General features: G+C 37.9%; 118 protein-coding genes and 1 tRNA gene (2 of these 119 only partly in view). 66 read left to right on the top strand and 53 right to left on the bottom strand.

The window, feature by feature from the left end; genetic code table 11:
• The 10 genes from ATCC51562_RS08745 to ATCC51562_RS08700 all read right to left on the bottom strand — a co-directional run.
• Positions 1 to 503, bottom strand: partial view of an AMIN domain-containing protein gene (locus ATCC51562_RS08745; RefSeq protein WP_021091779.1) — the 5' portion only. The gene continues 358 nt to the left of window position 1, outside the view; 503 of the gene's 861 nt are visible here — the first part of the coding sequence; its start codon is at positions 501 to 503; the stop codon falls past the left edge of the window.
• A 5-nt stretch (positions 504 to 508) separates the two neighbouring features.
• Complete coding sequence (locus ATCC51562_RS09935) at positions 509 to 691, bottom strand: hypothetical protein (protein ID WP_180378667.1); 183 nt, start codon at positions 689 to 691, stop codon at positions 509 to 511.
• 104 nt (positions 692 to 795) lie between these two features.
• Positions 796 to 2046 carry a phosphopyruvate hydratase gene (eno, locus tag ATCC51562_RS08735; RefSeq protein WP_021091855.1) on the bottom strand — a complete coding sequence of 417 codons (1251 nt, stop codon included), beginning with the start codon at positions 2044 to 2046 and terminating at the stop codon, positions 796 to 798.
• Positions 2046 to 3143: a recombinase RecA gene (gene recA / locus ATCC51562_RS08730; RefSeq protein WP_002940852.1), complete on the bottom strand. Its 1098-nt coding sequence runs from the start codon at positions 3141 to 3143 to the stop codon at positions 2046 to 2048. Before recA ends, eno begins: the two co-directional genes overlap by 1 nt.
• Before the next feature lie 62 nt (positions 3144 to 3205).
• Positions 3206 to 3694, bottom strand: coding sequence for a hypothetical protein (locus ATCC51562_RS08725; RefSeq protein WP_021091683.1), 489 nt, complete (start codon positions 3692 to 3694; stop codon positions 3206 to 3208).
• Between the two features lie 8 nt (positions 3695 to 3702).
• Complete coding sequence (locus tag ATCC51562_RS08720; protein ID WP_021091679.1) at positions 3703 to 4500, bottom strand: UDP-N-acetylmuramate dehydrogenase; 798 nt, start codon at positions 4498 to 4500, stop codon at positions 3703 to 3705.
• Positions 4497 to 4766: a flagellar biosynthesis protein FliQ gene (fliQ, locus tag ATCC51562_RS08715; protein ID WP_223154231.1), complete on the bottom strand. Its 270-nt coding sequence runs from the start codon at positions 4764 to 4766 to the stop codon at positions 4497 to 4499. Before fliQ ends, ATCC51562_RS08720 begins: the two co-directional genes overlap by 4 nt.
• Positions 4763 to 5578, bottom strand: coding sequence for an MqnA/MqnD/SBP family protein (locus ATCC51562_RS08710; RefSeq protein WP_235044202.1), 816 nt, complete (start codon positions 5576 to 5578; stop codon positions 4763 to 4765). The genes fliQ and ATCC51562_RS08710 overlap by 4 nt, the downstream gene beginning before the upstream one ends.
• 110 nt (positions 5579 to 5688) lie before the next feature.
• On the bottom strand, positions 5689 to 6186 hold the full coding sequence (locus ATCC51562_RS08705; RefSeq protein ID WP_021091882.1) for a hypothetical protein: 498 nt from the start codon (positions 6184 to 6186) through the stop codon (positions 5689 to 5691).
• 8 nt (positions 6187 to 6194) lie between these two features.
• Positions 6195 to 7283 carry a nicotinate phosphoribosyltransferase gene (locus ATCC51562_RS08700; protein ID WP_021091750.1) on the bottom strand — a complete coding sequence of 363 codons (1089 nt, stop codon included), beginning with the start codon at positions 7281 to 7283 and terminating at the stop codon, positions 6195 to 6197.
• 124 nt (positions 7284 to 7407) lie between these two features.
• On the opposite strand from ATCC51562_RS08700, the gene modA (ATCC51562_RS08695) reads away from it, so the two are divergent.
• Positions 7408 to 8106 (top strand): molybdate ABC transporter substrate-binding protein, encoded by a 699-nt coding sequence (gene modA, locus ATCC51562_RS08695; RefSeq protein WP_021091696.1) that lies wholly within the window; start codon positions 7408 to 7410, stop codon positions 8104 to 8106.
• 8 nt (positions 8107 to 8114) lie between these two features.
• The gene (locus ATCC51562_RS08690; protein WP_021091591.1) at positions 8115 to 8774 is read left to right on the top strand and encodes a molybdate ABC transporter permease subunit; all 660 of its coding nucleotides are present in this window, start codon (positions 8115 to 8117) and stop codon (positions 8772 to 8774) included.
• Positions 8775 to 8780: 6 nt separating this feature from the next.
• On the opposite strand, the gene ATCC51562_RS09645 is transcribed toward ATCC51562_RS08690, so the two are convergent.
• Positions 8781 to 8878: transfer RNA gene (locus ATCC51562_RS09645), tRNA-Sec, on the bottom strand.
• A gap of 75 nt (positions 8879 to 8953) precedes the next feature.
• On the opposite strand from ATCC51562_RS09645, the gene ATCC51562_RS08685 reads away from it, so the two are divergent.
• Positions 8954 to 9529 carry a BON domain-containing protein gene (locus ATCC51562_RS08685; protein ID WP_035167593.1) on the top strand — a complete coding sequence of 192 codons (576 nt, stop codon included), beginning with the start codon at positions 8954 to 8956 and terminating at the stop codon, positions 9527 to 9529.
• A 7-nt stretch (positions 9530 to 9536) separates the two neighbouring features.
• On the opposite strand, the gene ATCC51562_RS08680 is transcribed toward ATCC51562_RS08685, so the two are convergent.
• The 3 genes from ATCC51562_RS08680 to ATCC51562_RS08670 are packed head-to-tail and all read right to left on the bottom strand — an operon-like array spanning position 9537 to position 13296.
• Positions 9537 to 11981, bottom strand: coding sequence for an efflux RND transporter permease subunit (locus ATCC51562_RS08680; protein WP_021091866.1), 2445 nt, complete (start codon positions 11979 to 11981; stop codon positions 9537 to 9539).
• Entirely contained in the window at positions 11981 to 12583 is a 603-nt protein-coding gene (locus ATCC51562_RS08675) for an ABC transporter substrate-binding protein (RefSeq protein ID WP_021091752.1), read from the bottom strand. Before ATCC51562_RS08675 ends, ATCC51562_RS08680 begins: the two co-directional genes overlap by 1 nt.
• Positions 12584 to 12585: 2 nt before the next feature.
• Positions 12586 to 13296, bottom strand: coding sequence for a VacJ family lipoprotein (locus tag ATCC51562_RS08670; protein WP_021091734.1), 711 nt, complete (start codon positions 13294 to 13296; stop codon positions 12586 to 12588).
• A 165-nt stretch (positions 13297 to 13461) separates the two neighbouring features.
• Between ATCC51562_RS08670 and ATCC51562_RS08665 the strand changes: the two genes are divergently transcribed.
• The 7 genes from ATCC51562_RS08665 to ATCC51562_RS08635 are packed head-to-tail and all read left to right on the top strand — an operon-like array spanning position 13462 to position 19031.
• Entirely contained in the window at positions 13462 to 14244 is a 783-nt protein-coding gene (locus ATCC51562_RS08665) for a TOBE domain-containing protein (protein ID WP_021091753.1), read from the top strand.
• Positions 14245 to 15000 (top strand): molybdate ABC transporter substrate-binding protein, encoded by a 756-nt coding sequence (modA, locus tag ATCC51562_RS08660; protein WP_021091730.1) that lies wholly within the window; start codon positions 14245 to 14247, stop codon positions 14998 to 15000.
• Positions 14997 to 15392, top strand: coding sequence for a TOBE domain-containing protein (locus ATCC51562_RS08655; RefSeq protein ID WP_021091691.1), 396 nt, complete (start codon positions 14997 to 14999; stop codon positions 15390 to 15392). The genes modA (ATCC51562_RS08660) and ATCC51562_RS08655 overlap by 4 nt, the downstream gene beginning before the upstream one ends.
• Positions 15389 to 16246, top strand: a complete 858-nt coding sequence (locus tag ATCC51562_RS08650; RefSeq protein WP_021091741.1) for a sulfate/molybdate ABC transporter ATP-binding protein — start codon at positions 15389 to 15391, stop codon at positions 16244 to 16246. Before ATCC51562_RS08655 ends, ATCC51562_RS08650 begins: the two co-directional genes overlap by 4 nt.
• On the top strand, positions 16243 to 16920 hold the full coding sequence (gene modB / locus ATCC51562_RS08645; RefSeq protein WP_021091728.1) for a molybdate ABC transporter permease subunit: 678 nt from the start codon (positions 16243 to 16245) through the stop codon (positions 16918 to 16920). The genes ATCC51562_RS08650 and modB overlap by 4 nt, the downstream gene beginning before the upstream one ends.
• 48 nt (positions 16921 to 16968) lie before the next feature.
• Entirely contained in the window at positions 16969 to 17466 is a 498-nt protein-coding gene (locus ATCC51562_RS08640; RefSeq protein ID WP_021091643.1) for a redoxin family protein, read from the top strand.
• An 8-nt stretch (positions 17467 to 17474) separates the two neighbouring features.
• Positions 17475 to 19031, top strand: a complete 1557-nt coding sequence (locus ATCC51562_RS08635) for a class I SAM-dependent methyltransferase (protein WP_021091853.1) — start codon at positions 17475 to 17477, stop codon at positions 19029 to 19031.
• 4 nt (positions 19032 to 19035) lie between these two features.
• Here ATCC51562_RS08635 and ATCC51562_RS08630 read toward each other — a convergent pair whose 3' ends face one another.
• From ATCC51562_RS08630 to ATCC51562_RS08620, 3 genes are read right to left on the bottom strand one after another with little or no spacing between them, the layout of a single operon-like run.
• The gene (locus tag ATCC51562_RS08630; RefSeq protein WP_021091864.1) at positions 19036 to 19842 is read right to left on the bottom strand and encodes a 3'(2'),5'-bisphosphate nucleotidase CysQ; all 807 of its coding nucleotides are present in this window, start codon (positions 19840 to 19842) and stop codon (positions 19036 to 19038) included.
• Positions 19839 to 21116 (bottom strand): citrate synthase, encoded by a 1278-nt coding sequence (locus tag ATCC51562_RS08625; protein WP_021091651.1) that lies wholly within the window; start codon positions 21114 to 21116, stop codon positions 19839 to 19841. Before ATCC51562_RS08625 ends, ATCC51562_RS08630 begins: the two co-directional genes overlap by 4 nt.
• A 2-nt stretch (positions 21117 to 21118) precedes the next feature.
• Positions 21119 to 22282: a cation:proton antiporter gene (locus tag ATCC51562_RS08620; protein WP_021091788.1), complete on the bottom strand. Its 1164-nt coding sequence runs from the start codon at positions 22280 to 22282 to the stop codon at positions 21119 to 21121.
• A gap of 117 nt (positions 22283 to 22399) precedes the next feature.
• Here ATCC51562_RS08620 and ATCC51562_RS08615 point away from each other — a divergent pair, with 117 nt between their 5' ends.
• Positions 22400 to 22882 carry a hypothetical protein gene (locus tag ATCC51562_RS08615; protein ID WP_035167635.1) on the top strand — a complete coding sequence of 161 codons (483 nt, stop codon included), beginning with the start codon at positions 22400 to 22402 and terminating at the stop codon, positions 22880 to 22882.
• Between the two features lie 419 nt (positions 22883 to 23301).
• Here ATCC51562_RS08615 and crcB read toward each other — a convergent pair whose 3' ends face one another.
• The 3 genes from crcB to topA form a co-directional block, all read right to left on the bottom strand.
• The gene (gene crcB / locus ATCC51562_RS08610; protein ID WP_021091874.1) at positions 23302 to 23655 is read right to left on the bottom strand and encodes a fluoride efflux transporter CrcB; all 354 of its coding nucleotides are present in this window, start codon (positions 23653 to 23655) and stop codon (positions 23302 to 23304) included.
• Positions 23655 to 24494, bottom strand: coding sequence for a biotin synthase (locus ATCC51562_RS08605; RefSeq protein ID WP_021091724.1), 840 nt, complete (start codon positions 24492 to 24494; stop codon positions 23655 to 23657). The genes crcB and ATCC51562_RS08605 overlap by 1 nt, the downstream gene beginning before the upstream one ends.
• Before the next feature lie 585 nt (positions 24495 to 25079).
• Entirely contained in the window at positions 25080 to 27197 is a 2118-nt protein-coding gene (gene topA / locus ATCC51562_RS08600) for a type I DNA topoisomerase (RefSeq protein ID WP_200862433.1), read from the bottom strand.
• Positions 27198 to 27387: 190 nt separating this feature from the next.
• Here topA and ATCC51562_RS08595 point away from each other — a divergent pair, with 190 nt between their 5' ends.
• Entirely contained in the window at positions 27388 to 28893 is a 1506-nt protein-coding gene (locus tag ATCC51562_RS08595) for a flagellin B (RefSeq protein WP_021091720.1), read from the top strand.
• Between the two features lie 264 nt (positions 28894 to 29157).
• Here ATCC51562_RS08595 and ATCC51562_RS08590 read toward each other — a convergent pair whose 3' ends face one another.
• From ATCC51562_RS08590 to dcd, 8 genes are all read right to left on the bottom strand, one after another.
• Positions 29158 to 31179 carry a motility associated factor glycosyltransferase family protein gene (locus ATCC51562_RS08590; RefSeq protein WP_021091816.1) on the bottom strand — a complete coding sequence of 674 codons (2022 nt, stop codon included), beginning with the start codon at positions 31177 to 31179 and terminating at the stop codon, positions 29158 to 29160.
• Positions 31176 to 32207 (bottom strand): pseudaminic acid synthase, encoded by a 1032-nt coding sequence (gene pseI, locus ATCC51562_RS08585; RefSeq protein ID WP_021091585.1) that lies wholly within the window; start codon positions 32205 to 32207, stop codon positions 31176 to 31178. Before pseI ends, ATCC51562_RS08590 begins: the two co-directional genes overlap by 4 nt.
• A gap of 3 nt (positions 32208 to 32210) precedes the next feature.
• Positions 32211 to 32669, bottom strand: coding sequence for a UDP-4-amino-4,6-dideoxy-N-acetyl-beta-L-altrosamine N-acetyltransferase (pseH, locus tag ATCC51562_RS08580; protein ID WP_009295412.1), 459 nt, complete (start codon positions 32667 to 32669; stop codon positions 32211 to 32213).
• On the bottom strand, positions 32654 to 33526 hold the full coding sequence (gene pseG, locus ATCC51562_RS08575) for a UDP-2,4-diacetamido-2,4,6-trideoxy-beta-L-altropyranose hydrolase (protein WP_021091558.1): 873 nt from the start codon (positions 33524 to 33526) through the stop codon (positions 32654 to 32656). The genes pseH and pseG overlap by 16 nt, the downstream gene beginning before the upstream one ends.
• The gene (gene pseF, locus ATCC51562_RS08570; RefSeq protein WP_021091641.1) at positions 33527 to 34207 is read right to left on the bottom strand and encodes a pseudaminic acid cytidylyltransferase; all 681 of its coding nucleotides are present in this window, start codon (positions 34205 to 34207) and stop codon (positions 33527 to 33529) included.
• 2 nt (positions 34208 to 34209) lie between these two features.
• Positions 34210 to 35322: a UDP-4-amino-4,6-dideoxy-N-acetyl-beta-L-altrosamine transaminase gene (pseC, locus tag ATCC51562_RS08565; RefSeq protein WP_021091885.1), complete on the bottom strand. Its 1113-nt coding sequence runs from the start codon at positions 35320 to 35322 to the stop codon at positions 34210 to 34212.
• On the bottom strand, positions 35319 to 36314 hold the full coding sequence (pseB, locus tag ATCC51562_RS08560; RefSeq protein WP_021091770.1) for a UDP-N-acetylglucosamine 4,6-dehydratase (inverting): 996 nt from the start codon (positions 36312 to 36314) through the stop codon (positions 35319 to 35321). The genes pseC and pseB overlap by 4 nt, the downstream gene beginning before the upstream one ends.
• A 218-nt stretch (positions 36315 to 36532) precedes the next feature.
• On the bottom strand, positions 36533 to 37093 hold the full coding sequence (dcd, locus tag ATCC51562_RS08555; protein WP_021091674.1) for a dCTP deaminase: 561 nt from the start codon (positions 37091 to 37093) through the stop codon (positions 36533 to 36535).
• 118 nt (positions 37094 to 37211) lie between these two features.
• Here dcd and ATCC51562_RS08550 point away from each other — a divergent pair, with 118 nt between their 5' ends.
• The 9 genes from ATCC51562_RS08550 (at position 37212) to ATCC51562_RS08510 (ending at position 44462) form a co-directional block, all read left to right on the top strand.
• Entirely contained in the window at positions 37212 to 38054 is an 843-nt protein-coding gene (locus ATCC51562_RS08550; RefSeq protein ID WP_021091872.1) for a DUF3737 family protein, read from the top strand.
• Between the two features lie 109 nt (positions 38055 to 38163).
• Positions 38164 to 38610, top strand: coding sequence for an acetyl-CoA carboxylase biotin carboxyl carrier protein (gene accB / locus ATCC51562_RS08545; protein ID WP_021091650.1), 447 nt, complete (start codon positions 38164 to 38166; stop codon positions 38608 to 38610).
• Positions 38610 to 39941, top strand: coding sequence for an acetyl-CoA carboxylase biotin carboxylase subunit (locus tag ATCC51562_RS08540; RefSeq protein WP_021091828.1), 1332 nt, complete (start codon positions 38610 to 38612; stop codon positions 39939 to 39941). The genes accB and ATCC51562_RS08540 overlap by 1 nt, the downstream gene beginning before the upstream one ends.
• Positions 39942 to 40019: 78 nt before the next feature.
• The gene (locus ATCC51562_RS08535) at positions 40020 to 41378 is read left to right on the top strand and encodes an MATE family efflux transporter (RefSeq protein ID WP_021091861.1); all 1359 of its coding nucleotides are present in this window, start codon (positions 40020 to 40022) and stop codon (positions 41376 to 41378) included.
• 47 nt (positions 41379 to 41425) lie between these two features.
• Entirely contained in the window at positions 41426 to 42094 is a 669-nt protein-coding gene (locus tag ATCC51562_RS08530) for a CsgG/HfaB family protein (protein WP_021091623.1), read from the top strand.
• Positions 42079 to 42483: a DUF4810 domain-containing protein gene (locus tag ATCC51562_RS08525; protein ID WP_021091601.1), complete on the top strand. Its 405-nt coding sequence runs from the start codon at positions 42079 to 42081 to the stop codon at positions 42481 to 42483. Before ATCC51562_RS08530 ends, ATCC51562_RS08525 begins: the two co-directional genes overlap by 16 nt.
• Positions 42473 to 43150 carry a DUF799 domain-containing protein gene (locus ATCC51562_RS08520; RefSeq protein WP_021091754.1) on the top strand — a complete coding sequence of 226 codons (678 nt, stop codon included), beginning with the start codon at positions 42473 to 42475 and terminating at the stop codon, positions 43148 to 43150. The genes ATCC51562_RS08525 and ATCC51562_RS08520 overlap by 11 nt, the downstream gene beginning before the upstream one ends.
• Before the next feature lie 5 nt (positions 43151 to 43155).
• Positions 43156 to 44043, top strand: a complete 888-nt coding sequence (locus ATCC51562_RS08515; protein ID WP_021091669.1) for a DMT family transporter — start codon at positions 43156 to 43158, stop codon at positions 44041 to 44043.
• The gene (locus tag ATCC51562_RS08510; RefSeq protein WP_021091590.1) at positions 44040 to 44462 is read left to right on the top strand and encodes a threonylcarbamoyl-AMP synthase; all 423 of its coding nucleotides are present in this window, start codon (positions 44040 to 44042) and stop codon (positions 44460 to 44462) included. The genes ATCC51562_RS08515 and ATCC51562_RS08510 overlap by 4 nt, the downstream gene beginning before the upstream one ends.
• 9 nt (positions 44463 to 44471) lie before the next feature.
• Here ATCC51562_RS08510 and ATCC51562_RS08505 read toward each other — a convergent pair whose 3' ends face one another.
• The 3 genes from ATCC51562_RS08505 to ATCC51562_RS08495 all read right to left on the bottom strand — a co-directional run bounded on the left by ATCC51562_RS08505 (position 44472) and on the right by ATCC51562_RS08495 (position 48894).
• Entirely contained in the window at positions 44472 to 46199 is a 1728-nt protein-coding gene (locus ATCC51562_RS08505) for an oligoendopeptidase F (RefSeq protein ID WP_021091579.1), read from the bottom strand.
• A 9-nt stretch (positions 46200 to 46208) separates the two neighbouring features.
• Entirely contained in the window at positions 46209 to 47603 is a 1395-nt protein-coding gene (gene dcuC / locus ATCC51562_RS08500; RefSeq protein WP_021091686.1) for a C4-dicarboxylate transporter DcuC, read from the bottom strand.
• 364 nt (positions 47604 to 47967) lie between these two features.
• Positions 47968 to 48894: a toxin-antitoxin system YwqK family antitoxin gene (locus ATCC51562_RS08495; RefSeq protein WP_021091845.1), complete on the bottom strand. Its 927-nt coding sequence runs from the start codon at positions 48892 to 48894 to the stop codon at positions 47968 to 47970.
• Positions 48895 to 49148: 254 nt separating this feature from the next.
• Here ATCC51562_RS08495 and ATCC51562_RS08490 point away from each other — a divergent pair, with 254 nt between their 5' ends.
• Positions 49149 to 51713: a pentapeptide repeat-containing protein gene (locus tag ATCC51562_RS08490; protein WP_021091663.1), complete on the top strand. Its 2565-nt coding sequence runs from the start codon at positions 49149 to 49151 to the stop codon at positions 51711 to 51713.
• Between the two features lie 127 nt (positions 51714 to 51840).
• Here ATCC51562_RS08490 and ATCC51562_RS08485 read toward each other — a convergent pair whose 3' ends face one another.
• Both ATCC51562_RS08485 and nifJ read right to left on the bottom strand, forming a co-directional pair.
• The gene (locus ATCC51562_RS08485) at positions 51841 to 52347 is read right to left on the bottom strand and encodes a DNA-deoxyinosine glycosylase (RefSeq protein WP_021091775.1); all 507 of its coding nucleotides are present in this window, start codon (positions 52345 to 52347) and stop codon (positions 51841 to 51843) included.
• A 134-nt stretch (positions 52348 to 52481) separates the two neighbouring features.
• Positions 52482 to 56084 carry a pyruvate:ferredoxin (flavodoxin) oxidoreductase gene (gene nifJ, locus ATCC51562_RS08480; RefSeq protein WP_021091860.1) on the bottom strand — a complete coding sequence of 1201 codons (3603 nt, stop codon included), beginning with the start codon at positions 56082 to 56084 and terminating at the stop codon, positions 52482 to 52484.
• A 167-nt stretch (positions 56085 to 56251) separates the two neighbouring features.
• Between nifJ and ATCC51562_RS08475 the strand changes: the two genes are divergently transcribed.
• The 4 genes from ATCC51562_RS08475 (at position 56252) to fldA (ending at position 59079) form a co-directional block, all read left to right on the top strand.
• Complete coding sequence (locus ATCC51562_RS08475; protein WP_021091656.1) at positions 56252 to 57415, top strand: sugar transporter; 1164 nt, start codon at positions 56252 to 56254, stop codon at positions 57413 to 57415.
• 132 nt (positions 57416 to 57547) lie between these two features.
• On the top strand, positions 57548 to 57859 hold the full coding sequence (locus ATCC51562_RS08470; protein WP_002939277.1) for a DUF2325 domain-containing protein: 312 nt from the start codon (positions 57548 to 57550) through the stop codon (positions 57857 to 57859).
• Between the two features lie 3 nt (positions 57860 to 57862).
• Positions 57863 to 58576: a hypothetical protein gene (locus tag ATCC51562_RS08465; protein WP_021091721.1), complete on the top strand. Its 714-nt coding sequence runs from the start codon at positions 57863 to 57865 to the stop codon at positions 58574 to 58576.
• A gap of 11 nt (positions 58577 to 58587) precedes the next feature.
• Positions 58588 to 59079 carry a flavodoxin FldA gene (gene fldA, locus ATCC51562_RS08460; protein ID WP_021091868.1) on the top strand — a complete coding sequence of 164 codons (492 nt, stop codon included), beginning with the start codon at positions 58588 to 58590 and terminating at the stop codon, positions 59077 to 59079.
• 33 nt (positions 59080 to 59112) lie between these two features.
• On the opposite strand, the gene ATCC51562_RS08455 is transcribed toward fldA, so the two are convergent.
• From ATCC51562_RS08455 to ATCC51562_RS08435, 6 genes are all read right to left on the bottom strand, one after another.
• Positions 59113 to 59850 (bottom strand): amino acid ABC transporter ATP-binding protein, encoded by a 738-nt coding sequence (locus ATCC51562_RS08455; protein ID WP_021091833.1) that lies wholly within the window; start codon positions 59848 to 59850, stop codon positions 59113 to 59115.
• Positions 59850 to 60518: an amino acid ABC transporter permease gene (locus ATCC51562_RS08450; protein ID WP_021091880.1), complete on the bottom strand. Its 669-nt coding sequence runs from the start codon at positions 60516 to 60518 to the stop codon at positions 59850 to 59852. The genes ATCC51562_RS08455 and ATCC51562_RS08450 overlap by 1 nt, the downstream gene beginning before the upstream one ends.
• 23 nt (positions 60519 to 60541) lie before the next feature.
• A complete protein-coding gene (locus ATCC51562_RS08445; RefSeq protein ID WP_021091820.1) occupies positions 60542 to 61294 on the bottom strand; it encodes an amino acid ABC transporter substrate-binding protein in 753 nt (250 codons plus the stop codon).
• Between the two features lie 9 nt (positions 61295 to 61303).
• A complete protein-coding gene (locus ATCC51562_RS08440) occupies positions 61304 to 62056 on the bottom strand; it encodes an amino acid ABC transporter substrate-binding protein (RefSeq protein ID WP_021091722.1) in 753 nt (250 codons plus the stop codon).
• Positions 62057 to 62065: 9 nt separating this feature from the next.
• Positions 62066 to 62197, bottom strand: coding sequence for a hypothetical protein (locus tag ATCC51562_RS09910; RefSeq protein ID WP_021091814.1), 132 nt, complete (start codon positions 62195 to 62197; stop codon positions 62066 to 62068).
• A 225-nt stretch (positions 62198 to 62422) separates the two neighbouring features.
• Positions 62423 to 65875: an acyl-[ACP]--phospholipid O-acyltransferase gene (locus ATCC51562_RS08435; protein WP_021091635.1), complete on the bottom strand. Its 3453-nt coding sequence runs from the start codon at positions 65873 to 65875 to the stop codon at positions 62423 to 62425.
• A 169-nt stretch (positions 65876 to 66044) separates the two neighbouring features.
• Between ATCC51562_RS08435 and mnmG the strand changes: the two genes are divergently transcribed.
• The 4 genes from mnmG (at position 66045) to ATCC51562_RS08415 (ending at position 70890) form a co-directional block, all read left to right on the top strand.
• Positions 66045 to 67910 carry a tRNA uridine-5-carboxymethylaminomethyl(34) synthesis enzyme MnmG gene (mnmG, locus tag ATCC51562_RS08430; protein WP_021091655.1) on the top strand — a complete coding sequence of 622 codons (1866 nt, stop codon included), beginning with the start codon at positions 66045 to 66047 and terminating at the stop codon, positions 67908 to 67910.
• 175 nt (positions 67911 to 68085) lie between these two features.
• Entirely contained in the window at positions 68086 to 68589 is a 504-nt protein-coding gene (petA, locus tag ATCC51562_RS08425) for a ubiquinol-cytochrome c reductase iron-sulfur subunit (protein ID WP_021091707.1), read from the top strand.
• A gap of 10 nt (positions 68590 to 68599) precedes the next feature.
• Positions 68600 to 69844 carry a cytochrome b gene (locus ATCC51562_RS08420; protein ID WP_021091658.1) on the top strand — a complete coding sequence of 415 codons (1245 nt, stop codon included), beginning with the start codon at positions 68600 to 68602 and terminating at the stop codon, positions 69842 to 69844.
• 2 nt (positions 69845 to 69846) lie between these two features.
• Positions 69847 to 70890 (top strand): c-type cytochrome, encoded by a 1044-nt coding sequence (locus tag ATCC51562_RS08415; protein WP_021091784.1) that lies wholly within the window; start codon positions 69847 to 69849, stop codon positions 70888 to 70890.
• Between the two features lie 23 nt (positions 70891 to 70913).
• On the opposite strand, the gene ATCC51562_RS09635 is transcribed toward ATCC51562_RS08415, so the two are convergent.
• The 3 genes from ATCC51562_RS09635 to ATCC51562_RS08405 form a co-directional block, all read right to left on the bottom strand.
• Complete coding sequence (locus ATCC51562_RS09635) at positions 70914 to 71090, bottom strand: hypothetical protein (protein WP_021091875.1); 177 nt, start codon at positions 71088 to 71090, stop codon at positions 70914 to 70916.
• 534 nt (positions 71091 to 71624) lie between these two features.
• Entirely contained in the window at positions 71625 to 71912 is a 288-nt protein-coding gene (locus tag ATCC51562_RS08410; protein WP_021091759.1) for a hypothetical protein, read from the bottom strand.
• Between the two features lie 44 nt (positions 71913 to 71956).
• Positions 71957 to 73042 carry an MBL fold metallo-hydrolase gene (locus ATCC51562_RS08405; RefSeq protein ID WP_021091581.1) on the bottom strand — a complete coding sequence of 362 codons (1086 nt, stop codon included), beginning with the start codon at positions 73040 to 73042 and terminating at the stop codon, positions 71957 to 71959.
• Positions 73043 to 73455: 413 nt separating this feature from the next.
• Here ATCC51562_RS08405 and ATCC51562_RS08400 point away from each other — a divergent pair, with 413 nt between their 5' ends.
• The 11 genes from ATCC51562_RS08400 to ATCC51562_RS08350 all read left to right on the top strand — a co-directional run bounded on the left by ATCC51562_RS08400 (position 73456) and on the right by ATCC51562_RS08350 (position 83961).
• Positions 73456 to 74025, top strand: coding sequence for a 4Fe-4S dicluster domain-containing protein (locus tag ATCC51562_RS08400; protein WP_021091760.1), 570 nt, complete (start codon positions 73456 to 73458; stop codon positions 74023 to 74025).
• A gap of 1 nt (position 74026) precedes the next feature.
• Positions 74027 to 75994 (top strand): proton-conducting transporter membrane subunit, encoded by a 1968-nt coding sequence (locus ATCC51562_RS08395; protein WP_021091554.1) that lies wholly within the window; start codon positions 74027 to 74029, stop codon positions 75992 to 75994.
• Positions 75995 to 76003: 9 nt separating this feature from the next.
• Entirely contained in the window at positions 76004 to 76924 is a 921-nt protein-coding gene (locus ATCC51562_RS08390) for a respiratory chain complex I subunit 1 family protein (protein WP_021091603.1), read from the top strand.
• A gap of 1 nt (position 76925) precedes the next feature.
• Positions 76926 to 77570, top strand: a complete 645-nt coding sequence (gene hyfE, locus ATCC51562_RS08385) for a hydrogenase 4 membrane subunit (RefSeq protein ID WP_021091711.1) — start codon at positions 76926 to 76928, stop codon at positions 77568 to 77570.
• Between the two features lie 2 nt (positions 77571 to 77572).
• Positions 77573 to 79054 carry a hydrogenase 4 subunit F gene (locus ATCC51562_RS08380; protein ID WP_021091695.1) on the top strand — a complete coding sequence of 494 codons (1482 nt, stop codon included), beginning with the start codon at positions 77573 to 77575 and terminating at the stop codon, positions 79052 to 79054.
• A complete protein-coding gene (locus ATCC51562_RS08375; RefSeq protein ID WP_021091787.1) occupies positions 79051 to 80787 on the top strand; it encodes an NADH-quinone oxidoreductase subunit C in 1737 nt (578 codons plus the stop codon). The genes ATCC51562_RS08380 and ATCC51562_RS08375 overlap by 4 nt, the downstream gene beginning before the upstream one ends.
• Positions 80784 to 81323 (top strand): formate hydrogenlyase complex iron-sulfur subunit, encoded by a 540-nt coding sequence (locus ATCC51562_RS08370; protein WP_021091765.1) that lies wholly within the window; start codon positions 80784 to 80786, stop codon positions 81321 to 81323. The genes ATCC51562_RS08375 and ATCC51562_RS08370 overlap by 4 nt, the downstream gene beginning before the upstream one ends.
• Positions 81320 to 82144: an NADH-quinone oxidoreductase subunit B family protein gene (locus tag ATCC51562_RS08365; RefSeq protein WP_021091627.1), complete on the top strand. Its 825-nt coding sequence runs from the start codon at positions 81320 to 81322 to the stop codon at positions 82142 to 82144. Before ATCC51562_RS08370 ends, ATCC51562_RS08365 begins: the two co-directional genes overlap by 4 nt.
• Complete coding sequence (locus ATCC51562_RS08360) at positions 82141 to 82485, top strand: formate hydrogenlyase maturation HycH family protein (protein ID WP_021091884.1); 345 nt, start codon at positions 82141 to 82143, stop codon at positions 82483 to 82485. Before ATCC51562_RS08365 ends, ATCC51562_RS08360 begins: the two co-directional genes overlap by 4 nt.
• Entirely contained in the window at positions 82485 to 82931 is a 447-nt protein-coding gene (locus ATCC51562_RS08355; RefSeq protein WP_021091859.1) for a hydrogenase 3 maturation endopeptidase HyCI, read from the top strand. Before ATCC51562_RS08360 ends, ATCC51562_RS08355 begins: the two co-directional genes overlap by 1 nt.
• Before the next feature lie 163 nt (positions 82932 to 83094).
• The gene (locus ATCC51562_RS08350; RefSeq protein WP_021091821.1) at positions 83095 to 83961 is read left to right on the top strand and encodes a formate/nitrite transporter family protein; all 867 of its coding nucleotides are present in this window, start codon (positions 83095 to 83097) and stop codon (positions 83959 to 83961) included.
• Positions 83962 to 84041: 80 nt separating this feature from the next.
• Here ATCC51562_RS08350 and ATCC51562_RS08345 read toward each other — a convergent pair whose 3' ends face one another.
• Together ATCC51562_RS08345 and ATCC51562_RS08340 are read right to left on the bottom strand one after the other, a co-directional pair.
• On the bottom strand, positions 84042 to 84680 hold the full coding sequence (locus ATCC51562_RS08345) for a Crp/Fnr family transcriptional regulator (RefSeq protein WP_021091737.1): 639 nt from the start codon (positions 84678 to 84680) through the stop codon (positions 84042 to 84044).
• Between the two features lie 148 nt (positions 84681 to 84828).
• Complete coding sequence (locus ATCC51562_RS08340) at positions 84829 to 85242, bottom strand: acyl-CoA thioesterase (protein ID WP_021091795.1); 414 nt, start codon at positions 85240 to 85242, stop codon at positions 84829 to 84831.
• Between the two features lie 90 nt (positions 85243 to 85332).
• Here ATCC51562_RS08340 and ciaB point away from each other — a divergent pair, with 90 nt between their 5' ends.
• A complete protein-coding gene (gene ciaB / locus ATCC51562_RS08335; RefSeq protein ID WP_021091870.1) occupies positions 85333 to 87174 on the top strand; it encodes an invasion protein CiaB in 1842 nt (613 codons plus the stop codon).
• A gap of 534 nt (positions 87175 to 87708) precedes the next feature.
• Positions 87709 to 89511: a putative bifunctional diguanylate cyclase/phosphodiesterase gene (locus tag ATCC51562_RS08330; RefSeq protein WP_235044198.1), complete on the top strand. Its 1803-nt coding sequence runs from the start codon at positions 87709 to 87711 to the stop codon at positions 89509 to 89511.
• Here the strand turns inward: ATCC51562_RS08330 and ATCC51562_RS08325 are convergent.
• Complete coding sequence (locus tag ATCC51562_RS08325; protein WP_021091653.1) at positions 89504 to 90043, bottom strand: hypothetical protein; 540 nt, start codon at positions 90041 to 90043, stop codon at positions 89504 to 89506. The two genes, ATCC51562_RS08330 and ATCC51562_RS08325, sit on opposite strands and share 8 nt — an antisense overlap.
• A gap of 325 nt (positions 90044 to 90368) precedes the next feature.
• Between ATCC51562_RS08325 and ATCC51562_RS08320 the strand changes: the two genes are divergently transcribed.
• Complete coding sequence (locus ATCC51562_RS08320) at positions 90369 to 92489, top strand: GGDEF domain-containing protein (protein WP_235044197.1); 2121 nt, start codon at positions 90369 to 90371, stop codon at positions 92487 to 92489.
• Here ATCC51562_RS08320 and ATCC51562_RS08315 read toward each other — a convergent pair.
• Positions 92486 to 92674: a hypothetical protein gene (locus ATCC51562_RS08315; protein ID WP_021091806.1), complete on the bottom strand. Its 189-nt coding sequence runs from the start codon at positions 92672 to 92674 to the stop codon at positions 92486 to 92488. The two genes, ATCC51562_RS08320 and ATCC51562_RS08315, sit on opposite strands and share 4 nt — an antisense overlap.
• Positions 92675 to 92803: 129 nt before the next feature.
• Between ATCC51562_RS08315 and ATCC51562_RS08310 the strand changes: the two genes are divergently transcribed.
• On the top strand, positions 92804 to 93499 hold the full coding sequence (locus tag ATCC51562_RS08310; RefSeq protein ID WP_021091766.1) for a dUTP diphosphatase: 696 nt from the start codon (positions 92804 to 92806) through the stop codon (positions 93497 to 93499).
• Complete coding sequence (locus tag ATCC51562_RS08305; protein ID WP_021091557.1) at positions 93496 to 94236, top strand: EI24 domain-containing protein; 741 nt, start codon at positions 93496 to 93498, stop codon at positions 94234 to 94236. The genes ATCC51562_RS08310 and ATCC51562_RS08305 overlap by 4 nt, the downstream gene beginning before the upstream one ends.
• An 18-nt stretch (positions 94237 to 94254) precedes the next feature.
• On the opposite strand, the gene ATCC51562_RS08300 is transcribed toward ATCC51562_RS08305, so the two are convergent.
• Positions 94255 to 94776: a hypothetical protein gene (locus ATCC51562_RS08300; protein WP_021091692.1), complete on the bottom strand. Its 522-nt coding sequence runs from the start codon at positions 94774 to 94776 to the stop codon at positions 94255 to 94257.
• Between the two features lie 84 nt (positions 94777 to 94860).
• Here ATCC51562_RS08300 and ATCC51562_RS08295 point away from each other — a divergent pair, with 84 nt between their 5' ends.
• The 15 genes from ATCC51562_RS08295 (at position 94861) to ATCC51562_RS08225 (ending at position 106293) form a co-directional block, all read left to right on the top strand.
• Positions 94861 to 95229: a hypothetical protein gene (locus ATCC51562_RS08295; protein ID WP_035167584.1), complete on the top strand. Its 369-nt coding sequence runs from the start codon at positions 94861 to 94863 to the stop codon at positions 95227 to 95229.
• A complete protein-coding gene (locus ATCC51562_RS08290; RefSeq protein WP_021091570.1) occupies positions 95230 to 95649 on the top strand; it encodes a pyridoxamine 5'-phosphate oxidase family protein in 420 nt (139 codons plus the stop codon).
• A 56-nt stretch (positions 95650 to 95705) separates the two neighbouring features.
• Positions 95706 to 96449 (top strand): 3-oxoacyl-ACP reductase FabG, encoded by a 744-nt coding sequence (fabG, locus tag ATCC51562_RS08285; protein WP_021091685.1) that lies wholly within the window; start codon positions 95706 to 95708, stop codon positions 96447 to 96449.
• Positions 96450 to 96537: 88 nt separating this feature from the next.
• The gene (gene acpP, locus ATCC51562_RS08280; RefSeq protein WP_021091725.1) at positions 96538 to 96771 is read left to right on the top strand and encodes an acyl carrier protein; all 234 of its coding nucleotides are present in this window, start codon (positions 96538 to 96540) and stop codon (positions 96769 to 96771) included.
• Positions 96772 to 96805: 34 nt separating this feature from the next.
• Positions 96806 to 98017 carry a beta-ketoacyl-ACP synthase II gene (locus ATCC51562_RS08275; RefSeq protein WP_021091763.1) on the top strand — a complete coding sequence of 404 codons (1212 nt, stop codon included), beginning with the start codon at positions 96806 to 96808 and terminating at the stop codon, positions 98015 to 98017.
• 1 nt (position 98018) lies between these two features.
• Positions 98019 to 98954 carry an acetyl-CoA carboxylase carboxyl transferase subunit alpha gene (accA, locus tag ATCC51562_RS08270; protein ID WP_021091764.1) on the top strand — a complete coding sequence of 312 codons (936 nt, stop codon included), beginning with the start codon at positions 98019 to 98021 and terminating at the stop codon, positions 98952 to 98954.
• A 192-nt stretch (positions 98955 to 99146) separates the two neighbouring features.
• Positions 99147 to 100001, top strand: a complete 855-nt coding sequence (locus tag ATCC51562_RS08265; RefSeq protein WP_021091813.1) for a CbrC family protein — start codon at positions 99147 to 99149, stop codon at positions 99999 to 100001.
• Between the two features lie 10 nt (positions 100002 to 100011).
• Entirely contained in the window at positions 100012 to 100863 is an 852-nt protein-coding gene (locus ATCC51562_RS08260) for a YwqG family protein (RefSeq protein ID WP_021091640.1), read from the top strand.
• 215 nt (positions 100864 to 101078) lie between these two features.
• Positions 101079 to 101693, top strand: coding sequence for a riboflavin synthase (gene ribE, locus ATCC51562_RS08255; protein WP_021091577.1), 615 nt, complete (start codon positions 101079 to 101081; stop codon positions 101691 to 101693).
• 9 nt (positions 101694 to 101702) lie between these two features.
• Positions 101703 to 102434 carry a polyphenol oxidase family protein gene (locus tag ATCC51562_RS08250; protein ID WP_021091568.1) on the top strand — a complete coding sequence of 244 codons (732 nt, stop codon included), beginning with the start codon at positions 101703 to 101705 and terminating at the stop codon, positions 102432 to 102434.
• Positions 102435 to 102578: 144 nt separating this feature from the next.
• Positions 102579 to 103358 (top strand): DUF4198 domain-containing protein, encoded by a 780-nt coding sequence (locus ATCC51562_RS08245; RefSeq protein WP_021091586.1) that lies wholly within the window; start codon positions 102579 to 102581, stop codon positions 103356 to 103358.
• 77 nt (positions 103359 to 103435) lie between these two features.
• Positions 103436 to 103651, top strand: coding sequence for an acetyltransferase (locus ATCC51562_RS08240; RefSeq protein WP_021091731.1), 216 nt, complete (start codon positions 103436 to 103438; stop codon positions 103649 to 103651).
• A 145-nt stretch (positions 103652 to 103796) separates the two neighbouring features.
• A complete protein-coding gene (rpsB, locus tag ATCC51562_RS08235; protein WP_021091647.1) occupies positions 103797 to 104585 on the top strand; it encodes a 30S ribosomal protein S2 in 789 nt (262 codons plus the stop codon).
• The gene (gene tsf / locus ATCC51562_RS08230; protein WP_021091799.1) at positions 104585 to 105649 is read left to right on the top strand and encodes a translation elongation factor Ts; all 1065 of its coding nucleotides are present in this window, start codon (positions 104585 to 104587) and stop codon (positions 105647 to 105649) included. The genes rpsB and tsf overlap by 1 nt, the downstream gene beginning before the upstream one ends.
• Positions 105649 to 106293: an ABC transporter ATP-binding protein gene (locus tag ATCC51562_RS08225; RefSeq protein ID WP_021091629.1), complete on the top strand. Its 645-nt coding sequence runs from the start codon at positions 105649 to 105651 to the stop codon at positions 106291 to 106293. The genes tsf and ATCC51562_RS08225 overlap by 1 nt, the downstream gene beginning before the upstream one ends.
• A 447-nt stretch (positions 106294 to 106740) precedes the next feature.
• Here ATCC51562_RS08225 and ATCC51562_RS08220 read toward each other — a convergent pair whose 3' ends face one another.
• The 6 genes from ATCC51562_RS08220 to ATCC51562_RS08195 form a co-directional block, all read right to left on the bottom strand.
• Positions 106741 to 106941: a hypothetical protein gene (locus ATCC51562_RS08220; RefSeq protein ID WP_051288450.1), complete on the bottom strand. Its 201-nt coding sequence runs from the start codon at positions 106939 to 106941 to the stop codon at positions 106741 to 106743.
• Between the two features lie 95 nt (positions 106942 to 107036).
• Positions 107037 to 107645: an ATP phosphoribosyltransferase gene (gene hisG, locus ATCC51562_RS08215; protein ID WP_021091755.1), complete on the bottom strand. Its 609-nt coding sequence runs from the start codon at positions 107643 to 107645 to the stop codon at positions 107037 to 107039.
• Positions 107642 to 108271, bottom strand: coding sequence for a type III pantothenate kinase (locus tag ATCC51562_RS08210; RefSeq protein ID WP_021091812.1), 630 nt, complete (start codon positions 108269 to 108271; stop codon positions 107642 to 107644). Before ATCC51562_RS08210 ends, hisG begins: the two co-directional genes overlap by 4 nt.
• Positions 108258 to 108590 (bottom strand): hypothetical protein, encoded by a 333-nt coding sequence (locus ATCC51562_RS08205; RefSeq protein ID WP_021091729.1) that lies wholly within the window; start codon positions 108588 to 108590, stop codon positions 108258 to 108260. The genes ATCC51562_RS08210 and ATCC51562_RS08205 overlap by 14 nt, the downstream gene beginning before the upstream one ends.
• Entirely contained in the window at positions 108587 to 109594 is a 1008-nt protein-coding gene (locus ATCC51562_RS08200; protein ID WP_021091632.1) for a lipoprotein, read from the bottom strand. Before ATCC51562_RS08200 ends, ATCC51562_RS08205 begins: the two co-directional genes overlap by 4 nt.
• Entirely contained in the window at positions 109594 to 110157 is a 564-nt protein-coding gene (locus tag ATCC51562_RS08195; RefSeq protein ID WP_021091783.1) for a hypothetical protein, read from the bottom strand. Before ATCC51562_RS08195 ends, ATCC51562_RS08200 begins: the two co-directional genes overlap by 1 nt.
• Positions 110158 to 110284: 127 nt before the next feature.
• Between ATCC51562_RS08195 and gatC the strand changes: the two genes are divergently transcribed.
• The 5 genes in view from gatC to lysS are tightly spaced (at most 10 nt apart) and all read left to right on the top strand, a layout consistent with a single transcriptional unit that may run on beyond the window.
• Positions 110285 to 110572, top strand: a complete 288-nt coding sequence (gatC, locus tag ATCC51562_RS08190) for an Asp-tRNA(Asn)/Glu-tRNA(Gln) amidotransferase subunit GatC (protein ID WP_021091810.1) — start codon at positions 110285 to 110287, stop codon at positions 110570 to 110572.
• 10 nt (positions 110573 to 110582) lie between these two features.
• Complete coding sequence (locus tag ATCC51562_RS08185; protein WP_021091666.1) at positions 110583 to 111722, top strand: type IV pilus twitching motility protein PilT; 1140 nt, start codon at positions 110583 to 110585, stop codon at positions 111720 to 111722.
• On the top strand, positions 111722 to 112333 hold the full coding sequence (locus ATCC51562_RS08180) for a CvpA family protein (RefSeq protein WP_021091661.1): 612 nt from the start codon (positions 111722 to 111724) through the stop codon (positions 112331 to 112333). Before ATCC51562_RS08185 ends, ATCC51562_RS08180 begins: the two co-directional genes overlap by 1 nt.
• Before the next feature lies 1 nt (position 112334).
• The gene (locus ATCC51562_RS08175; RefSeq protein ID WP_021091630.1) at positions 112335 to 112802 is read left to right on the top strand and encodes a Fur family transcriptional regulator; all 468 of its coding nucleotides are present in this window, start codon (positions 112335 to 112337) and stop codon (positions 112800 to 112802) included.
• 4 nt (positions 112803 to 112806) lie between these two features.
• Positions 112807 to 113811 carry the 5' portion of a lysine--tRNA ligase gene (gene lysS / locus ATCC51562_RS08170; protein ID WP_235044201.1) on the top strand. 504 nt of this gene lie beyond the right edge of the window, so the window shows 1005 of its 1509 coding nt (coding positions 1–1005); the start codon lies at positions 112807 to 112809; the stop codon falls past the right edge of the window.

The raw sequence follows: 113811 nt of genomic DNA, 5'->3' as shown, positions 1-113811 counted from the left end.
TGTTCAGGCTTTATGGTAGCTTCTTTTGCTTTATCTGTGCTAAGATCGATCACTACAACATTTGGAGTTGGCATATCTGAAGTTTTATTTCTATCTTTATTTGAAATCTTAGTTTCATTTTTTTCTATTATCACAGGAGTGCTTACTTTTTGGCTAGGCATATTTGCCATTGTGACCGAAACATCTAGCTTTTTTGCCACGACTGGTTCTGGATTTTTTACCTTATTTAAAGCAAATTCATCGCTGTAATCGATAGTTTTATTTATATCAGCTAGCCTTTTTTCCTTTATAGTACCGTCATTTGCTCTATATCTTATGGTGACATCTAGTAAAAGTGCCGCATCGCTTGGAAATTTAAACGAAAGAGAATCAAAGCTATCAAATTTTTCTATGATATTTGTTGTCATAACGCTTGTATTTAGCTCGCTAATAGGCATAAATGGGTTCTCTCTAGCAAACACGCTTGCTGCAAATATAGATAAAACTAACCAAATTTTTTTCATCATTCCTACTTTTTATTAAAGTCTGGCTCAAGGCCTTGTAATTCAAAATAATCTTTTTGAAGACGCGCATTCATTTTTTTTAAAATTTCCACGTCCTCGCTAAGCCTCTCTTTTTTACTCTGAAGGCTTAACATAACATCAAGTGAGCGTTTGCCAAACATCATATTACCTACATAAAAAGCAAACATAGCCACACAAATGGTGGCTATGACGTAGCGTAATGTCGGTCTAATGTATTTTAAAATTTTATGAAATATGCCATCAGCGTTGCCATATTCGTCTAAAATTTCGCTCAAATATTATCCCCCAAAAACTCTCCAGCCTCAAGTTCGATCTCAAGCAAGCGGTTGTATTTTGCGTTGCGCTCGCTTCTTGAAGTGGCACCTGTCTTTATTTCGCCAGTGTTTAGTGCGACTGCAAAGTCAGCGATGAACGCATCTTCGCTCTCGCCGCTTCTATGGCTCATTATGCAGCGATATCCGTTTCTTTGAGCAAGGCGGACAGTTTGCATAGTTTGTGTGACTGAGCCTATTTGATTTGGCTTGATTAGGATCGCATTTGCGATCTTTTTCTCGATACCCTCGCGTAAAATTTTCTCATTTGTGACAAAAAGATCATCGCCAACTAGCTGAACCTTACTGCCAAGCCTTTTTGTAAGCTCAGCCCAGCCGCTCCAGTCATCCTCGCTAAGGCCATCTTCGATAGAAAATATTGGATATTTTTCGCAAAGTTTTTCGTAGTAGCTAATGAGCTCGTCACTGCTAAATTTCTTGCCTTCAAGCTCATATTTGCCGTCTTTGTAAAGCTCGCTTGAAGCGACGTCAAGGGCTAGCTTTATCTGGCTGCCTAGCTCATATCCAGCCTCTTTTACAGCCTGTGAGATCAGCTTTAGTGGCTCTTCATTATCTTTTAAATTTGGAGCAAAGCCACCCTCGTCGCCGACAGCAGTGCTGTGTCCAGCTGCGTTTAGGATAGATTTTAGCTTGTGGTAAATTTCAGTCGCAGCTCTTAGTGCCTCGCTAAATGTGCTAAAGCCAAATGGCATGATCATAAATTCTTGAAAATCAACGCTATTGTTTGCATGTGCGCCGCCATTTATGATGTTAAACATCGGCACTGGCAAGATACTAGCGTTTGCACCGCCAAGATAGCGGTAGAGCGGGATATTTAGGCTCTTTGCAGCTGCGCGAGCTACTGCCATAGATACGCCAAGGACTGCGTTTGCGCCTAAATTTGAGTAGTTGTGAGTGCCATCAAGCTCAAGCATCTCCGCATCAACTGCTCTTTGGTTGTAAGCGTCAAGGCCGATTATCGCCTCAGCGATCTTTTCATTTACATTTGAAACAGCCTTTAAAACGCCCTTGCCAGCATATCTCTCGTCTTTGTCACGAAGCTCGAGCGCCTCTCGCTTGCCAGTGCTTGCGCCACTTGGTACGATCGCACTTGCCTCGGTTCCGTCGCTTAGTCTAACTGTCGCGCGAACTGTTGGGTTGCCTCTGCTGTCTAAAACCTCGTGAGCTTCTACATCTTCAATAAATACCATTATTCATCTCCTGCTTCGTTTGTGTCGTCGTCTTCGTCTTTTGCGCCGCTGCTTATTAGGTGATCGATCCCCATTGAGCCTTTTATCGCTGCTACTATTTCATCAGAAATTTCTGGATGCTCTTTTAGGTAAGCTTTGGCGTTTTCTCTGCCTTGGCCTAGTTTTTCGGCCTTGTAGCTAAACCACGCGCCCGATTTGTCGATGATGTCGAGTTTTACGCCATAGTCGATGATCTCGCCCTCTTTACTCACACCCTCGCCAAACATAATGTCAAATTCAGCCACTTTAAATGGAGGTGCGACCTTATTTTTAACCACTTTCGCTTTTGTGCGGTTGCCGATAGGCTCGTCGTTTTGTTTAAGTGTGGCTATCTTTCTAACATCGATCCTTACAGATGAGTAAAATTTAAGCGCATTACCACCAGTTGTGGTCTCTGGTGTGCCATATCCCATCATACCGATCTTCATACGAATTTGGTTGATGAAGATAACAGTTGTCTTCATCTTGCTTAAAATTCCAGTTAGCTTTCTAAGTGCCTGACTCATTAGCCTAGCCTGCAAGCCAACGTGCTGATCGCCCATATCGCCGTCTATCTCGCTCTTTGGAGTAAGAGCAGCGACGCTATCAACTACGATAAGATCTATCGCACCGCTTCTTGCGAGTGTCTCAACTATCTCAAGTGCCTGCTCGCCAAAGTCTGGCTGAGAGACGTAAAGGTTGTCGGTATTTACACCTAAATTTGAAGCGTATTTTACGTCTAGTGCGTGTTCTGCATCGACAAATGCACAAATTCCGCCAGCTTTTTGTGCTTCAGCGATGATGTGAAGTGTGAGCGTGGTCTTACCAGAGCTCTCTGGTCCGTAGATCTCGATGATCCTGCCTTTTGGAACGCCGCCTATGCCAAGAGCTAGGTCAAGTCCTAGCGAGCCAGTCGGTATCGACTCGATAGCCTCAACCTCTTTGTCGCCAAGTCTTAAAAGCGTGCCTTTACCAAAAGCTTTATCGATCTGCTTTAGCGCAAGCTCAAGCGCCTTTTTCTTGTCCGCTTCGCTCTCTGGGATAGCTATTTTTTTGTCACTATCTTTTTCTTTTGCCATTTTTTACCTTATAGTTGAAATTTGGCTTGATTTTATCTAAAAAGAGATGAATTTTACTTGATTTACTCGCAAATTATAATATTTTCACCAAGCAGTGCAGCGCTATCAATAAGAGCAAAAAGCTGCTCCTTTTCAAACAAAAATCCATAAATTTGATCTTCGTTTTTTAGTATCGCAAGTTTTAGTGGCTCTACAAGCGAGCTTGCGCAAAGATTTAAAAAGGCTTCATCGATATGATTTTGTGAAATTTGGGGCTTATTTTTAAAATTTTCATCTTTTATAAAAGAGATAAATTCCTCTTGTGAGGTGGATTTATTAAATTTAAAAATTAGTTTTTCTTTTAAGGCTTCAGCCAAAATTTCATCAAATTTAACTAGGTCTATGTGATTTTGAACGCCTAAAATTTTGGCAAAATTTAGCAGATTTTTATCGTAATCAGCCACATTTTTCTCATGCTCGCTTTGCGCCTTTTTAGCCCTATAAATGGCGTAAAATCCAATAGCTATAAACAAAAGTGAAAGGGTAAAAACTTCGCTCAAAAACTCACTCATCATCATCCTTATAAAATGCAAACTTCAGTCTTAAGCTCTACGCCAAATTTCTCTAAAACTCTAGCTCTAGCCAAATTTATAAGGCTAGTGGCGTCCTCAAAGCTTGCGTGGTTAAAATTTATCAAAAAATTTGCGTGCTCTTCGCTAAATTTCGCTCCGCCGATAGCGTATCCCTTTAGTCCAACTGCCTCAAGCAATGCCCCTGCAAAGTGCCCTTCAGGATTTACAAAGCAGCTGCCAAAGCTAGCGCCTTTTGGTTGATTTGCCCTTTTTGCGCTTATAGCTTCAGAAATGCTTGCATCAAAGCCACTAGAAAGCTTAAATTTAGCCCCCAAAATAGCCTCATCTATGCCGCTGTGGCGGTAGCTAAAGTTTATCTCCTCTTTGCTCACCCAGCCACGAGCCAGACGTACATGCGTGAGGTTGTCGCTTATGCTAAATTTAAGCAGTCCAGCATTCATCTTGATAAGTCCGCCAAGCGTGCCTGGGATATTTTTTAAAAACTCAAGGTTCGCGATGTTATTTTGTTTGCAGAAGTTATAAATTTTAGCTGATTTTGTCGCAGCACCTATCTCAAGGTAAATTTTTTCATCACAAGTTTCTAAATTTATATAGTCAAAACTCTTGCCAAGCATCGCCATTTTTGGGGGATTTGGCGAGATAAGAAGGTTGTTGCCCCCGCCTATCATCACAGCGCCTAAAAAGTGAGGTGAGCTTAGATCTTCAAGGCTATCAACCTCGAAAATTTCATGCACGCCGCCTATCCTAACCGAGGTAAATTTAGAAAAATCAACAAGCCTCGTCACTGGATAAATTCCGGTATAAAATCAAGCATGCGAGTGGTAAATTCAACCATCATCGAGATCATCCAAGGCATCAAAAATATGATGACAACGACGACTAGCAAAATTTTTGGCACGAAGCTTAGCGTGGTTTCGTTTATCTGCGTGGTCGCTTGAAAAATGGAGATGATAAGACCTGCTATTAGTCCACTTAGCAGCATCGGGAGGCTGATGTAAAGGGCGATCTTAAAGGTTTCAACTCCAAGCGAGACAAGCGTACTTTGCATCAGCTAAACCTTACTTCGTTGTATTCAGTTGGAATGAGATAGTCGTTTACATCGATTGGCTTTTCAAAAAAACCTTTGTCATAGCCTATTTGATAGAGCTTGTTTAGTGCTTTTAGCTGCATTTCGTTCATGCTTATAGACTCGTCATTTGCGTATAAATTTAGATACGTTTTAAGATCCTCTTTGCCTACTCTGATGAGGTTTCGCTCCATTAGCATGTGAGATAAAAATGGCTTGTGCGAGGTGGCGATCCTAACGGCCTCGCTAAGCACTCTTTCGCACTCGATCGCGTCGGTTATGGGCAGGCTTCGTCTAAGCGCCATGCCACCAAGTGGAAGTGGTAAATTTTCGCCGTTTAGCTCGCTCCAGATGTCCCAAATTTCACGCTCTACGCAGAGCTTGCCTGAGAAATTTAAGATGCTTTCATGTATGAGCACGCCAGCATCGACTTCGCCGCTAAGTACAGCATTTTCGATCTCAAGGAAATTTTTATAAACGATCCTTGCCTCTGGGTAGGCTATGCGAAAGAGCAGTGCATTTGTCGTGTTTTTGCCAGAGAGTGCGACCTTGAAATTTCGCTTTAGCTGCTTGCCTTTTAGCTTGATAAGCTTTGGGCCATATCCATTGCCAAAGCTCACGGCGCAGCGTAAAAGCGCATACTCGTCGCAAATTTTTGGATAGAGCGCAAAGCTGATCGCCGTTGCCTCGTAAGTGCCTTTTAGCGCCTCTTCGTTTAGCGTTTCTATATCAAGTGCCTTTGATGTGAAGGCTAAATTTTTACTGCTAACCCAGCCAAATTTGACCGCGGCATACATGAAAATATCGTCAGCATCAGGCGAGTGAGCGACGTTTATATTCTTGAAATTTTGCAAAGATGATCCTTTTTGATTATGCCATTTTAATGAAATTTATTTAAAATAAAGTTTTAAGGGCGACTTTGAAACGATTTTACCAGCTTTGCCTCTTTGAAATTTAGCACGTATTTCACGTCTATGGCGTCTTTAGCCCCTTTTCTTCGTGCGAAGATTGTCGAGTAAAACGGATGCTTAAGCTCAAGCATCTTAAGTAGTTTTTGATCGCTATTTTCTTTTTTTATATTTTCAACGATTATTGTCGTTATAAATTTGCCCTCAAACTCGTAAAATGGCCAGACTATCACGCCAACGTCGCTTGTTTTAAAGTCCGTAATTTTAGAATTTTTAGGGATATTTAGCATCGAGATGATCTTTTTGCGTGTGCTGTCCGCGTTTTGAACCGAGATCACCTTTACAAGCAGGTCTTTTTTGACGCCAAGTCCATTTTTGCTAAAGCGATAAACTCCGTCTTCAAGGATGCCAACCTTTTCAAAAGCGTTAGCATAGTTTGCGGCGGTGCAAGCAGTTAACAAAAGCGACAAAAACATTAAAATTTTTATAAATTTCATCTTTTCTCTTAAAATTTCACTCTCTTTAGCCTATCTGAAGCGAAATTTTTCCTACCAAATTTTGCCTCATCTTTGCCGTTTAGCTCGACTAGATCACCAGTAAAGCCACAAATGTCATTTTTAACAAGATAACTTCCAACGCCATAAGTATCAACCGGCGTGTTATAAGCTTCAAATTCTTTTATAATTTTAGGGCTAAAACCTGAGCTAACGACGATTTTAACGTATTTAAAACCAGCTTTATCAAGCGCCTCTCTTAGAGCAAATATAAGCTCCTTACAAACGCCGTGTGGGTCAAATTTGCTAGTATCTTTGCCTTCAAAATACTTATCTATCAAATTTTTACTAGTATCAACTCTAACCGCGCCAAGCCTCTCTTTTAGGGCATTTGCAGCCTTTAGTGCGTCTGTGATCACATCATTGTTATAATCAACCAATGCCGTGATCTTCTCATTTTCAAAGGTTTTAGCATAAATTTCTGAGGCTTTTACTATATCCCCGCCGCACATTTGAATAAGCGCGTGAGGCATGGTGCCACCACCTTTTAGCCCAGTAAGCTCGCCCTGAGCATCTGTGGCAACCTTTTTGATGCCGCCTACAAATGATGCATAGCCGTCGCCTGGTTGCGTGCAGATGTCATCTTGTCTATCTGCCATACTAAAGACGTCCTTTCCATTTGCCGCTCTTATCACGTCTCTTGAGTTTGTCGCCACGCAGCTTCTTCTAGTAAGCGTCGCATCGATGACGTTTTCTAAAAAACCAAAATTTTCATACTTGCCGCTTATCTTTAAAACCGGCTCGTTTGTGTTTATGATATCGCCATCATTAAGTGCGTAAATTTCAAGCTCACTTGGGTTTTTGGCAAATTTATTGATGATAGCTAAAACCTCGTCAATGCCACAAAGCACGATATCATCGCGCCTTTGAAAGAACTGCATTGTCACGTGCTGATCTGGCAAATTTTGCTTAATTATCTCATTTACTTTTAAAAAATATTTCGCCGTGAAGTAGCCCTCGCCGGTCCTTGGATCTAGCTTAAAGGTCTTATCTGTTAGCCTATCTATCTTGCCTTGCATCTTTAGCTCAAGTTCGTTCATATTTGTCCTTTTTTGGTGTGATTATAGCATTTTGGTAGAAAAGTGAAAATTATAAAAATATATTTTAAGAATGTATAAGAGTATATTTTATAAAATCTTGAAATTTTACTTTTAAAGGAAAAATATGAAAAAGTTCTTACTTTTAATGGTTGCACTATTTGCATTTGGCAATGAAAATTTGCTAGTAAGTGCGGGCGGTGGATATAAAAAGATAGTCGAAGCAGTCGCGCAAAATCTCAAAAAAGATGGCGTAAATATCGACACTTCTTTTGCAAACATCACAGCGATCATGGCTCAGGCAAAAGAGGGCAAAACTGACGTGATCGTGGGCGATGAAGACTTTTTGAAAAAGTCTGATCTAAAGGTCGCCGAGTATGTAAATTTAGGCTCAGGTGCTTTGGTGCTGGCTACTAAAAAGGGTGTGAAAATAGAAAAAGTTGAAGAGCTAAAAGCGCTTTCTAAGATCGCTATGCCAGATGCTGTAAAGACAGTTTATGGTAAAAGAGCGAATGAATTTATGCAAAAAGCAAATTTAAGTGGCGAGCTAAAGGATAAAATTTTAGCAGTTGCTGGCGTGCCACAAGTCGTTACTTATGTATTAAACGGCGAAGTTGATGCTGGGTTCATTAATCAGACCGAACTAAACGCACACAAAGACGAATTTGGTAGTTTTATCTTGATAGACAAAGCACTTTACGCTCCAGCAAACATCGTAGCTGCAAAGCTTGAAGGATGCGATAAAAAGGCTGATTGTGAGAAATTCTTAAATGAGCTAAAAAGCGAGAGATCAAAAGAAATTTACACTAAATTTGGCATAAGATAAGGCGAAATTTGCAAGAGCTCTCTTGGCTATTTGATCCGCTATTTTTAAGCATAAAGGTCGTTTTGTGCCAAGGGGCTTTACTTATCATTTTTGGGCTGGCTTTGGCTTATTATTTAGCTTTTAGTAAGGCTAAATTTAAAGCTATTTTAGAGATGATCGTAACTTTTCCACTCATCTTTCCGCCCATTGCGACTGGATTTTTACTGCTTTATCTGCTTGGCAAAAATGGCATCGTCGGCAAGGCTTTAAATTTAGAAATTATTTTTAGTTTTAAGGCTCTTGTGTTAGCTGCTTTTATAGCTTCTTTGCCACTATTTGTAAAACCTGTCGCTTCTGCTCTTGGCTCACTTTCAAAAAGCCTAAGTGAAGCAGCATATAGCCTTGGAAAAGATAAATTTCAAACAGCTATTTTCGTGCTCTTCCCATGTGTTGCAAAAAGCGTAGCAGCGGCTTTTATTTTAGCGATCTCGCGTGGGCTTGGCGAGGTTGGCATAACACTCATACTCGGCGGAAATATAATAGGCAAAACAGACACTATCTCTCTTGCCATTTATAATGCCGTATACGATGGCAAAAGCGATGAGGCACTCGTTTTAAGCCTTGTTTTGGTTGTATTAAGCTTTATTTTGTTTGGGATTATAAATTTGCTTGATAAAAGCAAAATTTAAAGTGAGTGGCGAGAGGATGAGAGAATCGAACTCCCCACCAGACGGTCAACCGCCCAGTCATCGGGTTTGAAGCCCGTGAGCATCACCAGATTACTTTATCCTCCGTGCGCGTTATTTTAGCAGATTTAGATAAATTTTAGTCCATTTTCTATAAACTTTTTGAAATTACAAAAGGATTTCTGATTTTAAAATTTAGCGTTTTTGCATTTTTGGCTCTATTTTTTTGCTCTTGCTCTTCAGTACTAACCCCAGCAACCGCGCCACTAAATGTCTATGATGCGTACTCTATTTCACGTGATAAACGTGGTATTTACTCGATCACTCGTGACAAATTTATCCAAAGCAAACTACAAAGCAAAATTTTATTTTCAAAAGGACTTAGTAACATTGATATTGAGATAGAGGTTTTTTACGGAGATGCTTATCTGATCGGGCTTGTTGATAGTAAAGAGCTTGAAGATAAGCTAGTAGAACTAGCCAAAAGTACAGATGGCGTGCGAAAAATTTATACCTATCTTCGTATCAAAAAGCCAGAATATCCATGCGATAGTCTAAAAATTCTTGCAAACTTAAAGCAAAATCTTTTTAAAGATAGTATAGTTGAGGGCACAAATGTGCGTGTTAGCATAGTTGGCTGTGATGTTGTATTTAGCGGCGTAGTTGATAGCATTGAGCAAGAAAAACATGCTATTTGGTACGCTAAGCATATTGATGGCGTGGCAGATGTCTACTCGTTCATCAAAGTTATCAAATAAATTTAGCTTAAATATCGCGCTTTTTTACAAAGCTTGCTATTAGGCTTGGCAAGATGATTAGTGCGCCAAGAAGCATAAATACCATAACAAGATCGGTTAGTAAGCCAAAATATATAGTTGGAATAAAATTGCTAGTTATCATCACACTAAAGCCAAGAAAAATAGTGAATGATGTGTAATACATCGCATATCCGATGCTTGCGTGCGCGACTTTAATGCTCTCAAAAACACTTTTTGTAAGCATTTCTTCTTTAAAGCGGTGTATGTAGTGAATGATATCATCAACACCGATACCAATACTAATGGCTGCGATCGTTATACTCATCACATCAAGCGGAATGCCAAAAAATCCCATCACACCAAAGAGTGTGCAAAGCGGGATTAAATTTGAAACTATCGCAATGGTTGCTAGCTTTATGCTTCTAAAAATAAAGCAAAATATGACAAAAAGTATAGCGACGGTTAGCCCAAAAGTATCAACTTGTGAGCTAAGTAAATTTTGAAGCATATTGTTATAAAGCACCATCATGCCGGCAACTTCTATACTTACATTGTCATTTTTAGTAAGCTGTGCTAGCCCTTCTCTAAGCTCTTTTAGAAATAAATTTCGTCTAAGCTCGGAGTCGCTATCGACGATCCTTATGCTAAATCTAAGCTCATCATCTTCAACGCTTACATAAGGACTTAATAAGATATTTTTATAATTTTGTGGTAATTTCTCATACATCGCAGCTAATAAAAAATCATCACTCGCGCCGTTATTTAGCTCTTTTATGGCTTTTATAAGGGTTGCTAGCGAGCTTACATGTCCGACAAATTTTTGCTCGTTTAAATAGTCGTGAATCTTCTCAGCAACCCTTGTGTGATAGCTATTAAACCAGTATTTCGCATCCTTGGCATTGCTTTCAAACTCATTTTCAAACTCATCTTGCTCAGTATTTTTATCTTGTTTTTGCTCTTTAAATTTCACTATCACATCAACTGGTATCGTGCCACCAAGTTTGGTATCAATAACTTGCATTCCTTGGCGAATTTCTGTGCTTTCTTTAAAGTAGCCTATAAAGCTATTTTCAACCTTTATCTTGCTGATACCATAAACGCCAAAACAGACAACTAGCACACAAACTACGTAGATAATCTTTCTTGAGTTTAAGGCTAAATTTGCGCAATATTTTGTAAATTTAAAGCTATTTTCAAAGGTTCTAATGGGAGCTAATTTTTCTAAATTTACATTTATTGCACCAAATAGCAAAAACGCAAGCACAAGCGAAACGCTAATGCCAGTGCTCATCATAATGCCAAGCATGATAACTGGCTTTATGTCAGCACTCATAAGCGAGCTAAAGCCAATAACCGTGGTAAATATCGCCCAAAAAGATGGAGAGAATTTATCACGAAGCGTTAGATAAATTAGCTGATTTTGGCTATATTTTGGATACTTTGCGTAAAATTCTCTATAACTAACGACAAGATGAATCACAGTTGAAATAGTAATGATGAGCTGAAGTGCGATGTAGTTTGAGCTAATGACCGTTACTTCCCAGTCAAATATGCCAAAAATTCCGGTCGTAAAAATAGCACTTATGGCACATATAAACATCGGCAAAACTATCCATCTAACCTGCCTGAAAAATAGCCACAAACTAAAGCTAAGAAGAGCAAGTACGCTTAAGCCATATACCAAAAGATCGCTTTTTATAAAGCCTATCATATCATCAGCGATCATATTTGCACCGCCTAAGAACAGCTCGTCATTTGCGTTAAATTTAGCTATGGTTGCTTTTATAGCCTCAAGGTTTTCGTGGTCGCTCTTTCTAAGCTCATCTCGGTAGGCTTTAAACTCATAAGCAAGAGCCTCTAACTTAAGTCGCTCAGCTTGTGTGATAGTGCCGTTTGACTCTTTTTGGCTAAGCAAATTTCTCTCATTTACAAGCTCATTAAATTTCTCATCTTGTTTTAAATTTAGAGCAATTGCTGTGGTTTTTAGATCTTTGCTTATCAAATTTCCGCTGTAAATCGGACTTTTGGCAAACTCAAGCTTTGCTTTTGAAATATTTATATCTTTATCTTGCAGCGTTGGAGTATGATCTAAGATACCAGTAATCCCGCCTTTTACACTATTTAAAAGCGGAATATTTATTATAGAGATGACACTATTTACCATATCGTTTTTAGCTAGTTCATCGCCTAAATTTTTGATAAGTTCTAAATTTTTAGGTGAAAAAAGATCATCTTTTGGAGTAAAAGCAACCACTAAAAATCCGGGTGAGTCGTAGCGTTTGGCTATCTCCCTATAAGCTTTTAAGTCAGGATCATGCTCAAGCAGTAGCGTTTCAGCTGACGCATCAACGCTAAGCTTGGTGCTAAGATAGCCAAAAACTACGCTTAAAGCTAAAATTAGAGCAATAATAAGCTTGTTTTTAGCAATGATAAATTTAAAAATTTGTCGCATTAAGGGTTAGTTTTATTTTGATCAGGCAAAACAGCTTCGTTTAGCTTTTGTAAAAGAGTATTGAAATCAGCGTTATTTAGCACATCGCCAAACTGGCTTCTGTATGTTTGAATGATGCTTACACCAACGATATCAAGATCGTAAATGAGCCAACCACGCTCTTTAGCGTCATAAAATTTATAGACAAATTCGTAGCTCTTGCCATCATTTGTCAGCTCAGATGTGAGCCAGTATCTATTTTTTTGAGGTTCACTCTCGCCAGTTATATGTATCTCTTGATCTTTGTACCCTAAAAGTTTATCTATGTATGAGCTTTTTAGTTTTTGCTCAAATGCTGTGTCAAATTTGGCTTGCTCATCGCTGCTTAGGCTGTTGTAACGTTTGCCAAGGCTTATCTTTGCCATTTGTTTATAGTCAAAAAATGGATCAAGAAGAGCAAAAATTTCTTTTGTCTTTGCATTATTGTCTAAATTTGTATCTTTTAAAATTTCAATAACCTTTGTTGTTTTCATCTCTACTTCAGGCTTGATCTGCTCTTTTGAAATAGCAAAAAGGCTAGTTGCAAAAAGTAAAATCATAGTTAGAATTTTTAAAATTTTCATATTTACTCCTTGATAAGCTTGTCGCGTCTTTGCTCATAAGCATCGCGTAAAAATGGATAAAGATCAATAGCATCTTTTCTTAGTTTTTCATAAGCAGTTGGATCTTGTGAAAAGCTATTAAACGCTCTATATGACTTGATACCAGTTGATAAAAGTATAGGATCAACGTAGCTAATAGGATCAGCAAAATAATCTCCGACCATGCCACCAGTATCTCTTAAATTTGATGGTCCAATAAGTGGCCAAACGATATGAAAACCACCGCCAAGCCCCCAATATCCAAGCGTTTGTCCAAAATCTTCATCGTGAGCTTTGAGATTGTAGTATTTTGCTCCGTCTGTTAGTCCACCAAAGCCTATTATCGTATTTGCTAAAAATCTCAATGTCTCTTCACCAGCGTTTTGAAATTTAAACTGAAGTAAGTTATTTATAAAGCGAACTGGAAAAAGCAGGTTGTCAAAGAAATTTGAAACCATTGTTCTAGCTGTTTTTGGCACAACGTAGGCATAGCCTTTTGCCACCGGAGTTAGCATATTTACATAGATAAAGTCATTTGCATGTGTCATCATTCTATTGTAACCACTAAGTGGGTCAAAAACATCTTTTCTTGCTTCAAATTCAACATCAAATTCGTCGCTTTCACTATTCGTATTTATGTCCGTATTAGCACAGGCTAAAAGCAAACTAAAAAAGATAGAAAGCAAAAATTTCATACTAAGCCTTATTTTTATTTATAAAATGTAGCTCGATTTTATCTTTTAAAAACTTTACAAGAAATTAAGAGAAATTTATAAATCGACTTAAATCTTTAAGCTTAAGGATTAATATAATTAGATATACTTCACAAATTATTCTCCAATATAGTAAAGGTAAAAATTTTGAAAGCAGATATAAATTTAGAACTATTTTTAGGCGAAGATACACAGGTTTTAGCTAAACATATTACATTATTAAAGGCCATAAAAGAGACAAAAAGTATCACAAAAGCAGCGGAATTGGTTGGTATATCATATAAAAATGCTTGGGACTGTCTTGATACGATAAATAACAAAAGCAGCAAGCCGCTTATTATTAGAGCTGATGGAAATAAAAAAAATAGTGGCTCTGAGCTAAGCGAGTATGCCAATAAACTGATAAAAATTTATGATGCCATTCTTGAGACTCAAAAGGATTTTTTACAAAAAATTTGTCAAAAAGTAGATTTTGAGGATGTAGATATTATAAATCTTCAAAGAATGAATATGAACTTAAGTGCTAGAAATCAGCTCTCATGTGAGATTATTGGCATAAACCGCGGTGCGGTAAATTCTCAAATAGTTGCAAAACTAAGTAATGGCTGCACGCTTGAGTCAAACATCACGGTTGAAAGTGAGAAAAATTTAGGCCTAAAAGTTGGACAAAAAGTTATTTATATTTTTAAAGCTCCAGCTGTCATTTTGGCCAAGGATCTAGATATAAAAATAAGCACAAAAAATCAATTAAAAGGCGAAGTGATCGAAGCAAAGATAGGTGCTGTAAATGCTGAAATCACTTTAAAACTAAGCGATGAGCAGACTTTAACTGCCATCATCACAAAAGATAGTGCTATCCAGATGCAAATAGGCGTCGGCGATACACTTTTAGCAATAGTAAAATCATCTCAAATCATTATAGGAGTTTAAATGAGAAAAGTTTTTAAATTTTTATGTGTGGCAGCTTTGCTTGCCATAAACGCATTTGGTGCTGAAGTAAATGTATATGCAGCAGCAAACACAACATACGCATTTCCAGAGCTTATAAAAGAGTTTAACAAGCTTCATCCAGATGCTAAAATCAACTTAACCCTTGGTGCAAGTGGCGGTCTTGTTACACAGATCCAAAACTCAGCTCCAGCTGATATCTTTATGGCTGCTGATATGGGCTTTGCACAAAAAGCTTATGACACAGGCTTTGCAGTAGCTGCTCCAAAAGTTTACGCGCAAGGCGCTGTTGCTATTTTTTCTATTAGAAATGTTGATTTCAAAAAAGGTATCGAAGTTGTTCGTGGCTTAAAAGCGATCTCTATCGCAAATCCACAAACTGCACCATATGGCAAAGCTAGTATAGAAGCACTAAAAAATGCAAAACTTTATGACGAAGTAGAAAAAAATATCGTCTATGCTCAAAAAATTTCTGAAACTCTATCTCAGGCATTAAGCGCATCCGATGTAGGTTTTATCGCAGCTAGCGCACTTTTTGACGAAAAAATGGCAAAATACAAAGAGGGCGTTAATTACATCTTTGTTCCACAAGAGCTATACACTCCGATCGATCAAGGTATCGTTCTTCTAAAACATGCTGAAAAAAATGATGATGCAAAAGCATTTTATGAGTTTATCTTAGGTGATAAATCAAGAGAAATTTTCAAGAAATTTGGTTACAACGTTCCAGCTAAATGATAAGAGCAAAGATCGTTGGGATTTTAACTAAAGATGACGTTAGCTTATTTGAGCTAAAGGGTCTAAATTTAGAGGCAAATTTATTTATGCTAGTCTTGAATGAGGCTAGCAAATTTGCCTTAGATGATGAGATTGACTTAGGTTTTAAAAGCTCTGATGTTATCTTAGCAAAAGACAAACTAAGTAATAGCTCGCTTGAAAACGAGCTAAAGTGCGTGATTGAAGCTATAAATTTTGGTGAAATTTTAAGTGTTATTAGCTTAAAGTGTGGCGAAATTTACTTTGAAGCTATTATCTCAAATCACGCATTAAAAACTATGAACATAGGTGAAAACGATGAAGTCTTTGCCTATATAAAATCTACAAGCATTCACATAAGTACACAAAAATGATAGAAATTTCTTGTAAAAAAGAGCTAAATGGCGGTGGCGGAAAATTTTTACTTGAGGCCGACCTTAGCTTTGAAAGTGGCGATTTTGTCGCACTTTATGGAGCAAGCGGTGGCGGAAAGACTACTATTTTACGCTTGATCGCTGGTTTTGAAGCACCGCAAAGTGGCTTTATAAAGGTTGGGGATAAAATTTTCTTTAATGAAAAGACAAATTTGGCTCCACAAAAGCGAAATATCGGCTTTTTATTTCAAGACTACGCACTTTTTGAAAATATGAATGTCTTTAAAAATTTACTCTTTGCAAAAAATGATCTAGCTCTAGCGAATAAGCTTCTTGATATTTGTGGCCTAACAAGTCTAAAAAATGCAAAAATTAGCACTCTTTCTGGCGGTCAAAAGCAACGTGTTGCTTTGGCTCGTGCGGTTATGAGAAAGCCTGAAATTTTACTACTTGATGAGCCTTTAAGTGCGCTTGATAACGCCATGCGTGAGAAACTTCAAGACTATTTACTGGCACTTCATGATGAGTTTAAGATGAGCATTATTTTAGTAAGTCATGATATCGCTGAAATTTATAAGCTTTGCAATAAAGTCTTTGTCCTTGAAAATGGAAAAATTTCAAGATCAGGTAGTGCAAGTGAGATATTTTTAAAGAGTGCAGGATCGCAGAAATTTGCCTTTAACGCTAAAATTTTAGAGATAAAAAAACGTGATGCTATTTACGTGGCAAATGTATTAATAAACCGCCAAATTTGTGAAGTGGTGCTAAGCAGTAGCGAAGTAATGAATCTAAAAGCAGGCGATATGGTGGTAGTTAGCACAAAAGCATTTAGCGTAAATTTGGAAAAAGCATGATAGACGAGTTAAAAAGTATCGATTACGAGCCATTTTGGCTATCACTAAAATTATCTTTCATAACAACTTTTATTTTATTTTTTGTCTGCATCGCACTTGCCTATTTTATGTCTCAAAAGAAATTTTTTGGCAAGTCGTTTTTAGAGTCGGTAATCTCACTACCCTTGGTCTTGCCACCAAGTGTTCTTGGCTTTTATCTGCTCATTTTTCTTTCGCCTTATTCGACCTTTGGTAAATTTATCGAGGAAATTTTTGGAGTTAGGCTTGTTTTTAACTTCACAGGCCTTGTTGTGGCAAGTTGTATCTATTCATTGCCATTTATGTTTGGGCCGATTTATGCTGGGCTAAATAGCCTAAAAAAGAGCCTTTTTGAAGCAAGTTATAGTCTTGGTAAAAATAAGCTCACGACTATTTTTAGGGTGATTTTGCCAAGCATCAGATCAAATTTATTAACAGCTACTGTCGTTAGCTTTGCTCACACTATGGGTGAGTTTGGTGTTGTTTTAATGATAGGCGGTAGCGTAGCTGGAGAGAGCAAGGTAGCGAGTATTGCGATATTTGAAGCGGTTGAAATGCTTGATTACACCAAGGCTCATATCTATGCACTTTTGATGTTAATAATTAGCTTTTTTGTTCTTTTCGTAGTTTATCTTTTAAATTCTAAAAAAGCTTAAGACAAAGCTTATAAAGATATAATAGTAAAAAATTTTAAAGGATGAAGTATGATAAAAGTGCCTACAAGTATATATTTAAATACACTAGACGGTAAGGAATTTGATTTTTCCGCCTTTGCAAGAACGCATGACTGCGTTATTTTTATCTATCCAAAGATAGGCGAGGACTTTAGACTTTTAAGCGAGCAACTACAAAATACTGCGGGCATGAAGGGCTGCACTAAACAAGCAATAAACTACAAGAAATTTTTAAAAGATTTTAACGATCTTGGTTTCATGGTAGTGGCCATTAGCTCACAAGATACAGCAGCTCAAAAGAAATTTCAAGAAGAGACTTCGGCTGGAGTCATGTTTTTAAATGATAGTGAGTTTATGCTTGAAAGGGCGCTTGAGCTTCCAGTTTTTTCTGCATCAAATGGACATAAATTCTACTTTAGACAAACGCTCATCATAAAAGATGGCAAGATAAGGCGTGCATATATAGTGGATGATCCTGAGAATGATGCTAAAAATATGCTAGAAAAAATCAAAGAAAAAGACTATTAGGAGCTAAAATGAGCCAAAATAGCAAAATCGAAAAGTCTTATGATGAGTTAACTTATAAATCAATAGCCTTTGCCCAATCGTCGCCATATAGGCTTGAAGCTTGTGCTACACTTCTTGGCATAAATCCACCGCCATGCGAAAATGCAAGAGTTTTAGAGATAGGATGTAGCTTTGGCGGAAATTTGATCCCATTTGCAGTAAATAATAAAAATGCAAAAGTAGTTGGCATAGATCTTAGCGGCGAGCAGATAAGGCGTGGACAAGAGATCGTTAAAGAGATGGGTCTTACAAATTTAGAGCTTATACACGGCGATATTTGCGAATTTAAAAGCGATGAGAAATTTGACTATATCATTGCTCATGGCGTTTTTAGCTGGGTGCCTGACTTTGTAAAAGAAGCTATATTGAAAGTTGTAAGAGAGAATTTAAGTGCAAATGGCGTGGCATTTATCTCTTATAATGTTTATCCTGGTTGGAAAGTAAAAGATATTATAAGAGACATAATGCTACTTGCCGCAAAAGATAAAGAGACTATGCAAGATAAGCTAAAAGCAGCTAAAGAAGCACTTTTAGTCTATAAAGAATATTTGCTAACAAGAGATAAAGAAATTTATGAAAAGAAAATGCCACTTAGTATGCTTCTTTTTATAACAGAAGATGTACTTTCAAAAGATGACTTTTACATAGCTCATGAGTTTTTAGAAGATACAAATAATCCATTTTATTTTAAAGATTTTAATGCCATGCTCGCTAAAAATGAGCTTACTTATCTTTGTGAGTATACGCTTGATGATATTTTTACCCCAGATGTTGGCACAGCCATAGTAGATGAATACAAAAATAACAAGTTTAAGGACAGAATCGATCTAGAGCAATTCATGGATATGATTAGCAACAAAGTATTTAGACAAAGCCTAATAGTCCATAGCGAGACTTATGAGAGCATAGCCAATAAACAAATAGGCCCAAGCGATATCAATAAAATTCACGTTGTGGCAGATTTTATAAAGAAAGATAACGAGTGGCAAGATAGTTATGGTGCTATGCCACAAGATATATCATGGCTTTGCGAGGTCTTTTATAAGATGTATCCAGCTAGCATAAACCTTTCTCAGATTTTAGAAATTTTGCCAGAAGATAAGCTCATGGTTTATAGCGCCTTTGTAAGAATTCTAACAAACTCGTCTGATGCAATGATTTTAAAAGATGAGCAAAAAAATATCGAATATAGGCCCGGCTATTCAAGGCTTAGTCAAAATTTAATAAATTATGTAAGATATTTTTTAAATCATAAAAATAATGCCGATGTTGTTTTTGCTAATAAATTTAGCATCTCAAGGAAGCTTAATAATATCGATTATTACATACTTTTATTGCTTGATGGTAAAAATAGCTTAGAAGATGTCGCAGCAAAAACCTTAAAATTTATCAAAGAGAACAACGAAGATATGTTTGATATAAATGGCAAAGTGCTTAAAAAAGACAAGGTCGCAGCAAATATAATGAACTACGTTATAGGCACAGCAAAAATAGCTAGTATGCTTTATCTACTAGAAGAAATTTAAGTTTTTAAATTTTACTTTGCTTATATAGTTGTGTGATTTTATCTTTTATATTTAGTGTATTTTTTGAGAGAGCTATGAAAAATGGGCTTTTTAAATTAGTAAGCTCGTAGCTCATCTCTTTGCTGCTATTAGCGTCAAATACTTTTCCGCCACAAAAATTTACGAGCGCTTCTCCTGCTGCATTGTCCCAAAGGTAGCTTGGGGCAAATCTCAAATAAGCTCCGCCAAATTCAGCCAAACGGCAAAATTTTATGGCTGAGCCGATGCACCTTTGCTCAAAATTTAAGCTCTGCCCTATAAATTCTATCTCTTTGGCATCGCCTCTTCTACTTGAAAAGATGAGATTGTCTAAATTTTTATCTTTTTTGTTTAGATCAACTCTCTTTATGATTTCATCATTGTTATCTAAAATTTCTTTAAAAGCACCATTTTCATCAGCATAAAAAAGCTCTCTACTAACTGGGATAAATATCACACCAAGCACCGGCCTAGCTTTTTTTATAAGCGCTATGCAAACGCAAAATTCGCCGTTTCTAGCTAGAAATTCTTTCGTGCCATCAAGAGGATCTACGAGCCAAAACTCGTCTTTAACGCTTTCTTGCAAGATACTCTCTTCAGAGCAAATTTTTATCCCGCTTTTGCTTAGAATTTTTATTATCGCTTCATTTGCAGCTAGATCAGCGCTAGTTAGTGGTGAGCTGTCATCTTTTAGGCAGACTTTAAGAGCCGTATTATCTGCAGAGTAAAATTTTATTATTTGCGCTCCAGCATTAACGGCTGCTTTTTTAGCTAAATTTAAAAGCTCGCTCATTTTGGTGTTCTGTTTGTCTCTCCAACATAAAGCTGTCTTGGACGGACGATCTTTATCGTATCTTGCTCTTTTAGCTCGATCCACTGGCTGATCCAGCCTGGCGTCCTACCGATGACGAAGATGACGGCAAACATATTGTTTGGTATGCCAAGCGCTTTTAGGATGAGCCCTGAGTGAAAATCAACATTTGGATATAAATTTCTACTCACAAAATAGTCATCATTTAGCGCGATCTCTTCAATGCGGTTTGCGATTTTAATAAGCTCTGAGTTGATGCCTATCTCGTCCATGAGCTGATCTCTCATCTTTTTAAGCACTTTTGCGCGAGGGTCAAAATTTTTATAGACCCTGTGACCAAAGCCCATTAGCCTAAATGGATCGTTTTTATCCTTTGCTCTAGCGATGTATCTATCGACATTTGCGATCGAGCCGATCTCTTCAAGCTGACGTATAACGCCCTCGTTTGCCCCACCGTGAGCCCAGCCCCAAAGTGCGCCGATGCCCGCACTTATACATGCATATGGGTGAGCGTGCGTTGAGCCAACGGTTCTAACAGTCGTAGTTGAAGCGTTTTGCTCGTGATCTGCGTGCAGCATAAAGACCGTGTCAAGTGCTTTTATCTCGATTGGTTTAAGATCGACGTGCTCGTATGGATAGCCCCTCATCATGTAGAGGAAATTTTCAGTAAAGCCACGATCTAAATTTGGATATATGATAGGAAGCCCGCGTGAGTAGCGGTAGCTAAATGCCGCAATCGTTGGAATTTTAGCGATTATACGCATAGCCATCTCGTGATACTCTTCAGGTTTATCCATATTTAGATGATCTGAGTAAAAGGCACTTAGGGCTGAGACCGCTGCTTGCAAGATCGCCATAGGGTGCGCTTTGTCTGGAAATGCGTCAAATAACTTCATCATGCCTTCATGTATAAAGCTTCTTTTTTTAAGCTCAGTTTTAAAATTTATATACTGATCATTTGTTGGAAGCTCTTTGTTTAAGAGTAAGTATGCCACGTCTAAAAATGTCTTATTTTCAGCCAAATACGCGATATCATAACCTCTATACATTAGTTCGCCTTTTAAGCCGTCTATATAAGTTATCGCTGAGCGACACATCGCAGTTGAAGTATAACCTCTGTCAAAAGTAAACATTCCAGTATCACTAAAAAATGTCGATATGTCTATCACATCAGGTCCCATAGTGCCTTTTAGTATAGGAAACTCGTAACTCTTGCCAGTTCTGTTATCAGTTAGCGTAGCTGTATTTGATGACATTTTTACTCCTTACTTCTTGATTGCATTAGAAATTTTATAATTATTGTCCCTATTATAGCTTGAGCTAGGCTTGCTAGGATAAAAGATGAGTAAGAATAATCACTTATCTCACCTGATCTGTGTGCGATAGTAGCAACTGCTACTAAAAGCGTTAGTGGCATGGATTGTGAGAGAGAAAACAAAAATATCCCTTTAAATCCTAATTTTCCTACAAATAACACACTTGAAAAAAGCCTTGTGGCAAGCATCGCACAAAATATAAAAATAGCATCTTTTATCACTTCATTTGAGCTTAGGCTTGAGAGCTTGAAGGTTGAGCCTATGTGTATAAAAAATATCGGCACCAAAAATCCAAATCCAAAGCTTGAAAGCTTGTGTGGTAAGTCTTTTTTATGATCAAAAAATGTAGCTATAAACATACCTGCGATAAACGCACCAAAGGCAACTTCTAAATTTAAATAAAGCATAAGTGCAATCATCGAAAAAAATACCGCAATGCTTAGTCTAATATCCTTTTCGTCCTTGTCGTAGTGCGGCATAAGGATCACTTTAAGCCCCGGATACCACCAAAAAAGCACATCTAAAATTTTAAAGCTAAGCACGCTGATAGCTAAAAATAAGATCAAATAGCCAATCGTTAGCCATAAATTTATACTAGCTCCAAACTGCAAATAGGCAGCTATAAATGTCAAAAGCGTAATGCTTATAAGCTCACCAATAGTTGCAATAAGCATGCTTAAATTTAGCCATTTTACATCTCTACCATACTCTTTAAATAACGTAAATATCATGCCAACGGCCATTATCGGGATAATGATAATATAGAGCAAACTAAGATTAAAACTAAATGTAAGTGCAGTTGCTAGCGAGTAGATGAGGGCAAGATAGATAAGCCCCAGACGTAAAATTTTGCGGTCAATATTTATAAGCATTCTAAGATCGATCTCCATACCAGCTAGAAACATCAAAAAGAAAAAGCCAACTTCGCTAATTAGCTTAAACATCTCATTTTCGCCGACAAGCCCGATGTAGCTAGCTAGTGCTCCAAGTATTATCTCAGCAGGAGCGACAGGAATGCGTAAAATTTTAGAAATATAAGGCGAAGCAAAGACGATAAATGCCAAAACGACAAGAATACTAAGCTCGCTAGCTTGATGTAACTGCAAAAAGATCCTTAAATTAAAAATGTTTGATTGTATAAAAAGCTTTGTTATTTTTTGATTAAGCTAAGCGATTTTTGGGCAAAATGGCGACAAATTTTTAAAAATTTGGAGTGCAAATTTATGCGTAAATTTCTATTTTTTGTCTTGATGTTTTTTGGAATTTTTGGCTTTGCAGACGAGCTAAGTTTGGTTCAAAGTTTTAAATTTGATGGAAGCGTTTTTTATAAGAAAAATACAGCCAAAGATGAGAGCTTTTACTTTTTAAAAAATGAAAATTTTGATGAGCATTTTGTAAGCTTTAGAGTGAAATTTGACAAAAATATAAAAAGTGAAAGTATGCTTGCTGAGCTAAAAAGAAAGATAAAAGAGGCTAAAGAGGTGCTTTATAGTGAAGAGAATGATCAAATTTTAGCTCTCATAAAAGATGAAACTAGCAGTAAAAATATAGAAATAATCCACTTTTTACTTAGAAAAGATGGAGTTTTAATACTTTCATATGAGAGAATTTATGACCCAAAAACTCTAGTAGATGGGCTTAAGCCTGTACTTTTAAGTGAAGCTAGAAATTTTATGCTTCAAATGCCAAAGGTAGAAGCTAGGTAGAAAGGTGGATGTGGCGGTATTTTGCGCTACATGCGATTAAAAACTACAACAAATTTTTATTTATCAAGTCAGATAAGTGTCAAGTAAATTTTAAAATTTCATGAACGAGTAATTTCGGCTCTGATTTTAGTGGCAAGCTTTGCGAGACCTAAAATCAGTAGTCAATTCTTGCGAGTGAATAGAATTTTAAAATTTTCGCGATAGTAAAATTCTATTTTTAAAAATACAGACTTTTTTATTTTTAGGTTCTTTTATTCAAAAGGGAGACAAGGGGACTCGAGTTACGAAGCCGTCCCCTTATCCCCCTTTTTAAATCCCCCAATCCCCTCGCACGTTCAAAGCGCATGCAATGGTGCTAAAGCACTGCATGCGATTAAGAAAATCTAGCAAAATTTAAACTCTATTAAATTTGCAAACTCTCATAAACTCTTGCCAAGCAAAATTCCAAGATAGCTTGCAAGTAGGCAAAGGACAAGGTTTAAAAAGATATTTAAAAAGCCTTTTACCAGCTCGCCTTCTAGTAAAAATTTCACGCTATCAAGGCTAAAGCTTGAAAATGTTGTAAATCCGCCAAGTATGCCAACGACCAAGAACACCCTCACGATTTGGCTTAAATTTAGACAAAACAAAACGCCGATAATAAAGCTGCCAAGCACATTTACGCCAAGCGTAGCTAGCGGAAAGTGGCTAAATTTTAGCAGCTCGCCAGCTAAAAACCTGCATCCAGCCCCGATAAAGCCTCCAAGCCCTGCGAAAAGTAAATTTGCAAGCATTAATGGCAGATACTAGCGAAGCTAAAACCGCGCTTTGTAAGCTCCTCGATATCCTTGCTAGCTTTCTCGCCTTTTGCGGTGAGGTAGTCGCCTATCACGATCGCATCGGCGCCATTTTCAAAGATCTCGTACTGCCTCTCGCCCAAAATTTTCTCCCTACCACCAGCTATCATGACTCTAGTTTCTGGTAGATCTCTTTTGGTCTCACGCACTATTTTTAGGGCTTCATCCGCACTAAGAGGGGGTAGATCTAGACTTAGAGATTCGTTTTTGATGAAAAAATTTATTGGTGATGAAAATGGCTCAAGCTCTTTTAGACTAGCTCTAAAGCTCACCCTGTCAGCCTCACTCTCGCCAACGCCGTAAATACCACCAGTACAAAGCATAAGACCTGCTCTTTTTGCATCTAAATTTGTCTGATATCTCTCGGCCCAAGTGTGTGTTTTACAAATTTTTGGGAAAAATTCTCGGCTTGTTTCAAGGTTGTGGTTGTAGCTAAAAACGCCAGCCTTTTTAAGCTCACTAAGCTGCTCGTAAGTAGCCATGCCGTTACATGCGATGAGCATCAAATTTGGCACTTCTTTGCTCACGGCTCTTGCTAAAGATGCGATATAGTCGGTCTTTTTGTCATTTAGTCTAGCACCGCTTGTAACTAAACAAAAGCCAAGAGCGTGGTTTTTATAAGCCATTTTGGCTTCGTCCACCACCTGTTGCACGCTTTTTTCTTTAAATTTTGAGATATCGGCACCAGCTTTGGCACTTTGCGTGCAATAAGCGCAGTCCTCGGCGCAGTTTCCTTGAGTGACTGAGCATATCGCACAGAGCATAATTGTTTTCATTTTTCATCCTTTTTTGGGGCGTATTATAGCTTTGGTAGGTTTAAAATTTAAGTAGGATGGTTTATAAATTTGTAAAAATAGTTTGATGAAATGTATAAATTTATTTTTATTCAAAGGGAGATAGATGGGCTTGAGTTGCGGTCTGCTTGCAGCTGCGAGCTAGCGAAGCAAAGAGCCGTCCCCTTATCCCCCTTTAAATCATCTAAGCTCTTCGCACGTTAGAAGTGCATGTGATAGCGATTTTGCACTGCATGTGTTCGTATATCTATAAATTTTAAAATTTCTCCAAGATATAAATTTATTAAAAGCTATGCGAAAAATTTAAATTTTATGACATTACTTTCTATTGTAAATTTCCGCTCTCTCTTTTAAAAGATCTGTTTTTAAATTTGGCAAAGCGCTAAGCTCATCAAAAAGTCCAAAAAGTGAGTGCTACGATGTGAAGCTGCCCTCTAACTGAGTGTAGTTGGTGACGAGGTTTTTGCCCTTTATGCTGGCTAAGCTTAGCGGTGGTGTCAGGCATTTAAATTCCAAATTTATAAAAGCCAAATTTAGGCTCAAGGACTCAAATTTGGCTAGAATTTTTTAGTTTTCAGAGATAAGCGTCTTTTTTTTGCATTTTGTGCACTCTATAAATGTGCCTTTTTTAAGCTCTTTTTTGATCATATCGCCGCCACATTCGTCGCATTTTTGCTCAACTGGCTCGTAGTTTGAGACGAAGTCGCATTTTGGATAGTTGGCACATCCATAAAATTTACCACGCCTGCTAAATCTCTCGACGATCTCGCCGCCACACTTTGGACATGGCACGTCAAGCTTTTTAAGCTCGCGTTTTGGCTTAGCAACCGTTGTAGAGCCAGGTTCTGCGCTCTTTTCATTATCTTTTGCGACGTTTCTTGAGTATTTGCATTTTGGGAAATTTGAACAAGCGATAAACTCGCCATATCTGCCCTTTCTAAGCACTAGCTCGCTTCCGCACTCTGGGCATTTTTCTCCGATCGGGGTGGCTGTTTTTAGGCTTTTTATGCCAGTTTTGCCAGCGCTTATTTTTTCCATAAATGGATAGTAAAAGTCGCTTAGCACCTTTTGCCAGTCAGCCTTGTCAAGTGCGATCTCATCGAGCTTTTCTTCAAGATGTGAGGTAAATTCGCTATCGACGATGTTGCTAAAGTGCTCCTCCAAAACGCCTATCATGCTAAATGCGATCTCGTTTGGTATGAGCTGCTTTTTCTCGATCCTCACGTAGTCTCTTGATGTTAGTAGCGAGATGGTCGGTGCGTAGGTGCTTGGGCGACCGATGCCTAGACTTTCTAGCTTTTTAACAAGGCCAGCTTCAGAGTACCTAGCTGGTGGCTCGGTGAAGTTTTGCGTGCTTTTTATGCTTTGCAAACTCATTTCGTCGCCCTTTTTTAAATTTGGCAAAATTTTATCCTTATCAAGCTCGCCATAAACCTTGTAAAAGCCGTCAAATAGCACCTTTCTGCCACTTATCTTAAACTCGCCTTTTTCGCTTGCTACATAGACATTTTGCGTTTGGCTTACACATGCGCTCATTTGGCAGGCTAAAAATCTATTGTAGATGAGCGTATAGAGTTTGAGCGCGTCTTTTTCTAAAAATTTAGCGGCGATTTGCGGTGTGAAGTTTAAATTTGTAGGGCGGATCGCTTCATGGGCTTCTTGCGCGCCTTTTGAGCTTGTCGTGTAGCTTATCGCTTTGGCCGGCAGATACTCTTTGCCGTAGTTTTGCAGGATGTGCTCCCTAGCGGCCGCGACAGCCTCTTTGGCTAAATTTAAGCTATCCGTTCTCATATAAGTGATCGCACCCATGAAGCCCTCGTTTGTTTGCACGCCCTCATAGAGGCTTTGCGCGATCATCATCGTCTTTTTAGGACTAAAGCCAAGGCGGTTGCTCGCACTTTGCTGAAGCGTTGAGGTCATAAATGGCGGGCTTGGCTGGATCTTTCTATCCTTGCTCTCGATCTCTCGGACACTGAATTTCTCATTTTGTAAATTTTCAATGATGTATTTTGCGCGATCTGGGTTTTGGATAGTGAGCTTTTCGATCTTTTGGTTTTCAAATTTAACTAGCTCAGCGTCTAGGTCTTTTTTAAAAATGGTGTCGATAGTATAGTATTCGACTGGTTTAAACGCCTGGATTTCACGCTCGCGGTCGACTATTATTTTTAGGGCTGCACTTTGCACACGTCCAGCGCTTAAGCCTTTTTGTATCTTTAAATTTAAAAGTGGGCTTAGCTTGTAGCCAACGATGCGGTCCAGTAAGCGCCTTGTTTGCTGGGCATTGACGCTGTTCATATCGACGTGCCTTGGGCTTTTTAAAGCGTTTTGTATGGCGCTTTTGGTGATCTCATGAAAGACGATGCGAGGCAGGCTGGTTGGCTCCTTGCCGATGGCATTTGCGATGTGAAACGCGATCGCCTCACCCTCTCTATCCTCATCGGTCGCGAGGTAAATTTCATCTGCACCCTTAGCAAGCTCTTTTATCTCTTTTACGATGGTGGAGTGATCGCTGCTAATGCGATACTCTGGGGTAAATTTGCTATCTTCTATCTTGATGCCAAAGCTCGTTTTTGGCAGGTCTCTGATGTGGCCTTTTGAGGCGATGACATTGTAGCTTTTGTCTAAGAAATTTTTGATAGTCTTTGCTTTTGCAGGAGATTCCACGATGATTAAGCTTTTCATTATATATATAGCCTTTAAATTTTTTGGCGTAATTGTAGCAGAAATAATTTTTAAAGTATCAAGACATAAAAATCAAATCCGTCTTCATTATTTTAAAAATTTTTTCATTCATGCCTATAAAGTTTTTAAAAAATTTCACGATATAGTTTTTGTGCGACAAGAAGTCGTAACTAAAAAATTAAAAGGATTTACAATGAGTTTTCGTATTAACACAAACGTAAACGCACTTAACACACACGCTAACGCAGTTAGCAACAACACTGACCTATCTAAGTCACTTAACAAACTTAGCTCAGGTCTTAGGATTCAAACAGCTGCAGACGATGCTTCAGGTCTATCTATTGCAGATAGCTTAAGAAGTCAAGCTTCAGCTTTAGGTCAAGCTATTGCAAACGGTAATGATGCTATTGGTATCATTCAAGTTGCCGATAAAGCTATGGACGAGCAGCTAAAAATTCTTGATACTATCAAGACAAAAGCTACTCAATCAGCTCAAGACGGCCAAACAACTCAATCACGCCAAGCATTGCAAGCTGATATCGTTCGTCTAATGGAAGAGCTTGACAATATCGGTAACACTACTTCATTTAACGGTCAGCAACTACTAAACGGAACATTCTCTAATAAAGAATTCCAAATAGGTGCTTACTCAAACCAAACTGTTAAAGCAAGTATTGGTGCGACTACGTCTGATAAGATCGGTCTTACACGTTTTGAGAGTTCAAGACTACTTACAGCTATGGGTACAGTAAATCTTAAATTCTTAAACGTTGATGGTGTAAATGATGTTGGCGTTACAGCTGCTACTATCTCAACAGGTATCGGTAAAGGTCTTGGTGCTCTAGCTGAGAATATCAACAAAGTTGCTGATAGAACTGGTGTTAGAGCTACAGCTGACGTTACTTGGAAAGCAAGCGCTGCTATTGGCGGTGGTTTAATTCAGTCTTTAACAATCAACGGTGTTAAAATTGGTGATCTAGAGGTTAAAGCAAATGATGCAAACGGTGCACTTGTAAATGCTATCAACTCTGTAAAAGACCAAACTGGTGTTGAAGCTTCTGTTGATGCCGAAACTGGTAAAATGGTACTAACAAGCCGTGATGGCCGTGCTATCGTAGCTTCTGGTAAAGACATCTCAAAGGGTCTTGGCGGTAAAGGTGCAGCTGCTAAAGGTACATCTTTAACTGGATTTGTAGGTAGACTAAACCTAGTTCGTCTTGACGGTAGAGATATCAAGCTAAATGCTGGTGGTGTTGCTAAACTATCTCTAGCATTCTCTGCTAATGGTGGTGCTCAACAATCAGTATCACTAAGAGATATAAGAGGTCAAATAGATAAAACCCTAGCAACAGCTATGGGCTTCCAAAGAATGAGTGGAGCTTTATCAGTAGCTCAGTCTGCTGGTGTTATGACACTTCGCGGTGCGATGGCTGTTATGAGTATCGCTGAGTCTGCTCAAAAAACACTTGATCAAGTTCGTTCAGACCTTGGTTCAGTTCAAAACCAACTTCAAGCTACAGTTAATAACATAACTGTAACTCAAGTTAACGTAAAATCAGCAGAGTCTCAAATCAGAGACGTTGATTTTGCTAGTGAGTCTGCTAACTTCTCAAAACATAATATCCTAGCTCAATCAGGTGCTTATGCTATGAGTCAAGCAAACAGCGTACAACAAAACGTAATGAAGCTTCTACAATAGTTTCATTAAGGTTTTAGATAGAGGCTTTGTCGCAGTAACAAAGCCTTAAGAGTGTTAATGCTTTTACAATACGCAAACCCACGCCCCAGAGTTTAACTTTGGGGCTTTATCTACTAAAAATAAATAGTAATGTATCTATTTTGTCTTTGCTCTAGTGGTTTATAATGGGTTGTGTTATAAATTTATAATTGTGACAGAGGCTTACTAAAACTAGTAAGCCAAATAAAAAGATCGTAAGTAAAATAATTCTACTTACAAATTAGCTTATATACTCAGTATAAAATTTTCTTTTGCTTTTCCTATCTCATTTTTAGTTATTAGTTTTCTCTTTTTTAGCTCAGCAACAAGTGCTTTTGAAGCTTTTTTAGTAACTTCGATGTCGGCATTTAGTCCGCCAGCTGCGGAGAACATCCAGTACTTGTGCATATTTACCCACATAAGAAGCTTGTTGGTTTTTTGGATGGTTGTGTCACTTGGTGCTACAGAAATTTTTGCAAGCTCAAGTTCTTGATAATAGACTGAAATTTGTAATATATTATCTACATATTTTTGATAATTACGTTTTGCGATTACATCTTTTAGTTTATCTATCTTTTTTGTTATTTTAAGAAGCTCATTAAAGTGCTTTTTTTCTATTTTATTTTCTTTATTGAGCTCAAGCAATTTATCTATACTAGGCACCACTTCTAAAAAGACTTTTTCTATTTGTTGTTTGACTTCACTTTGAGCTTTTATCTTTGCAAGTATGACTTTATAAGCTTTTAAAAGGTTTTTATTTACCGTCATTTCACTGTCTTTTTTGATATTAGGCAGTTTTTTAATCTCTTTGTCTTTGCATAGCTCATACATTACTTCTAAAAACGGCCTTTCTATAGTTCCTTCTATTCTAGCACCACCTTCGGTACAGTTATATGATTTTATATTCTCTAAGCTTGATTGGGCGATGTCATTTTCAAACTGATTTTTAAATAGAGTCCAAACATACGTTGTTTTAACCTCTCCCTCTCCGCCATAAGCTTTAACATATAAATTTTCATCCGCTTGCGCAAAAGCGTGACCTTTTGCATGGCTCGCCCCATCTTTACCAAATGCTAGATCCTGTCCTATAAAAACGATATTTTTATGTCCTAAGACATAGGCTAGCTGATAGGCCATGTTTGCACAACTATGTCCCACACCCAAGTATCCATATCTTTTTAGACCAAACATATACTCCTCTTGTTGAGGTCTCATAGTTAGTACTAGTTTTCTTGGCAAGATATTTTTAATAGTTTGCTTGTGTGTAACTGAGGCAACAATAAAGTGTATATTGTCATCAATATTCGGATGCTTTTTTTCAAAAAAACTAGAAGTTGGTTCTATTCTTTCAATCGACATTACATAATCAGGCTTTATACCATGTCTTGCAAGTATTGGATAAGATGCATCAACGCTTATAATGCTAACATATGGAGCAAATTTTTTAAGTGTATTAAGCTGTTTATCTAGGCTTGGACCAGTTGATACAATTATAGCTGTATCCATAAGACCATATCTTTTTTTAACAAGGCTCGTGTAGCAATAATTGCTAATCATAGGAACTAAATTTTCACAATTTTGTCTTGTACCTAATAAAAGATCGTCTATGCTATTGCCGTGAGCAACTACTATTTGAGAAAATGCTCTTGTAATCTCTTTATTTATTCTTATGTAGTCCTCTTCAAATTGATCATAAAAAGGCATATGAATCATAAGATTATCATAGGTTTTTGCATATGAGTTTAGTTTCGCTTCTGTAACCAGATAATAAAAATGTGTATAGGTGGCAAATTTTGAATAAAAAAGTATTATCTGTCCACTTTCTAGTTCGTTTGATAGATCAATAACATTTAAAACAAGATATATGATCTCGATCTCTGGCTCTATGACTACGATTTTTTGGTGTGTTTCATTTTTTGCTAGTGCTTTATAGAGTACACCATTACCTAGTCCATAAAAAAATAGTATCGGATAACGTTTATAGTCACTTTCTATATCTTCAAGCAGCTTTAAAATGTCTGCTCCAGGATTTTCATAGATATATTTAAAAGTATGCTTGTTTATTAAATTTATATCAATTGGATCTTTTCCTATAAAAATTTCATAGTCTTCATTGCCAGCAATAGACCAAAGTCTAGCTGCTAGAATTTCATCTTGTTGAAATAGTGCTTGAAGATTTTTTTGAAAGATAGGATTTTGGATATTTGATACATTATCTTTAGATGGTTTTGCCTTTTTATTAGATGCCTTATCATTTTTATTGTTCATATCAAATCCCCCTTTGTTAATCTCTCGCTAAATTTTATATCTCTTTTTGCTTTTTTGCCGATCAGCTCTTTTAAAAATTTAGGGTGCAGGCCGTACCCTGGACGCACGCTCCTTATATTTTGCTCGCTAAAATTTTCACCCTTTTTTATATCTGCGCTTGCATAAAGTGAGCGTGAAAATCTCCTATTTAAAACCGCTTTTTCATCTAGCTCGTAGTTTACCACACCCAAAAGCTCCTCGGCCTCTCTAACGCATTTTGTCATAAGAGCAAATTCGTTCTCATCAAGACTAAATGCGCTATCAACGCTTTTTACGCTTTTATCAAGTATAAAATGCTTTTCAATTATCCTAGCACCCAAACTAACCGCAACAACTGGAGCTGTCACGCCTAATGTATGATCAGAAAAGCCGACCTCTACGCCAAATTTCTTTCTCATATCAGCTATCGTTTGCAAATTCATACCATTTAGCTGTGCTGGGTAGCTTGAAGTGCATTTTAAAAGGGCGATATCGCTATTGCCTGCATTTTTGCAAATTTGCACCACGGCTTGTATCTCTTCTTCGTAGGCTATGCCAGTTGAGATGATGATGGGCTTGCCTTTTTTGGCTACAAATTCTACAAAATCATAGTCCGTCACCTCAAAACTTGCGATCTTATAAGCTGGCGGGTTAAACTGCTCTAAAAAGTTGGCGTCCTCCTTACAAAATGGGCTTGAAAAGCAGACAAGCCCCTCCTCTTTTGCCACTTTAAAAAGCTCAGCATGCCACTCTTTTGGCGTTAGCGCCTCTTGGTAAAGCTCGTATAAATTTCTCCCATCCCAAAGTCCGCCTTTTATGACAAAGTCGTCTAGGTGCGAATTTAGAGTCAGGCTATCAGGCGTATATGTCTGAAGCTTTATCGCGTCAGCTCCAGCGCGCTTAGCCGCCTTTATCGTATCTACCGCCGTTTTTAGGCTACCGCTGTGATTAGCAGAGAGCTCTGCTATTATAAAGACCTTTTTGTATGTATCAAAATTTCCTATTTTCATCCGCTAGTCCGTTTTATTTTTTAGCTCAAGATAGCTAAACTCACCATCTTTTGCATAGATCCTAAAGCCAAAATTTTCATAAAGTGCGAGCGCTTTTTTGTTGTTATTATAAGCTTTTGCCTTTAGCGAGCCAACTTTTAATGTAAAAAAAGCGTAGTCTTTTATGAGATCAAGCAGCTTTTTACCCACTCCTTTTAGCTCTGGGTTTTTATAAACGCCAAATTCGCAACTCTCTTTCGTTATATCAACGAAGCTCACCACTCCGATAAATTCACCCTCGTCTTTTACTAAAAAGTAGATCTTATCTTGAATGCTCTTTAATCTCTCTAAAAAAGCAAAATGCTCCTCTTTGCCAACGCTTTTGTTTTTCATAAATTTGGCTATACGCTCGTCATTTCGCCACTTTAAGACCATCAGTTTTTGCTCGCCACTAAGCGAGGTAAAATTTATAAGCTCAAGCAAATTTCATCTCCCCAGTAAGCCTCATATCCATTTTCTTTTAGCCAAGCAAAGATCTCTTTTTGATTATCCGCTACGCAAATGGCTTTAAATTTAGCTCCCAAAATATAAGCCTCATTTACAAGCGAGCTTGCTGTTATGATAAGTATTTTAGCTTCGTTCATCAGCCTTGCTACGCTTTTACTATCTACAAAAAGGCTAAAATTTTCGTTTTTACTAGATATCTCTTTTAGTGCGCTTAAGTTTTTATTTCCGCTAGTTGTGATGACGGCTGTTTTTAGCTTTTTAAGGAGCAGTTTTTCTGAAATTTTAGCTCCGAGGCCTGAGATATCAGTGCCTCCAAGAATGATAGCGTAGTCGTAAATTTTCTCCCTTTTTACCTGCGCTTCTTCATAAAACTCATCTCTAACTAGCAAAAACTCGCTTCCACAAAACACCTCACAGCTTTTTTCTACAAGCCTCTCGTATCTTGCCTTTTGTGCATATAAATTTACATTTAAAATATAGTCTGCAAAATGTTTTTCGTAAGTGTCGTCAAATGATAAAATTTTAATGCCAGTTTTTTCTTTTATAGCTCTTTCGTCTTCAAAGCTAAAGCCGTAGTGGTCGATGATAAGAAGCTCAAATTTATTATCTTTTATAAGTTCGCAAAGCTCATCTATCTCGCCACTTCTTAGAGTAAATTTGGGGTAGTTTATCTCATCAAAAATGTCACCATCTAGCCTCAAAGACGCAAATGAGATGTCGTTAAATTTTTTAGCAAGCAAAAGGTCTCGCCTAATGTGCCCATGCCCTATCTTACTGCTACTATCAGCGCGCACGAGCGTTTTTAGCAGGGGGAGCTCTTTAAATTCTTTCAATCAAATCTTTCCATTATTTATCAAATAAAGCTTCTTAGCAAACTCAAAATCCTCTAGTGTGTCGATGTCGCAGACTAAATTTCTTGGCAATAAATATGCCTTTGAGTGTGGTGTAAACAAAGCACTGCACTCCAGCCAAGCCTCTTTTTTACCAAAATAAAATGCCCCAGCGTCATGAAACGCAGGCTCAAGATCTTGCGAGCGTGTCTTTTCAAACTGCGGATAAAACATGCTAACTCTAGCATTTTCGTCAAGTTTTATCGCCCTTTGTATAGGAAAATCAAACGCAGTCGCTGAAAATAAAAATTTACATTCCTGCCTTTTAAACTCTCCTGCGGCCTCTTTTAAAATTTCAGCCGTTATAAGCGGTGCTGTGGCATAAAGGCAGCAGACGTCACTAAAGCTAGATTTTACGCGTCTTATCGCGTCTTTTATCACATCAGTACTTGTCGCGTAGTCATCGCTTAGGTTTGCATCTCTAAAAAATGGCACGATAGCTCCAAATTCTCTAGCCACATTTGCGATCATTTCATCATCAGTGCTTACGATCACTTCGCTAAAAACTTTAGAATTTAGTGCAGCCTCGATGCTATATGCGATTAAGGGCTTGCCTAAAAAGTCTTTTATATTTTTGCCAGGTATTCTCTTGCTACCGCCTCTTGCTGGGATGATGCAGATCATTTTTACTCGCTAAAGCTTTTTAGCACATCAAAAAGCGTGCTTGCAACAAATTTAGCATCATCCACGCTCATGCCATGGTGGCATGGGATACTAAGCTCGGCGCTATAAAATTTCTCCGCATTTGGCAGTGAAATTTCGCCAACTAGCGCTTTATAAAAGCTAAATTTATATGTTGGTTTATAATGCACCTGCACGCCAACGCCTTTTTGCAAGAGCGCTTCAAAAATTTGCTCTTTTTTATCCCAAAATTTCTCATCCAAAAGCACTGGATATAGGTGCCTTGAGCTAGTTGTATTTGCTGGGATATTTATAGTTTTAAAGTATTCACACTCACTAAATTTCTCATCATAAAATTTAGCTATCTCATTTCTTTTAGCGATAAAGCCATCCAGCCTTTTTAGCTGGCTAAGTCCCAAAGCGCAGGCCACGTCCGTGATCCTGTAGTTGTATCCAAGCAGGCTCATGTCGCTATCCCAAAGCTTTGTTTTAGTGATGCCATGGCTTCTATATAGCCTTGCTAGCCTTGCTAGCTCATCGTCGTTTGTAGCAAGCGCGCCGCCTTCAAGCGTGGTGATAGGCTTTACTGGATGAAAGCTAAATATGCTAATATCAGCCTTAACGCCAACTTTTACGCCGTTTTGCACGCTACCAAGGGCGTGAGAGGCGTCATCTATCACTTTTATGCCGTGTTTTTTGGCTAAATTTATGATCTTATCTAGCTCCACGGGGTTACCGCCGTAATCAACCGCAGTTATAACCTTTGTCTTTGGTGTGATAAGAGCTGGAATTTTCTCTTCATCGATGTTGCCATCCATCTTAACGTCGCAAAATTTAACCTGCGCTCCTGCCATCAAAGCTGTATTTGCAGTGGCTGCAAAAGTGATAGGCGTCGTGATCACTTCATAGCCCTCCTTTACGCCAAGGCTAAGATAGGCTACGTGAAGAGCTGAAGTGGCGGAGTTCATGACGACAACATGCTTTACGCCAACATACTTTGCCAGCTCCTCTTCAAATTTACTGACCTTTTGACCACCTGTTAAGATGTCGTCTCTTAGTGCATCTGCTACTACCTTGATATCTTCTTCTGTGATCTGCTGACGGCTGTAAGGGATCATTTAGCATCTCCTATCATCTCAAGAAGGCCTGCTCTATCGAGCCAAATTTTATTTGTATTTGAGCTATATTCAAAGTCCTCGCTCACTGGTTTGCCCTTTTGATGAAGGGCATTTGTCGAGAAGTCCTGTGCTGTTAAAAACTGAATAGACGGACTAATAACGTAGTAATCATCAAATTCATACGTAAGATGCGCATCATCTCTTGAGATCATCATCTCATGCATCTTTTCACCTGGACGAATGCCTATGATCTTGACGCCAAGGTCTGGTGCAAGGGCTTTTGCGAGATCAACCATCGTCATTGACGGGATCTTTGGTATGAAAATTTCGCCACCTTTCATCCTCTCAAAGTTTTTAAGGACGAAATTTACCCCTTGCTCAAGTGTGATCCAAAACCTGGTCATTTTCTCATGCGTGATAGGAAGCTCTTTTTCTCCTTGTGCGATCAGCTTTTTAAAGAGCGGCACTACTGAGCCACGTGAACCAACGACATTTCCATATCTTACGACGCTAAATCTTGTTTTTTTGTCTCCAACAATGTTATTTGCAGCGACAAAGAGTTTGTCACTTGCTAGCTTTGTAGCCCCATATAAATTTACAGGGTTGCACGCCTTATCAGTTGAGAGAGCGATTACCTTGCTAACGCCACACTCCAAAGAGGCGTCGATGACGTTTTGAGCGCCGTCAATGTTTGTTTTGATGCACTCCATTGGGTTATATTCTGCGATTGGTACATGTTTCATCGCAGCTGCGTGGATGACATAGTCTATGCCATTCATCGCGGTTCTTAAGCGCTTATAGTCCCTCACGTCGCCGATGAAAAAACGCATCGCTTTATCTTTAAAGACTTGAGCCATTTCGTATTGCTTTAACTCGTCGCGTGAGTAGATAACTAGCCTTCTTGGATTGTATTTTTTTAACAAAATTTCGGTGTACTTTTTACCAAAACTTCCTGTTCCGCCGGTGATTAGTATTGATTTATCATTAAACATTATTGCGCCCTTTACTAACTATTTTTTGGGGTATAAATAGCTAAATCTAAATTGTATTTTATAAAAATTTAAGCAAAAGCTATGCCAAAATTTTAAAATTTATTAAAAATTTTTTTATCTTTCTAGATTCTATTTCGTCAAATTTTAATTAATGTTTAGAGGAAATTGTAAAAGTAGTATTTAAATTTAGCCTTTGCAAGGTCGCAAAGGCATGAAAATTACTTCAAAATTCTAGGCAGCGTGATGCCTTCTTGGGCTTGGTATTTACCATTTTTGTCAGCATAGGTTACCTCGCAAGGCTCATCACCCTCGATAAATAGCACCTGCGCGATACCCTCATTTGCATAAATTTTCGCAGGAAGTGGTGTCGTGTTTGAAATTTCTATCGTGATGTGTCCCTTAAATCCAGGCTCAAAAGGCGTGACGTTTACGATGATGCCGCACCTTGCGTAGGTGCTTTTGCCAAGGCAGATCGCTAGCACGTTATCAGGCATGTTAAAGTACTCGATCGTGCGCGCTAGAGCAAAAGAATTTGGCGGTACGATGCAGACGTCGCCCTTAAAATCCACTACGTTTTTCTCGTCGAAATTTTTGGGATCTACCACGGTACCGCCGATGTTTGTAAAAATTTTAAACTCATCACCAACGCGGATATCGTAGCCGTAGCTAGAAACGCCGTAGCTAACGACGCCGCGTCCGACCTGCTCCTCGGCAAATGGCACTATCATATTTTTCTCAACCGACATTTTTCTTATCCAAGAGTCTGACTTTAAACCCATTTTTGCTCCTTTTTTGGGCGATTATAACGCTTTGCGTCTTTAAAGTAAATTTAGTAAAGCGAATAAATTAGATGAAAATTAGTATAATTTTAACAGCAAAAATTAATAAGGGACGAAAATGCAAGAGAAAAATGCAGAAATTTTTACTGGCGAGCGTGCGATGTTTGGGGCAAAAAGTGTAAATTTTACAAACTGTATCTTTGAAGATGGCGAGTCGCCACTAAAGCATAGCTCAAATTTAAAGCTAAATGAGTGCGTTTTTGCCTACAAATATCCACTTTGGTACGCAAGCGACATCACGCTAAATGGCGGATACTTGGAGCCTCTAGCAAGGGCTGGTATGTGGTACAGCACAAATTTAAGCTTCAAAGACGCGCTCATCAATGCTCCAAAAAGCTTTAGAAAAAGCTCGCAAATTTCGCTAGAAAATGTAAATTTTTCAGATGCTAGTGAAACACTTTGGGGATGTACGGGCGTTAGGATAAAAAATGTCTTTGCTAGGGGCGATTACTTTGGGGCAAATAGTGAAAATTTAGAGATCGATGGGCTAAATTTAGACGGAAATTACTGCTTTGATAGCTGCAAAAACCTTCGCATCACAAACTCAAAGCTCATTTCAAAAGATGCTTTTTGGAACTGCGAAAATGTGGTAGCGCAAAACTGCCTCATCTCAGGCGAATATCTAGCTTGGAACTCAAAAAATGTGACGCTCATAAACTGCACGATAAAGAGTTTGCAAGCCCTTTGCTACGTGGAAAATTTGATCGTAAAAGATTGCATTTTTATGGATACGAGTCTTGCGTTTGAATATTCAAGTGTCGATGTAAGCACAAGCGGAGCGATAAAAAGCATAAAAAATCCAAAAAGTGGCGTGATAAGGGCAGCAAAGATAGATGAGATCATCATCGATGAAAATTTAGTGGATACTAAAGGCATTAAGATAATTATTACTGAAAAATAACTTAGCAAAAAAGAGTAGCTTTGAGTTCTCGTTTTTGCTTCATAAAAAAATTTTTTATCTAATTTTCGCTACAATTAGACGCTTATATAAAAATTTAGGAGAAATTTCTATGAAAAAAGAAGATATAAAAGAGCTTATCGAATTTTTTAATGATATGGAGATGAATCATATCAAAATAAAAAGTGGTGATTTTGAGGTAGAGCTTGAAAAATTTTCAGATTATTGCGCGCCTGCTAAACCAGCAGCACAAGCACCAGCTCCAGCACCTGTAAATGTAGTCGTTAATTCAGAGGTAAAACCAGCCACAAACTCGCCAAAAGATAGCATAAAATCTCCTATGGTAGGTACTTTCTATGCTGCTCCAAGCCCAGGCGCTGCTCCATTTGTAAAAGTAGGTCAAAGAGTAAGAAAAGGCGATGTAGTAGGTATCATCGAGGCTATGAAGATAATGAACGAGATCGAGGCTGAGTTTGACTGCCAGATCACTGAGATGCTAGTCTCTGACGGACAGCCAGTTGAGTTTGGATTGCCGTTATTTGGCGTGGAGAAAAATTAATGGAATTAAAAAGAATTTTAATCGCAAACCGCGGCGAAATCGCTCTTCGTGCTTTGCGAACGATAAAGGAGATGGGTAAAGAAGCTGTTGTAGTCTATTCAACCGCTGATAAAGACGCACTTTACGTAAAATATGCTGACGTAGCCATTTGCATCGGTAAAGAGCGCTCAAGCGATAGCTACCTAAATATCCCAGCTATCATAAGTGCGGCTGAGATCAGCGAAGCAGACGCTATTTTCCCTGGATATGGCTTTTTAAGTGAAAATCAAAATTTTGTTGAAATTTGCTCACATCACAAGATCAAATTTATAGGACCAAGTGTCGCTGCGATGGCTTTGATGAGCGATAAGAGCAAGGCAAAGCAGGTCATGCAAAGAGCTGGCGTACCAGTAATTCCTGGCTCAGACGGCGCTGTGGCTGACACAAAAGCTGCAAAAGAGCTAGCCAAAAAGATAGGCTATCCAGTTATATTAAAGGCTGCTGCAGGTGGTGGCGGACGTGGTATGCGCGTGGTTGAACGTGAAGAGGATTTAGAAAAGGCATTTTGGTCAGCTGAAAGTGAAGCTATGAGCGCATTTGGTGATGGCACGATGTATATGGAAAAATATATCCTAAATCCACGCCACATCGAAGTTCAAGTAATTGGCGACAGCCATGGCAATGTGCTTCACATAGGCGAGCGTGACTGCTCTATGCAGCGTCGCCACCAAAAGCTGATCGAAGAAAGCCCAGCTATTTTACTTGATGACAAGACAAGAGAGAGACTTCACGAAACAGCCATAAAAGCGGCAAAAGCTATCGGCTACGAGGGAGCTGGTACGTTTGAGTTTTTAGTTGATAAAAATTTAGACTTTTACTTCATCGAGATGAATACAAGACTTCAAGTTGAACACACAGTGAGCGAAATGGTAAGCGGACTTGATATCATCGAGCTTATGATAAAAGTGGCTGAAGGCGAGGCACTACCATCACAAGAGAGCATCGAGCTAAAAGGTCATGCGATCGAGTGTAGGATAACAGCTGAAGATCCAAATACATTTACGCCGTGTCCTGGTAAGATCACAAAATATGTCTGCCCAGGTGGCCGCAATGTAAGAATGGATAGCCATATCTATCAAGATTATTCTATACCGCCGTATTACGATAGCATGATCGGCAAACTCGTAGTTTGGGATACCGATAGAAATAGGGCGATCCATAAGATGAAAGTAGCTCTTGATCAGCTCATAATAAATGGCATAAAAACAACAAAAGATTTTCACATCGCCATGATGGAAAATAAAGACTTTTTAAGCAATAACTACGATACAAATTATCTTTCAAGACACTAAAATTTTTAAGTCAGGATTTACAAAAAGCAGATCTTGGCTTAAATCTATTAAAATTTTTAAGTTTATCTTAGGGGAAGCATGGTAAACAAAATCAAAGATCAAAATACAAAATTTTTCTCAAATGCCGACCTTGCGAAGCTATTTTTCCCTATTGCAGTTGAGCAGTTTTTAGAGTATAGTCTAGGGCTTGCAAACTCGCTAATGGCAGCAAGTGTTAGTGAAAGCGCTGTAAGTGCGATTAGTCTTGTGGAATTTGTCATGGCACTATTTATTAGCATTTTTACAGCTATCGCTACTGGTGGCTCGGTGGTTGCTAGCCAGTATCTAGGCAATAAACAAAGTGGCAACGCCAAAATCACAGCAAATCAGCTCGTTTGGTTTAGTTTTATCTTTGCCCTTTTTATCGCAGCGGTCATCATAGTTTTAAAAGATATTATCCTAGATTATGTCTTTGGCGATATTGGTGAGCAAGTAAGGCATGATGCTAGCCACTATCTCGTTTTCTCCGCCTTTTCCGCGCCATTTTTGGCTGTCTATGCAGCAGCTGCGGCGATCTTTCGCACAATGTCAAATGCTAAGCTTCCTATGTATATTATGGCGGCTGCAAATTTATTAAATGTACTTCTAACTGCCATTAGTATTTATACATTTCATACTGGTATTTTAGGCATCGCCATCAGTACGCTTATAGCCAAGATGCTTGCTTGCTTTGTTATAGTCTATTTGCTTCTTGATATAAGGCTAAAACTTCACATAAGAAAGAGCTTTATCTATAAATTTGACTACGAGATCATCAAGAAAATTTTAAATATTGGAGTGCCTTATGGCTTTGAAAATTCGATGTTTTATGTGGGTCGTATCATCGTTTTGAGTCTTGTTTCTCTCTTTGGCACGGCAAGTATCGCTGCAAATGCCGTGGGCGGGACGATCGTGATGTTTCAAGTACTTCCTGGTATGGCGATAGGAACAGGGCTTAGTGTGGTTATCTCAAGGTGTGTTGGCGCAAACGACTTTGCTCAGGCTAAATTTTACGTAAGAAAGTCGATGATAAGTATCTATATCGTCCAGCTTTTTAGCACAGCGGTAATTTTACTTTTGCTTGAGCCATTGCTTCTTGTTTATAATCTCTCGGAAGAGGCCATAAATTTAACAAGACAGATCGTCTGGTATCACGGTATCGCTATGTGTCTTATTTGGCCACTTGCCTACACATATCCAACCGTTTTTCGAGCAGCTGGGGACGCTAAATATCCTATGATTGTAAATTTAGTTTGTATGTTTGCTTGTAGAGTCATCTTGGCCTATATTTTTGCACTTACATTTGATCTTGGCATGATAGGTACTTGGTTTGCAATGTTTGCTGACTGGGCTGTGAAGGCGGTGCTTTTTACGATTAGATACTTAAAAAGCACATGGATGAAATTTAAAGCTATTTAAAAAGAAATTTAGTAATATACAAGCGATTTTGTCGCAAAGGATAAAAAATGAAAAATATATTTAAATTTGGTACAGTTTTGCTTACGGCAGCTCTTTTTGCTGGATGTGCGAGTGAGAGTTCAAGGGTTGTTGAGACTCCAAAAGTAGCAAGCTACGGCACAGTTTACAATGGTCAAAAAATTTCAGTTTCGATAGGTCGATTTAATAATCAATCAGCTTACCAAAATGGTGTATTTGCTGATGGCGAGGATAGGCTTGGCAACCAAGCTCAAAGTATTTTGATCACAAATTTACAGCAAAGTGGCAGATTTTTGGTGCTTGATAGATCAAATATGAAAGTGATCAAACAAGAGAGCGAGCTAAGCAAAACCACTCAAAATTTAAAAGGTGCAAGATACGTGATAACCGGTGATGTGACCGAGTTTGGTCGCAAGACAACAGGCGATCATCAGTTATTTGGCATACTTGGCAAAGGCAAGCAACAAACTGCCTATTCAAAGGTAAATTTAAATATCGTTGATACCAAAACAGCTGAGGTTGTCTATTCGGTTAGCGGTGCTGGCGAATACACCCTTTCAAACAGAGAGATCATCGGCTTTGGCGGCACAGCAGGATACGACTCTACGCTAAATGGCAAGGTTTTAAGCCTAGCTATTATTGAAGCGGTAAATAATCTCGTAAATGGCATAGAAAGTGGAGCATGGCAAGTAAAATAAGGCTTGCCGGTCTCGCGCTTTTTGCACTATTTTTAGCAGGTTGCGGTCACTCAAGCGGCCCAAGATCGCTTTATTATTGGGACGGGTCATATAGTAGCTCGCTATATAGCTATCTAAATGAAGAGGGCGATACAAACGAGCAAATTTCACGCTTAGAAAATTTGGTGCAGATATCAACACAAAAGGGCTACAAGATCGCTCCTGGCGTATACGCACACCTTGGACTTTTGTATCTAAATAATGGAAATTTAGGTGCTGCAAATGCAAATTTTGACAAAGAAGTGCAAAATTTCCCAGAGTCAAGGGAGTATATAAATTTCATCAAAGGCTCTAAAAATTTAACTCCAAAAAAAGTAGAGCAAAAAGAGGGGGCAAATAATGAAAAATAGCCTGAAATTTATAGCCGCTATATTTTTGGTAGTATTTTTTACGGGTTGCTCTATAAAAGAGCCTGAGCCATACGACTACTCAGAATTTTTACAAAAAAGACCTCACTCTATCTTAGTGCTTATGCCAACAAACGATAGCACAGAAATTTCAGGTCCAGCTGCTGTTTTAGCAAATGCAGTCGCACCACTAAGTGAAGCAGGATACTATGTATTTCCAGTGGCTCTTGTAAATGATACCTTTAAGCTAAATGGTATAACCGAGCCAAGCGAGATCGCAGCCGTGCCACTAAATAAGCTTGATAAAATTTTCCATGCAGATAGTGTGCTTTACATAAACATAAAAGATTATGGTACGAGCTATGCAGTCATCTCAAGCTCAACAAAGGTTGTCCTTGAAGCAAAGCTTATCGATATAAAAAGTGGCGCTACTCTTTGGCAAGGCAGTGCCATAGCAGCAGAAGATAGCAGTAGTGGCCAAAGCAGCCTACTTGGCATGTTAGTCTCAGCCGTCATCTCGCAGGTGGCAAATACCATCTCAGATAGATCATACGATCTAGCAGTAATGGCAGATGCTTATTTATTTTCAAGAGATTGCCATAACTGCATACTTTATGGACCATATTCGCCGTATTATGGCAAAGATGCACAGCTTCATAAAGATAGATAAATTTAATGAATACTCATCGTCTTGGGATACTCCTTACTTTAGTTGGCGGTATCCTTTGGGGATTTAGTGGGGTTTGTGGGCAGTATCTATTTTCACTTGGTATAAATTCTGATTTTTTGGTGCCATATAGACTGATGCTAGCTGGCATTGTTATTGTGATTTTTTATGCTTTTAAAGAACCAAGTGCCGTTTTTGCTCCGATTAAAGATATAAAGCTACTTGGCGAGTTTTTAGTCTATGCCCTACTTGGGCTTATGATGACGCAGTATGCCTACTTTTACTCCATTGAGCTTTCAAATGCCGCAGTTGCGACTGTTATTCAATACACTGCTCCTGCTTTAATTTTAATGGTCATTTGCATAAAAGAAAAACGCGCCCCAAGAAAACTTGAAATTTTAGCTCTATTTTTAGCTATGCTTGGCGTATTTTTCCTGAGCACACATGCGCAAATTTCATCTCTTGTCATTTCGCCAAAGGCCTTGTTCTGGTGCTTGGTGAGTGCCATTTGTGTTTGTATTTATAATCTTGCTCCAGCAAGGCTAAATGCGAAATATTCAGTCACTCTCACGCTTGGCTGGGGCATGGTTATGGGCGGGGTAGTGCTTGCTTGTTATATGAGAGTTTGGGATTTTGCTGGGTTTAATGGGATAAATCAATGGCTTGCATTTATTGCTATTATTACGCTTGGCACCATTTTTGCATTTAGCTTTTATATGATAGGTGTTAAGCTCATAGGCGCAGCAAAAGCTAGTTTATTAGCCTGCATAGAACCGCTAAGCGCAGCATTTTTTGGCTACTTTTGGCTTGGGACAAAATTTGTATTTTGGGATTTTTTAGGATTTGCTCTAATAATCTCTTGTATATTTTTACTATCAAAAAGAGAAAAATTATGATATTTCTAGCACAAACTGATACGACAGCTGGCTTTTTGAGTAAAGATTATAAAGAGATAAATAAGGCCAAAATGCGTGATGAGAATAAACCTTGCCTTATCACGACAGCGAAATTTAGTGTTTTAAATGAGCTTGTTAGAGTACCAAAAAAATATAAAAATTTTATACGCCGTTCAAGGAAAGCTACATTTTTGTATCCAAATTTAAAGGCTATTAGAGTCGTAAAAGAGTGTGAGCACGAAAAATTTTTAGCTAAATTTGACTGGCTTTATTCAAGCAGTGCAAACAAAAATGGGCAAAATTTTAATGAAGCTTGGGCTATGAGCGTGGCTGATGAAATAGTAGATGATCATTTTTTCGAAGATGCTCCATCAAAAATTTATAAAATTTCTCGAAAAAAAATAAAACGTTTAAGATAACTAGTGAATTTATACGGTCACTACCTTTTTAAACTCATCTAAATTTTTTAGTGCTTCATCTATGCCAATCAGCCAAAATTCGCACTTTGTCGTATCTTTTTTAAAGTGTTTTTTCACTAGCTCTTCCACACTTTTTGTGCCGCACTCTATTAAAAATTGTCTATAAATTTTGCAAAATTTTACTTCGTCTTTTTTAAACTCACTTAGAAAAAATTGTGATAGCAGATAGCCGACACTATAAGGATAGTTGTATATATAATTATCTGTTTTATAAAAATGTGGCTTAAAATATGGCAAAAATTCTTCAACATCGCTCGTGCTGTCTTTATAAAATTTATCCCAAGCTTGCTTTAAAAGATCGTTTGCATCTTTTTTGCTGACTTGACCTTTTTGTCGCAGCTTTAAAAAGCTAGCTTCAAACTCGTATCTAACGCTTATGTGTAGTAAAAAATTTGCAGCACTTTTTAGCTCCTGCCATAAAATTTCTACCCTAAGTGAGTCATCTTTTTTTAGCTCATTTCGTAAAAGAGTTTCATTAAATGTGCTTGCACTCTCAGCTAAGCTCATTGGAAAATTTGCGCTTAAAACAGGAAGATCACGCATCAAGTAGTAGTGCCAAGCATGCCCTAGCTCATGAGCTTGCTGGATTAAGTGCGAAAGAGTATTCATGTAGGTGGTAAAAATTCTTGGTTGCTTAAATTTTGGCAAACTCACAAAAAATGCTCCGCCAGCTTTATTTTCTCGCACATCGCTTTCTATCCAGTGTTTGTCTATCATAAGCTTTATAAAACTATCTTCGCCCAGTGGCTTTAATGCTTTTTTGATGATTTTAATAGCCTCGTCATGAGAAATTTCATGATGCTTGCTAAGTGGATAAGGTGCCAAAAGATCGCAACTTCTCATGCTTTTACCACCTAAAAAACTAGCTCTTACTCTTACGCATTCTCTTATTTTTTCCACTCTTTTGCTAATGGCTTCTTGCATGGCGTTTAAAGTGTCAAGGCTCATTTTATTTTCTTCAAGGCTTGGAGTTAAAAAATCAACTTTTGCTGCCTTAAATTTAGCCAGTCTAAATCCATGAAGCATATTTAAGATATCAAGATAAAGATCGGCAAATTTATCATAGTGAGAACTCAGAGCATCAAACACATTTTTGCGTAAAATTTCATCATCTGATCCTTTTAATATACCCATACATTTTGCAAGATTATAGCTTTGTGTATTTGCATTTTTATTGGCAGCAGAGATATTTATTAAATTATTTAGATGTCTAAAATTTGCAAAAAGTGGAAAAAAATTTGTGAGTGCTAAATTTGCAAAAAAATCTCTTTCACTCTTTTTTCGTATTTTACTCTTACTATTTTTATGCTCTAAATATAGAAATTTTATATGTTTAAATTGAGTACTTTGAAAAATTTTGTCATCATTTTTTAGGCTATCAAATTTATCAAAAAGTAGCTCCTTTGCCGTATCAAGTCTAGCTTTTTGCTCTTTTATTTTTAACTCAAATTTACTAGCTAGCTCATCTTTTGTATTATCGCTACTTTTGCAACGACAAAATGCGAGTAGGCTAGCTGCTTCTTTGTATGCTTCTTCGTATGAGATGATAGCTTTGGTAAGCTCGCTATTGTTTAAAAAATTAACCAAATTTTCATTTTGTGCTTTTAGATTTTCAAACGATGAGATAAAAATTTCGCTATTAAAATCTATATAAGAATCATCAAAGCTCCATCTCATATTTTCTCCTTAAAATGATAGTAAAAATACAAATATATGGTGGCTTATAAGACCTAAAATGGCTGGCACGCTGCATCTTTTAATGAGCGATAGCGGGCTAATGTGAAGCATACCTGAAATGGCTACCACTACGCCAGAGACAGGTGAAAGTGGTCTAGCTATTGTGGAGGCTTGATGCATAGGAAGCACGAGCATAACAGAGTTGATGTTTAAGCTCTTAGCTATATTTGGCACCATGTTTAAAAGCGGATAAAAGCTTGCGCCATTTGAGCCAGCTATGATTGTAACAATGGTTGTTATAAATACAAAAAGTATAGACATGCCAAGTCCCCCAAAGCCTATACTTTTTGCCAAATTTACAATGGCATCAAGCATACCAAGAGCTTTAAAACCTTCAGCAAATATACCAGCTGCCACAACTAGCATAACAACACCGCTTAAGCTTTTTGCCATGGCATTAAAAAATACTTTTAGCCCTTCGCCAAGCTTTTCAAAGCTAAATTTATGTCTAAATGCTTCAAAAACCATAGCAATTATCATAGAAAGGATTATGACGCTTGATATGTTTAGTTTTATAGTTTTTAAACAATATGGCGAAAAAACTACTACTAAAATCATCGGTAAAAATGGTAAAAGAGCATAGATCATAGGTGCTTGCTCTTTTGGAACATCCACCTTATCGTCAAAACTAATGCTCTCTCCTATATGCTCGCTACAAACCCAACCTTCTTTTTTGTCTAAGTATCTATTCCAAAGAACTAATGCAATGCCAATCACGAGCGCAGTTGGAAGAGCTGCTGGAATTTTATAGATAAAAACATAATCAAGCACCTCAAGTTCAGTTGCTTTTGCAGCAGCAGCTGTCGATGAGCCAAGAAGTACCATTGAGCTAGCTCCACTCATTGCACAAATACTACCAACGCTTAGTTTATTTAGTCCTAGTGATATAAGAACTGGTCCAAGAAGTGCAAGACAAAGCACGCCAAGTCCGACCGCACTGGTTATGACCATGCTTATAAGTTTTGCTACGCAAAAAGCTATGAATATCATAAAATATGGGCTTTTTATGGCTTTAAACCTTTTTGTGGCGATGCCTACAAAGGCTTGATTTGCTCCGATATGAGTCATATAACTTGCAAAACCGACCATTAACATGATTAAAAGCCCAAGTTGTGAAAAATTATTTGAGAGCATATAGCGGATAAACTCAACTACATCTAGCAGGGAATTTCCAGTGCTTTTTACCTTTTCTGGTAAAAATTTTCCCGTATCAAGAATGACCGAAGAGACAAGCATGATAACACCAGATAGTAAAAGCACGAAAGTGGCGTATTTACCTTTTAAAATCGCCCAGCCTACAACAAAAAGCGTAAGTAGAGCTATGATTAGACCAAGAGTATGCATTTTTGCTCCTTATTAAGATATTTAAAAACCAGAATACAAAAATCAAAAATACACTTAAAATATAAAAAATAATATTTATATGCTTGCAATTATACTACTTGTTATATTGAAATTTTGCTTTTATTTATAAAAATATTATTGATTTTATAAATGAGATTGCTACTTTTATGGCTAAGATGCAAAAGATAAATATAAAATTTTAATATTAAGTGCGACTATTGTAGTGTGATTTAAAGCTAATTAAAATATTCAAAATACAAAAGGACGTAAATATTTGGTTTGGTAAAAATTCAAATGAAGCCAGTAGCAACTTATTTTAGTATTTACTCCCTCGGAAGTCCGTTTTTATCAGACTTGTCGCTGATTAGCTTACCCGATTCGTCGTATTTTTTGGCGCGGATGAGCCTGCCGCGCTCAAATTCCCCCTCGGCTTCGAGTTTGCCGTTTGCGTAGTAGTGGCGCGCCTCTTTGCGGCCAGCGCCCCGCTCTCGTAGTAGTCCAGCCCCGCGCCCGTTTGGCGGCCGTCTTTGTACTCGTATTCGCCTCGTAGCTTGCCGCTTGGGTAGTATTCGCGCGCGACGCCGTCCTTCTCGCCGTCTTTGTAATTTTCTACCACGCGCGTTTTGCCGTTTTCGTAAAATCGCTTCCAAACGCCTTGTTTGCGGTCGTTTTTGTATTCGCCCGTCTCCTCCACGGCGCCGCTTTCGTAGTACCATTTTTCTGCGCCTTCTCGCTTGTCATTTTTGTAGGTTCGCACGCCTCTAATTTTGCCGCTTTTGTAGTAGTCGATGTCCTCGCCGTTTCGCATCCCGCCGACGTATGGGCTGCGTGCGCTAACCTCGCCACTAACGTAATAGTCGGTAAATACGCCCTCTCGTTTGTCCGCCTTGAAAAAGCCCTCCTGCTTTAACGCGCCGCCCTCGTCAAAGTAGTAGCGGCGGTAGCGCCCATCGCGGACGTCATTTTTGTATTCGCTCTCGCCCATCAGAGCGCCGCTATCTGCGTGGTAGTGCTTCGCCGTGCCCTCGCGGACGCCGTTTTTTAGGGGGTATTCGTTTGAGGGCTTGTCCCTACCGTCAAAATAGTCTCGATATCGCACCGCCGCACCGCCCTGCACGTCTATCTCGCGTATAAGCGTGGGCGGCAGAGGCTTTAGCCTCGGATAGACCATGCCCATCGCATTTACGTCATATAGGTCCTCGACGCTGTAACGAAGCATCTTTAACGTGCCGTCGTAGGGCTTGCCTTTTATGTAGTAAAGCCCGTTTTTTAGGGTAGCTTCAGGCTTCATTACTATTTTTGGCTCTAATGCCTGCGCACCGATGGCTAGAAGTGGAAGTAAAAATAGAAATTTTAGGATTTTTACGGTTTTTCCTGTTTTGTTTGATCTGGGTAATTTTAAAATTTGAAATTAAATTTAAGGTGAAGATGAGGCTAAAATCCGTTGTTTGTTTTTATTTATTTGTAATTAATTTACAAGTTGGTTTTTGATAGTATTTCGCATAACGTAAATTTTTAGCATGTGCATGATAGCGAGGTTTAAAAATGGGTTTAGATATATATAAAATTTTGCAAGCGCCAAAAGAAGAGATTGAGCAAAATGATCTTAAAAGACTTAAAGAGCTTGGAATTATTAGCGAAAATATATATCTTTTTGATACACTAGAGCGGCCCAAAAAACAGTATTGGGTTAAAAAATGCGAATATGACGGTCAATCTTTTTTCATTTTTAATTATTTTTTCTTTAGCTCGGATCCAGGTCTAAAAAATCATATAAATTTAGAAAAATATCTACAAAGCGATGAACCAAATATAATCCTACAAAACTGCCCTGTAGGAAATCAAAAAGATATAAAAAATTTAAGCAAAATCAAGCAAGCTATTATAGTTACCGGCTCTGAATTTCCCAATATCAGCTCTTGCGAATTTGGAAACAAAGTATTTTTACGCGACATCAGCAATAACAGCACGTTTGGCGGATGTGAATTTGTAAAAGAAGTTTACGCAGATGGATATGCGTTTTTTCAGGCATGCACGTTTAACGGCGATTTCATATCCAAAAACGCTAGAGAAGATATAGACTTTACAGGTTGTATTTTTAATAAATCTTTTGAATTGACTACAAGAAATAAATTACAAGATATAAATTGTGAAGGAACGTATTTTAATCAAAAATTTACTATGGATATTAGAGAATTTGATTCTTTAAATTTTTCGCACACCGTTTTTAATTGTGAATTTAAATTGCAATCTGAACAGATTAATGGAAAAGAGGTAAATTTTACCAATGCTAAGTTTAAACAAAAAGTAAGCTTTTATCGAAAAATAGTTGACTGTAGAATATATTTTGAAGAAGCTTGTTTTGAAAGTGACTTAATTTTTACAGAAGCCAAATTTAATGATGTAGTAAATTTAGGTAAAGCAAAATTTAAAGGAAAGGTACAATTTCGTGGAACTAAATTTAACAGAGCGATACTAACGGAAACAACTTTTGAAAATAAAGCCGACTTTTCAAATGTGGTATTCAACGAAAAAGCATATTTTACAAATACTATTTTTAAGGCAAATACAGACTTTAGCTCTGCCACTTTTGCCGATGAGGCACGGTTTTTAAATGCAGACTTTAAAGGCACGGCAATTTTTGAAAATGCCGAATTTAAAGGTAAAGCAGACTTCAAAACAGACAAAAATCTTACTTTTGTAAAAGATGCAAATTTTAAAAATACGATTTTTCTGGATAATGCTTATTTTAATAATAGAGTTTTTGAGGAGTTTGTCGATTTTCACGAGGCTGATTTTAAAAAAGTCGCTTGCTTTTATAGCGTAACTTTTAAAAAACCGGTTAATTTCTCATCAATTATTTTTAATGGCGCTTTAAATTTCGTAAATGCAAAAACGGATTTTACTTACGAAGATCTAAAAGAACTTGTCAAGACTCAAAATGCAACTGATGTAAATACCGATAATATAAAGAATATAAATGATTTTAGGGACGGGTTTAGACTCATGAAACACGCTTTAAACAACAAAGGCAATGCCCTAGACGCAAGCTTGTTTCACCGCCTAGAACTGTACTGCAAAGAACTAGAATTAGAATTTACTCTTGAAAATGCAAAGGATAAAAATAGTGAAAATAGTAAAGAAGTAAAATCTATCGATGAAGTAGAAGCCAAGCCCAAAAGCAAAAGTCGTATCGAGCTCTTTTTAGATTTGATAATGCTAAAATTATATAGAAATACCAGTGATCATCACACAAATTTATTTAAGATAATAAACTTTACTATTCTAACTATTGCCATGTATGGATTATCTTTTTTGTTTCTAGATGATTTTTTGTTGAAAGTAATGATTGATAGTCCTAAAATATTGGTGATATTGTTGCTGCTTATTTTTTTAATTGGACTACTAACATGTTTATTGTATTTTGTAGTGGAGTATAAAATACTGTGGGCAACTGCGTCGATAGGAATTTTTGCATATATCATTTTCATTACACCAGGCTTAGTTAATGCTTTTGACTATTCTATTTATGTTATTGTTTTTATACTTTTATATGTGACATTATATGCTTTATCGTTTTATTTATTTAGATTTAGTTTTGTGCGTTTTATGACATATTTAATTTTTATGGCTATTTTTTTGGATAAACCTGTATTAATAACGCCGTTTATTGGTATTTTTACATCAGAAAAAATAGCTGAAAGCAAATTTGAAGAATACATAATAAAATACAATAATGATGGCTTGGACGATATGCTTCTGGATGCAAATTTTACCAATACAAAAGCAGAACATAAGATCAATTTTATAGTTAAAAATAGAAAAATAATTTTAGAAAGATTGGATAATAGTAGAACAAATACTCCTTTAATTGATTTTGTGAAAAAATACATAAAATATTCAAAGAAACCCATGGATTATAATGCTAGCTGCAAAAATTTACATGAAACCGCTAAAAAATCGTATGAAAAAGCTCTAAATGCTCTAAAATACGATGAAGCAATGCAATCAATACAAAAAAGCGCAAATTTGCTTTATATTTTTATTATGCTACTCGTCATCTACTCTCTTACAAAAACTGCACGTAGAAATTCTTTAGTGCCTAGCTAGTGGCTTATGCCGCCATTTGCGGCAATAAAGCGAACAAGCCTTTTTAAATTTGCTCGCTTCTTAAAATTTTGGAGGCGATTTTATTTTAGATTTTGTCATTTGTGATATAAATTTAGATAGATAAAATTTATCCGTCTTTTAGCGCCTCCGCGACGACTGCCCAATCTTGCACGAGCCTTTCAAAGCCAAAATTTGCGTTTGCGGAGCTAGTAGAGGGTAGTTTGAGGGGCGGTTTGCCCGTTGCGTTTAGAATTTGAGCTTTTAGGTATTTTTCGCAAATTTCGTGGGCTTTGCCGCCGTTTGAAAAAACCTGCGCTATGCGCGCTCCGCTAAAAATCGGCTCTAAATTTGCGGGCTCGACGGCGGTCATTTTGGCATCACTCGAACCCTTTATCTCGCACGAGATAGCAGCGTCGTAGATGGCGATACGGCTGGCAAGTAGAAAATCTATCTTTTCATCCGTGCTTCCTGGCAGCGGAGCGTTTAAAATCCCAGCCAGCACCCGCCAAAAGCGATTTTGCGGATTTGCGTAGTAAAAGCCAAATTTACGAGAAATAACGGAGGGAAAGGAGCCGAGGATTAAAATTTTAGAGTTTTTATCAAAAATCGGTTTAAAAGGATGTCTTTGACTCATTTTGCGCCTTTTAAATTTGCCGCGTTAAATTTAAAATTTTCAAATTTGAAAGCAAATTTAACCGCCCGAACTAGCGGCTAAATTTACAGATATTTTCCCTCGCCCACCAAATTTAGACAAGAGAAATTTGCTCCTTACTCGGTTGCGGTGCCGGCAGAGGTATCCTCGGCGCTTTCAGGCGCGCTAGACTCGATCTCGTCGCTAAAATCAGCCAAGCTTAGGCGTTTTAGCTGACGATAGCGTCTTTGCGCGTCGGCCTTATTTTTAGCCAGCAGCTCGTCCGCGTGCTCAGGGTTGGTTTTCTTAAGCGAGTTGTAGCGAACCTCGTTTAGCAAAAACTCCTCGTAAAGCGACCAGTCGGGCTCTTTTGAGGTCATTTTGAGCGGATTTTTGCCCTCTTTGATTAGGCGCGGATCGTAGACGTAGGTCGGCCAGTAGCCGCACTTGGTCGCTAGCTCGCCTTGACCGCCGGAGTAGGCCATGCCGCCTTTTATACCGTGCGCGATACACGGCGAATACGCTATCACGAGGCTAGGCCCGTCGTAGGCTTCGGCTGCGGCGATGGCTTTTATCGTGTTTGCTTGGCTGGCGTTTGAGTTGATTTGAGCGACGAAGATATTTCCGTAGGTCATCGCGATGTAGCCCAGATCCTTTTTCTGCATCGGCTTGCCGCTAGCAGTAAACTGCGCTATGGAGCCAGCGCGGCTGGATTTTGAGCTTTGACCGCCGGTGTTTGAGTAGACCTCGGTGTCAAGTACGAGCACGTTTACGTTTTCACCGCTAGCTAGCACGTGGTCAAGACCGCCAAAGCCGATGTCGTACGCCCAGCCGTCGCCGCCGATGATCCACTGAGATTTTTTGACGAGGTATCTTTTTAACTCTAAAATTTCTTTTACGCCCTCTACGTCTAAATTTTGCTCCAAAATCGGCATTAAAATTTTAGCTATTTGCGTCGTTTTCTCGCCGTCGTTTTTATGCGCGATCCAGTCGGAGTATAGCGCGGCTAGGGCATTTGGCGCGGCGTCTTTGGTGCGTAGCATCACGTCTTCTATGCGGTGGCGAAGCGTCTCTACCGCGACGTTCATACCCATGCCAAACTCCGCGTTATCCTCAAACAGCGAGTTCGCCCACGCTACGCCCTTGCCCTCTTTGTTCGTCGTATAAGGCGTCGAAGGCGCGCTACCGCCGTAGATCGAGCTACAACCGGTGGCGTTTGCCACGATCATGCGGTCGCCGAATAGTCTTGTGACAAGCCCGATATAAGGCGTCTCGCCGCATCCCGGGCACGCGCCGTGAAACTCAAATAGCGGCTGCGCAAAACCCACGCCCTTGACGCTATCTTTGCTCATCAGATCGTCTTTGTAGGTTACTTTTTTAAACAAATAATCGGCGTTTTCCTGCTCGTGCCACTCCATCTCCTCGGCTAGCGGCACCATGACGAGCGATTTTTCCTTGCTCGGGCAAATTTGAGCGCACAGCTCGCAGCCCGTGCAGTCAAGCGGGCTCACTTGGATTTTGTATTTTAGCCCTTTTACCTCTTTGCCCTTGGCGTCTAGGACGTGATCTTGTACGGTTTGCGGCGCGGCGGCGAGTTCGTTTTCGTCGATTAGAAACGGGCGAATCACCGCGTGCGGGCAGACGAAGGCGCACTGATTGCACTGGATGCAGTTGCCCTCGATCCACTTTGGCACCATTACGCCGATGCCGCGTTTTTCGTATTGCGTGGTGCCTGATTTAAAGTGTCCGTCCTCAAAGCCCACAAACGCTGAAACGGGCAAGCTATCGCCCCTGGCAGCGTTTATAGGTTTAACGATTTTTTCTATAAATTCATCGCCGACGTATTTTTCCTCCGCGCTCGCGTCATCCGTCAAATTTGCCCAGCTAGGGTCGACCGCGACCTTAACCAGCCCGTCTGCGCCCATATCGATAGCCTTGTAGTTCATCTCTACGATCGCTTCGCCTTTTTTGGCGTAGGCTTTGTGCGCGTACTCTTTCATGTATTTTTGCGCGTCGGCAAACGGGATGATGTCTGCAAGTTTAAAAAACGCCGACTGCATGATGGTGTTCGTGCGGTTTTTTAGCCCGATCTCGCGAGCTAGCTTGGTAGCGTTGATGATGTAGAAATTTACCTTTTTAGTGGCTAAAATTTTCTTTACTTTATTCGGCAATTTAGCGACCGTCTGCTCGGCGTCCCAGATCGAGTTTAGCAGGAACGTCCCGCCCTCGCGGATACCGTCTATGACGTCGTAAATTTCAAGATACGCCGCAACCGAGCAGGCTACGAAGTGAGGATTTGAGACGAGGTAGGTCGAGCGGATCGGGTTTTTACCGAAACGCAGGTGCGAGCGCGTGTAGCCGCCGGATTTTTTGCTGTCGTAGGCAAAATACGCCTGCGCGTAAAGCTCGGTTTTATCGCCGATGATTTTGATGGAGTTTTTATTCGCCCCAACGGTACCGTCCGCGCCAAGGCCGTAAAATAGGCACTCTTTCACGCTCTCGTCACTTAGCGAAATTTTCTCGCCGACTTTTAGCGAGGTGAAGGTCACGTCGTCTTCGATACCGACGGTAAAGCCGTTTTTAGGCCCCTCTAAATTTAGATTTTCAAAGACGGCTAGCATCTGAGCCGGATCGACGTCTTTTGAGCTTAGGCCGTAGCGGCCGCCCACGATCACGGGCTGATTTTTGCGTCCGTAAAACGCCGCCTTGACGTCCAGATATAGCGGCTCGCCGAGGCTTCCAGGCTCTTTCGTGCGGTCTAGCACGGCGATCTTTTCTACCGTCTCAGGCATCACGTCAAAGAGGTATTTTAGGCTAAACGGACGATATAGATGCACCTTTAGCACGCCCACCTTTTCGCCCTTTGCGCGTAGGTGATCGACCACTTCTTCTAGAGTTTGCGTTACCGAACCCATCGCGACCACGATGCGCGTAGCGTGCGGATCGCCGTAATAATTAAACGGTCTATAATCGCGTCCCGTGATTTTTGAAATTTCTTTTAGATACTCGGCCACTATATCAGGCACCGCGTCGTAGTAGCGGTTGGCTAGCTCGCGCGTCTGGAAGTAGATGTCGTCGTTTTGAGCCGTGCCGCGAGTCTTCGGACTTTCGGGGCTTAGCGCCTCGTCTCTAAATTTTTGCAGCGCCTCACGGTCAAGAAGCCTATCAAAGTGCGCGTAGTCAAGCACCTCGATCTTTTGTATCTCGTGGCTCGTACGAAATCCGTCGAAAAAGTGCAAAAATGGCACGCGACCCTTGATAGCCGCTAGATGCGCGACACCCGCGATATCCATGACCTCTTGCACGGAGCCGCTTGCTAGCATAGCAAATCCCGTCTGGCGACAGGCATAAATATCCTGATGATCGCCAAAGATAGAAAGCGCCTGGGCCGCGATAGAGCGCGCGCTCACGTGGATGACGCCGGGTAGTAGCTGGCCTGCGATTTTGTACATATTCGGGATTTTTAGCAAAAGCCCTTGCGAAGCCGTGTATGTCGTAGTTAGCGCGCCTACTTGCAGCGAGCCGTGCACGGTACCCGCGGCTCCACCTTCGCTTTGCATTTCGACGACTTTAACTGGCATGCCGAATAGATTTTTCTTGCCCTGAGCCGCCCACATATCGGTGTAATCAGCCATCGGCGAGCTAGGGGTGATCGGGTAGATGCCCGCAACCTCCGTAAATGCGTAAGCCGCGTGCGCCGCAGCCTCGTTTCCGTCCATAGTTTTCATTATTTTAGCCATTTTTCCGCCTTAAATTTTCTTACGATTTTTAAAAATCTTTTATTATAGAGCTAGTTTCCAAAATCTACTATTAATCTATGTCATTAATAAATTCTGAGAATTTTGCCTTTTAAATTACCAACTTTAAGCAAAATTCCATTACCGTAATGAAAAAATAAGGATAAAATTTGATAAGTGTTCATAGGATAGCCTATTTAAGGGTTATAGCTCTTGCTTTTTGTGCTTTTATATTTAACACTACTGAGTTTGTTCCAGTGCCACTTTTAAGTGATATTGCAAAAGATTTTGATATGAGCACGGCTGATACCGGTCTTATCATCACGATTTATGCGTGGAGCGTCACTATACTCTCTTTACCGCTTATGCTTTTAACTGCAAATTTAGAACGAAGATCTCTTCTTTTAAAAGTTTTTATCGTATTTGTTGTAGCTCATACGCTTTGTGCCTTTGCTTGGAATTTTAAAATTTTAACTATTGCTCGGTTGATGATAGCTATTGCCCATGCCATTTTTTGGGCTATCACTGCTTCACTTGCTGTTAGGTTAGCACCGATAAATAAAAGCTCGCAAGCTCTTGGATTACTAGCTCTTGGCACATCGCTAGCGATGATACTTGGTCTGCCACTTGGAAGAATTTTAGGTGATGCGCTTGGTTGGCGTGTGACCTTTGGGCTGATCGGAATTTTTGCTGTTGGTGTTGGAGCTTGGCTATATAAAATTTTGCCACTTCTGCCAAGTAAGAACTCAGGCTCGCTTAAAAGCTTGCCTAAGCTTGCAAGAAATGGCCTTTTAATGGTCGTATTTTTACTAACTGCAATTATCATAAGCGCGCATTTTAGCACCTATAGCTACATTGAGCCATTTGCAAAAGATATCAGTGGCTTTGATGGAAAATTTATCACAATATTCTTGCTTATATTTGGCGTTGCTGGTGTAGTTGCAAGCCTGCTTTTCTCTAAATTTTATAAGCTTATTCCAAATGCATTTTCTGCAATTTCTATCATGCTTATTTTATATTGCTTGCTTGTGTTAAATTTTATTGCTAAAAATGAAGTTTTAATGCTAGTCTTGGCCTTTATTTGGGGGCTTGGCATAGCTGGTGTAAATATGAGTTTTCAAATAAAAGTGCTAAATTTAGCCTCAAATGCAACTGATGCTGCAATGGCGATATTTTCGGCTATTTATAACATAGGCATCGGAGCAGGGGCGCTAATAGGGCATCAAACGATAGTTCATTTAGGCGAGCAAAATATCGGCAATGTCGGTAGTTTTTTTGCCACAAGCGGACTTATCATATTTTTGTTTGCGGTATCTAAGATTAAAAGAGTTTAGATGTTTAAATGTCTAAGTAAAACGTTACAAATTTCTACATATAAGTGATAATAAGTATCATAACTAAGAAAAATTTTAGTTAAGCTTCCTTATAATCATTATCAGAAAATGAATAAATTTTAGGAGCTTATTATGTCAGTTTTAGTTATCGGTGCAGATGAGATAACGCCTATCAAGGCAGTTTTACATGATTTGGGAGCTGAGAAGATAGAACACTGGGATGCTAGAAATGAAAACCGTGTAAATCGCAAGCCAATCCCTCAAGATACCGAGTGCGTGGTGATGCTAACTAGTTTTTTAAACCACAACACTATGAAGACTATTAAAACTCAAGCAAAAAAGAGAAATATTCCAATTGTTTGTGCAAAAAGAAGCGTTAGCTGCGTATTTTGCGAGTACTGCAAGGTCTTTGGGCTAGATAAGGAATTTGGATGCAAAGAATAATCAATGAGATTCGGGCTTTTATCAGATATTGGCGAAATAACTCCAAATATTTTTGCAAAGCTTGATAGGCTTTCACGTGCAAAAATTTTTATTGCACTTTATAATTCTGGCGTAGAAAGTGAGCTAAAAATACCACTTTCTTACGCTAAATTTCTAAATTTCAAAGAAATTTTTGAAGCTAGGATAAATTTCCTACTTCGTGAGAAATGTCTAAATTTTAAGCCAGCAGATCACTTTTGTATTTCATCAAATATCATCATAAATGCTTATTTAAAAGGCGACTTTTCAAAGATAAAATTTATAGCAAAAGAGCCGAAAATGGCGGCTGCAAAGATGATAAAAATGCTTTACGCAAGTGGAAAATTTGAGTTTTGTATCGATGCGGCACAGATGTTTTGTCAATTTGTTTATGATAAAATACGCCTCCGCCATCAAGATAAAGAGGTCATGCTAAATAGCGGTGTCATTTCGGTCAAAAAAGATGGTAAAAATTTGCTCAGTGTCATGCCAAGCTTTAAAAAAGTGAGCTTTGATGATATGAGAAATTTAAACGACGATATAGATAGAGCTGTCGGTGTGCTTGGTCACGAGTGTGAGATGGTTTATATCGTTTTTCCTAGAAATGAGGAATTTAGGCGACACGTTGAGGTTAGGCACTGTTATGCGAGAGGTTTGATCAAGCTTGTGCCTTATACGATTATTAGTAAAATTTTTTAAAAAGGATAAAAATGATAGGTATAGTTTATGGAAGCAGCATGGGAAATACCGAAGATGCAGCAAAACTTATAAGTGAGGGTCTAGGCCTTGAAAATGAGCTTTTAAACGTTGCCGATGTAGACGCAGCAAAACTAAATAGCTTTGATAAGCTCATCCTTGGTACATCAACCTGGGGTAGTGGCGATCTTCAAGATGACTGGGATGCGTTTGACTTTAAAGCGCTAAATCTAAGCGGAAAAACAGTCGCTGTTTTTGGCATGGGTGATAGCGAGAGCTACTCTGATGAGTACTGTAATGGCATGGCAAAGCTTTATGATGAGGTCGTAAAAGCTGGCGCAAAGGTAGTTGGTGAGGTTAGCACTGACGGATATACATTTGATGGCTCTGATGCCGTAAAAAATGGAAAATTTGTAGGTTTAGCGCTTGACGCTGACAATCAAAGCGACAAAACTGAGGGTAGAATTTCAGCTTGGATCGAGCAGATAAAACCTTACTTTGCTTAATGTAATTTTAGCTAGATTTTCTAGCTAAAATTTTCATATATCCATAGCCGAGATAAAGCTTTTTATTCTTTCGTTTTGGCTATTGAAAAACTCATCTACCAAGCCATCAAATGCGATCACGCCTTTATCTAAAAATAAAATTCTATCAGCTATCTTTCTAGCAAAATTCATATTATGAGTGACAATGATCATAGACTTTTTCTCTTTTGCAAGAGATAAGATGACCTTTAAAACTTCAGCCTCAAGCTCTGGATCAAGAGCACTTGTAGGCTCGTCAAGTAGTAGAAAGTATGGATTTACAGCTAGGGCTCTAGCGATGGCTACACGCTGTGCTTGACCGCCAGAGAGCCTATTTGGATAGGTATCTTCTTTGTGACTAAGCCCTACTTTGGCTAAAAGCTCTTTTGCCTCTTTTATCGCTTCGTTTTTATCTTTTTTTTGAACGTAGATCGGAGCTTCAGTGACATTTTGAAGCGCTGTTAGGTGCGGGAAGAGGTTGAAATTTTGAAAGACCATGCCTGTTTTTTTACGAATTTCTAAAAGCTTTTTTGAGCTAAGCTTCTCTTTAAAATTTACAGCTCTATCATCTATCTCTAAAATGCCACTTTGTGGGATCTCAAGTAAATTTATGCATCTAAGAAGCGTTGATTTGCCACAACCAGATGAGCCAACTATCACGGTCGTTTGTCCTTCTTTGAAGCTTGTGTTTATGTTATCTAGCACCAAATGATCGCCGTAAGATTTGCTTATATTTTTAAAATTTATAGCCATTAGACATACCTTGAGACAGCTTTTTCAAGCCTTGATTGAAGATAGGTTAAGAGTGTACAAACCACCAGGTAGATGAGCGCTGCTAGGATGTAGAGGATGAGTGGCTCAAAGGTCCTTGCTGCGATCCTTTGAGCAATCATAAACATATCTACCATCGTTATAGAAGCTGCTAGTGAAGTGTCCTTAACAAGGCCTATAAATGTGTTAGAAAGCGGTGGGAGTGAGATCCTCACTGCTTGAGGTGCGATGATACGCTTTAAAATTTGATAGTGCGTCATGCCAAGCGATGTTGCAGCCTCCCACTGGCCTTTTGGTACAGAAAGTATGGCAGCCCTTACAGATTCAGACGCATAAGCACCCACGTTTAGACTAAATGCTATAGTCGCCGCGCTCCAAGTATCAAGCGTGACGCCAATGCTAGGAAGCCCATAAAATACTATAAAAAGCTGCACAAGAAGCGGTGTGCCGCGAAATATCCAAACGTAGGTGGCAAATATAAATTTTAAAATTTTTATATTTGAAAGCCTCGCTACTGCTGTGATAATGGCGATGACAAGCCCTAGCGAAAACGAGAGCAATGTAAGCGGGATCGTCACCTTTAAAAGTGCGATGATCATCGGTAGCGTCGAGCTTGAAACAAGCTCGATCACTCTATCTAAATTTTCCATTTTTGCCTTATTGGTTTATAAATTTATTTTGAGACGTCTTTGCCAAAGTAGCTTTTTGAGATAGCTTCTAGTTTGCCCTCTTTTGAAAGTTCATTTAGAGCATTTGAAATTTGCTCTGCAAGCTCGGCGTTGTCCTTTTTAACAGCTGCTGCTGTGTAGTCTTTCTCATCAAGTGAGGCAGCTATCTTTACAGGTGCGTTTGGACGCTCTTTTATGAAGTCGTAAAATACGATGTTATCTCTTACAACAGCATCTACACGCCTTGATATAAGAAGCTCCATACTTTTAGCAAAACTATCTGTTACGACGTGTTCAGCGCCATATTTTACGGCGACTTTCGCCCAGTTGCTCGTAGCTGAGTCGGCATTTCTTTTGCCTTTTAGGTCGGTAAAGCTTTTTATGTCGTTATTATCTTTTCTAGTGATGATAGCGCCAAATGTCACAGTATAAGGCACTGAAAAAGCATACTTTTTCTTTCTCTCGTCAGTTATACTTACTTGATTAAATACAACATCGGCCTTACCAGCGTCAAATGCAGCAAGCATCGCATCCCAAGGGGCTGTTAGAAACTCAACTTTTAAATTTAGCTTTTGCGCTACCGCTCTTGCGATATCTACATCGTATCCCACTAGCTCATTTTTATCATTATAAAATGTAAAAGGCGCGTAAGTACCTTCAGTTGCTACTGTTAGCACGCCATCTTTTATAGTTTTTGCTTGTAAATTTAGAGCCATCGCAAGCACGGCTACTACTTTTAATAAATTTGTAAATTTCATTTTGATCCTTTATTTTGAAATATCTTTTCCAAAATATTTCATCGAAATTTCGCTTATCTTACCCTCGGCTTTTAGTTCATCAAGCGCTTTGTTTATCGCTTCTAGTAGCTCAGTGTTGCCTTTTTTAACGATTGCAGCTGTTGGCATCGGCTCGTTGCTTGTGTATGCGATTTTTAGTGGCGCACTTGGGCGTTGTTTGATGTAGTCATAAAAAGTGACGTTATCGTTTATCGTATCATCAGCTCTTTTTGAGATGATAAGCTCCACGCCTTTGCTAAAGCCATCAGCTACGACCACTGTTGCGCCATTTTTCTCGGCTATCGCTGCCCAGTTGCTAGTCGCAGAGTGCACGCTCTTTTTGCCTTTTAGATCAGCAAAACTTTTGATGTCGTTATTGTCTTTATGCACGACAATTACCGGATATGGCATAGTGTAAGACACGCTCATACCATACTTTTTCTTTCTATCCTCGTTTATACTTACTTGGTTAAACACAACATCAGCTTTACCAGCATCAAATGCAGCTAGCATCGCATCCCAAGGAGCTGTTAGAAACTCAACTTTTAAATTTAGTTTTTGCGCTACGGCTCTTGCAATATCTACGTCATATCCTACTAGCTCGCCCTTTTCATCGTAAAATGAGTAAGGTGAGTAAGTGCCTTCAGTTGCGACGATAAGTTCGCCTTTTTTGATAGTTGAAGCATTTAAATTTAAAGCTAAAAAAGCACCTGCGATCAAGCCAAAAATGGGCTTAAAATTCATTGATTCTCCTTATTTAGAAATATCTTTGTCGAAGTATTTAAGCGAAATTTCGCTTAAAGCCCCTTCTTTGTTAAGCTTATTTAGGGCAAAATTTATCTTAATTAGCAGCTCTTTGTTACTTTTTTCTACGTTATAGCCCATTTATTCGCTATTTGTATGGCGTCATCTTTTATGATCTGCCAGTAAAATTTTATAAAGGCAGAATTTAGCAAACAATCGCATGAATTGCACCAAATTTAAAAAGCAATAGAAATTTTTATACAAAACTCTTTGCAAAAAATTTTTAAGATTTATGCAAATGTCAGTCGCAACTACGATCTGACCAGTATTTTGGCGCATTTTATCACGAAAAAAGAGGGCGGTGCCTCACTCCGCTAGAAGTGAGACTGCTAGAGCTTTTACGCCCTTAAAATCAACCTTGCCGCTTGCAAGCGTTGGAATATCATCAACGATGAAGATATAGCTTGGCATCATTATAGGAGCTAGGCTGCTCTCTTTTAAAATTTGCTCGATATTTTCAGGATCTGTGCCACTTTTTACTAAAAGTGCGATCGCTTCGCCCTTTTTGCTATCTGGCACGTTTGCGCTGCTGAAGACGACGTCGCTTCCAAGCACCTTTGCAAGCTCTTCTTCGACGCTTCCAAGGCTTATCATCTCGCCGCCTATTTTGGCAAATCTCGAATACCTATCGACGATAAATACAAAGCCGTTTTCGTCTATGTGGCCTTTGTCGCCAGTTTTATAGTATCTTACGCCATCAATATGCGTGATGACCTCGCTTGTTTTGGCTTCGTCGTTTAGATAGCCCTTCATCACCTGCGAGCCGCCGATCACTATTAGCCCGTCTGTGCCAGTTTCTAGCTCTTCAAGAGTCTCAGGGTCGATTATTTTTATGATAGTGCCAGGTAGTGGCATGCCAACACTGCCAGGTCTATTAAATGTAAGCTCTTTTAGACTCTCTTTTTCTAGGATATTTGGCATATTTACAGCAGCTACTGGCGCCGTTTCGGTCGCGCCATAGCCTTCATAAATTTCTATGCCAAATTTGAGCCTAAACTCGTCTTTTATCTCAGGTTTTAGCTTTTCAGCCCCAGCTACGACCATTCTGGCACTTTGAAACATCAGTGGATGAAGCTTTTTGTTTCTGGTGTAGAGCCTAAAAAATGTCGAGGTACCAAAGATGATGCTAGCGCTGTGTCTTGCGGCCATTTTGCCGATAGTCGCTCCATCTGTTGGGTCAGGCACGCTTACCATTTTTACGCCCTCGCAAAGTGGCATGAGTGTGGTGACTGTTAGCCCAAATGAGTGAAAAACAGGGAGTGAGTTTAAGATCACGTCATCTTTTTTGAAATTTAGAAGTTCGCTTATTTGCTTAATATTTGCAAGTAAATTTTTGTGGCTTAGCTCGATACCTTTTGGCTCGCCTTCGCTGCCGCTACTAAATAAAATGGTAGCCGTATCCTCTAAGCTTACACGCTTAAAATAGCAAAGCTTGATGAGCCAAACTGGGGCAAAAAATGCAGTTAAAAGCGCTAAAAATTTCTCTTTTTTTGAGACGCTGGCTGAGAGATCTTCTGCAAATTTAGCCTTGCCACTCATCGCATCTTTTAGATCAAAGCCTTTAAGCGCTAGTTTTTCAAGAAATTTGCTAGAGGTGATGACTGTGTTTATATCTGCCTTTCTTAGAGCGTGATTCAGCGAGGTAACATTAAGCGTGTAGTTTAAATTTACGCTCACTTTGCCCATGGCAAGAAGCGCCATGTTGACGATAGCTGCGATGCTTGAGCTAGGTAACAAGATGCCTATATTTTTCTCATCTTTTAGCTCACGTTTAAAAATTTTGATAAATACTAAAACAGCTGTTATAAATTTCAAGTTGCTTAAATTTAGCCCAGTGCTGTCGCTCACGCACTCTTTAAATTTATCCTCTTTTGCGTTATTTAGCCATTCGCTTGTTAGTGGTTTTTGCCTTGAGATAAAGCTCTCCCACGATGAAAAGCTAAGCTCAAGCACCTTTTGCTTCATCTTTGCAGCGTTTATAAATGTGGTTATCGGCTTACCAAAGGCGACGATGATGTCGCGTCTGCCGTTTTTAGAAGTGAGATCTTTATAAAATTTACTAGCCCTTGAAAAGCTAGATCCCCAAAGGCCGCGAAGATAAAATGGCACGATGCAAATTTCTTCTAGATCTCTGATGATAAGCTCAAAGCCCTTTTGAAACTCGTTTATCTGGCCGTTGTAGCTGATGTGACCCTCTGGGAAAAGTGCGACTACTTCGCCATTTTTTAGGCACTCTCTAACTAGTTCGATCGACTCTTTGCTCGCCCCTGCGCCTATTGGGATCACTTTAAAAAATTTAAAAATTTGCTTTAGATACCATTTGTTATAGATCGTTCTATACATGACAAATCTTATGCCCCTTGGGCTTGCAGCTTGAAGCACGAGCCAGTCGATCCAGCTGATGTGATTACCAAGAAGTAGCGCGCCGCCACTTTGTGGTAAATTTTGAAGCCCCTCAACGAAAAATCGGTACTTTGTCTTTAAAAATGGCAGTAAAAGTAGCCTTGTGAAAAGATGTGGAAGCTGCAAAATAGCGTAAAAACTGCCTATTAGGCAAACAAGCGCTGTAAAGACAAAGAGTCCAGTGGTTGAAATTTCAAAATATACTAAGCCTATGCCAATGGCTAGAAATAGCAGCATTGAGACGTTTTGCAAGAAGTTGTTTGCCGCCATTATCTTGCCGGTGCTCTTTTGTGGGGCGAAGTACTGGATCATCGCATTTAGCGGCACTATAAATATGCCTCCAAAAAAGCCAAATGCAAATGAGCTAATGCTAACTACGCCGATGCTTGAGCCAAATGCGAAAAATAAAAGCGAGAAAAATATACCGATAGCGCCCATCGGCACGATGCCAAGCTCGATGTGAAGCTTTGACATAGAGCCAGTCACGTATGAGCCAAATGTGATGCCTATGGCGCTTGCTGCGAGGATCGCTTGCACCGCTAGCGAGCTGTCGTCGTTAAAAACGGCTTTGTAATGAGCTGGGAAAGCTGCGATGATGATCTGAGAAATTCCCCAAAATATGCTAAGCCCAGCGATACTTAGCCAGATATTTTTATCTGACATTACTTCTTTTAAATTTTCTCTTAAATAGCCAAGGCGAATATATTTTTTAATATCAAAATTTTCGCCTGTTTCGTCTTTTTCATCGATGCAAGGTAACTTATAAGCAAAGTATGCTTCAAGTGTGCTAAATACAATTAAAAAGATACCGATAGGATAGACGCTTTTTAAAATTTCTTCTGAGTTTTCACCTTGAATGTATAAATTTTCAAATATAAATGAAAATAAAAATGAGCTAAAAAGTATCGCAACGATGGTAAGCGCTTGAATGATGCCATTTGCTGTGCCAAGGCGCTCAGGGCCGACTAGGGCTTTGATGATGCCATATTTTGCTGGTGAGTAGATAGCACTTTGGGCGGCTAGTATGAGTGTTAAAGCAAAGGCTACGCCAAAAGCGCCTGCAAGATAGCTAAAAAGCACCGCGACACTGATAATAACGCCAAAAATGGCACAAATTCTTATGACTTTTGTCTTTGAGAATTTATCATTTATAAAGCTTGAGGGCGAAAATAAAAATATAAATGGCAGCAAGATCATTGCGTTTATGACGGCTGTTAGGATAAAAAGTATGTCGCCATCGTATGTTTTTAAAAGAACATTTTGTATGGTGATTTTGTGTGCTAGATCAACGCTTGCATTTAAAAATGCGATCGCAAGGTAGGGCAAAAAGCCAGCAACTTTTAATAAACTCATCATAGAAAGACCTTTGTGATTTTAAAAATTTTGTAAATCTAACAGCAAAATATTTAAAATATTATTAATAAAAAACTCTACATTAAATTTAGTAATAAAAATTTTTAAGAAATTTAAATTTTATATGCTTTTGGATAAAATCACACAATCTAAAAAATAGGAAAAATTTATCATGAACTATGAAATAATCGTCATTGGCGGCGGGCATGCAGGCATTGAGGCAAGTCTTGCGGCTGCTAGAATGGGCAAGCAAACTTTACTGATCACGATCTTAGCCGAGCAAATAGGCGCCGCAAGCTGTAATCCAGCCATCGGAGGCCTTGCAAAAGGACATCTTGTAAAAGAGATCGACGCACTTGGCGGTCAGATGGGACTTACGACTGATGCTGTTGGTATCCAGTTTCGCGTGCTAAATGAGAGTAAAGGTCCAGCAGTGCGTGGTAGCCGCGCTCAGATCGATATGGATAGATATAGAGTTTATATGAGAAATTTGCTTTTAAATACGCCAAATTTAGAAATTTCTCAAGAGATCGCCACTGAAATTTTAAGCCAAAATGGCGAAGTAACTGGCGTTAAAACCCACCTAAATAACATCTATAACGCAAAAAAAGTGATAATTACAACTGGCACATTTTTAAACGGGCTAATCCACGTTGGATTTAACAAACTAGAAGCTGGCCGCGTGGGCGAGCTAAGCGCAAAAGATCTAAGCTCTAGTCTAAGAGAGCTTGGGCTAAATTTAGGCAGGCTAAAGACTGGAACATGTCCAAGGATCGATGCAAAAACGATAAATTTTGAAATTTTAGAGAAGCAAGATGGCGATGCAAAGCCAGTTGCATTTAGCTTTAGAACTAAAAATTTCTCACCAACACAGCTACCTTGCTACATCGCCTATACAAATGAAACCACGCATGAAATAATTCGCTCAAATTTCGACAAAGCGCCACTTTTTACAGGACAGATCGAGGGCATCGGACCAAGGTATTGTCCAAGTATCGAGGATAAGATAAACCGCTTTGGCGACCGCGACAGACACCATCTTTTCATTGAGCCTCAGACTCTTGAAGCTACAGAGTACTACATAAACGGCTTTTCGACTAGCTTGCCTTATGAGGTGCAAGTGCAAATGCTACGCTCCGTAAAGGGCTTTGAAAACGCAAAAATAGTAAGGCATGGATATGCTATCGAGTACGATTACGTTGAGCCAACACAGTTAAAACATAGTTTGGAGACTAAAAAGGTAAAAGGTCTTTATCTAGCTGGGCAGATAAACGGCACTACTGGATACGAGGAGGCTGGCGCTCAGGGGCTAATGGCTGGCATAAATGCAGCGCTTTCACTTGATAATAAAGAGCCACTTGTCTTGCGCCGCGACGAGGCGTATATCGGCGTTTTGATAGATGATCTTGTCACAAAAGGGACAAAAGAGCCATATAGAATGTTTACGAGTAGGGCGGAGTACCGCTTGCTTTTGCGTGAGGAAAATGCCATTTTAAGGCTTGGCGGATATGGCCATGAGCTTGGACTTATTGATGACGAGACTTTTAATGAAATTGAAGCTATCAGGCAAAATTTAAAAGATGGGCTTGCCTACCTTAACAATACGCAAATTACGCCAAGTAAGCAAAATTTAGAGCTTTTAGCTAGCCTTGATGAAGAGCCAATAAGCCAAAATGTGAGCCTTCAAAAGATTGTCGCACGTAAGAGCTTTACGGCTGAGAAACTAAGAAAGCTTGATCAGAAATTTTCAAATTTAGATGATGCGAGTGTGGATCAAATTTTAACCGAGTGTAAATATCAGCACTACATAAATGAGCAAAAAAATCAGATAGAAAAAATGAAAGATATGATGGATGTGAAAATTCCTGAAAATTTTGACTTTAGAGGTGTGAGTGGTCTTAGTAATGAAGTGGTCGAAAAGCTTGAGAAATTTGCACCGCCTACGCTTTTTGCTGCGAGTGAAATTTCAGGCATCACGCCAGCTGCAATTGATATCTTACATATCTATATAAAGATGAATGAGAAAAAGTTTGGCTGATTTTGATTTTAGATTTAGTTCAAAAAGCCATAAAGCTTAAAAATTTTTATCTTAAAATCAAGATTTACGTTTAAGCTAAAATTAACATTATTTTTGCAGATTATATTTAGAAATTATACTTTTTTAATTTTTTGAGAGTATAATCGTTAAGAATTTATTTATAGAAAGGAATTTAATGTCAGTAAAGCAAGAAAGACGTAGCTTTATCGGCCTTGCGTTTGGTGCTGTGGCAGCTGTCGGCGGCGCTATGTCACTAGTGGCTGTTAAAAAGACTTGGGATCCGCTTCCAAGCGTAAAAGCTGCTGGTTTCACAACAGTTGATCTAAGTCCGATCAAAGATGGAGAAATGAGGCAGGTTGAGTGGCGTAAAAAGCCTATTTTCATCCTCAAAAAAAGTCCTGATATGGCTAAAAATGACAAAAGAGATGTTGTCGTAGGGGATGCTAGATACGTAGTTCTTATCGGACTTTGCACGCATCTTGGCTGTATACCTGAGTATAAAGCAAGCAAACAAATGTTTGTATGTGCCTGTCATGGCGGCGAATTTAATGCCGACGGAATGCAAACATACGGACCTCCTCCAAGACCACTTGATATACCACCATTTAAGATCGATGGAACCAAGCTAGTTCTAGGCGAAACAAGCCCAGAATACGAAAAATTAGTAGCAAAAGCTTAGGAGGATAGCAATGTCTTTAGCTCATAAATCAACTGGCGTTATTGACTGGCTTGATCAACGCCTAGCTTTTACAAAACTTATAAAGGTTCTAGTTAGCGAATACTGGATTCCAAAAAATATAAATTTTCTTTGGGCAATGGGCGTTATTTTAACAACGCTTTTTATGCTCTTAATCGTTACTGGTTTTTTACTTTTAATGTATTACAAACCAGATGTAAATTTGGCATTTGATAGTGTAAATTATACTATCATGCAAGAGGTCGAGTATGGCTGGCTTTGGCGTCATATTCACGCAGTTTCGGCTTCTACGATATTTCTTATTATGTATATTCACTTGCTTACTGGACTTTACTATGGTTCATACAAAAGAGGCAGAGAAGTCATTTGGATAAGTGGTATGGTGCTATTTATCTGTTTTTCAGCAGAGGCATTTAGTGGTTATATGCTCCCATGGGGACAGATGAGCTACTGGGCGGCAACTGTTATTACTCAGCTTTTTGGCGGTGTGCCAGTTATTGGCGATGCTTTAGTTGAGTGGATTAGAGGTGATTACGCAGTTGGCGACTCAACACTTACTAGATTTTTTATGCTTCATGTTTGTTTATTGCCACTTGTAACAATAGCTGTTTTGGTTATTCACTTCTACTCTTTAAGAGTTCCACACGTTAATAACCTAACAAGCGAAGATATAGACTTTGAAGTAGAGGCACAAGAGTATCTACACGGCGATAGAGCGAAATCTAAAGTTATACCATTTTGGCCAGGATTTTTGGCAAAAGACTTTATGTATGTATCATTTTTTATGATATTTGTCATCTATCTTGTTTGCTATCACTTCAATTTTGCAATGGATCCTATCAACTTTGAGCCAGCAAATCCACTAAAAACCCCACCACATATATATCCAGAGTGGTATTTCTTGTGGCAATATGAAATTTTACGTGGCTTCTTCTTTGATATAGCTGGAATTTCTGCTTATAACATCGGTCTTATCGCGTTTGCGTTTGCAGGTGTTGCATTTATGCTTATACCTCTTCTTGATAGAAGCGACCTTGTAGCTCCAGCTCACAAAAGACCACTATTTTTTATATGGTTTTGGGTCTTAGTTGTCGATCTTATCGTTTTATCTATATATGGTAAGCTCCCAACAGGTGGTTATAATGACTGGATAGGGTTTTATTCATCATTGCTATTCTTGTTCTTATTTATAATTGCGTTGCCAGTTATAACAATACTTGAAAGAAAGAGGGGCTAATTATGAAAGAGCTTAAAATTTTTGCCATTGTTGTTATTCTTTCAGGTGTTTTATATTGGGGTATCGAGCCTTATGCTCACACAAAGCTTCACCCTCATACTGCAAATGCTGAGTATAACTTCTCAAAAGAAGATACTGACTATGCAAAGCACTTTTTAGAGCAAAAAAAGGCAGCTCTTGAGACTGCTAAGGCTAGTGGAAATAAGGCAAGCATAGATGCGGCTACAAAAGATGTAGAAGTAGCACAAAAAATTCTTGATGACTATACAGCATTTTGGAATGACATTAACTCTATCGACCTTACAAAAGGTGACGCTACAAAGGGTGCTGATATTTTTGTAGCAGCTGGATGTACAGGATGCCACGGTATAGAGGCAGCAGGTATGCCAGCTGGTATGGATGCTGAGACAGCTAGTCAAAGCTTTGGTGTAGTGCCACCAGATCTTAGTACCGCTGGTAAAATTTATAACGATAAATTCTTAGCTGCACTCATTAAAAATCCAAATATGGCTTTAAAGCTAACTCATAAATTTAACGACGAGCATCCATTTCCGATGACCGCATTTATGGGCGCTGGTGGTGATATAAATGCTGAGACCGCCGATATAGTAGCTTATTTGAAAAAGGTATCTGCTGATTATGAAAAGGCAAATAATAAGATCACTGAAGAAAAGGTTTTCGCTGATGCATGTCAAAGATGTCATGATATAAAATATGACAAAAAATATGCATTTAGCAACAAAGTAAGCCTTGCTACTTATATGGGCTCAAACCCGCCTGATCTATCTATGATGATTCGTTCAAAAGGCGATGAGTATTTACATAAATTTATAAACGATACTCAAAAGATGCTACCAGGTACCGCAATGCCAAGAGTTGGTTTAAATAAAGCCGCTGAAGACGATGTGGTAGCTTATATCCAAAAAGTAGGCGACAAGAAGAAAGCTGAGCGCGAGAGCACAGGGCTTTATGTCATGATCTACTTCTTTATATTAGGAATTTTTGCTTGGCTTTGGAAACGCAAAGTTTGGAGCGAACTACACTAAAATTTAAGAGCCTTTTTTGGCTCTTAAATCCTCTCTGGTAAATTTACATATATAAATAGGTACTCTTTAAATTCGTTTTTGTAATTTTGATAAAATACTCTTACAAATTTTAAAATCTTATTCACTCGCCTTAGCAGACTACTAAATTTAGGCTGCACTACGTTTAGCACTAAATTTAGAGCCGTGATATGTTCGCTCATAAATTTTAAAATTTACCTGACACTTGCTTGATGTAAAATACATGCGGCGCAAAGCGCTATCGCATGCTCTCTAACGTGCGAGGTTTTTTTGGGGGGGGGGATTAAAAAGAGTGGATAAGGGTACGGCTTCGTAATTCAAGTCCCCTTATCTCCCTTTCGAATAAAGTTTTTAAATTTAAAGTCTATATTTTTAAAAATAGAAATTTACTATTTTGCAAATTTTAAAACTTTCATTCACTTGCAAGAATTGACTACTAAAATCTGGCTTCACTTACTGCTTAGCTCAAATTTTAGAGCTGAAATTACTCGTTTATGAAATTTTAAAAATTTGCCTAAAAACCTAAAGCAGTAGTATGCCTATGCCACCATGTAAGCTATGAATGCACAAGCGTTTTGGTAGAAATATAGAAATATATACGAGTTCAAGAAGTCACCCCAGGTAAATAAATTTATATTTTAAGAAAATCACTCATTAAAACCCACCAAATTTCGCAGAAATAGTAAAATTTAGCTCCGCATCAAGCCTATTTAAAATTAAATTTCCTTGGCGATCTTGCTCATTTTATTGAGTAGTTTTTCACGTTCATTTGGCTTTAGGTTGCCGTATTGAAGCTTTGTTATCATCTGCATGAAGTCAAATTGTTTAAACATTTGCGCATCGCTTTTTAGCTCTTTTTCTAGCTGTTTATAAATTTTTTCAGTCTCTTTATTCGCTTTTTCTAAATTTTGTAAAAAGCTTCCAGTTGCGCTCATATCAAGATCGTTTTTTGCAGCTTTATCGATGACATTTTTTAGATTTGCTAAATTTTCAGAAATTTTCATCTGCATTTCCTTTTGGATTTTAAAATTTAGAGCAAATTTTATTCCTAAATTTTCTCCCACCACTTTTTTCTAGGCGGATTTTGTGCGGTGAAAACTTCCCCGATCATCGGCGTTGCGTAGTTTAGCTCAAGCTTTGTCGCTGCCTTTTCAAAACGCTTGATTGGCTCATCCCAAGCGTGATAAGATAGATCAAACTTGCCCCAGTGCACCGATACGCCAAACTTTGCACCAAGATCTTTTAGTGCTTGCGCTGACTCCTCTGGCTTCATATGCACGTAAGGCCAGCCATCGCTGTAAGCACCATTTTCTATGAAAACTAGATCAAAGTTGCCAAATTTCTCATTTATCATCTTAAAGTGCTTGCCGTATCCGCCATCTCCGCTAAAATAAAAGCTAAAGCCAGCCTCTTCAACCGCCCAGCCACCCCAAAGTGTCGTGTTTCTTTTAAATGTGCGCCCACTAAAGTGCCTTGAAGGACAAAACGTGAAGTTTAAATTTCCTATTTTTTGATCACCAAACCAGTCAAACTCATAAATTTTAGACTCATCAACGCCCCATTTTACAAGGTGAGCTTTTACGCCAAGCGGCACTAGAAATTTGCAAATTCTATCCTTTAGCTCAAGTATTGTTTTGTAATCAAGATGATCGTAGTGATCGTGCGAGATGAGGGCGATGTCGATCACATCTGGGTAATCACTAGCGGTGATAGCATGCTCGTAGGCAAAGGGCTTACCGCCAATTGGCAGTGGAAATGCTCGGTGCAAAACTGGATCTGTGACGATGGTTTTGTCATCAGGCTTATAGATGAGGCTAACGTGCCCAAGCCAGATAAACTCGCCATTTTTGAGGGCTTTTGCGTCAAATTTTAAATTTGACAAAGGCTTAGTTGGTAGCTTGCCTTTTGGTGGAAAGAGTGTTTGCGGAATGTAATTTAACATGGATGCTTGCGGACTTTTCTTTACCATATCAATTGTCGGCTCTAAATTTATAAAAACTTTGCCGTTAAAATTTGGTGAAGCCTCTATGAGTTTTTGACTCTTAGTATCTGGTGTGCCACCAAAAACAGGGGCAAATTTCATAAAAGCAAAAACTGAAGTGATAAACAAAACTATGACTATAAAAATTTCCATAAAAAGCCTTTAAAATTAAAGGTCGGATTATATTTTAGATTTTTAAATTTCAGCTTTATTTAATTAACCCGAGCTTAAATAATTAACTTGTAAATTTAAACTTAATTAAAATATTTTTACTCTTTATAGGAAAATTTTATTAATAAATATTATCCTTTAGCAAATAAACATACCTAAAAATCGATATTAAGTAGATAATCTTAAAGATATATAAAATAAAAATTTAATTCTAAAAATACAAAATTTGTCAGATAGATGACGGAATTTATTCATTGTAAGTTATAGAATTATTACAAAAATTAGGAAGGAGCGTTTGAGATGTTAAATAAAAATTTAACTATCTCTATTTTGGTGACTAACCATCACTTTAAAAGTGAGCAGGGCGGTTTAGCCTTGTTTAATGGGAGGAATTTATGAAAAAACATAAATTTGTGATTGCCGATTATAAACGCTGTATAGGATGTGCAACCTGCATGGCTGCATGTTTTAAGAGCGCTTATGAACGCGGTAAGCTGTCACGTGCAAGGCTAAGTGTGCTAAGAGAAGCTACTGGCGTTATGCCAACTCAGTGCAGACAATGCGACGATGGTCCTTGTGCGAATGTGTGTCCAACTGGAGCATTGCGATTTAATGATAATTGCATCGAGCTTCACGAGGAAATTTGTATAGGCTGTAAGATGTGCACGATCGCTTGTCCTTACGGTGCGATAAGCTCAAGTGCAGAGCTTATGCCTTCAGTAAATTACGCTGTCGAGCCAAAGTACAACCTTGAGATAGAGTCACAATCAGGCGCAAAAAATATCGCTGTTAAATGCGATATGTGCTTTGGTCGTGAGAACGGACCAGCTTGTGTTGATGTCTGTCCGACGAGTGCTCTTGTTATGATTGATCCAGAAGAGGGCAAACATAAACTTGGTAAGAGGATAGACTATGAAGCAGCGAATAAATTTGCTACTAAAATTTTAAACGGACAAGGAGCATAAGATGACTACGGTTTATATGCTATTTCTTGTAAGTGCCGTCGTTAGCATCTTGCTTTATTGTGCTCCAAAGGCCGCTGTAAAGGTTGGTTTTGGTCTAAGTGCTTTAAGCTGTTTTTATGCGATGTGTCACTTTGTTGCAAATATGGGAGTAAGCGATAGCTTTGCTCTTATGGATGGCTTTTTGTATTCGCCAAAATTTGCGCTAAATCCACTTGGAAATTTCTTTAGCTTTGTCGTTGTTTTCATAGGATTTGCAAGTAGCGTTTATGGTATGAGCTATGCAGATGAGTACATCAAAAAAGCAAACGTTGGCGTATTTGCATGTTTGTTTAATACATTTATACTCTCAATGCTTCTAGTAATTAGCGCTGATAATGTATTTTGCTTTGTTGTTTTATGGGAGCTTATGACTCTTATCTCATCGTTCCTTATCATAGTAAATGATGGTAAAAATACACTTAAAGCAGTTATGGTATATCTTGGCATCGCACAAATTGGTGCATTTTGTATCACCTGTGGCTTGCTTATCACTGCATACTACGCAGGAAGCTTTGAGTTTAGCGCATTTATGGGCGTTAAGATGCCATTTGGCGCTTCTGCTGCTGTATTTGCACTATTTTTGGTCGGCTTTGGTAGTAAAGCTGGTATGTGGCCATTTCACGTTTGGCTTCCACAAGCTCACCCAGCAGCACCATCAAACGTTTCAGCCCTTATGTCAGGCGTTATGATTAAAGTTGCTCTATTTACATTAGTTAAATTTACACTTTACTTGCCACTTAGTACATATTTTGGTCTTACAATACTCGCTCTTGGTGCAGCTAGCTCACTATTTGGTGTTTTATACGCTCTTTGTCAACACGACTTCAAGGCTTTGCTTGCTTATCACTCAGTTGAGAACATAGGCATCATCTTGCTAGGTCTTGGCACAGGAATTTACGGCGTTGCAGCTGGAAATTTAACACTTGCAGCAGTAGGTTTTCTAGCAGGTTGCTACCACGTAGTCAATCACGCTATATTTAAAGGTCTACTTTTCCTTTGTGCTGGTTCGGTTATCCACGCTACTCATACACAAAATATGGACATCCTTGGTGGTCTTGCTAAAAAAATGCCATGGACAAGCCTTGGTATGTTTATAGGTATTATGGGTATCGCAGCCTTGCCTCCAGTAAACGGCTTTGTTTCAGAGTGGTTTACATATCAAGGTATGCTTCAAGGTGCAATGGGGGAAGGAACATTAGTTAGATATGCATTTACACTTGGCGTCGTAGCTCTTGCGCTAACAGGCGTTTTGGTTGGTATGCACTTAAAACTTTACGCTGTTATCTTTGCAGGTACTCCAAGAGATCAAAAAATTTGGGAAAATGCTAAAGAGAGTCCAATAGGCATGGTTCTTGGTATGATCATCCTAATGATAGGCTGCGTTGGCTTTGGTCTTGGCGCAAACTACATAGTTGATTACATCATGCAAGCTGTAAATTCTATCGCTATAAGTGACTATAAAGCTAGCCTTGGTGCTATAAATGTAACTTCACCAATAGGCAGTATGATCTCAACTCCGCTTATCGCTTTAGTTTTATGTGCGACTATGATTTTGCCATTTATCATCCTTGCTGTTATGAAAGCAAATAGAGATAAGCCACGCGAGACTGATCCTTGGGCATGCGGCTTTAAATATAGCTCACGTATGCAAATGACAGGTGGCCCATTTACAGGCGATCTTAGAAAGATTATGCAATGGCTATTTAGAGCTGATAAAAAGATCGTTACTAGAAATTATTTTGACGCGGTTGAATATCACAACCATCCAAAAGATATCTGGTGGGGAATGTTTTATGAGCCAGTCATCAAATGGTGTATGAAATTTGCCGATAAACTAGGCATTGTTCAAAGCGGATACACAAACGTCTATACGCTTTATATCCTAATTTATCTTTGTGCCATACTTGCTGTGGGCTACTTTTTAGTTTAGGAGACGAAAATGCAAACTATACTTTTAATGATATTTCAAGTAATCGTTATCGTTTTGGTAGCTCCTTTGTTTGATGGTATGGCAAGAAAACTAAGAGCTAGACTTCAATCAAAACAAGGTAGCGATTTCTTTCAAACATATCGTGATATTATAAAACTCTTTAGAAGAGGAAGAACCGTCCCTGAGTGCTCTCACTGGGTATTTAGATGGGCTCCATTTTTCCTTTTTGCAACTTCAGCTGCAGTGCTAGCTGCTATACCTATAACATATAGCAAAGATACTGTTTTTGGAGCGTATTCAGATATATTTGTGATCCTCTATCTTGGCGCATTGCTTAGATTTGTATTTGGTGCAGCTTCAATGGATAGCGGCAACCCATTTGCAGCAACAGGCGGCGGCAGGGAGCAAATGCTTGGTGTATATGTTGAGCCAGTTATGATCATGTGCCTAATCGTAGTAATGCTTGCAGCTAAAACATCAAATTTAATTGAGATCCAAGAGATGGTAAAAACTGGTGTTATCGGATATCAAATCCCAAGTTTTGCCGTAGCTTCTATCGCATTTTTATGGTGTATGTATGTTGAGACTGGTAGAAAACCATTTGACGTAGCTGAAGCTGAGCAAGAGCTTCAAGAAGGCTTACTTGGCGAGTATGCAGGTAGCGACCTTGGTTTAGTTCAAGCATCACTTATATTAAAACAGTTTGCTATGATCGGACTTTTCCTAACTATATTTGAGCCATGGAATTTTAGCAATCCTTTCTTAGCTATTATCGTTTTTGTGATAAAAACTGGAGTATTTTACGTAGCGGCTGTCTTTATAGACAACTTTGGACCACGCTTTAAAATGACTTCATCTTTACGCAAAAATGCACTTGGTGCACTTGCTATCTCGTTTGTTGCACTAACACTTTATGTAGTAGGAGTGTGAGATGCAAACACTTGATATTTTAGCCATTTGCATGATCGTAACTTCGCTTGCGGTTTTTGGTCTTAGAAGCTTAAAACTCTCAATCATCGCTTATGCGATTGAGACACTACTTTTAGTTAGCATATTTTTCTTGCTATCTGAGAAATTTAACGCCGAGCAACTCAAAACTTGGGCGATCGTTGCATTTTTTACCAAAGTTTTGCTTGTGCCAGGAATTTTATTCTGGCTTATCAAAAAACTTGGCGTAGTTAGCGAAGATGAGCCAGTTGGTGGATTTTTTGTAAGTCCTGTTATCGCTATGGGATTTTCTCTAGCTCTTTCAATGAGTATCCACCCTATATTTTTAAAATTCTCTCTTATTAAAGAAGAGATCATGCTAATCGCAGCTGGAACGGTCTTTATGATGGGAATTTTTGGCTTCATGCTAAGAAACTCATTTATAAAACAAATTCTAGCTTACTGCTTGTTTGAAAACGGTATCCACCTAAGCCTTGCTCTAATGGCTTATAACTCACATGAGTTAGTCGAGCTTGGAATTTTAACAGATGCAATATTTGCCGTTATCATCATGAGCATTCTAGCGATTAGATTTTATAAAGCTTATGATAGCTTAGATACTTCTAAAGCTTCAAATTTAAGGGGTTAGAGATGGATAGTTTAGCTTTAATACTTATCTTACCGCTCCTTGGTGCTTTGGTCTTGTTTTTGAGTCCTAAAAATTATGCGGTATTAAGCGGACTTCACGTTTTGTTTTCTGCTGCGACATCGGTGGCTTTACTTAACAATGTTCTTAAAGTCTTAAGTAGCGGAACTTTTTATAGTTTTGATAAATTTTTGTTTTTAGATAGCTTAGGCTGTGTTTTCTTGGTGCTTATCGCTGTAACTGGATTTATAGTAAATTTCTACTCTATCCACTACATGAGATGGGAGCTTGAAGATGGACACATCCACTTAAGCGATCTTAAAAAATATTATGCGTTAAGCCATGTATTTATCTTTACAATGACTTTAAGTGTTATTTGCAACAACGTTGCGTTTATGTGGGCAGCTATCGAGGCAACAACTCTTGCTTCAGTATTTTTGGTCGCTATCCACAAAGATCAAAAATCAACAGAAAGTGGCTATAAATACATCGTTCTTTGCTCAATTGGTCTAGCATTTGCACTTTATGCGACTGTTCTTTTATATTCAGCCACATTTAGTACTCTAGGAGATGGCGAAGCTTCTATGCTATTTTCAAGCATAATGGCAAACGCTAAAAATTTAAACCCAGATGCAGCAAAACTTATCTTTGTATTTGCTCTAATTGGCTTTGGTACAAAAGCTGGTCTTGCTCCAACTCACACTTGGCTACCAGACGTTCACGCTGAAGGTCCAGCACCTATCTCAGCTTTACTATCAGGTGTGCTTTTAAAATGTGCGATGCTAGCACTCTTAAGATACTACGCTATCACAGCTCAAGCTGTTGGATTTAGCTTTGTTGAGGGCATAATGATCGTTTCAGGAACTATCACACTTTTTGTAGCAGGATTTTTCCTAATCAGACAACACAACGTAAAAAGAATGTTTGCATATCACTCAATCGTTCACATGGGTGTTATCGCATTTGCACTTGGTGTTGGCGGTAAATTTGGTCTATTTGCAGCGATATTCCACTGCTTGGCTCACAGCTTTACAAAAGCTTTGGCATTTTGCTCAACAGGCAATATTGCAAGAATTTACGGCCACAAAGATATGAGCAAGATGGGCGGTATGGTTAAGATCGCGCCAATTACAACTATAATGTTTGGCGCGGCTGTTTGCTCACTTGTCGGTGTTCCAGCATTTGCTATATTTGTTAGTGAATATAACGTCTTTGTAGGAGCTATCACAAGCGGTCAATATATCGCAGTTGCGCTATTTGCTATTGCGCTTGCAGTTATTTTCATAGCTGACTTTGCGCACTTTAACATGGCAAGCTTTGGCGAGCCAAAAGGTGTGGTTGTTCATAATAAAGAGATGAGTTTGTTAGAGAATTTACCTCTTATAGCACTTTGTGCCCTTATCATAATCTTTGGCGTATGGCACGTAGATAGCTTTTATACGCTAGTAGATAACGGTGTTAATATAATGATGGGAGCTTTAAAATGAGAGGCGATAAATTTGTTGAAATCCTAAAAACCAAGGTAAAAATTTTAGAAGTAACTCGTCAAGCAGACGATCAAATCACAGTTTTGGTTGATAGAAACGATCTTCCACTAGCTGTTAAAACACTTTATTATGATATCGGTGGCTTTATAAGCACTATGATACCAAATGATGAGCGCCAGATAAATGGCAGCTTTGCGCTTTACTATGCTATCTCAATGGAAGGTAGCAAGATGACTGAGGCGGATGACTTTGCGGCTGAGGATAAGTGCTTCATCACTGTTAAAACCCTTATCCCAGGAAGCGATCCGACATTTCCATCTGTTACTCCGCTAGTGCCAGCTTGTGTTTGGTACGAAAGAGAAGCTTATGATATGTTTGGTTTGGTAGCCGAAGGTTTGCCTGATAAAAGGCGTCTAGTTTTAAGTGATGACTGGCCAGATGGACTTCACCCACTTAGAAAAGATGCGATGGATTATCGCTACCGCCCTGATCCAGTAGATCACAGAGATGAGCCTGATTCTGAGTTTTTGTTTCCAACAGGTGATGCAGTAGTTGATGTGCCACTTGGACCACTACATATTACTTCAGATGAGCCAGGTCACTTTAGACTTTTCTGTGACGGCGACGAGATCATCGACGCTGACTACCGCCTCTTTTATCAACACCGCGGTATGGAAAAGCTAGCTGAAAATAGAATGAACTATGATCAGATGGGCTATCTTGCAGAGCGCGTTTGTGGAATTTGTGGTTATGCTCACGCTATCGCTTGTATTGAAGCAGCAGAAAAAGCTATCAAGCTTGAAATTCCACTAAGAGCTCAAGCTATACGTGTCATCTGTCTTGAGATCGAGCGTCTTCACAGCCACCTTTTAAATATCGGTCTAGCTTGTGAGGTTACTGGTAACTACAACGCTTTCATGCACATCTTTAGGGTTCGTGAGTACTCTATGGAGTTAGCTCAACTTGTAACTGGCGGACGTAAAACATACGGTAACGTCGTTATGGGCGGCTTAAGACGTGATATGACAAACCAAGAGATCAAAAAAGGCATCGAGATCATAAATAAACTTGACGTTCAAATTTCAGAAATTTGGGACGCAGTTATGGAGGATAAACGCCAAATCGGACGCTGGAAAGGTGTGGGTATCTTAGACCGCCAAATAGCACGTGACTTTAGCCCAGTTGGTCCAAATATGAGAGGCTCTGGCTTTAAACGTGATAACCGCTACGATCACCCATACGACTTCTTTAAGCAGATAGAATTTGAAGTAGCGGTTGAGCATGGTTGTGACGTTTTTTCTCGTGAGATGGTTAGATATAAAGAGCTAAAAAGCTCTATCCACATCATCCGCCAGTGCTTTGAGCTAATGCCTCAAACTCCGATCATGATCGATCCTGTGACTATGATCAAACCTGAAAATTTTGCACTTGGTCATGACGAAGCACCACGTGGCGAGAACGTTCACTGGATCATGCAAGGCAGCGCTCAAAAAGTATATCGCTGGAGATGCAGAGCTGCAACATATAACAACTGGCCAAGTCTAAGGTATCAATTTAGAGGAAACAACATAAGTGACGCTGCGCTTATCGTTTGCTCACTTGACCCTTGCTACTCATGTACAGAGCGTGTTACTTTGGTTGATGTAAGGACTAAAAAAAGTAAAATTTTAACAGAAAAAGACCTTAAAAAATTCTGTCAAGATGGCGGGGTTAGTAAAAAGGATTTAAGATGATGAAGTTATTTGACATCACAGAAAAATATGGAAAGGCGACATACGCCTATCCATTTGAGCCATATATTGTTCCTGAAAATTTCCGTGGTCAGCCAAACTATACATACGATCTTTGTATAGGTTGTGCAGCTTGCGGTATCGCTTGTCCTAGTAACGCGATAGAGCTTAAGATGAACGATGAGCAAACAAAGCTTGTTTGGGAATTTGACTGTGGTCGTTGTATATTTTGCGGTCGCTGCGATGAGGTTTGCCCAACTGGAGCTGTAAGACTTAGCGATAGCTTTGAGCTTGCGGTTAAATTTGACAAGAGCGCTCTTATACAAAGGGGCGAGCTTGAGATGCAAACTTGCAAATGCTGCGGCAAGCCATTTACGCCAAAAAGGCTTATAAATTTCACCCTTGAAAAGCTTGGCACAGCAAATTTACTCCCAGGCAGACTTGAAGAGGCAAAAGACTACCTTTATATCTGCCCAGAGTGCAAGAAAAATCAATCTGCTGAAAGGCTAACAAAAGGCATTGAGGAGGCTATAAAATGAGTCTATATCAAGTCCCAGAGGACATAAAAACAGCAAATGATCTAACTGCAAAGCTAGAGCATCTAAAAAATATCAAAAGAAGCTTTAGCGTTTATAGGATCGACTGCGGAAGCTGTAACGGCTGTGAGATAGAAATTTTTGCAGCTATTACACCTATGTGGGATCCTGAGCGTTTTGGTTTTAAGCTTGTTGCAAATCCAAGACACGCTGATATTTTGCTCTGCACCGGTCCTGTAACAAGACAGATGTATTATCCGCTTCTTCGTGCTTATGAAGCGACTCCAGATCCTAAGATCGTAGTTGCTCTTGGTGCATGCGGAAGCAGTGGCGGAATTTTCCACGACGCTTATAGCGTTTGGGGCGGCATCGATAAGATAATCCCAGTCGATGTCTATATCCCAGGCTGTCCTCCACACCCAGCAAGCATTATTTACGGCCTTGGCATGGCTCTTGGTATCATAGATCAAAAGCTTCATAAAAAAAGCTATGAAGAAGATAATACATTACCACCTTCAGTTGAGAAGTCGGTCATAGGCGATATTTTGTTCGAGCGCGACTTGCAAGCTGAAAGCAGAAGGCTAATGAGCTATATCTTTGGTAGAATCCTTTTTGAAAAATATATGAATGCTATCAAATGTTCAAAAGATGTCCATGACCCAAGCATTTCAAGAGAGGCTGTGCTTACAGCTATCAAAAAAGAGGAAGATCCTAGATATGCTGAGTGCATGGGGCTTTTGCATAATGATGTCTATCTAAAATATGCAAAAGCTGATAAAAGCTTTGCGATAGACGTTGATAGCGAGGTTTGGAGTAAAAGATGATACAAGTTTATAAGCTTACAAAAAGGCATATGGACGACAACGACAAGCTTCCACGCGAGCTAAAGGAGATAAAAATTTTCTCCACTTGCGTGGGACATGGCGTTGGCACGATTGATTTTAGCGAGAAAATTTTAGAGCTAAGCGATGAGGAATTTGACGAGATGATCAAAAACTCAGGCGAATACGTGAAATTTAAGATCGGAAATTTAAGCAAATATTTTGAAGTTGAAATTTTTGCCGAGCATATCGCTAAACTCTTGCCGCAGCTTTGTGAGTGTAAGCTTAAAGAAATTTTGGCAAATTTAAAAGAGGGATATATCGTGCTTAGGAAGGATTTTTGATGAAAAAAGCCATCCTTTGCATCGGTAATCCTATGCGTGGCGATGATGATGTGGGTAATGAAGTCGGCCGCATCGTAGAAGCTGAGCTAAAAGAGTGGAAGGTCTTTTTTGGGCAAGATGTGCCTGAGAATGAATTCTCAGCTATTAGAGAATTTGCACCTGATATCTTGATAGTAGTCGATGCGATGAGCGGTTTTGACGAGGATAAGATAGAGTTTTTTGACCTAAGTGACGATAGAGACTACATCTACTCAACTCACAACCTCCCAACGCCAGTGCTTTTAAGCTATTTGCGTAAAATTTGCCCAAAGACGCTTTTTCTTGGCATTAGCGTTTTGCTCGAAAATGTCTTAAATTTCGAAGAAGGACTAAGTGAGCAGGCTAAAAAAAGTGCCAGAAAAGCTTTTTTGAGAATTGTAGAGATTGATAAAAATTTAGTCGGTTAAATTTAGCAAATAGCTAGATTTAGTCTTTTTGGTTACTAAAGGCAAAATTTTGCTTTTAATCGCAAGCATTGATTTGACTTTAGTGATTTTGCAAAGTGTTAAACTTTGGTCGCAAAGATGAGCTTGGCTCATGTGCGAGATTGAAAATAAAAAGGAGAATGTGATGTTAAATCCAGCAGAAACTGCACAAGCAGTCTCAAGTTCTATGGAGCACAAAGCTCATATGCCACTTACTAGTATTATCTTCCTTGCTATCATGGCTGGAGCTGCTATTGCTATGGGTGATATTTTTTGGGCTCACTCAACAGTTGGTATGGCTGAAAACCAGTCTATTGGTCTTTCAAATTTTATCGGTGGTATCACATTTAGTTGTGGTCTTATGATGGTTGTTTTTTATGGCGGTCACCTCTTTACAAGCTCTGTTTTAAGCGGTGTTAGCGCATATGAAGGCAAACTAAAACTAGGTAATACTATCGTATACTGGGCTATTGTTTGGATATTTAACTTTGTTGGTGGTGCATTGATTGCGTATATGTACTACTACTCAGGCTTGCCACTAAAGTATGATGGCTACATATTACAACATTTTGTTCCAGCTGCTATTGGTAAGATCACAGCACCATTTCATGAGTTATTTATCCGCGGAATTTTTTGTAACGTCTTTGTTTGTATGTCTATTTGGACTGCGACAAGTGAGAGCAATCTATCTGGTAAATTCTTTGCCATTATGTGGATGATCGGCGCGTTTGTAGCTTGCTCTATGGAGCACTGCGTGGCAAATATGTTTATCATCACTGAAGCCATCATCTCAAAAGCTCACTATATAGCAGCAAACGGCGGAGATATCGCTGCTGCAGCTGCGGCTCTAGGACATGGCATCACGGCTGAAAAGCTAGAAGTTTTAAACTGGGGAAATTTTATCGGTAAAAACTTAGTTCCAGTTACACTTGGTAATATCTGCGGCGGACTTTTCTTTGTTGGTTTAGTTGGCTTTATGGCAAATAAATTCGATATGAAGAAAAAAGCTTAAAAATTTTTAGTCTTTGCTTCTTGGCAAAGACTAATCCTCTAAGACTACTTTTTGCTAGCTATTATAAAAATTTTTGATTTTTAGTTTGTGTAACTTTCAAGTCTTTCATAATCAATTATTAAAAACTCGTGTGGTGTGATCTTTCTTATGATGTCATCTTTTATAAGCTCATTAAAAGCAGTTGAGGCGCTTTGGCGTTTGAGCCCCACAAAGCTTGAGAGCACTTTTAGAGAAAATGGCAAAAATATGTAGTGATATCCATTTTGCTTTAGATCTTGCTCCTTTGCAAGCTCGATCAAAAAATTTGCAATCCTACCTTTTGCATCTTCAAAAAGTATGGATTTTATGATCTGGCGTTGCACGATCACCGCATTTAGCACAGCTTTTAAAATTTCATCTGCGACATTTGAATTTGATAAAATTTCACCTATTTTGTTCAAATTTATGGCATAAATTTCAGCATCTTCAAGCACTTCAAAAGCGCAATTATCATCAAGCACGGCGATGTTGCTCGCTTCTAAATGATAAAGGATAAATTCCTCTCCATCTTCAAAAAATGAAAGCTTTGCACAGCCACTTTTTAAGATGATGATCTTGATCTCTTCGGTGTAGATTATGCTTGTTTTTGGTAGCTCTTTGTACTCAAATTTATCAAGCTCATTTTGAGTTAGGATCTTTGTGATTTGTGTTTGCAAAAGACCTAGACGTGATTTTTTCATTTTTCTCCCAAAAAATGTATAGAGCCTGATTTTACTTCACAAAGCATTTAAAGAAGTTGAAAAATATTGCTTTTAGTTTAAGAATTTCAATAATTTTTAAAAGTAGTATTAATTTTTCAATTTGGTTGCATAAATCGCAACCAAATTTTTAAAATCCATGAAGCTGTTTTAGTTTCTCATCGATTGGCTTTTTAAGTCCATCTTTCGTCACGCTTACGTAAGTTGCAGTAGCGCTTGTAACGTGTATAGTTTCTCTATATCCGCCCGGATTTAGCCTAAGAGCGGTTACTTCTATTTGCGTTGTTATCGATGTTTTGCCAACTGAAATGATCTTTGCGTAGCAGCTTAGCACATCGCCAACAAAGACAGGTTGCTTAAAAATGATCTCTTTCATAGAAATGGTCACAACGCGTTCAGGAGAAATTTCTCTTGCAGCTTGTGCACCTGCAAGGTCGATCTGACTCATTATCCAGCCACCAAAGATATTTCCAGCTGAGTTTGTGTCCTTTGGCAACATAACTTGTTTGATACGTGGCTCACCAAAATCTTTTAAAATATCCATTTTTTGCCTTTTAGATGTTAAAATTTTTGGTTGATTGTAGCAAATTTTAATGGCTTTATGCTAAAATCTTGTAACTTCAGGGGATAAAATATGAACGATTTTAAAAGATTAAACGAACTTGCAAAAGAGCAAAAAAAGAAGTTAAATGCTATTTATAAAAATTTAGACGATGATATCATAAACGAGGCTGTTAAAATTTGTGCTCTTGCTGGCACACCAAGCCAAAAACTAGCCCTTGCAAGAAGGATAGTAGATCTTAAAGTAGATCCGCTTCAAAATGAGCTAAAAAAGCTAAATTTAGGCGAAGACGAGCAAAAACGCGTGCTAAATTTAATGTATGGCTACGTTAGAAATTTATATGAAAACCTGCACGCCAAGCTTTTAGAAAAGGCCAAAGAAGAGAAAATTTTAGATCCATTTAACCAAGCCTTTGTGCAGGCTATGCATGAGCTTGGCCTAAGTCTAAATGCGTGGCAAATTTCATGGCAGGATCGTATTATCGACACTACAAATAAAGAGTTTGAGGCTAAATTTAAAGATTTAAGCCAGGCAAATGAGTTTATCACTAAAAACGCTTTATTTCAGTGCGATGCTAACGGCGTAAGGGCCGATAGAACGTATGGCGCGGTAGTAAAAGAAGGTGATAAATTTAGCTTTTTGCCTTACGCACTCGCTTTTAAAGATGAGGTGAGAGAGCTTAAAAGCACCTTTGCTAAAAATCTTGAAAATTTAAGAAATTTAGCCAAAAATGACGAGCAAAAATCTTACGTAAAATACCTCGAAAAGCTACAAGATGCCTTTTGCGAAGAGGATAATACAAAGGTGATAAGCGCTTGGCAAGAGGCTGAGATAGCGTGGATGGATGTAAAAGGTGCACTTCAGCCAGGCCATCCGCTAGAGTATTACGAGGATGCCTATACGCATGCAGTCGCACTTGAGTGGGACATCAGGCTGGTTGATAGCGAGGGCATTGACGAGCTTAAATTTAAAGAAAAAGTTGCAAAAACTTATAAGAGCGTTTGCGAAAAGATAAAATTTGATAACGCTGAGACAAATAGGGCAGTTAGCGAAAATATCGCTAGAACGCAGCTTTATATAAGCGTGCCGATGATCTATTACGCAGCGGAGCTAAACGGGCTTTTTAGCGCTCAAGTCGTGCCAAATGATGAGAGTGTTAGCGCAAAATGTGGTAAGAAAATTTTTGCCTTTGTAAATCACGTCTATGAGGGCGCAAAGGCAAAGCCTTTTATGAAGCTTGGGGCTGAAATTTTTAGCAAGGAGTTTTTGGATTTTGGCAGAGAGATTTTATTTTTAAAGTCAAAAATTTGGAAAAAAGTCTATGAAATCTCAACGATCGGTCATGAGTTTGGGCACATTCTCTTTATCGGACTTGATACCGAGATGAGCATGAATAAAAGTGGCGTCTTTAAATTTATAGAAGAGTACAAGGCGACGACTGGCGGGTTAGTAAATTTCTTCTTGCACGAAGAGGCGGAGTATAAAATGGCCGTCTTTCACGAGCTGATCGCCCGTGCGGTTGGGCTTATTGCGTGGCGAAAGGTTGATGAGGTAAGGGCTTATTACTGCGAGGGGCTCATACATCTTAGCCTACTTTTTAGAGCTGGAGTGCTTAAATTTGATGGCAAACTAAGCGTGGATATGAGCGAACAAGCTTACGCTAAATTTAAAGAAATTTGCTTAGAAAACTACTACGATCTAGCGCAAACATACGCTAAAAAAGATGATGCGAGCACGTTTTTGGAGAAATTTTGCAAAAAAGATGAGCTAAGCTATCTGCCAAAAGATGAAGAGTGCAAGAAATTTGTTGAGCATTTTTACGCTAGATACGAAGCTATCGGCAATGACGTAGATGATAGTGGTGAGTGGCAAAAGTGGCAAAGTTTAGCCAAAAAGGTAGAGAAAGATAGATAAAGACGAAACATGATAAGTAAAATAAGTAACGAAAATCAAGTATCTTTTTTATTTATGTTAATACTTTTTTGTGTATATGTTGTTAATTATTTTATTGCTAGTGGTTTTTATGAAGACATAATTACTACTCTATTTGATTTTATGATCACATTATTTATCTTTTTAAAGCTAAAAGAGACAAGAAATTTAAAAACATATTGGATATATATATTACTAGGCCTTACTTGCTGGGTAGCATCAGACACTATGTGGATGCTATATGATAAGGTTGATTTTCTTAAACAATTTCTTTCTAAAGTCAATTTTATACAAATCTCATACGTAGTCTCATATTTTATGTTTGCATTTTCTGCTTTTTATATTTTGATTAAAAATTTGAAAAATTTATTTTTAATGCAAGTATTTGTGGACTCAGTTTCTATTTCCGCAATATATTTTAGCTTTATGTGGTTTATGATTTTTAATAGAAATTTAACTCAAGTTTTAAGTCAAAAAGATTTTTTTAATCTAAGTTACATTGCCATAGATTTATTTATGTTTTGTACCTCATTTACTGCGTTTTTTTCACTTAAATTTTCAAAAAGAAGACTATCTATACTTTTATGCTTGATAGCGCTTATTGCAATAAGCACTTATGATGTTTTTACCACTACAATGGATTTTTGGATAGATGAAATATCCTTTTTTGGATACGACATTGTATTTAAGAGTGCATTTTTTATGTTGTTTGTTGCCACACTTCATTTAAGAGAGGGCGAAGCAAATCTAAAATTTAGGGCACTTAGAAACGATTTTGATAAAATTTTAATACAAAAGCTATTTGTTTTTGCTGTATTTTTAACGATCATGATCTTGTACTCTTGGAAAATAAATTTGACATGGTTATTTTCTATTTTAGTTACTTTGCTCGCATACGGGGCATTATCTTATACATTTTCTAATGTTAGAAAGATGGATATTTTAATTAAACGTGAAATACATATCAAAAAAGTATTAAATAATCAGATAGAAAGTAAAGTAAAAGAGCTTGAAGAGACAAATAGGCACCTACAAAGGATCAGTAAATATGATTATTTGACAAATGCTCTAAATCGCCAGTATTTTATCGCAAGGCTTGAAGAGATGATAAAGTCAAAGGCGCTTGGCGAAAAGATAGATATTTATAGTATTGACATAAACCATTTTAAAGCGATAAATGACTCATATGGGCACTATATCGGCGATGATGTAATAGCAAAGTTTGCTTCAAATATTGAGTCAATATTGCCACCAAATGATTCTTTATTTGCAAGGTCTGGCGGAGATGACTTTATCGTTGTTGTCAAGCAAAATGAAAATGTACATTGCAGGGAATTTTTACATTATCTACTAAAAGCTATTTCAGAGCCAATCGTTATAGATGATTATAAAATTGTACTTGATGCAAAAATAGGGATTAGCTCGACACAAACTAGTGAAATTTTGGCTGATGATTTTATCATGCAATCAGAAGCAGCACTAGAAGCAGCAAAGAAAGATGCATCTGAAAAGTATGTTTTTTATAGTGATATAAAAAGCATTATTCAGGATAGAAACTACATAGAAATATTGCTAAATAGCATAAGCTTTGATGAAGAATTTGAGCTAAAATTTCAGCCCCAGTATCTAATAGAAGGTAAAAAAATAGTAGGAGCAGAGGCTCTTGTTAGGTGGAACTCCCCTATAAAAGGTCCGGTAGATCAATCAAAATTTATCCCAATAGCTGAACAAAGCTCTATTATCAATGCGATAGGAAAATGGGTAGCAAAAAACGCTATAAAACAAATGGCATTTTGGAATGAAAAATATAATACAAACCTAAAAATAGGCATAAATATCTCGCCAAAACAGATTGATAATATAAATTTTGCATCTAAATTTTTAAGCTATATAGATAGATATGGCATCGATTCATCTTGTGTAGATGTTGAGATCACTGAGGCTAGCCTTGTCAATGCCGAAGAGATGATGCAAAGTGTGTTATCTGAGCTTTCTAATAGAGGAATTTGCATCTCTATAGATGATTTTGGTACCGGTTTTTCATCGATGAGTTACATCAAAAAATATCCTATGAGTCGCCTAAAGATCGCTAAAGAGCTGATAGATAATATTGCTAAAAATGATATAGATAAAGACGTGGTAAAAAGCGTTATAGCTTTGGCTAAAAATGTGGAGCTAAAGACTATTGCTGAAGGCGTCGAAGATGAAACCCAGCTTGAAATTTTAAGAGAGCTTGGATGTGATGAGGTGCAAGGGTATCTTTGGGGTAAGCCAATGAATGCAGAGGATTTTGAAAAGCTTATAATAAGCGCTATTTAAGCACACTCTTTGCACTAAAATTTTCAAATTTTAAAATATCTTTATCGCAAAGTTTAGCTAGCTCATTTATCATTTTTGAGCTAGCTTCATCTTTTGGGATTATTAGATGAATTTTTTCTTCTAAAAAAATGATAAAAATATTTTTGAGCTCATAAATTTCACTAACTTTATTTAGGTCAAATTTTTCATTTTCTTTGGGTTCGCCTTCATAGTAAGCCAGAAAATTCTCATTTACTTCAAAAATCATTTGCTTTTGAACGTCTGAAATTTCAATTCTTTTTAATGCAGCTATGCGACTTCTTTTTAAAAAAATAGGATAAAAAATGATCCAAAATATAGCAAAAACAGCCCCAATAACAGTAAAAATTTTACTTTTTAATAGCATATCAGCAACAAAACCAGCTATGATGGCTTCAGTAAATATCATAAATGTGTTTATAAAATACTGCTTTCTTGCCGCCTTTGAGAAAAATAAGATAAAAGATTTATAGTCTATTAAATTTTGTCCATTTATGACGATATTGCACTTCATAAGATACCTTTGTGAATTTTAAAATTTTTGGGAAATTATAACCAAAAGCAAAGTCAATTTTTGTATAATTTGGACTATTTCTTAGGAGAGGGACACTATTTTTTTATTATCAAAATCATCTATAACTGGCATGCGAAAATGGATCTTAGTTGCAGTTGTAGCGCTATTCGTATTTGCACTATTAGCATCTTTACTAGACTATAATCTAATTGGAAAAATATCTATTTTGCTTAGTTTCTTTATGATAACTTTTGGCATTTATACTTCAATGGATAAAGTAAAAACCAAAATAACGCATTGGCTTGCAATATGTTTTGGTGTTTTTTTGTGGTCTATTTGCGATGCATTAATGGTGTTAAATCAAGATATACTATTGCGGGCTCATAGTTCTTATGCGTATCTTGATGTGTTTTTTACGTTGCCGATGATATCTATTTTAGCTGGCGTTAGTATATTTTTGTATTCAAAATTTGCAGCCAGTCAAGAAAAACTAGCCATTATTATGGATAGCATAAGTGTCTTTTTTTTAATAGCAATGTTAATATATGGTATTTTTGATGAAGTAGATATCTTATCGATGATAAATAATAGATCAAATATCGTTTTTCTCTCTATTGTAGCCATAAATTTTCTTATACTTTTTATCACTTTAAGCGAGGTTTTTACAAGCAGTTTGCTTCATATAAAAATTAGCGGCTTTTACCTTATATCGGCTAGTATTTTATTTACGATGCTAAATTTATTTATTTTTTATAGTCAGATCTCAAATGTAAATTTTGGCCATAAAATAGATTTTTTATATATCGTTCCTTTCTTCTTCTTGATGATAGGAGCTTTTCATTTAAAAGCTAAAAATGAGTATGTTACAAATACCGATAAAGATATCTCAATAGGATCAAAATGGCTACCAATAATAATAGTTTTACCTTTGCTATTACAAGAAGATCTAACATCTTTTAGTGCGCTCATCTCACTTTTTGTTTTAGTTGTAAATGCTATTGTTAATTACTATGTTAAAAGCTCTATTGCAAGTAGAAAAATATTAGATTATGAGAGAAATCTTCATAGAGAGATGGAAAAGTCGATGCATGAGCGAACCAATGAACTTATGCTCGCAAATTTAAGACTTCAAGATATGTCTGAGAAAGACTATTTGACAGATCTTGGCAATAGAAATTTTATAGTAAATGAGCTTGAAAGAATGTGTAAAAGCATTTCTGAAGATGAGGAAATCGCAGTTTATTATATAAATTTAAGCCGTTTTAAAAGCATAAATACATCTTACGGGCATGAAATAGGCGATAGAATTTTAAAATTAGTTGCAAAGAGAATACTTGAAGTTTGCAATAGGCAAGAAGCCATAGCAAGGATTAGTGCGGACGAATTTATCGTACTAGCAAAAATGGAGATAAATAGTCATACAAAACGTTTAAATCTTGGTATTGCCTTAAAAGATGTTATTGAAAAACCAATTCAAATAGATAGATATCACTTTGGGCTTAAGTGCATAATAGGCATAGACGTAGCAACAAAAAATAGCACGGCAAATCCAAGAAATATTATAAAAAATGCAGATATGGCAATGTATTACGCCAAAAAAAATCCAGCTTTAAATCCTATGGTTTATAACGATAAAATTAGCAATGAAATGCACCTAAGCTCAAGTATCGAGATCGCGCTTAAAAAAGCTAATTTGCAAGAAGACCTTCATGCATATTTTCAACCAATATTTGATCTAAAAATCGAAAAAATGATCTACGCAGAGGTTTTTTTATATTGGAAATCAGAAAAATTTGGCTTGATGGAAGCAAGCAATTTTATGAAAGAGGTCAATGTAAATAGTGATATCTTAAATGATATTTGCTCGCTTTTGGTTTCAAAGACTATAGAGTATGTAGATAGATGGCAAAAAGAAAAACTCTTGATACCAAAAATAAGTATAAATGTTGCACAGATTCAAAATAAATCAGAAAAATTTGTTTTAGACTTTGTTTCTAGCTTACGCTCACACCATATAAATCCAGGGCTTTTTGAAATAGAATTTGGCGAAGAAATATGGACAAATAATTCTAAGACGCTTGATAAAATTTTTTCTATTCTTAAAGAAAATAATATAGATGTTTGTATAGATAATTTTGGCTCTGGATATACTTCATTTATTTATATTAGAAAATACGGTGTTAAGCGTATAAAAATAGCAAGTGAATTTGTTGCTCAAGCATCAAATAGCAAAATAGACGCACAAATCGTATCTGCAATTATCGATTTAGCAAAGGCAATGAAGATAAAAGTTGGTGCAAAAGGCGTAGAAAAAGAAGAAGATATTCATTTCTTAAAAGAGCTTGATTGTAACGAAGTTCAAGGACTTTTCTTATCTCGCCCTATGAGTGCAGAAGAATTTGAAGACCTTGTAAGAAAAGATCCTCAAATGATAGCTAAAGTTTAAATTTCAGCCTTTATCTCTTCGTTTGATTTTACGACCATGCCTGAGCCATGGATCACGCTTGGAACACAACTGGTGCAAATATCAACTTCTTCGCCATTTTTATGAGCGTGGATAAAAACTGCATTTGTATCATCACTGCTTTTTAGTCCGCAAACATTGCAAACCACTAAATCTTTTTCTCTCATTTTTTCTCCTTTGAAATTTTTGCCTATTTTAGCTCCTAAATTTTATACATAAAATGATTTAAGTCAAGCTTACCTCGTGGCATTTAATAATTTTTTGTTATAATCCTTTAAAATTTAAAAGGGTCTAAAATGAATGAAAGAACGATTATTTTAGAGATGTTAAAGATGCAGCAAAGCCTAAATGATGAGACAAATGGGCTTGGCTGGGAAAATGGTTATACTGATAAAAATAAATTAATCAGCTGGAGGCGCTGCATATATATGGAGTGTGCTGAGCTGATTGATAGCTTTGCGTGGAAACACTGGAAGAGCATAGATGCTAAGACTGATGAGCAAAATTTACGCGTAGAAGTTGTTGATATCTGGCACTTTATAATGAGTCTAGCTTTGCAAATTTATAAATCAAAACAGCTTGGAGATATAGAAACTTTAGCCGATGATATTTGCCAATCAAGCGGTTTTAGTGAGTTTTGCAAAGAGCCACTAAAGATCGAAGACGAGAGCATTTATGAGATAATGAATGACGTTGAAATGCTCATACATGAGTGCAGCGGATTTGACTACGATATATTTGATATTTTAAAAATTTACTTCTCTATGTCTTTAAAATGTGGAGTAAATTTGTACTCGCTTTACGAATGCTACATCGCCAAAAACGTGCTAAATCGCTTCCGCCAAAACAACGGCTATAAAGAGGGAAGCTACAAGAAAAACTGGAACGGACGCGAAGACAATGAAGTGATGAGCGAAATTTTGTCAAATGGCGTTAGTAAGATAGGTGAAATTTACGCCGCACTTGAGCATGAATACAAAAAGGTGAAATGATAAACCTTCTTCGCCTTGGTTTTAAAGATTTTTTTACAGCCAAATTTATAGCGCTATCCATTTTGCCACTTTGCCTTAGTATTTTTAGTCTTGCGTGGCTTACGATCTGGGGCGGCGGTGAAATATTTGATCTTTTAAGTGATAGCGCCAAAAATGAGAATTTTACCTTTTTAGAGGCAAACTCGGCGCTCTCTTTTATCGCTATTAAAATTTTAAGCTTTAGCGCCACAAAATGGATAGTTAGTATACTTTTTTATATTCTGAGCACCTTTTTAACGATCATTGTTAGCATCGTGATTGCTCTAATCGTAGCTGGCTTTTTAACGCCGGTTGTGGCTAAAGAGATAAACAAAAGGCACTACAACTACGTGCTTAAAAGCGAGGTTAGCACGGCTAGAGTACTAAAGGTGATGATGATTGAGATCATGAAATTTCTTGGGATATTGCTCGTTTGCCTACCGCTTTTATTTGTGCCAGTCTTAAATTTTTTCATCATAAATGTGCCGTTTTTTTATATCTACTATAAACTTTTACTGATAGACGTTGGCTCAAACACTCTTGATAGTGATAAATTTGAGCTAGCACTGCTTGAAGGTGGCGGGATAAAATTTATAGCTTTTGCGCTTTTGTTTTATCTTGTTTCGCTTGTGCCGCTTGTTGGGCTATTTTTTCAGCTTTATTTTGTGATAGTCTTATCGCACCTCTTTTTTGAGAGAGAGGCGCTTATAAAAATTTAGAGCCAGAAGGCCCTAAATTTACGCATAGTAAGATACTTTGTTGCTCTCATTAAGTAATGTGTCAAATAGCCTTTTTGTGGCACTTAGTAGATTTTTGTTTGCATCATTTTTAGCCAAAAGCTCGTCAAACATCTTTAGCATATTGTCATTTATAAAATTTTTGTGATTTAGATCTTTTGCGGTAGGCAACATTTGCTTGATCTTGTTTGAAAGATCACTTATGCTTTGGCTGCTACCAGCGATCTTGTCGCCCTCTTTGACGTTTTTCATAAATTCATCAACCTGTGGGCGAATTTGCCTCATCGCCTCTTCGATCTCTTTCATGTCTTGCTCGTCTATGCCGTTTCCTTTATATAAAAACTCATAGCCGTATTCGTGGGTTAGAGTAAGACTTCTTTGGCTTGAAGTACCATTTTTCTGGCTTGAAAAATCTAAACTTTTGTTGTCATACATCGAAAAGCTTATCTCATCGCCTGAGCTAGTTTTCATCGAAAAGCTCATGTTGTTATAGCTTCCTTGAGAGTAAAAATTTGTTTGCATTTTTAAATCCTTTTGAGGCTAAATCGGCAAAATTTTAATTTCATAAAGCAAAATTTTGTAAAATGCGTCAAAAAAGGACAGGCGATGTGTTGTTTTGGGACTAGGATCTTTTTGCTTATGCTTATCACTGTTTTAAGCTTTGGCTTTGCTAGGCTCTACCCAGTTTTACCAGTCGTTGGCTATTATTTGATACTTGCAAATTTGCTCTCAATTTTTATGTTTTCGCTATTTTTTAAAGGGCTTTTGCCAAGCTTTGTAAAGGTTAATGCGATCCACTATTTTTCGCTAATTGGTGGCTTTTTAGGAGCATTTTTAACGATGCTTGTTTTTAAAAAAGTTGCAAAAGATAAATTTACTCTAATAGAGCTTATTATTTTTATGCTTTGGATACTAATAATCGCCGTAGTCATCTTTAAATTTCAAGTCATTCTTGACATTTTTAGAGGAATTTAGATGGATGAGAGGATAGTTAAATTTCTAAAAAAGATGCACCTTGCAAGTGTTTGCGCCATCGATGATGATGGGCAGCCTTATGCTTTTAGCGCATTTTACGCCTTTGATGAGCTAAGCTTTTGCCTTTTGTTAGCTAGCTCTGACGAGAGCTCACATGTTAAATTTTTAAAAAACTCAAAGCTCGTTGCTGGCACAGTTGCTCTTGATACGAAGATCGTTGGCAAGATAGAGGGCGTACAGTTTCAAGGAGTGATGAGAGAAGCTAAAGAAAACGAAATAGAAATTTATTTCAAAAGGTTTTTTTATGCAAAGGCAATGAATCCAAAAATTTGGTCTATAAGCCTTGAAAAACTAAAATTTACAAGTAATGTTCTTGGTTTTGGCAAAAAGATAAAGTGGGAAAGAAGCGATAAAATTTAGACGTTAAGCTTATATAAGCTACAATCATTGAAAAATTAAAAAAATAAGGAGAATTTATGAAATTTAGCGGAAAAAACGTGCTAATAACAGGTGCAAGTAGAGGTATCGGCGCACAGATCGCAAAGACGCTTGCAAATATGGGCTTAAAAGTGTGGATAAACTACCGCTCAAAGCCTGAGATAGCAGACGCTTTGCAGGCTGAGATCGAGCAAAATGGCGGCAAGGCTGCGGTGATAAAATTTGATGCAACAGACGAAGATGAGTTTATAAAAGGTATAAATTTGATAGTTGATAGCGACGGCGAGCTAAGCTACCTTGTAAATAACGCTGGTATCACAAATGACAAACTAGCACTTCGCATGAAAACTAGCGAATTTACAGATGTGATAAATGCAAATTTAACTTCAGCTTTCATAGGATGTAGAGAGGCTTTGAAAGTGATGAGTAAAAAGCGCTTTGGAGCGGTCGTAAACGTCGCATCTATCGTTGGTGAGATGGGAAATGCAGGGCAGGTTAATTATTCAGCTAGCAAAGGTGGACTAATCGCCATGAGCAAGAGCTTTGCAAAAGAGGGTGCAAGCAGAAATATCCGCTTTAACAGCGTAACTCCGGGCTTTATCGAGACTGATATGACGCATGGACTAAGCGATGAGGTGAAAAAAACTTATAGCGATAATATCCCGCTAAAACGTTTCGGTAGTGCTAGTGAAGTATCTGAGGCAGTAGCGTTTTTGCTAAGTGATCACGCAAGCTACGTAACTGGCGAGACGCTTAAAATAAATGGTGGACTTTATATGTAGGTAAATTTCAGACAAGTTTTGAAATTTAAAATAAATAAAAGCGTAAATATTATAAGATAACAGACATTTTTTATAAGGAGACCTTAAAATGGCAGTATTTGAAGACGTAAGAGACGTAGTTGTAGAGCAACTAAGCGTAGATCCACAAGCAGTAAAATTAGAGTCTAAAATCATTGAGGATTTAGGCGCTGATTCACTTGACGTTGTAGAGCTAGTTATGGCTTTAGAAGAGAAATTTGAAGTAGAAATTCCTGATAGCGAAGCAGAGAAATTAATAAGCATTCAAGACGTTGTAAATTATATAGAAAAACTAGGCAAATAATTTAAATTTGCACAGTTTGATTTAAGGAGATGTATTGAAACGAGTCGTTGTAACTGGTATAGGCATGATAAACGCACTTGGCCTTGACAAAGAGAGTTCTTTTAAGGCTATTTGCGAGGGTAAAACAGGTGTGAAAGAGATCACGAGCTTTGATGTAAGTGACTTTCCTGTTAAAATTGCTGCCGAGATAACTGATTTTGATCCAAATAGCATTTTAGACGGCAAAGAGGTGAAAAAAGTAGATCGTTTCATACAGCTTGGCATAAAAGCATCTAATGAAGCTATGGCTGATGCGAATTTTAAAGAGTTTGATGCTCATAAATTTGGCGTTAGCTCGGCAGCTGGCATAGGTGGTTTGCCAAATATTGAGAAAAACTCAATTACATACTTTGAAAAAGGCGTAAAGAGAATTTCGCCATTTTTTATTCCATCGGCACTTGTAAATATGCTAGGTGGCATAGTTTCTATAAATCACGGGCTTAAGGGTCCAAATTTATCTAGTGTAACGGCATGTGCAGCAAGCACTCATGCGATATCACAAGCTGCAAAATGCATTATGATTGGTCAAGCTACAAATATGCTAGTTATCGGCGCTGAGTCTACTATTTGTGGTGTAGGTATAGGTGGTTTTGCAGCAATGAAAGCTCTCTCAACTAGAAATGATGAGCCAAGTAAGGCATCAAGGCCATTTGATGTAAATCGTGATGGTTTTGTAATGGGTGAAGGAGCCGGTGCGCTTGTACTTGAAGAGTATGAGTCAGCTATTGCAAGAGGTGCTAAAATTTATGCTGAAGTAGTTGGATTTGGCGAGAGTGGAGATGCTCATCATATCACGTCACCAACACTTGAAGGTCCATTAAGTGCGATGAAACAAGCACTTGATATGGCAAAAGGTGTAAAGATAGATTATGTCAATGCACATGGTACTTCAACACCTGTAAATGACAAGAATGAAACTGCGGCGTTAAAAGCAGTTTTTGGTGACAAATGTCCACCAGTTAGCTCAACAAAAGGTCAAACTGGACACTGCCTAGGTGGTGCTGGTGCGATCGAGGCTGTTATATCTATAATGGCAATGAGAGACGGCATTATCCCTCCAACAATAAACTACGAAACTCCTGATCCAGAGTGTGATCTAGACTATGTTCCAAATAAAGCTAGAAAAGCTGATATAAAGGCTGTTATGAGCAATTCGTTTGGCTTTGGCGGCACGAATGGCGTCGTGATATTTAAAAAGTTGGATTAAGATGTCAAATTATTTAGATTTTGAAAAAAGCATAAAGCAAATTGATGAAGATATAGCAAATGCTAAGATCAGAGGCGATGAACATGCTGTTGAAATTTTAAATAAGAATTTATCTAAAGAGATATCAAAAATATATAAAAATTTAAACGAATATCAACGTTTGCAACTTGCTCGTCATCCAGATAGACCATATTCTATTGATTATATTAATGCGTTTTTGATTGATGGATATGAGATTCATGGAGATAGAGCATTTAGAGATGATCCAGCGATAGTTTGCTACATCGGCTATATCGGAGGCAAAAAGACTGTTGTTATAGGCGAGCAAAAAGGTCGTGGCACTAAAAACAAATTAAGAAGAAATTTTGGTATGCCTCACCCTGAGGGTTATCGCAAGGCTCTTAGAGTTGCAAAAATGGCTGAAAAATTTAATCTACCTATTTTATTTCTCATAGACACTCCAGGAGCATATCCAGGCGTTGGAGCTGAAGAGCGAGGACAAAGTGAAGCCATAGCTAGAAATTTATTCGAGTTTGCAAATTTAAAAACTCCAATAATTGCTGTTGTTATCGGCGAAGGTGGAAGTGGTGGCGCTTTAGCCATAGGCGTGGCTGATAGACTTGCTATGATGAAAAATTCTGTGTTTTCAGTTATTTCGCCAGAAGGTTGTGCAGCAATACTTTGGAATGACCCAGCTAAACAAGAACAAGCTACAAAATCTATGAAAATAACAGCTGATGATTTAAAAAGTTTATCGCTGATTGATGCCGTTATAGATGAGCCGATAAATGGAGCCCATAGAGACAAAGAAGGTGCTGCAAAAGCACTTGCAAATTATTTTATCTCAGAGCTAGCTGAGCTTGAAAAGCTTGATATAAATGATCTTGTAGCAAAAAGAATAGAAAAAATTCTCTCTATCGGAGCATTTGAAGAATAAATTTATAGTCACAACAATTTTATAAGAGTACTTATCAAATTTGTTTGTGGCATCATCTACTGCAATACTAAAACAATTTAAAAATCGATATAAATTTAATCGTTTTAACAGCCATAATTTTTACACTAGCTTTTTTATCTTTAAGATTTAAACACTAAAATTGTTAATGTCAAATCTACATAAAGAGTATTAATGAATAAATTTCAAGAAAAATATATCACTCTTTCAAAAGAATATTATAAAAATAATGGCAATACTTCTAGTATTGAGGCACTCTATCAGTTTAAAGAAGAGTTGGAAAATTGTGATGATATTTGCGCAAAGTATGTTTTAGTCGATGTTTATCAGCTTTTATCTATGAGAAAGAGTGCTTACGACTTACTTTTAAAGATACATGACAAAAATGATAAAAAGCAGCTAAAGACACTTGGCTATCTAGTGCAATTCATTGACGAAAATGATAAATGGGCGCTGCCTCGCCCAAAAAGTAGAGGTCAAATTTTGGCTCAAGAAGATAAAGCCTCCACACTACCAAAATTTATCTACTATCCTAACCCTTTAAAAACTGGCGCATTTAAAGATGATATTAGTATCTTGTGTGAGTGTTGTGGCAAAGATACTGAAGTTTATTATAGCGGTAGCATTTATTGCGAGCAGGATATTTCGTATCTTTGTCCTACTTGTATTTCTAGTGGTAAGGCTGCTAAGAAATTTGACGCAACATTTGTGCAAGATGCTGACAAACTAACTACAAGTGATGCTAAAAAGGACGACGAACTTTTTAGAAGAACCCCGGGCTACGAGAGCTGGCAGGGCGAGCATTGGATAGTTTGTTGTGATGATTATTGCGAATTTTTAGGTGACGTTGGTACAAGAGAGCTTGAAGAAATGGGTATAGCAGACGAGGTTTTTGAGGATTACGCAAAAAGAGCCGAATACGACGATAAAATGCTACGTGAACATCTTGTTAAAGCTGGCGATATTGCCGGATATTTGTTTCGTTGTCTGCATTGTAAGAAGTATCATATATACGTTGATGCTTGTTAAAGAGGAAAATATGGATATTGCAAAAATTTCTAAAGGTTGTAAAGAACGTGGGCTGGATGAACTTTTTAAACTTTTATCGCCACTAGCAAGAAATGCCATAAGGATAGATGTGCAAGCTAAAAATGACGATGATATCGCTGTTGGAGCGTCTAAATTTGGCGGCTCGCCAGATCTGCCAGATGGTTTATCATGGCCTTCAAATGAAAATGGCGCTTTAAGTTTTGTGGCACAGATAAATTTTGCTGAAGCTAGCAAATTTGACATTGACTCACTACTGCCAAAAAGCGGAATGCTCTATCTCTTTTATGATAGAAATTTGCGTGTTTGGGGCTATGATCCTGCCGATAAAAACGGCTTTGCAGTAATCTTTTCTGATGTAAATAATGGACTGCTTTCTCGTAGGAGAGCGGAGAGCTTAGAGGGAGAAAATTCTACATTTAACGCGCGCTTGCTTAGCTTTGAAAATGAGATAAATTTGCCAAATTTACAAAGCTCGATTGTGCCATTTAGTAAAATTAGTGAGGCTGAGTGGGAGGCCTATCATGAGGTTATTGAGCCAAGCTGGCAGGCTAAAGAAAATAAGCTCCTTGGGCACTCTGATAATGTCCAAGATGGCATGGAGCTAGAGTGTGAGCTGGTTGCAAATGAACTTAGCTGTGGTGATGGTAGCGCTTATCACCACCCAAGAATAGCGGAATTTGAGAAAAATTCTGCCCAGTGGCAACTGCTTTTACAGATAGATAGTGATGATGAGGGCGACATGGACTGGGACGGAGAGGGCAGAGTTTATCTGTGGATAAAGAGGGACGACCTAGCGGCGCGCGACTTTAGCAAGACGTGGCTAGTTTTGCAGACAAGCTAAGGCTGCCAAATTTATAAAAGATAAAAATTGAAATTTATAGAGAAATTTTATACTAGGGTTACACAATAAATTTTTGCTAGCATTCTTGGTGCGATTGCCAAAATTCCACTGCCATTTCTGCCACTATCAACTTAAATATATAAAATAACCAAAGATGCTAATGCCCAAATTTAGGCAAAATTTAGTAAAATCCTTAAAAATTTTAAAGGCAAAATATGTTTAATGGCTTGATTCGTGAGATCGCACAGGTTGTTAGTTATTCACAAAATATTTTAAGGCTAAAGGCAAATTTTCGTCCAAATTTAGGCGATAGCATTGCTGTAAATGGTGCTTGCCTGAGCGTAATAAAACTACATGAAGATAGCTTTAGTGTGGAGCTAAGCGCAGAGAGTAGGGCAAATATCGCGGTTGAAAATTTAAAAGAAAGAGTGCATATTGAGCCAGCGATGAAGCTAGGAGACCGAGTAGATGGGCATTTTATGCAAGGACATATCGATTTTATCGGTAAAATTTCAAATATCAAAAAGAATGAGAATGGGGTTGATTTTTACATCGACCTGCCACGTGAGGCGATGGCTCTGATGGCAAATAAAGGCTCAGTGGGTGTTGAGGGCGTGAGTCTAACCATAAATGAAATTTTGCCAAATGGTATAAGGCTAACCATCATACCAATCACATTCAGAGATAGTCTTTTTGGCACTTTCAAGGTCGGCAGGCGCGTAAATATAGAAAGTGATCTTTTGGCTCGATACGTAGCTAGGCAGCTTTTTTGCAAACAAGATAGTGGCCTTAGCTGGGACGATGTTGAGCGAATTTCTAGCCTTTACTAGGTGGATAAAATGCGTGAAAATTTAGAGATCGTCTTTGATAAAAATGGCGTATTAGCTGGCTTTACAAATAGATTTGGCGGTGTGAGTGAGGGCATTTTTGAGAGCTTAAATTTAGCAGATCATGTTGGCGATGATCCGCTAAAGGTTGCACAAAATCGTGAAATTTTAGCAACGGCGCTTGGCATTATGCCTATTAATTTAAAATTTATGAGCCAAATCCACTCAAATCGAGTGGAAATTCTGCAAGATTTTAACGATGATCTACCTCCGTGTGATGGTGTGATAACATCATTAAAAGGCGTGGCGCTTTGCGTCTTAGTCGCTGACTGCGCGCCTGTTTTGATAATAGATGAACATCTTGGCGTAGTCGCAGCTGTGCATGCGGGACGCGCAGGTGTTACTAGTAAAATTTGCACAAATGCGGTAGGACTGATGATGAGCGAGTTTGGCTGCCGCGCTAGTAATTTACGCGTATTTATAGGCGCAAATATCAAAGTACAAAACTACGAAATAGGTAAGCTGGATCTTGGTGAATTTAACCGATATAAAAAAGATGGAAAATTTGATATAAACGCAGCTTTATTAGACGAATTTGCTAAGCTCGGAGTAGAGCAAATATCGCTAGATCCTCGTTGTACTTTTGAGAGAGATGAATTATTCTCATACCGCAAACAGAGTAGGACTGGGCGTTTTTGCGGATTTGTGATGAATAGAGCTACATCGATAAATACTAAAAAATAAAAGCAAATTTTTAGCTTTATTAAAATTTGCCCGCTAAATTGTATTGAACGTTTTGATATTTAATTTGATCTAAAAAATGGCTAAATATAATAATTTTTAGCTACAATTTGACATCGAATCTCAAAAATAACAACAAGGAAAATCATGAAAATAGGTAAAATTTCGACCGCCATTATGTTAACGGGAGCCTTTTGTATGGTGCAAGCACATATGTTTTGGGTAGATGGAGCTAATGATGAAAAGCTAGGAAAATTTATCGCAAATATGGGTTATAGCGATGATTTTCCAAAGCTAGAGCCTATTATGTCCGAACGCGTCCATCTTTTTGCGCCAATTACTGTAATAAGCAAAGATGGTAACAAAAAGGAGCTTAAGCAAAGTGGCGAGAACTACCGCTACGAGGGCGAAAGATTAGACAAAGGTACATATATCTTACTAGCACAGCAAAATCCTATGTATTCACTTAAAAAACGTAGTGATGGCAAGTGGCTAATAGACAAAACAAAGCTTGATCTAAAGGATCTAAGCGATATACAGATTTGCCGGCTGATGACGATAACGTCTAAGAGAGTCTTAAATTTAGGTGAAATAAACGACTTCGTAACTAAACCTATTGGAGTTAAAATCGAGATCGTACCGCTACAAAACCCAGCGGAATTTAGAGTAGATAAGCCTTTTAAATTACAGGTTTTTGCTGATGGAAAGCCGCTAGAGCGAGCTAAGCTAACTGGTACTTTTGCTGGATTTTTAGACCATAAGCACGCATTTTACGGTATGACTGATGAACAAGGCATCACTGAAGTGTTAGCTCTAAGACCAGGATTTTGGGTATTTGAAGTGATTTATGAAAGACCTTATCCAGATGCTGCGAAGTGTGATAAAGAGACGTTAAAAACGACGCTTAGTTTTGAGATAAAAGAATAAAAGTTTGATATAAATTTGAGTCCAAATTTATTATAAATTTTTTATAACCACTTTGTAATTTTGAAAGTAGAGAAAGAATGCCTTACGAAAACTTTAAATCAAAAAATCCTCTTGTGCTAAAAATTACTACAAACGCAAGAAAATTTGGCGTAGAAACACTACAAAACGAGGAGTTTGTAAGCATTCTTTTAAATGTTAAGAAGCTTGAAATTTCATCCGAACAAAGGCAAGCAATGGCAGAAATTTTTGCTAAATTAATAAAAATCGAAGAAGACTCACAATTAAGTAAATAAACTTTAGTTTAAATTCATATTATTTTAAGTATAATCCCCCTTTATTTCACACACGACAATCCTAAATTTGGTTGTGCGAAAGCATTAATGGTCGTGGAGGATAAAACTAAATTCAAGGCAAAATGCCTAAAATAAGGAGAAACTCATGGTAACTATGAGAGATTTATTAGAGTGTGGCGTACATTTTGGTCACCAAACACGCCGCTGGAACCCAAAGATGAAAAAATTTATCTTTGGCGAGAGAAAAGGTATCTATATTATAGATCTACAAAAGACTATCCGCTACTTCCGTTACACTTACAACATCGTTCGTGACGCAGCTGCTGAAGGCAAGTCAGTGCTATTTGTTGGCACTAAAAAGCAAGCTATCGACGCTATCAAAGAGTACGCTGAAAAATGTGGAATGCCTTATGTAAATCACCGCTGGCTAGGTGGTATGATGACAAATTTTGGCACTATCCGCCAGTCTATCCGCAAACTAGAAGTTATCGAGACTATGGAAGAAGATGGTTCGATAAATTTACTAACTAAAAAAGAGGCTTTAATGCTTCGCCGCAAAAAAGAGAAACTTATCGCAACTCTTGGCGGTATCCGCAATATGAAAAGCCTACCTGATATGATATTTGTTGTTGACACAGTTAAAGAAAAGATCGCTGTTCAAGAGGCAAATCGTTTAAAAATCCCAGTTGTAGCACCTATTGATACAAACTGCGATCCTGACGTTGTTGACTATCCGATCCCAGGAAATGACGATGCTATCCGCTCTGTTCAGCTTTTCTGCCAAGAGATGGCTGAAGCGATCAACGAAGGCAAATCACTTCTTGAGCAAGATGGTAGCGAGCAAGCTGCTGGCGAAGAAGTAAGCCAAGATGAGAAAGATGCAGTTGTAGCTGAGGCTATGAGTGAAGAAGACTTTGGTGAGGACGAAGAGTAATGGAAATAACTGCACAAATGGTAAAAGAGCTCCGTGAATCAACCGGAGCTGGTATGATGGACTGCAAAAAGGCACTTGGCGAAGCAAATGGCGATATGGAAAAAGCCGTTGATATCCTTCGTGAAAAGGGTCTTGGTCAAGCTGCTAAAAAGGCTGATCGTCTTGCAAGCGAGGGCTTAGTAAGTGTTGAAGTTTGTTCAAAATGCAAAAAAGCAACTATCAGCGAGATCAACTCTGAGACTGACTTTGTTGCTAGAAATCCACAGTTTCAAGCACTTGCAAAAGACGCAACTGCTCACATCCAATCAAGTGGCATAAAAACAGTTGAAGAGCTAAATGCGAGCACTTTAAATGGTGTTAAATTTGAAGATTATTTCAAAACTCAGATCGCAACTATCGGTGAAAACCTTGTAGTTCGTCGCTTTGAGACTATTAGCGCTGATGATAAGGGCGTGGTAAATGGCTACGTTCACTCAAATGGGCGTGTTGGCGTACTTATCGGTGTAGCTTGCGAAAGCGCTGAAGTTGCAAACAAAGCAGCTGATTTTATAAGAAATTTATGTATGCACGCAGCCGCTATGAAGCCAAGCGTTATAAGCTACAAAGACCTTGATAAAGAGTTTGTTGAGAAAGAATTTATAGCACTTCGCGCTGAACTTGAAAAAGACAATGAAGAGCTAAAACGCCTAGGCAAGCCACTTCATCACATTCCTAAGTATGCTAGTCGCTGCCAAATAGGCGACGCAGAGCTTGCAAAAGCTACAAAAGAGATCGAAGAAGAGCTAAAAGCTGAGGGCAAACCTGAGAAAATTTGGGACAAGATTATCCCTGGCAAGATCGAGAGATTTTATGCTGACAACACAGTGCTTGACCAACGTCTTACACTTTTAGGTCAGTTTTATGTAATGGACGATAAAAAGACTATCGAACAAGTTATCGAAGAGAAGAGCAAAGAGCTTGGCGGCAAGATCGAGATCGTAAAATACGTTCGTTTTGAACTTGGCGAAGGCTTAGAGAAAAAAGTAGATGACTTTGCTGCAGAAGTTGCTGCTCAAATAGGCTAATGGAAATTTTAAGAGCGTCTAATCTAGGCTTTGCGTATGATTATACGCTCTTTAATAATATAAATTTAACTCTCAATCAAAAACAAAGCATTGCGATAACCGGCGTTAGTGGTTGTGGCAAATCAACGCTCTTACACATACTTTCAACACTTTTAAAACCAAATTTTGGCGAGGTCATCTATCAAGATAGATCGATCTATGAGCTTTCTCAAAACGAGCTTTTGGCCATTAGAAGGCTTCATTTTGGCATTATTTTCCAGTCACACTATCTTTTTAAAGGATTTAGTGCTTATGAAAATATCGAGCTTGCAAGCATCTTATCTGGCGAAAATATAGAAAAAAATGATCTTGAAGCGCTTAAAATTTCAAGTGCGATAAATCAAAAAGTTGGCGAGCTAAGCGGCGGCCAGCAGCAGCGTGTGAGTATCGCTAGAGTGCTTACTAAAAAGCCAAAGATCATCTTTGCAGACGAGCCAACGGGCAACCTTGATAAGCAGACGGCAAATGAAGTGATGCAAGTTTTATTTGACTATATAAATGAAAACAATGCCGCCCTTGTTCTAGTCACTCACGACAACGATTTAGCAGCAAAATGCGATAGCTCCTACAAGCTTGAGAACAAAGAGCTTGTGCAAATTTCTTAAATTTCAAAAACTAAAATTTATTATTTTATATTTAATATTTTTATAAATTTTTCCAATTTAGATTTATCTCTATCTTTATAATATAAATTTGTATTAAAAGCTTTATGCAAGAAGTAAAACTTTACCTAGTCAACTCATCAACTAGTTTTGTATTATTCTTATCAAGCTTTTTGTTTTAAAAATTCCTTTTCTTCTTTTATAGGTTTATATTCATCTTTGAAGATTTTTTCTTAGTATCAATCTTTTGCTCTAGCATATTCCTCTCATAAATTTTATATGTTAGCTTTCTGTATTCAAGGTAATTTCTAAAGCTAGCGCTATGTCCTGCATCTATAGTTATATCTTACATATTTTAGCCCTTTATCGCTGCTAAGAAGTTTTTTAGTGGACATGCATCTTTTGAGCTTGTGCTAATTTTTATTGCTACCTGTCGTATTTGTATGATAGCTAGTGCAGCCATCCGATCTCTTTAAATTTGCTAGGATTATCGCCTTGTTTTTGATGACAATTAATGCAATCAAAGCTTAGATGCTCGTGACGAGGCTTTAGCTTTTTGGCTCTTGGCTTGTCGGAGACTACTATTTTTGTTACGTTTATATCGCTATTTGGTATGTAAGCACCAATCTCTATTAACAAAAAGTATGTCAATGACTACCAATATGTTATTCTAAAAGAATTTATAAGCGAATAGTCGGACTTTATAATTAGAGAAATTTTGTGCTTTATGATAAGAGAGAAGGATTTTAAATTTCTTCTTTGATTTTTTTGTAAAGTTCTAAAATCTCATCTTTTTTAATGATAAAGCTATTTTTATTTGCTATTAGATAAGCTGAGCTTTGCATGATATCACCAGCGATCTTTAGCCCATTTTGTTTCATGGTTGAGCCGGTCTCGACTACATCAACTATTGCATCGCTTAACCCAACCAATGGTGCAAGTTCGATCGAGCCATAAAGCTTGATGATCTTTACAGCTACAGCTTGTTTTGTAAAATAATTTCTTGTTATATTTGGCATTTTTGTTGCTATTTTTAGCTCTGGCTGGTTTAGATCTAGCTCAGAGTCATTTTTTATGCCAATGCAAACTTTGCACTGTCCGATTTTTAAATCTAGTAACCTTACAACATTTGGCTTGTGCTCTTCAAGCACGTCAAGCCCCACAATACCAATATCAGCTGCGCCCTCAGTGACGTAAGTTGGGATATCTTGGTTACGAACCATTAAAAACCTAAAATTTCCTTCTTCAAGGATTAGTTTTCTATCTTCAAATAAAAAACTTGAACCAAAAATTTTTCTAAAAATTTCTAGTGTTGCCTCGGCTATTCTTCCCTTTGGTAGTGCTACTGTTATCATATTATCATATCTTTCTTTTCAGTTATTAGCTTTTGCATGGCACGAAAAACTAGCATCTTGTCGCAAATAGCATTTTTAAAAAATTTTGACAAAAAATCGCCATCTCCACCAGTAAAATAGACTTTTTTGTCACCGGCTAGCTTATCTAGTAGAGTTATTATTGGTTTAATGATGCCATAACTCACAGCATCGGCTGTTTTTTGTGGTAGAGCATCTATGTCAATTTGCGAATTTATAGTGATATCAAGTCGTGGTGAGATGTTTTTGTAGGCATTTAGCATACTTGAAATGCCTGGCAAGATATATCCTCCAAGGTGAATAGAGTTTGCCATAATGTCAACTGTTATGGCGCTTCCAGCATCAACGATTACGCCATTATTTATAGAGTAACATGCTGCGATTCTATCTACACCTAGACCCTGATATATCGTATCAATAGTAAAAAATGGTTCTAGATCCACAAACATCTTATTATCTTTTAAAATATTTAAAATTTCATCATTTACGGATATAAAATATACTTTTTTTTCTGGCTTATAGCTTTTAAACTCAGAAATTTTCATACGTGAGATTTTGCCATCTTCTAAAAATGTAGCGTTAGTATTGCCTATATTACACAAAATCATAACATCGCCAATTATTATCTTGTAGCTCTTTTAGTGCTTTAGAGCAAATTTCAGAGCTGTAAAATATAGTTTTTTTTCTTAAATTTATTTGGAATTTTGCCTCTATTTTTTTAGAAATTTCTTCAAGTTCTAAAGCCTCTTTACGCAGCAATCTACTTTTCGCTTTTCTTAAAAAGATGAGATTGTAAAATTTCTTATTATCAACACCCCAAAAGATATCAAGCGTCTTTTTTGTGCTAAATTCACTTGTATTAAGTGCTTTGATATCTTTTAAAAGGATTTTTTTGGCTTCAAAAAGCTCCCAAATTTTTTGGTTCATTGCCCTAAATTAACAAGCTCATTATCATAATAAAAGGCACCATTGCCCATAAAGCTTTTATCTTTTATCTCATCGCTAAATTCATAAATTTCAGCTCCACTGAGATCTAAATTTGTTTTTATAACGTAGCCTGTTTTTTCGATTACGTAAAGCTTATTATTGATAATAGTAGCTGCTGAGAAGATGGCAAATTTGAAATTTACTTTATTTTGCTCTTTTAACATAAGATTTGTTCTTACGATCGTACCATCTTTTTTAAAGATATAAATTTCATCGTTATTAACCAGTACATCTTTGATCTCTCCGTCATAATAAACTGTTTGGTTTGGGTTAATGACGATAAGTTTTTTAGCTGTTGATGCAATTAGATTATCGCCCTCAACGCCTAAGAATATGATGTTATTAAAGAAATTTTCAGAGCTTACGACCACGTCACGTAAAATTCTACCAGTCTCTTTTTGTACTATATAAATTTTGCCATCTAATGCCGGATAAACGATAAGCGAGCTCATAAAAAATGGTGCTACGACCCTTGAATCAACTGCTGCTATATTAGACGAGCTATATTCCATTATTGTTGTTGCGGTATTTATGTCTATTAGATAGATGTGGTTTGCTGCGCTGATAGCTGCTAATAGGTTTTGATCAAGAGAAGCAGCAACGATTGCTGTTGGAAATTTATTGCTATAAACGCTGTGTCCGCTAGGATCTGTCACATTTAGATCGCCATCTATACTAGCTGAGATGATAAAGCCGTTGTTTTCATTTAAGAAATTAAAATTTTCAGGCAACTTAATGTTTGTATTTAGGCCGTTTTTGGTGATAATATTGCCGTTATCAAGAGTGGCACCATTTGCATTTGTTGATTTGATATAAGATGGCATATCTTTTGACAAAGAAATTTTGCCAGAGGTTTGAGCTGGCTCGAAATATTGTCTTTTTGTGCCACATCCGCTTAAAACTAAAGCCAAGGCAAAAGCCAAGAAAAGAGTAATTTTTTTCATTATTTTATTCCCTGATAGTGTTTTAAATTTTTAACTAAAGTTTGAAGTTGAGAGTCGAGTGAAATTTTATTAAACTCATCATTTGCTTCTTTGATTTTGTTTTGTTTTAAAAGCTCAAAACCTTTTAAAAGTGTGCTATATTCGCTTAAAATTTGAGTGTTTGCATTACCATCTTGTGAAAGAATGATATCTTTTACTATAGGATTTACTTTTAAATTTGCAAGCTCGCTAATGCCATTTGTCTCATTTTTATCAAGCTTTTGCTGAAGTGAAAAAAGCGCATATAAATTTGGTTCTTTTTCTTTTAAAATGCTTAAGGCATTTGCATCGCTTGGATTTAAAATGAGCCTTGAGTAAGCCAAATTTGCATCTTCAATTCTATTATCATTTATTATTTTGTTCGAATAAAATCCAATAATTGCAATGACAGCAACGATAATGGCAATTATCATAAATTTTTTATACTTTCTAAAGAAACGCTCACCTTTGATCATGCTTTCTAAAAACTGTTCTTGAGCACCAATCTCTTGTTTTATCTGTGTTAGATCTTCTTTTATAGCCAACGCTTTTCCTTTATTTTTAAAAAATTTTAATTCGCAGATTTTAACATAATTAAATTAAAACTATCCCAAAATTAAAGCTTGAATGTGATATAATGGCTCAAAATTAATTAATAAGGTTACTTATATAATGCAAATAGATGATACTCTTTTAAATAAATTAGAAAAACTTTCTGCCTTACAAATCAGTGATGAAAAAAGAGAAGAAGTAAAAAAACAACTAAGCGAGATTGTATCTTTTGTCGATATTTTAAATGAACTTGATCTAAGTAGCGATGAAGCTGTAGTTAGCTCTATAAAAGGTGGCACACCTTTAAGAGAAGATGAGTCAAGACCAAGTGATGTGATTGATACGATCTTGAAATACGCTCCTTCACGTGAAGGGCATTTTTTTGCTGTACCAAAAATAATAGAATAATGGTAAAAATATGGATCTAATCGAACAGCTTCAGGCAAAGAATTTAAGTGTAAAAATACCAGAAGATAATAGCCTTAATAATCTTGCTAGCGATATAAAAACACTTTTAAAAACTGTTGTGAGTGATAAGGCAAGCGATCTTCACCTTGTTTCAAGATCCGAGCCTCAAATAAGAGTAGATGGTGCTTTAAAGCCCATTGATTTTGGCATATTAAGTGGCAAGGATATAGAGAATTTATGTTTTGCTTTGATTACTGATGAACAAAAAAGTGAGCTTGAGAATAATAAAGAGCTTGACTTTGCTATCGAACTTCCAGACATTGGTCGCTTTCGTGGCAACTATTACTATACCATGAATGGTGATTTAGCTGCTGCTTTTCGTATAATCCCAATCAATCTCCCATCTCTTGATGAGCTAAATGCCCCACAAATTTTTAAGCATATTATTAAGCGTGAAAAAGGCCTTATTTTGGTTACCGGACCGACAGGAAGTGGTAAATCAACAACTCTTGCAGCTATGCTTAATGAGATAAATTTAAATTATAGAAAGCATATTATTACAATTGAGGATCCAGTCGAGTTTGTGCATAACAATAAAAAAGCTCTATTTTCTCATAGAAATATCGGCACTGACGCAACTTCTTATTCAAGGGCTCTAAAATCTGCGGTTCGTGAAGATCCAGATATTATACTTGTGGGTGAGATGAGAGATAGAGAAACGATTTCAACGGCTATTACGGCGGCTGAGACTGGACACTTAGTCTTTGGTACGCTTCACACAAATTCAGCCATTCAAACTATAAATAGGATCGTTGATAGTTTCGATGGAAGTGAGCAATTACAAGTAAGAAATATGCTTAGCGTTTCGCTAACTGCTGTCGTTTCACAAAGTCTGATCCCAAAGATAGGCGGTGGAAGGTGTGCTGTGTATGAAATTTTAATAAACAATATGGCTATCTCAAACTTGATACGTGAAAATAAAATACATCAAATTTACTCTCAGATGCAACTAAATCAACAACAAACTGGCATGAGTACGCAAACTCAGGCTTTGATGAAAGTACTAAAAGAGGGTAAGATTACAAAAGAAAATGCGCTAGCTTATTCAACTAGTCAGCAAGAACTTCAAAATTTAATAGGAACTATATAATGGATTTAGTAACGTGGTTTGATATTATTATTATTGCTCTTGTCTTGATGCTTGGCATAAAAGGCATATTAAATGGACTTATCAAAGAAGCTTTCGGACTTATCGGACTTATCGGAGGCTTAATTATAGCTAGTAGGTTTTCAGATCTATCTGGTGAGTTTATAACTAAAAATATATATAAATTTGAAAATCCTTCATTTTTACAGTTTGTCGCATTTATCTCTCTTTGGCTAGTTTTCTGGATAGTCTGCTTGCTAGTTGGTAAATTTTTATCAAAAATAGTTTCAGTAAGCGGACTTGGTTTTTTGGATAGACTTGGTGGATTTGTTATGGGAAGTGGAAAAATTTTCTTAACATTTTCGGCAGTAGTTGCTGTAATACCTGGCACTTCGCTAAATAATATAATTGCTCCTTATTTTGCGAACAGTAAAGTTTATCCGGTTTTGATAGAAACTGGCAAATGGATAACAAATCTTGATGTAAAAAATATCAAAAGTGAGTTAGATGAGATAGTGGCAAGACCAATGGATACAAATAAAACTGACGCATTTATCTCAATGGATGCAAATGCTAGTGTAAATACCGACTCTAATATCACAAAAGGGGAATAAGATGATAGAAAATTTAGAATATGATGCGTTGCTTGAGAAATTCAAAAGAGTGCTTCGCGACAATGGTTTAAAATACACGAAACAGCGTGAAATTTTACTAAAAACGCTATACAACAATGGTGAACACTTTACTCCAGAAAGACTTTATCTTTTTATAAAAGAAACGCACCCTGAGCTAAATATTGGCATCGCAACTGTTTATAGAACACTAAATCTACTTGAAGAATCAGAAATGGTGACATCAATCAGCTTTGGTTCACAAGGTAAAAAATTTGAGCTTGCCACAAAGCCACATCACGACCATATGATATGCAGAAAGTGCGGCCTTATTATAGAATTTGAAGATCCAATGATAGAAAAAAGACAAATCAGTATCGCAAAAGATCATGGTTTTAAACTAACTGGCCATATGATGCAGCTTTATGGAATTTGTGAAAAATGCTCAAAAAATAATATAAAGGGAAAGTAAGGTGATATTTGACAACCAACATGAGATTCAACGACTACAAAGTATAGATGAGCTAAGAAATTTAGGCATTAATCCATATCCGCATTTTCTTAGAAGAGATATGAATATCTCTAAATTTAGACTAAAATTTAACTATATTAATGATACAGAAGAGAAAAAGGCCGAAGGTCAGCTAGTAGGTCTTGCAGGTAGAATAAAACTAATTCGTGATGCTGGAAAAGCGGTCTTTGCAAATATCGAAGATGAAGATGGAAATTTACAAATTTACTTTAGCAATAAAACGCTTGATCCAGAGTGGTTTAAAATCGTTAAAAAATACGTAGAGATAGGCGATATCGTCTATGTCAGAGGTTATGCATTTATAACAAGAACTGGCGAATTTTCCATGCATGTAAGCGAGCTTAGCCTTGCTTCAAAGTCAATAAGTCCACTTCCTGAGAAGTATCATGGTCTAGTTGATGTTGAGACAAGATATCGCCAAAGATATCTTGATATGATAATGAACCCTGAAGTTAGAGCTGATTTTAAAAGACGCTCAGTGATTATTAGTACGATTAGAAGATTTTTTGAAGAAAAAGGCTTTTTAGAAGTTGAAACACCGATGCTGCACCCAATAGCAGGTGGCGCAAATGCTAAGCCATTTATCACTTTTCACAATGCCCTTGGAGTCGAGAGATATCTAAGGATCGCACCTGAGCTATACCTCAAACGCCTTATAGTAGGTGGCTTTGAGGCTGTTTATGAGATGAATAGAAATTTTAGAAATGAAGGTATGGATCTTACTCACAACCCTGAGTTTACAAGTATAGAGTTTTACTGGGCATATCATAACTATCACGATTTGATGGGTATCACAGAGGATCTTTTTAATGTCATTTTAGACAAGCTAGATATGGAAAAAGTTGTAAATTTTGACGGCATGGAGATTGATTTTAGTAAGCCCTTTAAGCGAATAAGCTACAAAAAAGCTCTAGTTGAAATTGGCGGACTAGATGAGAGCATAATAAAC

The sequence above is a fragment of the Campylobacter concisus ATCC 51562 genome (genome assembly GCF_000466745.1).
Classification (GTDB): domain Bacteria; phylum Campylobacterota; class Campylobacteria; order Campylobacterales; family Campylobacteraceae; genus Campylobacter_A; species Campylobacter_A concisus_B.
Note: the sequence above shows the minus strand (reverse complement) of the source record. Positions and strands in the feature narration are given on the sequence as shown.

Bases quoted from the DNA above. Each gene is read 5' to 3' on its own strand.
- ATCC51562_RS09935 (WP_180378667.1), bottom strand. From the start codon at position 691: ATGTTTGCTTTTTATGTAGGTAATATGATGTTTGGCAAACGCTCACTT.
- eno (WP_021091855.1), bottom strand. From the start codon at position 2,046: ATGGTATTTATTGAAGATGTAGAAGCTCACGAGGTTTTAGACAGCAGA.
- recA (WP_002940852.1), bottom strand. From the start codon at position 3,143: ATGGCAAAAGAAAAAGATAGTGACAAAAAAATAGCTATCCCAGAGAGC.
- ATCC51562_RS08725 (WP_021091683.1), bottom strand. From the start codon at position 3,694: ATGAGTGAGTTTTTGAGCGAAGTTTTTACCCTTTCACTTTTGTTTATA.
- ATCC51562_RS08710 (WP_235044202.1), bottom strand. From the start codon at position 5,578: ATGTATGCCGCGGTCAAATTTGGCTGGGTTAGCAGTAAAAATTTAGCC.
- ATCC51562_RS08705 (WP_021091882.1), bottom strand. From the start codon at position 6,186: ATGAAATTTATAAAAATTTTAATGTTTTTGTCGCTTTTGTTAACTGCT.
- ATCC51562_RS08700 (WP_021091750.1), bottom strand. From the start codon at position 7,283: ATGAACGAACTTGAGCTAAAGATGCAAGGCAAGATAGATAGGCTAACA.
- modA (WP_021091696.1), top strand. From the start codon at position 7,408: ATGAAAAAGTTCTTACTTTTAATGGTTGCACTATTTGCATTTGGCAAT.
- ATCC51562_RS08680 (WP_021091866.1), bottom strand. From the start codon at position 11,981: ATGCGACAAATTTTTAAATTTATCATTGCTAAAAACAAGCTTATTATT.
- ATCC51562_RS08675 (WP_021091752.1), bottom strand. From the start codon at position 12,583: ATGAAAATTTTAAAAATTCTAACTATGATTTTACTTTTTGCAACTAGC.
- ATCC51562_RS08670 (WP_021091734.1), bottom strand. From the start codon at position 13,296: ATGAAATTTTTGCTTTCTATCTTTTTTAGTTTGCTTTTAGCCTGTGCT.
- modA (WP_021091730.1), top strand. From the start codon at position 14,245: ATGAGAAAAGTTTTTAAATTTTTATGTGTGGCAGCTTTGCTTGCCATA.
- ATCC51562_RS08655 (WP_021091691.1), top strand. From the start codon at position 14,997: ATGATAAGAGCAAAGATCGTTGGGATTTTAACTAAAGATGACGTTAGC.
- ATCC51562_RS08650 (WP_021091741.1), top strand. From the start codon at position 15,389: ATGATAGAAATTTCTTGTAAAAAAGAGCTAAATGGCGGTGGCGGAAAA.
- modB (WP_021091728.1), top strand. From the start codon at position 16,243: ATGATAGACGAGTTAAAAAGTATCGATTACGAGCCATTTTGGCTATCA.
- ATCC51562_RS08640 (WP_021091643.1), top strand. From the start codon at position 16,969: ATGATAAAAGTGCCTACAAGTATATATTTAAATACACTAGACGGTAAG.
- ATCC51562_RS08635 (WP_021091853.1), top strand. From the start codon at position 17,475: ATGAGCCAAAATAGCAAAATCGAAAAGTCTTATGATGAGTTAACTTAT.
- ATCC51562_RS08630 (WP_021091864.1), bottom strand. From the start codon at position 19,842: ATGAGCGAGCTTTTAAATTTAGCTAAAAAAGCAGCCGTTAATGCTGGA.
- ATCC51562_RS08625 (WP_021091651.1), bottom strand. From the start codon at position 21,116: ATGTCATCAAATACAGCTACGCTAACTGATAACAGAACTGGCAAGAGT.
- ATCC51562_RS08615 (WP_035167635.1), top strand. From the start codon at position 22,400: ATGCGTAAATTTCTATTTTTTGTCTTGATGTTTTTTGGAATTTTTGGC.
- crcB (WP_021091874.1), bottom strand. From the start codon at position 23,655: ATGCTTGCAAATTTACTTTTCGCAGGGCTTGGAGGCTTTATCGGGGCT.
- ATCC51562_RS08605 (WP_021091724.1), bottom strand. From the start codon at position 24,494: ATGAAAACAATTATGCTCTGTGCGATATGCTCAGTCACTCAAGGAAAC.
- ATCC51562_RS08595 (WP_021091720.1), top strand. From the start codon at position 27,388: ATGAGTTTTCGTATTAACACAAACGTAAACGCACTTAACACACACGCT.
- ATCC51562_RS08590 (WP_021091816.1), bottom strand. From the start codon at position 31,179: ATGAACAATAAAAATGATAAGGCATCTAATAAAAAGGCAAAACCATCT.
- pseI (WP_021091585.1), bottom strand. From the start codon at position 32,207: ATGAAAATAGGAAATTTTGATACATACAAAAAGGTCTTTATAATAGCA.
- pseF (WP_021091641.1), bottom strand. From the start codon at position 34,207: ATGATCTGCATCATCCCAGCAAGAGGCGGTAGCAAGAGAATACCTGGC.
- pseC (WP_021091885.1), bottom strand. From the start codon at position 35,322: ATGATCCCTTACAGCCGTCAGCAGATCACAGAAGAAGATATCAAGGTA.
- pseB (WP_021091770.1), bottom strand. From the start codon at position 36,314: ATGTTTAATGATAAATCAATACTAATCACCGGCGGAACAGGAAGTTTT.
- dcd (WP_021091674.1), bottom strand. From the start codon at position 37,093: ATGGGTTTAAAGTCAGACTCTTGGATAAGAAAAATGTCGGTTGAGAAA.
- ATCC51562_RS08550 (WP_021091872.1), top strand. From the start codon at position 37,212: ATGCAAGAGAAAAATGCAGAAATTTTTACTGGCGAGCGTGCGATGTTT.
- accB (WP_021091650.1), top strand. From the start codon at position 38,164: ATGAAAAAAGAAGATATAAAAGAGCTTATCGAATTTTTTAATGATATG.
- ATCC51562_RS08540 (WP_021091828.1), top strand. From the start codon at position 38,610: ATGGAATTAAAAAGAATTTTAATCGCAAACCGCGGCGAAATCGCTCTT.
- ATCC51562_RS08535 (WP_021091861.1), top strand. From the start codon at position 40,020: ATGGTAAACAAAATCAAAGATCAAAATACAAAATTTTTCTCAAATGCC.
- ATCC51562_RS08530 (WP_021091623.1), top strand. From the start codon at position 41,426: ATGAAAAATATATTTAAATTTGGTACAGTTTTGCTTACGGCAGCTCTT.
- ATCC51562_RS08525 (WP_021091601.1), top strand. From the start codon at position 42,079: ATGGCAAGTAAAATAAGGCTTGCCGGTCTCGCGCTTTTTGCACTATTT.
- ATCC51562_RS08520 (WP_021091754.1), top strand. From the start codon at position 42,473: ATGAAAAATAGCCTGAAATTTATAGCCGCTATATTTTTGGTAGTATTT.
- ATCC51562_RS08515 (WP_021091669.1), top strand. From the start codon at position 43,156: ATGAATACTCATCGTCTTGGGATACTCCTTACTTTAGTTGGCGGTATC.
- ATCC51562_RS08510 (WP_021091590.1), top strand. From the start codon at position 44,040: ATGATATTTCTAGCACAAACTGATACGACAGCTGGCTTTTTGAGTAAA.
- ATCC51562_RS08505 (WP_021091579.1), bottom strand. From the start codon at position 46,199: ATGAGATGGAGCTTTGATGATTCTTATATAGATTTTAATAGCGAAATT.
- dcuC (WP_021091686.1), bottom strand. From the start codon at position 47,603: ATGCATACTCTTGGTCTAATCATAGCTCTACTTACGCTTTTTGTTGTA.
- ATCC51562_RS08495 (WP_021091845.1), bottom strand. From the start codon at position 48,894: ATGAAGCCTGAAGCTACCCTAAAAAACGGGCTTTACTACATAAAAGGC.
- ATCC51562_RS08490 (WP_021091663.1), top strand. From the start codon at position 49,149: ATGGGTTTAGATATATATAAAATTTTGCAAGCGCCAAAAGAAGAGATT.
- ATCC51562_RS08485 (WP_021091775.1), bottom strand. From the start codon at position 52,347: ATGAGTCAAAGACATCCTTTTAAACCGATTTTTGATAAAAACTCTAAA.
- nifJ (WP_021091860.1), bottom strand. From the start codon at position 56,084: ATGGCTAAAATAATGAAAACTATGGACGGAAACGAGGCTGCGGCGCAC.
- ATCC51562_RS08470 (WP_002939277.1), top strand. From the start codon at position 57,548: ATGTCAGTTTTAGTTATCGGTGCAGATGAGATAACGCCTATCAAGGCA.
- ATCC51562_RS08465 (WP_021091721.1), top strand. From the start codon at position 57,863: ATGAGATTCGGGCTTTTATCAGATATTGGCGAAATAACTCCAAATATT.
- fldA (WP_021091868.1), top strand. From the start codon at position 58,588: ATGATAGGTATAGTTTATGGAAGCAGCATGGGAAATACCGAAGATGCA.
- ATCC51562_RS08455 (WP_021091833.1), bottom strand. From the start codon at position 59,850: ATGGCTATAAATTTTAAAAATATAAGCAAATCTTACGGCGATCATTTG.
- ATCC51562_RS08450 (WP_021091880.1), bottom strand. From the start codon at position 60,518: ATGGAAAATTTAGATAGAGTGATCGAGCTTGTTTCAAGCTCGACGCTA.
- ATCC51562_RS08445 (WP_021091820.1), bottom strand. From the start codon at position 61,294: ATGAAATTTACAAATTTATTAAAAGTAGTAGCCGTGCTTGCGATGGCT.
- ATCC51562_RS08440 (WP_021091722.1), bottom strand. From the start codon at position 62,056: ATGAATTTTAAGCCCATTTTTGGCTTGATCGCAGGTGCTTTTTTAGCT.
- ATCC51562_RS09910 (WP_021091814.1), bottom strand. From the start codon at position 62,197: ATGGGCTATAACGTAGAAAAAAGTAACAAAGAGCTGCTAATTAAGATA.
- ATCC51562_RS08435 (WP_021091635.1), bottom strand. From the start codon at position 65,875: ATGATGAGTTTATTAAAAGTTGCTGGCTTTTTGCCCTACCTTGCGATC.
- mnmG (WP_021091655.1), top strand. From the start codon at position 66,045: ATGAACTATGAAATAATCGTCATTGGCGGCGGGCATGCAGGCATTGAG.
- petA (WP_021091707.1), top strand. From the start codon at position 68,086: ATGTCAGTAAAGCAAGAAAGACGTAGCTTTATCGGCCTTGCGTTTGGT.
- ATCC51562_RS08420 (WP_021091658.1), top strand. From the start codon at position 68,600: ATGTCTTTAGCTCATAAATCAACTGGCGTTATTGACTGGCTTGATCAA.
- ATCC51562_RS08415 (WP_021091784.1), top strand. From the start codon at position 69,847: ATGAAAGAGCTTAAAATTTTTGCCATTGTTGTTATTCTTTCAGGTGTT.
- ATCC51562_RS09635 (WP_021091875.1), bottom strand. From the start codon at position 71,090: ATGAGCGAACATATCACGGCTCTAAATTTAGTGCTAAACGTAGTGCAG.
- ATCC51562_RS08410 (WP_021091759.1), bottom strand. From the start codon at position 71,912: ATGAAAATTTCTGAAAATTTAGCAAATCTAAAAAATGTCATCGATAAA.
- ATCC51562_RS08405 (WP_021091581.1), bottom strand. From the start codon at position 73,042: ATGGAAATTTTTATAGTCATAGTTTTGTTTATCACTTCAGTTTTTGCT.
- ATCC51562_RS08400 (WP_021091760.1), top strand. From the start codon at position 73,456: ATGAAAAAACATAAATTTGTGATTGCCGATTATAAACGCTGTATAGGA.
- ATCC51562_RS08395 (WP_021091554.1), top strand. From the start codon at position 74,027: ATGACTACGGTTTATATGCTATTTCTTGTAAGTGCCGTCGTTAGCATC.
- ATCC51562_RS08390 (WP_021091603.1), top strand. From the start codon at position 76,004: ATGCAAACTATACTTTTAATGATATTTCAAGTAATCGTTATCGTTTTG.
- hyfE (WP_021091711.1), top strand. From the start codon at position 76,926: ATGCAAACACTTGATATTTTAGCCATTTGCATGATCGTAACTTCGCTT.
- ATCC51562_RS08380 (WP_021091695.1), top strand. From the start codon at position 77,573: ATGGATAGTTTAGCTTTAATACTTATCTTACCGCTCCTTGGTGCTTTG.
- ATCC51562_RS08375 (WP_021091787.1), top strand. From the start codon at position 79,051: ATGAGAGGCGATAAATTTGTTGAAATCCTAAAAACCAAGGTAAAAATT.
- ATCC51562_RS08370 (WP_021091765.1), top strand. From the start codon at position 80,784: ATGATGAAGTTATTTGACATCACAGAAAAATATGGAAAGGCGACATAC.
- ATCC51562_RS08365 (WP_021091627.1), top strand. From the start codon at position 81,320: ATGAGTCTATATCAAGTCCCAGAGGACATAAAAACAGCAAATGATCTA.
- ATCC51562_RS08360 (WP_021091884.1), top strand. From the start codon at position 82,141: ATGATACAAGTTTATAAGCTTACAAAAAGGCATATGGACGACAACGAC.
- ATCC51562_RS08355 (WP_021091859.1), top strand. From the start codon at position 82,485: ATGAAAAAAGCCATCCTTTGCATCGGTAATCCTATGCGTGGCGATGAT.
- ATCC51562_RS08350 (WP_021091821.1), top strand. From the start codon at position 83,095: ATGTTAAATCCAGCAGAAACTGCACAAGCAGTCTCAAGTTCTATGGAG.
- ATCC51562_RS08345 (WP_021091737.1), bottom strand. From the start codon at position 84,680: ATGAAAAAATCACGTCTAGGTCTTTTGCAAACACAAATCACAAAGATC.
- ATCC51562_RS08340 (WP_021091795.1), bottom strand. From the start codon at position 85,242: ATGGATATTTTAAAAGATTTTGGTGAGCCACGTATCAAACAAGTTATG.
- ciaB (WP_021091870.1), top strand. From the start codon at position 85,333: ATGAACGATTTTAAAAGATTAAACGAACTTGCAAAAGAGCAAAAAAAG.
- ATCC51562_RS08330 (WP_235044198.1), top strand. From the start codon at position 87,709: ATGTTTTGTACCTCATTTACTGCGTTTTTTTCACTTAAATTTTCAAAA.
- ATCC51562_RS08325 (WP_021091653.1), bottom strand. From the start codon at position 90,043: ATGAAGTGCAATATCGTCATAAATGGACAAAATTTAATAGACTATAAA.
- ATCC51562_RS08315 (WP_021091806.1), bottom strand. From the start codon at position 92,674: ATGAGAGAAAAAGATTTAGTGGTTTGCAATGTTTGCGGACTAAAAAGC.
- ATCC51562_RS08310 (WP_021091766.1), top strand. From the start codon at position 92,804: ATGAATGAAAGAACGATTATTTTAGAGATGTTAAAGATGCAGCAAAGC.
- ATCC51562_RS08305 (WP_021091557.1), top strand. From the start codon at position 93,496: ATGATAAACCTTCTTCGCCTTGGTTTTAAAGATTTTTTTACAGCCAAA.
- ATCC51562_RS08300 (WP_021091692.1), bottom strand. From the start codon at position 94,776: ATGCAAACAAATTTTTACTCTCAAGGAAGCTATAACAACATGAGCTTT.
- ATCC51562_RS08295 (WP_035167584.1), top strand. From the start codon at position 94,861: ATGTGTTGTTTTGGGACTAGGATCTTTTTGCTTATGCTTATCACTGTT.
- ATCC51562_RS08290 (WP_021091570.1), top strand. From the start codon at position 95,230: ATGGATGAGAGGATAGTTAAATTTCTAAAAAAGATGCACCTTGCAAGT.
- fabG (WP_021091685.1), top strand. From the start codon at position 95,706: ATGAAATTTAGCGGAAAAAACGTGCTAATAACAGGTGCAAGTAGAGGT.
- acpP (WP_021091725.1), top strand. From the start codon at position 96,538: ATGGCAGTATTTGAAGACGTAAGAGACGTAGTTGTAGAGCAACTAAGC.
- accA (WP_021091764.1), top strand. From the start codon at position 98,019: ATGTCAAATTATTTAGATTTTGAAAAAAGCATAAAGCAAATTGATGAA.
- ATCC51562_RS08265 (WP_021091813.1), top strand. From the start codon at position 99,147: ATGAATAAATTTCAAGAAAAATATATCACTCTTTCAAAAGAATATTAT.
- ATCC51562_RS08260 (WP_021091640.1), top strand. From the start codon at position 100,012: ATGGATATTGCAAAAATTTCTAAAGGTTGTAAAGAACGTGGGCTGGAT.
- ribE (WP_021091577.1), top strand. From the start codon at position 101,079: ATGTTTAATGGCTTGATTCGTGAGATCGCACAGGTTGTTAGTTATTCA.
- ATCC51562_RS08250 (WP_021091568.1), top strand. From the start codon at position 101,703: ATGCGTGAAAATTTAGAGATCGTCTTTGATAAAAATGGCGTATTAGCT.
- ATCC51562_RS08245 (WP_021091586.1), top strand. From the start codon at position 102,579: ATGAAAATAGGTAAAATTTCGACCGCCATTATGTTAACGGGAGCCTTT.
- ATCC51562_RS08240 (WP_021091731.1), top strand. From the start codon at position 103,436: ATGCCTTACGAAAACTTTAAATCAAAAAATCCTCTTGTGCTAAAAATT.
- rpsB (WP_021091647.1), top strand. From the start codon at position 103,797: ATGGTAACTATGAGAGATTTATTAGAGTGTGGCGTACATTTTGGTCAC.
- tsf (WP_021091799.1), top strand. From the start codon at position 104,585: ATGGAAATAACTGCACAAATGGTAAAAGAGCTCCGTGAATCAACCGGA.
- ATCC51562_RS08225 (WP_021091629.1), top strand. From the start codon at position 105,649: ATGGAAATTTTAAGAGCGTCTAATCTAGGCTTTGCGTATGATTATACG.
- hisG (WP_021091755.1), bottom strand. From the start codon at position 107,645: ATGATAACAGTAGCACTACCAAAGGGAAGAATAGCCGAGGCAACACTA.
- ATCC51562_RS08210 (WP_021091812.1), bottom strand. From the start codon at position 108,271: ATGATTTTGTGTAATATAGGCAATACTAACGCTACATTTTTAGAAGAT.
- ATCC51562_RS08205 (WP_021091729.1), bottom strand. From the start codon at position 108,590: ATGAACCAAAAAATTTGGGAGCTTTTTGAAGCCAAAAAAATCCTTTTA.
- ATCC51562_RS08200 (WP_021091632.1), bottom strand. From the start codon at position 109,594: ATGAAAAAAATTACTCTTTTCTTGGCTTTTGCCTTGGCTTTAGTTTTA.
- gatC (WP_021091810.1), top strand. From the start codon at position 110,285: ATGCAAATAGATGATACTCTTTTAAATAAATTAGAAAAACTTTCTGCC.
- ATCC51562_RS08185 (WP_021091666.1), top strand. From the start codon at position 110,583: ATGGATCTAATCGAACAGCTTCAGGCAAAGAATTTAAGTGTAAAAATA.
- ATCC51562_RS08180 (WP_021091661.1), top strand. From the start codon at position 111,722: ATGGATTTAGTAACGTGGTTTGATATTATTATTATTGCTCTTGTCTTG.
- ATCC51562_RS08175 (WP_021091630.1), top strand. From the start codon at position 112,335: ATGATAGAAAATTTAGAATATGATGCGTTGCTTGAGAAATTCAAAAGA.